Here is an 84,956-nt window from a genome sequence, read left to right as displayed (position 1 = left end):
TCAAGAATTTGGAAGAAGTGAAAGCTAACTCGAAGAATAGAACAGCAATAATCCAACATTTGTTGTGATTGGACAATAATGCAAAATATCAAATACAAAGTGAGAGGGAAGGAATTTCCATTGAGATTATAGCTACTTAAGAAGGATATTGATACCAGAAAGGTCAGGCAAAAATTCAATGACCTTTTTGTAGATATTAGTTGGTTTGAAGATGGAAATTTTGGATGACCTTGCGCAAATAAACATGGATTCAGTTAGTAATGGAAGAAATATTAACTTTCTAAAAAGGACTTAAAAAGATGTTTACATCGATGAAGCTATAAATGTCATCAAAGACCTTCCGGTCAATCGAGTTACTAAGTGACAGATAAGACTAGATATCACCAGGAGTAAAAGGACATTAAACCTTATTATATACAAAAGCTGCCACTGAAGGGCAGCTTTTATTTAAACCTCAATCGATGTTCATCCTTTAGATTTGTCCTATATTTGAACATTCACAACAGTAAAGCCCAGATCAAAAAAAGTCTTTTAGCCTCCGTTTCTCACTTTGATTGTGATTATGTCAGGCTGTTATTCATTCAAGGGAACTTCTATACCTGAGACTCCAATACTGCTTTATATAGCAAATTTTACAGTAGATAAGTTATGATGCACCCTTTCAGCTTGCGCAGGAGATAACAGAAAAACTCAAGGATAAGATCAGAAAAGAAACAAGACTCAAAATATGCAGAGGTAGATCCTGACATAGAGTTCGTAGGAAAAATAACGAATTTCATAGTTTCCCCTGTGGCGCCTCAGAACAATCAGGTCCCTTCAGCTAACAGGCTTGAGATCACTATCAATGTAAACTTCATTGACAATAAACATGAGAAGAGCAAGTGGAACTCCAACTTTACTTTCTTCAAAGATTTTAGCAAGGATGCTAACTTTATTGATGTGCGCGATAAATTGGCTAGTGAAATCTTTGATCAACTATCCGAAGATGTATTTAATAGGGCATTTACCAATTGGTAGATTAACTTTTTGTTTTTGGGTTAGCACATAATTACTATCTTGCAGCGTGTTTGCCTTATTATCTATGGATGAGATCAGTCGTTTGATTCAATTTCCTTCGATGTTCAAATCGATAGACAAAGGCATATTTCAAAAATTTTTAGATTTATTTCCATTTTTCAATCTATTTAGTATCCTACATTCTCTCAAATATCAGTCAGATCTAATTGACAACAATCAAGAATACAATCCACCGGTCTTGTGTAATGATGGGTTATATACCTGGTATAAAATGGGTCTGTTGTCCTTGGATCACCAAAAGTCAGAGATCGATGAACTTCAAACATCTACTGGAAAAGAAGTTAGTACTGCTGTCGAACGGCAGAGTAATGTAATAGATATTAATTCTAAAGAAAAAATAAGGGGCATTGGCAGAATAGAGGTTGTACCTGCAAAAGAGGAAGTTCATTCTTCTGAATCCGATGAAAATGCATGGGTTGAGAAGGTGCAGCAAGATAGGGTAGTTGTAAAATCAACATTTTATAAAAAAAGTAGTATCAACTTATCATTTGGCAGTGTGACATCTAAAGTTATAGAGGAAAAGGAGGATAGTATGGAACTTTCGGGATTTGCCAAATTTTTAAAGGGGACCGGTAGGCATGGAATTGTGGTTCCTGAAGATATGGACATCTCCAAAATACAGCTGGATCTTCCTGAAGATGCCGATTCTGCGCGAAATTTGGATGAGGCGAAAAAAGATATAAGTGTTGAAATAGGTGATACCAATGTGGCAGAAGTTGTCAAGAAAAAAAAGGTCAAAAAGCACAAAAAGAAAGAGTTCGTCAATCATCTAGTGCAGCAAAGTGTGTTGGATAATGATCTATTGATATCAGAGCCATTTGCTGAAATTCTCTATGCTCAGGGATATAAAGAGAAAGCAGTAAAAATTTATGAAAAATTAATGGAGAAATATCCAGAGAAAAAGATTAACTTTGCGGCTAAAATAGACAAAATAAATAAAGAAAATATTTAATATGATAGGTTTTATAACAGTTTTGATAGCGATCATTGGAGTTTTATTGATGGCAGTTGTATTGATACAGAACCCAAAAGGTGGGGAGTAGATGCGAATTTTGGTGGTCAGGCGGCGAATCAGCTTTTGGTGCATCCAACTCAATTGATTTTGTTGAAAACTAACATGGGTACTTGCAGCTTCTCTATTTGCACTTTGCATGGTAGCAGCTATAGTAGTGAATTCTTCCGGGCGCTGCCGCAGAACCTGCATTACTATCTCAATAGAATATCTTTTAAAGAATATAGAAAAGGCTTACTTTAGGGTAGGCCTTTTTTGATTAAATTAGATATATGCCATTAATTTCGAGTTATCCAAGCAAAAAGGATTTGAATTCATGTTATATGAAAATTTGTAATAAAATGTAGTAACTTCGATTTAGTCAAATTGAAAATTAAATATTTTTATATATTTTGAGACTGACGCTACTTTCAACAGATTTGCTTACCTTTTTTCACATTACAGTTCTACCTAAATGATGACAAGTACAGATCATCAATCTGATCGAATAGAATATTTGGATGCAGTGAGAGGCATAGCAGCGCTTTCGGTTGTCTTTTACCATATTCTAGGTTCACATTGGGACTGGATGAGGGAAACAAAGATTGCTATGTTTTTCTTAAATGGAAGTGATGCTGTAGCAATGTTTTTTGTATTGAGTGGCTTGGTCTTATCAATTAAGGCTATTAATAAAAGCACTGAAATAGATTCTTCTTATTATAAGAGGTATTCGATAGCAAGAATATTTAGGCTTTATCCTGCCTTTCTCTTTATGCTTATCATTTATTATTTGTATGCCCATAATAATGAAAATATTTTCACACTATTTAAGACGACAATTACTACGAATCCTCATTTTTTCTGGGAAGAGGCGTTATTAGTAAGAGATCACCATCATTTGTTTTTTCCTGATTGGACTTTGGGGGTTGAGGTTGCTTTGTCATTACTTGTACCATTTTTAGTGATAGTAGTACGTCAGAGTAATAAACTCTTAATCTTCATGATTATCGGATTGATGTTCGCAGGGAAGATATATTATTCGCAATTTTTATTACACTTTGCCCTGGGTGTTTTAATCGCTAACAATTTTAAAAGAATTGTTGAGTTTCGCGATACAAGCAAATGGTGGTATAAATATCGATGGTGGTTAATACCTATTGTTTTTTTCTTTTATTCCATGAGACATTTTCTTGCCCTGTGCCCTTTGCCTGGGAATATTCAATATTTTATGTCAAGTATATTATATATTGATGAATATGCTTTTTCCGGACTAGCATCCGCATGCTTATTGCTTTATATCATCAATACAAAACGAATCCAGGACATTCTTTCGCATAACGTATTTAGTTTTTGGGTAAAATATCATACGGTGTTTATCTTTCTCACTGGTTGTTTACGAATATTGTAATGCGTAATTTTGAATATTTACTCAATACATATTGTGGTGGAAATGAGGGAATATTTTTGTTTTATTATACTGTTTTTACATTGGTCTGTACCATATTGGCTGCTACATTTTTATACTATTTAATAGAATTGCCTGCTATTAGATTAGGTAAAAAATTTGTCAGAAGATTTGCAAGTACTTAGATATTTGTGGAATGAGTTCAATTATTATTTTTAATATCCCATTCATAATATATTATACCCTCTATACTTGTCAAAGAATCCATCTTGAACTGTTTGATGATCTTACTCCTTCGAAGGCAGCGGTTCTGGCAAGTGGTTGCACGGCAACATCATAATTACGCTCACCATCCGGCCAATAAATTACCAAGACTTTTTTATCATTCACTTTATTAAGAATGAGGTCAGACACTTTTGTTTTAGGAGAACGTCGATTTGCGCCTGTGCTTGATTTTCGGCGGTTCGGGACATCTTGCAGTTAAATAATGGCAATCCGGAGTAGATACTTAATCTCATCCAATATTCTGTCCAAGCTGGTTGATCATTTAAAGTTATGTCGTAATTTTCAGAACCTACGATGACAGCAGGTAAAGTATAAATAGCTTGATATTTTGAAAAATCTAAATTCTTCAAGTCCTTAAATTTTGTTTCAATTTCATTTTCTTGAAAAACATTGCTCAATCTAAAAGCATTTTGGTATTTGATAAAATCTGCAACATCTTTAATCATTATCATGCATAATATGACGGAAACTACATTTGCATAAGCAATATTTTTTGTTGAAATGATTTTGTAATATTTAAAATATAATAAAATACTCAAGTAGAATAAGATCCAAAATCCAGGCCATGAAAACGGGCAAGACATCGGAATTGAGTTATTATATCGATTTTTTTGTAGAAGAAATAAAACACCGAAAACCAATTGTCAAAAGACAATGGGATAAAACAAAATTTGACAAACGGGCCTGAAGCTGTTGCATACACTATAAGCATGGTAACTATCAATCCGATGATGAATTTTGAATTTCTAATTGCTCTTCCAAAAGACTTTAATCCATTTCTTTTGCCTAATATATAGCCTACTAAAATAGTTAAACCAATTAATAAATTATAGATCATAAAATTTCCAAGAAAACCTTGAGATTCTGACGAGACAATCGTAGTAATACAAGATTTTAATAATGGAACTATAGAATTGAAGACGTATGGTGTAATAATGGCTTCAGGAGCAAATTGCCACAAATCATATCCAAAACCCTGGGCTCCGGGACGACGCAAAGCCGCGTAACTATCGACAGAGTTTATCAAAACAAGTAGCAAAATTCCCGCTAAAGCAGTTGATAATCCTAAGGAAGCATATTTGGCTAATCCTGACCAGCTCTTTTGTGTCAAAGAAAGTATACTAAAATAAAGTAAAAATAAACCTATTGGTAAGGCAAGGATTGGTACATAATAAATGTGAAATAAACCGGAAAGGAAGATTAGTGCGAAAATCTTTAATGCAGTGGGCCAAATTATTTTTTCTCCCACGTGAAGCCGATAGATGTCCTTGAGTATGAAAAGTACAAAAACGCTAAACAATGAAATGGATAAGTTGAATACGCCATATATGAATTTTTGAACCTGCGGGTTGACCCAGGTAATCCCTATTGACATGATTATGATGAATAATATTTGTGATCTATAACTGGGTTTTATTAATTTATAGATAAAAACAGGTAAAATTAAGTGTAAGGCGAGAAAAAAGTAGTTGTGAATAGCAACCAAATGATGGCTGATATCAAATAAATGTTGATGAATAAATCGCATTAATAGTGCCAAAAAAGGTGTGTTGTCAGTAAAGAAGATGTATTCACCGAATGGGTAGTTCATTTGCGTATAATGCCAAAGTCCCATTGGACTCGCTTCTTGAATAACATATTGATAGAAAGTGAAATAGTTTTTCAGACCATCATAACTATTAGTAAACATAAATGCATCAGGATGAAAAACTACTTGGTTAAAAGCAATACAAATACATATTAATTGTAAAGTCCATATGGTAATTATGGGATTTGCAATAATTTTAATATAAATTTGCGAAAAAATAGCACTAAAAATTATTCCAAATCTAGCCATAATAACACCAAGTTTTAATCCGGAAGACGGATGGGTTGATAATTCTATCCATAGTTGCAAATCTATTGAAAAAATTCTGAATGTCGATTCAATATCTTGGATCTTGGTCAATGATGGTTCTACCAAATTGATTTCTTCGTTTGACATAGACAGGATTTCTTCTGAAGTTTATAATTTCCAATATTTCAACTTGGAAAAGAACAGAGGCAAAGGATTTGCTACTAGACATGGTGTTGATCATTCAAACGCTGATTATACAATTTATACGGATGTAGATTTTCCATACTTAGATGAGAACGTGCTTTCTGTTTATACAGCACTCCTGAGTGGCTCGGATCTTGTCCTTGCTACCAGGAATCAGAATTATTACAAACAGATCTCATCGAAGCGCGCATGGATCTCCAGGAATTTCCGATCTGCCGTTAAGATGTTATTCAATATTCCTACGACCGATACTCAAGCTGGATTGAAAGGACTTTCCTCAATGGGTAAAATGGCCTTATTGGATACAAAAATAGACCGCTATTTGTTTGACCTTGAACTTGTTAAGATTTGTGCGAAGCGTAAATTAAACATTACTGAGGTCGAAGCTACATTGAAACATGATATAGATTTGCCGGGCGTTTCGCTAAAGATATTGAGTAAAGAAGTGGTGAATTTGGTGAGGATATTTTTTGGTAGAGTAACTTTTAAAATTAGCATAGCCACATTGTTTCTTGATGAGTTTTTAATTTTTAGCCTATTATTATTTAAACACTTAATTGATTTGTATGACTCGAAGCTTTCTTTTGATACTAAATAATCAACTTTCCACAACAAAGCCATCAGCCATTCGCCAAAAGCCAATAGCTATTTCTGCTTAACCACTCCCTCTATCGGATTTCCAATATTCCCTGTAGGAGCCATAATATGAAGCAATGCAGCCACAGTAGGTGCAATGTCCGTGATCTCAACAGGAGCCACTATCTCTGCAGGTTTTAGACCCCAACCATAGAATATTAATGGAACATGAGTATCGTACTCATACAATGATCCGTGAGATGTTCCTGTGGTGTAAGAAGATATCCAACCCGGTTCTTGTATTACAAGGATATCTCCAGATCTTTTGGGATTTATTCCGTTTTTAATCTTATTGAGAAAGAAATTAGGGAACATAGCATCACTAATATTATGAAGGTCGATGATCTGAGCTATACCTTCATTAGACATCATGCCGGCTTTGAAGACTTCAAAGAATTCTTTGTACTCAATTTTCTTTTCTTTCAATAGATCAAAGTTGACAAAGTATTGATAATCTTCATATTCTATTAAGTATTTTCCTTCACCGAATTTTGAATTCAAGTGGTCAGTGATTTTTTTTAAAAAAATACTTTTGTCTAAAACGTTGCCTGGCAACTTATAATAGTGACTATGTCCCGGAATATCACATATACCATGATCTGCTGTCAGAAATAATAAATAGTTATCCTTGCCAACTTCAGCGTCTAATGTATTCAATAATTTTTCAAAATCCTTATCTAGTCTAAGATAAGCATCTTCTGATTCTATAGAGTTAGGACCGAATGAATGACCGATATAATCAGTAGAGCTAAAGCTCACTGCAAGGAAATCAGTCGCACTGTGCTTGCCCAATTGTTCACCTTTGATAGCTGCGACGGCGAAGTCTGCAGTCATTGTATTGCCAAATGGAGATGTGCGAATATTATCGTATTTGTATTTTTTCCCGGCAATGTATTTGTGTGGAAAAATTGGTTTGTCTTCTCCTTTAAGTGTATTTTCAAAAGGTTGGTTATCGATATCACTTTGAGTATAGGTATTGATAGGGTAGAGGGTCTCCCAGGTAGTATTTAAGTACTTTTCAGAGTAATTTAATTTATTGAAATCTTCTACCCATTGAGGTAATTTCTCCATATAATATGTTGAACTTGAAAAATTACCAGTACCATTATCATGCCAGTAGGCTGCATCAGCACTATGTCCGGCAGGCAGGATAGCTCCTCGATCTTTCAATGCAATACCTATGATCTTGCTTTTATTACCACTTGCTAATTTAACCTGATCTGCTATACTTGTGACCTTTAAGTTTCGCGGAGACATTTCTCCCGCTTCACCAGTACTTCCAACACCTGATACCGAAGAATCCTGAGTACAGTAGATGTTTTTTACCCAATGATCTTTCATACCAGTCATTTCCGGCTATTCCATTGATGGCAGGAGGGCTTCCTGCATATATCGTGGCATGTCCCGGCCCGGTGTTCGTTGGTGTATAGTTGTAATGATTATTGATACAATTCACGCCGCCGTTAATGAGCCTTTTAAAGCCATTTTCACTTAGTCTGTCATAATATCTGTAGAGAAAGTCATATCTCATTTGATCAACAACGATGCCCACAACTAATTTTGGTTGATCTAACTTTGTTGTATTAGCTTTTTTGCTTTGACTATATGCACCAAAATTGTACAAGATGCACATAAGAATAAGTCCTGTTCGAATCATATTATAAGATTTGTATTTGGCCAAATATAATAATATAAATATGATAATGAATTGAAATAAAAATAATAATGATTCAAAAATTTGAGTACTAATTATTTCCTTTTCAAATTATCAAGTTCTTTTGTTGTATTTATATTGATAAGGCTCTGCGCGCCAAGTTTTATATAGGAAATATTATCACAAGATTCAATAAACTTTTTAAGACTGTAATTGCCAGAATCATACCAAGCAAGCAGTTTTGAATAAATAGTGGGATTATATATTGCCAACATTGGCTCTAATTGATTATTGTCATCTTTCAAAAATACTCCGTCCAGCCTTTCCTTGTTTGTACTTATCATTTCATTAATAATACCCTCACTTAATTCTGGCATGTCACACGGCAATGTTATAATGCTACATCCACTGAGAGCGCGCATTGAAGAAAGTACTCCTGAAATTGGTCCGTAGGATCCATATTTATCTATGATGACAGGAAGGATATAATTATTTGATTGAGAAACATTACATGAAACATATATTTCACTGCAAAAAGGAGCAAGTATCTCAGCAGCATGTAGATAAAATGGTTTATTATTCCATAGCAAAAGGCTTTTATCAGTGCCCATCCTGCTACTTTTTCCTCCTGAGATGACTACGCCGACTAATTTATCTTTTGGAACCATGATTTGCCAAGTTGATTTAGCTTAAAATATTATGTCTAAATATCTAAGGTTTTACAATCGTATAGTTTCTATATTCAAAAAGCCTTATACCAGTAACATTCTCAAACCAGTATAGAAATTTATCTTTAATTCCGACACGCTGAGTAATCTTCGAGCCGTCAAAATCCCAATTCTTTTTTTCAATTCGCTGTTTCATCACTTCAGGATGACTTTCTTGAAATAAGGCAAGGGCGTCAATATCGCTGTAATTATAAATTTCTTTCGCGATGCTTGCCACATATGCATCATCATGCCATAATTTGTTGAAATCTTTGTGTTTTCTGGCTTGGATTAATGGATCCTTGACCCAACCATAATGATAAACGCAGGCTTCAACAGGGACCACATTTAACTTTCTGTCATTGATCCTGAAGCCTTGAGCATCCCTAAACGATCTGATTCGTTTATCATTTTTTATGATTCTAATTTCATTTCTATACCATTTTCGTGAAGTACCCACATAGTCATATGATCCATAAAAATGTAGGTATTTTAATAAAAGTCCGTTTACCTTATCGTTTGATTTATAGTTCAATAACGATTGTTTGATTGCCTCATGATATCGCTCATGTATTGCTTCATCACTTTGTATATAGATCGCCCAATCAAATGTTTGATCGATGAGATCGAAAGCTTTATTTGTTTCTACAGCCAGTACTTTACCACCTTCCCGCAGTGTATCGTCCCATACTGAATAATGGATTTCTATTTTGTCAGAGATAATACCTTTTATCAATGCTTCTGTCTCATCTTCACTATTCCCTATTAATACGATGAATTTATCACATAAAGGCAGCACACTTTGAATAGCTTCAACAACCGGGTAGTCGTATTTTATTGCATTTCTAATGATGGTAAAACCACAAACTTTCATGGTAGCATGTTAGCGCTTTGGCGCATTGGCGCTTTAGCTTGTTGCGAAAAAAAGATTATTCATTTGAAAAATAGGATTATATGATAGGTAGTTGTTAAAAAGCTGAACTATTAAGATAGTTTGTTTCATATCTTAATAGTTCAACTTTTTCATTAATCGCTTAAAAAACCTGAGAAATGTCGTTTCCACAGAAGAGCCAATAGCCAATAGCCAATAGCCAAAAGCCAATAGCCAAATACTATTTTATCTTCGAATACTGCAATTCATCAGCAAGTTTATCTGCTTTATAAACAGACCTAAGTGCCTCCAAGATACCACTTGAGTGCAATGAGACACATCTGTTATTGCTATCCACATCATAGATATATCTACTAGGTAAACTCTCGATATTACCATCGAAAATTAGTCCTACTACCTGACCTTTTTGATTGATCATAGCGCTGCCGCTATTTCCACCAATGATATCATGCGTCGTTACATAGTTCAGTTTCGTGCCTTTATTCATTGTGCTTTCAGCATCCAACCATTTTTTTGGAAGGTTCCATGGTTCTTTCTTTCCATAAGAATAATATTTGTCGAATAGGCCATAAAATGTAGTGAATTCAGGTGCAGTAGTGCCATTATAATCATATGCCTTCAATATGCCATCAGCAAATCTTAAAGTAAAGTTGGCATCAGGTGGAATACTAGTGCCATAGACACTGTAAAGAGCTTGACCCAGCAACTGAATGTTTTGAGTTTCAGCTGAAGCTATAGGATCGATGATTGTTTTGTAATATGCAAGACTGTCTTTAGCCATTTTAGCATATGCCAGTACAGGATCTTTAGAGTTGAGTACAGCATCAGGACCTTTTGCGAATAAATCCGCCAATTTGCCGGCATCTGCAACAATTGTACCAGCCACTAATGCTTTTGCCTGAGCCGGTATAAGAAGCGGGTTGTTATCGCCGTCAATAAGTCTGAGTTTATTCATTGACCATTTACTTACCTTACTTAATTGAAACTCAACGATTTTTTCTTCGATTTCTTTGTGATAAGATTGATCAAGTTTTAGTTTTGCGACCTTATTTTTCAATTGTTCATCTGAATTTCCCGGTGATCTTTTATCAGCAGGTTTCTTCATTTCTGTTGCGAGATCAATAGCTCTTGCCCCCAAAGCAAATAGTTCTGACCTGGAATTGGCTGGAGAGAATATTATTTGTTTACCATAGTATTTTCTCAATTCTTTGCGACTTTCAGCTATTTTACCCCAAAGGTCACCGTATTTTGCCTGTAATTCAGGTTTTGAAGCAATTGCAGCTTTAAAGGACTTTTCGAAATTTGCTCTCTTGCCCATCATATTAGGGTCTTTTAATCCTCCATAGATACCATTATATGCTTTTAAACTATTGGTATATCCAAAATAGGTATCAGTTAATTCTAGTTTGCTTTCAGGATGTGCATCCATATATGCTTCATAAGAGGAAGTAAGCGTTTTCATTAAATCAATCACGTGAGGTATGGTGAAATCTCTATCGTACTCCAACATAGCCACAGTGTTCAATCTCTTGGTAGTTCCGGGATTTCCAATGACGAAAAGAGGCTCGTTACCCTCAGCTCCATCTTTAGACCAAGTAAAGTGGTATTTAGTTTGGAGTGGTTTACCATCATCACCATAAACTCTGAAAAAAGTAAAGTCAAGAGTATATCTTGGGTAAGTAAAGTTATCTGGATCTCCACCAAAGAATCCAAGATCTGTTTCAGGTGCCATGACCAATCTTACATCAGTATATCGTTTGTAAGTGTACATTTGATAAATACTTCCATTGTAAAAAGTATGGATTTGAACTTTCATTCCTGTTTTAGTCTCATTTGCTTTGACCAATTCATCAATTTTATCATTTTTCAATTTGGTCTTATCTGCATCGGTTTTACCAAATGAAATTGCATCATTAATAGATTTTGTAACATCTTCCATAGCTACTAACTGATCGACGAATAGTCCTTTCACTTTTCTCTCTTCTTCCAATGTCGCGGCATAAAAACCGTTCTTAGGAAGATCTTCTTCTGGAGTTGTTACTTCAGTTACACTTTCTCTGCCACAATGATGATTGGTCATTACTAAGCCATCTTCAGATACAAACGAAGCAGTGCAGTAAGTAGAAAATCTTAAAGCCGACATTCTAACAGACTCAACCCATTCATCAGATGGTTCAAAACCATAAGTGTCTTTAAAATATTGATTTGGTGGATAACTAAATGTCCACATTTTACCATTATCATATTTGCCAGCTTCTACATTTGGATAATAACCTGAATAGTCATTAATATCCTGCATACTTTCAGTAGAAAGTTTAACTTTTTTAGGTGTTTTTTGCTCGGTGGTAACAGGTCGTCCTACTTGCGAAAAGGCATTATTCGCCATGAAACTTATTGCTGTAACAAGTAAAATTGTACTGATAATATTCAGTTTTATAATGTTTATTCTAATCATAATGAAGGTTTTATATTAAATATATATTATTTTAATTAGTATTGATCATAATCATTCTTAAGATGCGGAAACTTCGTTTCCTGAATATTTTTGACCATTGTGTAAATTTTTTCTTTCAGCTCATCAAAGTTTTCCTTTGTAATTGCTGATGTAAAAATCCAAGGTTGTGGGTAATTGCTTTGAAAATGTTCAAGATGTTCTTCAAGTATCTCTGCTTTTTCGTCATTTGTAAGCATTGCGTCAAATAAATTTTCTTTATAAGCATCTATTTTATTACCAACAATGAATGTGGGAATATTCTGTGCTCCTAGTTCTACAAGGGTCTGCTGCACTGTGATCAATTGATCTTCCATTCTTGGATTTGACATATCTACTACATGAACGAGAATGTCACTTTCTCTAACCTCATCCAAAGTACTCTTAAAACTTTCTACGAGATGATGAGGTAATTTGCGGATAAATCCCACTGTGTCAGACAAAAGAAACGGAACCTTATTAATTACTATTTTTCTTACAGTTGTGTCTAGAGTTGCAAATAATTTATTTTCTACAAACACATCGGCATCTGAAAGCACATTCATAATTGTACTTTTTCCTACATTTGTGTATCCAACCAATGCAACTCTAACTGTCGCTGAACGATTTTTCCGCTGTGTAACATTCTGGCGGTCGATCAATTCAAGTTTGTCTTTCAGAAGTTTGATCTTATCATTGACGATTCGACGATCTGTTTCGATTTCTTTTTCTCCGGGACCACGCATTCCAATACCTCCTTGTTGCCTTTCAAGGTGCGTCCAGAGACCTCTTAACCTCGGCAACATATATTGCATTTGAGCAAGTTCTACTTGTGTTCTGGCTTGGGCTGTCTGTGCTCTTTCTGCGAAAATATCAAGTATCAATGTACTTCTGTCCACGATCTTTCGTTTGAAAAGGGCCTCAAGTATATTTACTTGTTTTCCGGTGAGATCATCGTCGAATATAACGAGATCTACATCATTATTGAGGATGTATTCACGGATTTCTTCAGCTTTGCCCTTTCCAACAAAAGTACGATTGTCAGGATGCGGGAGTTTCTGCACGAATCGCTTTAGCGTCACAGCTCCTGCCGTTTCTGCAAGGAATGTGAGTTCATCCAGATAATCATTTAACTTCTCTTCTGTCTGAAATCCATGCACTACTCCAACGATTACAGCACGTTCAGTTTGCCTTAAAAGGCCACTGCTTTTCTGACCAACATTCCACTCTGCCAATGGCTTAATTTTTTATTAATTATTAATATAGCTTTCGAAATAGGTATGAGTAATGGGTAATCAGTAATCAGTAATCAGTAATCAGTAATCAGTAATCAGTAATCAGTAATCAGTAATGTTGTTTCCAGCGCACTCATTCTAATTTCTAATTTCTAACTTTCAAACCTTCTCACTTTCTCACCTCTTCACCTTTTCACCAATTTAATGATTAATCTGAGATATTCTTTCCAGCACGCTCATTCTAATTTCTAACTTCTAACCTTCTAACCTTCTCACTTCTTCACCTTCTCACCTATTTAATGATTAATCTGAGATATTCTTTCCAGCGCACTCATTCTAATTTCTAATTTCTAACTTTTAACTTCTCATTTTCTATCTTCCTCACCTCTTTAACTTTCCTCACTCATATCCATGTTATGGAATACATTGGTGATATCATCTTCTTCTTCCAATTTATCTATTAATTTGATAATGGCCTCCAAATGATCTTCTGCTACATTTTTTACGACTGTAGGAAGTCTTACCGCTTCAGCGGAAAGGATCTCGATATTTTGTTCTTCAAGTCCTTTCAGCATGGTGCCATAATCAGAGAATGGCACAGTGATCATAATATCATCGTCTTCTTTAAGGATTGATTCCAAACCGTAATCGATGAGAAGTAGTTCCAATTCTTCCAGATCCTGTCCTTCTGAGTTTATCTTGATAACTCCTTTTCTATCAAAAATAAAATTATGAGTACCACTTTCTACTATTTCACCACCATTTCTATTGAAGTGCATACGCACTGTGGCAATGGTTCTGGTAGGATTGTCAGTAGCAGTTTCAACTACAAAAGCCACTTTATTCGGGCCATAACCTTCATAAATAACCTCTTGAAAGTTCTCGGCATCCTTTGAAGTTGCTTTTTTAATGGCATTTTCAACATTCTGTTTTGGCATATTAGCCGTTTTTGCATTTTGTACAGCAAGTCTTAAGGATGGGTTATATGCAGGGTCTCCACCACCACTTTTAACAGCGATGGCGATCTCCCTACCTATTCTTGTAAAGGTCTTAGCCATCCCGGCCCATCTTTTCATTTTTCTTTCTTTCCTGAATTCGAAAGCACGTCCCATTGTAGTGTTATTTTTTGTTTGAAGGCGCAAAGATAAGAATCCTAACCGGGAATTGAGAATGAGAAATTTTGAATGTTGGATGTTAAATGATAAATTCCTGCAAAGAGCCATGATTATTGCATAATTTGGACCATTGCTTGGGTAAATTAATTTATTATTTGATGTACATAATTGTATGAAAGACCTATTAATGAAGCAATTGCGAAACTTAGTAATGTTCCTATAAGTATATATTCAGTTAATTTTCTGTCGTTTGCATTAGATAAATCACCGAATCTAAATACAGATTTTGCTGTTAAAAGAAAACCTATTCCATCCCAATGCCCTGAGATGATGAAGAGAAAAACAAATAAACGCTCCAAGATGCCTATATACTTACCTGCATCTGTCAGTGTTTGATCATTTCCTTTAATTGTATTTAAATCCCATTTCGAAGTTAGGATACCGATGACTATAGAAGCTACTGGACCAGTCAAGACTAACCCTAAGATTAGTAGCAAAACATTATTATCGTTTATTTCAAACAATTCAATTGGATGTCTAAAGTAATAATTTGCCACCAATAATAAAATAGCCAGATGCGCTGATTGATCGAGGAAAAACAATTTTCTTGTATTTACTGTCTTTGTTAGATATGATTTTGATAGATCAATCAGATAATGTGTTATAGCAATAAAGACGATTCCCGGAAAATAAGATTGGTTGAATTTCAAGACGATTAGCAACAAAACGGAATGAACCAAAATATGCAGATATAAATAACCTGACTTTATCTTTTTTATATTTCTGTCTTGTATCCACTTGGTTGGTTGTAATACAAAATCACCAATGAAATGGGCTATTAGTAATTGGATGATAAACGGGATCATAGGTTATTTATAGTTTTTTTATAATATGTATTTAGTTTTTGGATCTCATCATATCCTCCACGTTTAAGACCTCTGCTAATAGAACTTTGTAATAAATTCAATTTTTGCTCAAGTTCTTTTTGCCCAATATTGGGATTTAATAAAGATTGCTGGATGATATATGCAGTATTTTCTGTCCATTTGTTCATGGTGAGTGCGGCGAGTTCAAACATTAGGTTTAACGTAACATCTAATTCTGATTGCTCCGTTCTTATGCCCATTGTTTGCTTTTTTAGGTTATCGAAACAAAAACCGGCTCTGATAAATGCACTGCCATTTGACTCAGTTATCTTCGTTGTTTTAAAATCTTTCTCTCCTATGCCAATTGCAATCCTTACATCAATAAGTTTGATTTGCTTTATAGTGGATTTTAATAGTAGTAAAGATTCGAATGCTATTTCAGGACCTGTTTCTAACTGAAAGCTATCGCCTCTATATATTTCCCAGGATTTGTTTTTACTGCCTAGCCTGTTGAGTATTTTTTTAAAGGGCTCGATCCATTCTTTGGTTGTCACCTTTCTGGAGTCAATTATATCACCTGTAATTACGGCTGTTAATTTATTCATCATGCAAATTACATTATTCTTTATAAATTATGTTCTTATTGCTGCATAAATTGAAATATGTCGCTTTAAGGGCATAAATTCAATTATGTCGTTTTAAAAGCATATTAGAGGAACCCAGTTAACTCGCATTAGATTTAACTAGTATTAAAGTAAACCAGTAAAATAGTTGACCAGTATATTAGTAAGCAATATGATGATTTGAAAAGTACTATCATACTCTAATTACTATCCTACTCTAATACTATTTTACTATTATACTCGAATACTATCATACTCGAATACTATTATACTACATATTTATATATAAAAAAAACCAATTTAAATTCTTACATTTGCACTCATTTTTAAGGAAAAAAACAGCATATGCAAGAAGATCAGAGGATTGTACCAATCAATCTTGATGATGAGATGAAGACTGCTTACATTGACTATTCTATGTCAGTGATAGTGTCCAGAGCCTTACCCGATGTTAGAGATGGAATGAAACCGGTGCACCGCAGAGTGCTATTCGGAATGGATGGCTTAAGTCTTAATTTTAACAAAGCACACAAGAAGTCCGCTAGAATCGTTGGTGAAGTCTTAGGTAAGTACCACCCTCACGGTGATTCTTCTGTTTACATGGCCATGGTAAGAATGGCTCAGGATTGGAGTATGAGATACCCACTGGTCGATGGCCAGGGTAACTTTGGTTCTATGGATGGTGATAGTCCCGCAGCCATGCGTTATACAGAGGCGAGATTTTCAAAAATTGCAGAGGAACTGCTAAGAGATATAGAAAAAGAAACGGTTGATTTTTCACTCAACTTTGATGATACATTAGAAGAGCCAACAGTACTTCCATCCCGCATTCCTAACTTATTGATCAACGGCGCCAGCGGAATTGCCGTAGGTATGGCCACAAATATGTTGCCACACAACTTAACTGAAGTAATTGACGCTCTTGTGCAGCATATCGAAGAGGGTGAACTTACTGTTGATCAATTAATGCACCACATCAAAGGCCCTGATTTTCCAACAGGAGGCATCATATATGGTACTGCCGGTATTAAGGATTATTTTGAAACAGGTCGAGGTAAGGTAGTAGTCAGAGCTAAGGCCGAAATTGAAAATATTGGAAACAGGGAAGTGATCGTCATCACTGAAATTCCTTTCCAGGTCAATAAAGCAGACCTTGTTGCTAAAATTGCAGAATTAGTAAATGAAGGTAAAGTAGCCGGAGTATCAGATACCAGAGATGAGTCAGATAGAAAGGGGCTTAGAATAATAGTAGAAGTGAAGCGTGATGCAATGGCGAGCGTGGTGCTTTCTAAATTATTCAAATATACTTCTCTTCAGACATCTTATGGTGTTAATAATATCGCCCTTGTCAAAGGCCGTCCAATGGTATTGACCATTATGGACATGATGAGACATTTCATTGATTTTAGGATTGAAGTTATCGTCAGACGAGCTAGATACGATTTAAGAAAAGCTGAAGAACGAGCACATATTCTTGAAGGTTTGCTAATTGCACTAGATCATATTGATGAAGTGATCACATTGATCAGAGCCTCTAAGACGGTCGATATTGCACATGCAGGTTTAGTCAGTACTTTCAATTTATCCGATATTCAGGCGAAGGCAATCCTTGAAATGCGTCTACAAAGACTTACCGGTCTCGAAAGACAAAAAATTCAGGACGAATTCGACGAATTAATGCGCACCATAGCTTATCTCAACCAATTATTGGGAGATGAGCAAATGCAAAAAGACGTGGTAAAAAGTGAGTTGGTTGAAGTCAGAGAAAAGTTTGGTGACAAACGCCGAACTGAAATCACACATGCGGTAGGAGATATTACCATGGAAGATCTAATCGCTGATGATGCGGTTGCGATTACAATATCACACCTGGGTTATATCAAACGTACTAACCTTTCTGAATACAAATCTCAGAAAAGGGGCGGTCGTGGATCTCAAGGAAGCAAGACAAGAGATGCAGACTTTATTGAACATATGTTCGTAGCCTCAAACCACAACTATCTATTGTTATTTACAGAGCAGGGACGTTGTTTCTGGTTGAGAGTATACGAAATACCGGAAGCTTCTAAAGTTGCAGCAGGAAGGGTGATTCAAAACATCATCAACTTACCGCAGGATGACCGGGTAAAAGCTTATATTCCGATACAAGATCTTAATGATGAAGAATTTATCAAGAATAACTACATCATGTTCTGCACACGTCAGGGCACGATTAAGAAAACCTTGGTACAAGACTTCTCAAGACCTAGATCCAATGGTATCAATGCCATCACTATCCATGAAGGAGACATGTTGCTGGAAGCAAGACTTACAAATGGCAATAATGAGATCATCATTGCCAACAGAAAGGGTAGGGCGATCAGATTCAATGAAAGCAAGGTTAGGTCAATGGGTAGAAATGCTGCAGGAGTAAGAGGAATGACACTTGTCGGACCGAATGATGGAGTAGTCGGAATGGTATGTGTGGATCCTAACGATATGCTGGTAACTATTTTTGTAGTTTCTGAAGGTGGAAACGGTAAACGCACGGCCCTAGAGGATTACAGAGTAACGAATCGTGGTGGAAAGGGTGTTAAAACCATGAAAATCACTGAGAAAACAGGAGATTTGATAGCTATCAAGGATGTATTTGAAATGGACGAAATGATGATAACTACTAAACAAGGAGTTATCATTAGAATGCCTGTAGAGGCATTACGAGTGATGGGTAGAGCTACTCAAGGCGTAAGAGTTATCAAGTTGGATAAAAAGGACCAGATTGCTGATATTGCTGTAGTTAGAGAGGATTTTGTGACGGATAAATTTGAAGAGGAATAAATTTCCGCTTATATTTAAGAAAAAATTAATAGTTTTATCTTCTTATGAGCGAACCCTTATGAGCATTAGCTTGTTTGAGTATTCAAATATTTGAAATTAAATAAAATGGAGTCCACGTCTTGTTTAGATTATTAGTAAAAAAATGGCTCCGACTGAACTTTAAAATTTAAGAAATGAAAAACATTCTTTGGGTTATTTTACTTGTTGGATTTGTTAGTGTGAGTGCCTCGGCTCAAGATGATGGTGCGAAGCTTGCTAAAAAAGCAAAAAAGGCAATTACCAATTATTTTCTTGATCCAAGTACAAAGTCTAATCTTACTGAGGCAAAAGAACTTATAGATAAAGCTTTTGCTACAGGAGCTATTGATGGTGACGGAGTTGCATGGGCGACAAAAGGGGAGATATATACTCAAGTTGCTCAGAATGAAGCTGGGTTAAAGTCTATAAATCCACAAGCAGTGATTGAACATCCTGAGGCAGCATCAATAGCTTATGATGCTTATTCAAAAAGTATAGAAAAAGCGGCTAAAGAAAGTGCAAAAAAAGATGCATATGCTGGAATGAGCGAATTAATACCTTTGCTTAGTACAAGCGGACTTGAATATTTTTACGCCAAAGATTATGCAAAATCATATGAAGATTTCAATAAAATACTTCTGGCTCATGAATTAGTGAAAAATGCTAAAATGAAATCTCCTTTAGAAAAGCCTGAAGATTTAAATAATCAATATTATATTACTGCTTTGGCCGCTTTAAATAGTGGAAAAGAAGATATCGCAGGAGCATTATTCGAAAAGTCTCTGCAAGGTGGAAATAAGGCGGCTGAGATTTATGATGGTCTCTTTAGATCTTATTCTAAATCAAATCCTGCAATTGCGGAGAAATATTTGGCAGAAGGACGTGCAGCTTTTCCTGAAGATAATAACTTGTTATTTTCAGAAATCAATTTATACCTTTCACAAGGTAAGCTGGAAGCACTATTGAGTAAGTTGGATCAAGCTATTTCAAAAGAGCCGGACAACGTCTCTGTTATTAATACTCTGGGCAATGTTTATGATAAATTGTATCAAACAAGTGCGGAGGCAGGAGATACAACTAAGGCAAACGAATATTTTAAAAAGTCACTTGAAAATTACAATAAGGCACTTGCTAAAGATCCTAATAACAACTTTGCTAATTATAGTGTTGGAACGTTATATTATAATAAGGCTGCCAGTTATGTTAAATTGATGCAAAGTGTTGCAGATGACATGAGTAGTGCCGGTATGAAAAAGTATGAAGGATATGAAAAACAGATGTTTGCAATGTTCGACATTGCATTGCCCTACTTTTTAAAAGCAGAGGAAGTTGATCCTACTGACAAAAATACTATGATCGCTTTAAGAGAGATATATGCACGCAAAAACCAGCTGGATAAAGCCGGTGAATATGCTAAGAAGTTAGAAGCAAAAGATTAATACTTTTGTTTTCAAAATAACATAAAGCAGTCAGAGCTCTGGCTGCTTTTTTTTTGGTATGAGTTAAAACTCTAGGCTATCTAACGCATTGATTAATTACTCAAACAAAAAATAGGCTCTACGACGCTTAATAATTAGCCGTTGTCTTTGGATAACAAAAAAAAATATAGATGATATTGGACTTTATTCCGAATATTTAATTCGAATCTAGAAGGTACCGAATCCTCATTCCAATTATTAACAAATCATTCACATTATATTTTATACTTATTTTTTGTAAGTTTTATTTGAGTACAGAATATTATTTTGTAATAAATGTTAAGTTTGATATAACTAACCGAATTGAATAATTAAATGCTTATTTATAAATCGTTAGTTTTCAGTTTTTTAAAATAAATGAATTTCGTTAAGTTGTGATTATCAATGCTTTGTAGATTCAAAATATATATTATCTTTGCAGAATAATATTCTTAATCCAAAATAATTTCTAATGAAAAAGCAATTCGTAAAATCTAAACCAGTCGTTAAAGTAACTTTCAATCCTGCTGCTGATGTAATTAATGGTGGAAGTGAAGTGATCGTTCTAGGTGATTTCAATAACTGGAATCCTGAACTAGGTCTAAATCTTAAAAAACAAAAAGACGGTTCTTTCAAGGGTATTCTTGAACTTGAAACAGGTAACGAATTCCAATTTAAATACCTAGTTGATGGTACTAACTGGATCAATGATACAGAAGCTGATGCATTTGTCGCTAGCCCTTATGGTGAGGCAAATGGTGTGGTATCCACTATCGCATAATTAGCATGTGAATTTTAAATGACAATATTAAGCCGCTTTCATAGCGGCTTTTTTTATGCCCAGTATCAGCATATAGTATTATATTTATCATAATTATTCTCCTTTTTATAATTCGATACACTTTAAATTGATATTAATCTGTCAAGCCAACATGAATATATGTTTATTTAGCATCATTATATTTTTTATTTTATCTATTTTCGGACGTTATAGCTCATTCCCTTTACAAACTTTTCAATTTATTCGGCAGCCATCTGATCGAACTCGATGGTAAGAAAGGTTGCTATTTCGCTGTATGGGCTCCTAGTGCCACAAACGTGACAGTCATGGGCGACTTCAATCATTGGCGCTCGTCTCAGTTCAAACTTAATCCGCGTTGGGATAAAAGTGGTATTTGGGAAGGGTTTATTCCTGGTGTAAAGCATGGTGCAGTATATAAATATAATGTAACCGGGCCCAATGGTCAAGTCTTTGAAAAAGGGGATCCTTATGCTTTTATGTGGGAAGTACCGCCTCAGACAGGAAGTATCGTTTGGGATATACGCGAATTCAAATGGCGAGATGATAATTGGTTAAGCAAGAGAAAAAGTTTCAACAAACTAACATCTCCAATGTCTGTTTATGAAGTTCATTTAGGATCGTGGAAAAAACCTGAAAGAAAAGAAAGTAGTTTTCAGACTTATACTCAAATGAAAGAGGATTTGGTCCCATATGTTAAGGACATGGGATTTACGCATGTAGAACTTATGCCTGTGATGGAGCATCCTTACTATCCATCTTGGGGATATCAGATCATTGGTTATTTCGCTACATCCTCCAGATTTGGTACTCCTCAAGAGTTTATGGATCTTGTAGATGAATTCCACGAGCAAGGCATTGGAGTCATACTCGATTGGGTACCAAGTCATTTTCCGAGTGATGGCCATTCACTTAGTTATTATGATGGTACACATCTTTACGAGCACGGAGATCCACAACGAGGATATCATCCGGATTGGAAAAGTTTGATTTTCGACTATGGCAAAAAAGAAGTAAAATCATTTCTCATCAGTAATGCGCTCTTTTGGTGTGATTACTTTCACGCTGATGGACTTAGAGTGGATGCTGTAGCCTCCATGATCCATCTTGATTATTCTAGGAAAGAAGGAGAATGGACCCCCAATAAAGATGGAGGACGCGAAAATCTTGAGGCTGTTGAATTTGTTAAAGAGATGAACACAGCAGTCCATGCTTTCTATCCTGATGTATTGACCATCGCAGAAGAATCAACGTCATATCCATTGGTGACAGCCTCTGTACATGACGGTGGTCTTGGATTTGATCAGAAATGGATGATGGGATGGATGCATGATACTTTGAAATATTTCAGTCAGGATCCAATTCACAGGAAGTTTCATCATAATCAGATTACCTTCAGTATGGTGTACGCATTTTCTGAAAAATTCGTACTTCCCTTCTCTCATGATGAAGTAGTGCATGGCAAAGGAAGCTTGCTGACTCGAATGCCGGGTGATGAATGGCAAAAGTTTGCCAACCTCCGGTTGATGCTTGGTTACATGTTTACACACCCGGGAGCTAAGCTTTTGTTCATGGGATGTGAATTTGGCCAAAGTTGGGAATGGAGTCATATCAACGGTCTTGAATGGCATTTATTGAAATTTAATTACCATAAGAATATACAATCATTTGTCAGGAAATTAAATCAATTATTTACTGAATTAAAGGCATTACATTTTCATTCATTTCACCCGGCAGGATTTGAATGGTTAGCTGCAGATGACAGCGAAAATAGTGTTATTTCCTATATAAGAAGAGGAGAACATGAAAACGAATCGGTTATAGTAATTTTGAATATGACTCCGGTGAAAAGAGAGAATTATCGAATTGGGGTTCCGGCGAAAGGAAGTTGGAAAGAAATACTCAATAGCGACGATAAAAAATGGAGTGGTGGAGGAGTAGTAAATTCTAAAACCATTAAATCAGAGCGTGTATTTCAGCATAATAAGGCAGATTCAATATGTCTCACACTAGCTCCACTCTCAATCATTATCTTAGGTCCTACCATCAAAGCAAATAAACTTTGATATTTTGTACGATCTTTTCAATTTAATTTTTGATCCTATTTATGATCAATACACATACATTCTAAATGGAGCAAAATAAATATATCTGTATTCATGGACATTTCTACCAGCCTCCTAGAGAAAATGCATGGTTGGAGGAAATTCAAAATCAAGTTTCTGCAGCACCTTTTAATAACTGGAATGAACGCATTAACTATGAATGTTATGCTCCCAATAGAGCGGCGCGGATATTAAATAATTCAGGACAAATAAGAGAAATTGTCAATAATTACGAAAATATTAGCTTTAATATTGGTCCCACATTGATATCATGGATGGAGGAAAATGATATGCCATCTTATATGGAGATCATTGAAGCTGATAAGAGAAGTGTTAAATCAAATAATGGTCATGGTAATGCCATTGCACAGATCTATAACCATATAATCATGCCTTTGGCCAATGCGGAAGATAAATTAACTCAAGTAAAATGGGGAATATATGATTTTGAAAGCAGGTTTGGTCGCAAACCTGAAGGAATGTGGTTGTCTGAAACTGCTGTAGATACTGCCACGCTCGAAGTGCTCAGCAGCGAAGGCATATTATTTACAATTTTGGCACCAAGACAATTAGCTGCTATCCGCAAAATGGGGGAAAATGATTGGGTAGATATCAATGAATCAAATATTGATACGACACACCCCTATAAGGTTCTATTACCATCCGGAAATCAAATAAGTATATTCTTTTATGATGGAGTAATCTCTCAGAAAGTTGCATTTGACGGTATTTTGAATGATGGTGAAGTTTTTGCCAACGCCTTTATTCAAGCAGGAGAAAAAGCTCCAGATAATGCCTTGATTAATATAGCAACTGATGGGGAGTCATACGGGCATCATCATCATTATGGAGAAATGGCTTTGTCCAGTTGTATAGAGCATATAAACAAAAATCCAAATTTTATAATTACAAATTATGGTAATTACTTAGCATTATTTCCACCAACATTTGAAGCAAGAATTCATGAGAATAGCAGTTGGAGTTGTTACCATGGAGTAGAAAGATGGAGGTCTGATTGTGGATGTAATACTGGTGGTCATCCAGGTTGGAACCAGCAATATCGTAAACCATTGAGAGATGGGCTCAATTGGTTGAGGGACGAATTGACCAAGGTATTTCTAAGTAAAGGTACAGCCATATTCAAGGACCTAATGGCTGCTAAGCATGATTATATAAGCGTTGTCTTAAACAGAAATACAACTTTTGTAAAAAACTTTCTTCAAAAACATTTGAAAGAGGCTTTTGAAGAAGAATTGGGAATGAATGCACTGAAACTCCTTGAAATGGAAAGGCATGCAAATCTAATGTTCACCAGTTGTGGATGGTTTTTCGATGAGATTAGCGGTCTTGAAACGGTTCAAATACTGCAATATGCAAGGCGTGCTGTAACTCATGCAGAATATTTTGGAGCTACCATCGAGCATGATTTTAGAAAAAAATTAGAACTAATTCCAAGTAATCTTCCGGAATTCGAAAATGGAAGGCACGTCTATGAATCAATGGTGCTAACGTCTGAAATTAGATTAGAGCAAGTTGCAATGCACATTTCAGTCCTTTCAATTTTCGAAAGGGTGCCGTCTGAAATGAACTTATACAAATTTTTTGCGACTAATGAAGTTTTCAAACGCGAGTCTCATGAACCAAATCAACTAGTGATTGGCTCAGCAACTATGAAGTCAACACTTACATGGGCCACTTTGAATTACAGTTTTGGTGTTCTATATCTTGGGCAGACACATATAGTAGGCTATATTAAAAATGGTAAAAATCAACTTGACTTCAATGATTTCATGGATAAAGTCAGAAATTTGTTTAAAAATGACGATTTACCTGAACTGATTAATCAAATGCATAGCTATTTTGGGGCAGAACGATTTGGATTCAGTAATTTATTTCAGGATGAAAAGATTAATTTGCTAAAGATTATTTCAAAGAAAAATTTAAAAACAGCTGTTGAGAGTTTCCGCGAAATTTATAATTCGAATTTCAATATTTTGCATGAAATGTCCTTAACAGGATTTCCAATATCTTCAGGCTATGCGGCTATTGTAGCATTCGTACTGAATGCAGATCTCATGGATGAGTTGTCTTTAAAGAAAACTATTAATTTTGAAAAATTGATGAGTATCACTGTCATGATGCAAAAGTGGGAAGTCAAACCTGAAGATCCTGAAAGATTAGGTTTACTTGCCGAGAAACATATTTATCAGCAGTTAAGACTTTTTGAACAAAATAAAAACCCAACCCAGTTAGAAAATATTTCTAAAATTCTGGATTGGGTTAATATTTTATCTATTCCAATTAATCTATGGCAAAGTCAAAATGAGTTCTATGAAATCATTAAATCTTTAGAAATAGATTTAGGAGAAGTAGCATTGACTAGCGTTAAAAAGAAAATGAACTTTGCCTGAAAATTTAAACTTCGGGCTTTTCTTCAGTATCACTTATTCCGCCGGTTTCATCATCTTTGTCATTTTTTGAATCAATGTCATCAGATGCTGATACTAAAGGAACTTCTTCTATTTCAATTAAAGATTGCTCTTTACTTACAGGTTCGTCAGAAACTAGATGGTTAGGCTCTATATCAGATGATTCAGAATTATTGCTTAATACGATATCTTGCTCTTCTTCTGCATTTCCTACATGTGTTTCAGCAGACATTTCATCAGTTTCATGTGCATCTGCTTCTGCAGCCATCTCCTCAGCAGCTTGAGACATTTCGTTGAATTTCTCGCTTGCTTTGTCTTTAATGTCATCCATGACATCACCAAGTTTATCACCTACTACAGATGCTACAGCTTTGAAAGAATCAACTGCATCTTCAAGTGATTCGCCCAATACAGCACCTATAGCATCAAGGATTGACTCTTTCTGAGGAGTTGATTGTTTTGCTTTTTTTGCTTCAGCTATTAAATGAGCCGCTTTTTCTAGATCCTCGTTGCTTTCTGATCTAGATTCTGAAGCTGCTTTTATTTCAGCAGCGATTTTATCCTGTGCTGCTTTTCTTGCTCCATCTTTTTCTTCGCGGAGTGCTTCATTTTTTTCCATTCTTATCTTTCGTTGCTCCAGTTCTTCCTTTGTCTTAAGCATATCGTTTAGCTTAACTTGCTTTGATTGTACGCGATCTTCTACCATCCTTACTTTGGCTTGTCTGATCTGTACTTCAAGCTGTCCACCAGGGCCATCGATTTTTTTATTTTGGTAGTCAAGATCATTTTTGTCAAACTGGATGGATTTTTCCATTTTACCAATGGCCGACAATAAGCCGGACAATCTGCTATCCAACCTTTCTTTTGCTGAATTGGGGTTTTCATTGTTACCTTGAGACCCATACCTTTTTTCCTTGATAGCTTTGAAGGTGGCATCTAATTTATCCCAGACATTTTTCTTATCAGAGTTATTTAGCATTGCAGTTTTGAATTGAGACTGCAATTTCTTCAATTCTTCAAATAGTGGATGCAAGCTAAGTCCTTTGGATATTTTTTCTTCAATATCGTTCAGCGCATTCATAAAATCATCTTTGACTTTATGAGAACTTTCATTAAATGTTTTATCCATTTCTTTGCGCTTGTTTTTCAAGGCATCAAATGCTTCATTAGTAGATTTTTTAAGATCACTAATATGCTCGACAAAAATATTTTTATCGCGAATTTGTACTTGTACTTTATCCCAAAAGGATTTTAATTCATTCCAAATAGGTTGACTAAAAGCCGTAACCTGTTCGATTTTATCTTTAATAGCTTCTAGTTCAGAAGCATATGTGGCACTTAATTTCGCTGAGAGGACAGCAAAATGCCATTCAGTTTGGGCTCTATTGATCAAGTCAGCATTGTCAACAGTGACGCCTTCAGGTAGAATACTACCGGAAGCGCTTAGTTCGATCTCTTGCAAAACGAATCCCTCAGGAAAACTAACTTCACTTCCATTCCGCCAATCCTGAGTAAGATTTTTATACAATTCCTCTGTTGCAATATCTTCGCTGAAGGTATAAACATCAATTTTACTGTCTTTCGATCTGAGAGACATTGCAATAAGTACTTTCTGGTCACCTTTCTGACCCCAAACAACCAATTTAGACTTCATCTGTAATTTTTTTCTTCAATCTTTTTGTAAAGATTTGTATTAACTATGGTAAAAGGATAAATAAACCACTACATCATTTAAAATAGTTTATTTAAAAAATGTATTGATTTAGAAATTCATATATGTAAACACAAAGTAAGGTAAATATATTCCCTGATTTAAAAATAAATTAAAATATTTTATCATATTTTGATTAAATAGTCATTAGGCTTTCTTTATTCACAAGATTATGAGCTACTAAATATTCGGCTATCTGAACAGCATTTGTGGCAGCGCCTTTTCTCAAATTGTCTGAGACGACCCATAAATTTAAAGCATTTGGTTGTGATTCATCCCGGCGGATACGTCCTACAAATACTTCATCTTTCTCATGCGAATCTTTAGGCATTGGATAAGAAGATGTGGCTGGATCATCAATAACTACAACACCATCTGCATCATCAAGCAATCTTACTACGTCCTTTAATTCAAATTCTTTTTCAAATTCAATGTTTATTGATTCACTATGTCCACCGACTACTGGAATTCTCACAGCAGTAGCAGTCAATCTAATATTATCATCTGACATGATTTTTTTAGTCTCATTAACCATTTTCATTTCTTCTTTGGTGTAGAGATTATCAGTAAAAACATCGATTTGTGGAATGATGTTCATGTCTATCTGATGTGGATATGCCATAACCCCATCTATTCCTTCACGCTCATTCATCATCTGTTCTACTGCTTTTACTCCAGTTCCTGTGACTGATTGATAAGTCGAAACAATGACTCTTTTAATATTATATGCGTCATGAAGTGGCTTTAATACCACAACCATTTGTATAGTAGAACAATTGGGATTTGCGATGATCTTATCTTCATCAGTTAATTGGTCTGCATTGACTTCTGGAACGATTAATTTAACTTCTTCATGCATCCTCCATGCTGATGAATTATCAATAACAGTTGTTCCAATTGCAGCAAATTTAGGAGCCCATTCCAGTGAAGTAGAACCACCTGCCGAGAATAAGGCTATGTCTGGCTTAGCATTTATAGCATCTTCCATACTAACTACCTTGTATGTCTTTCCTTTAAAAATAATCTCTTTTCCGATAGATCTTTCCGAAGCAACAGGGATAAATTCGTCGATTGGAAAATTACGTTCTTCAAGAACCTTACACATAACTGTCCCAACTAAACCAGTCACTCCACAAACTGCAACTTTCATTTTATGTATTTTTTTAATTTATATTACTGAACAAAAAACGTCTAAATAATAAATATGCTTAATATAGAACCAAAATACTTACCCAATCCAAAACTAATTGATATTGAAAGAATTTTAGTTTTTTGGATTATAAAAAGTACTTTTACAACACGCAAAGATAGATAAAGATGCAAATCAAAATTTCAAATTTCTGCTTAATTATTTTATTAACTCTATTCAGTTTAGAGTTGAAGTCTCAGGTCAATGAAACCTTTTCAGGTATAAATTTTAATGAAACGGGGATTTGGGCAGGTGATATAAATAATTTTACTAAAAATAATTTAAGCCAAGGACAATTAAATGCTCCAGGTGCGGGAACTTCGTACTTTTCTACTCCTCTGAGCTGGGAGGATTCTTATGAATTTTCTTTTTGGGTTAAAATGAATTTTGCCCCTTCAAAATCTAACCGGCTAGGAATTTATCTTCAAAATGAAAATAGTGACCTGAATACAGGTAATGGGTTGTTTTTATCCATAGGTGAAGATGGAAGTAATGATGGAGTGAAACTTAATTATGGTTCACTGACTAGTTCAATTCCTATTGCCGAAGCCGGTAATGGACAATTTGCTGATATACTAGAAGGTTGGTTCAAAGGCAGTGTAACTCAAGGTCATCTCAAGATTGATTTCCAAAAAACAGACCTGTCTATAATTAATATTTATGATGGAGCTAGGCCCGATGAATTTATTCTAGGGCAACCAACTCATTTTGGATTTTGGATGACATATACAGTCACCCGAAAAGAAGAATTTTATTTTGATGATATCATAATTAAAAAAATTGAAGCTGACACTAAGGGTCCTGTGGTGGAGAACGTCCTAGCAACCTCATTAAATACTTTAGTGTTGAATTTTGATGAAGCTGTTGAGAATTCAGGTCTGATCAATAAAAGCAATTATGAAATTAGAAATGCGTCTAATGAGTTACTGACTATCCAGAGTATAAATGTCCAAGGGCAAAGTATTACTATAACTACGTCTGAAGCACTCAACGTTAATCCAAATACGATAAAAATTTCTAACCTTCAGGACCTTTTGGGTAATATTATGGTACCTCAAAGCATTGAATTTTCTTATACAATAGCAGAAACAGCAGGTCAATTTGATATACTCATCAATGAATTACTTCCTGACCCAAGCCCAGTCATCGGTCTGCCAAATAGTGAATTTATAGAATTATATAACTCTACAGCTAAGACTTTTAAACTGAGTGATTACAAGCTGCAAAAGTCCACCACACTTTACCCATTGCCTAATGTTAATTTTTTACCAGGTACCTATTTAATTATTGTACCTAATTCAGATCTGGCGCTATGGTCCGCATATTCAAATGTGTTTGGTCTGAGTTCATTTCCTTCTTTGAATAATGAAGGAACCACAATATCCCTTATTAATGGAGCTCAAAACCTAATTCATTCAGTTACATATGACTTGAATTCTTACAAGGATGCCTTAAAAAAGGATGGTGGATGGTCTCTTGAGCATACCTTAAAAGAAGGCGTTTGTGATGGACTCGATGTATTCAGGGCATCGACAGATGTGTCTGGTGGAACTCCGGGTAGAGCAAATACTAATGCTACAATAAGTGAAAATGCATTAAAGGTAATTAACGTGGTTTTGTCCAGCAATCAGTCTATAGAAGTCTGTCTGAGTAAAACTGTTGATTTTTCAGATCCTTCAAATGGGTTAGCTTTCCAGGGCGTTAATACTCCTGGGTTTACAATATTGTATAGTACTCCAATAACTGCTTGTTTTCAAATTCAATTTGATGAACCTCTAGTTGATGGTACGTGGTATAAAATCAATATTGGACCACAAATTACCAACTGTATAGGAAAAAAGATTGCAATTGATACTACCATAGGGTTTGGGCAGGGATTTGCAACACCTGAGGTCGGGGAAGTCATAGTGAACGAGATTTTATTTAATCCACCGACAGGAGGTTTTGATTTTGTGGAATTTTATAACAAATCTGATAAAATATTTGATTTGAATGGATTGATTATAGCAAATACACTTGGCAATAAAACATCACTTATAAATAAAACGACTTTTATTCAGCCAGGTGAATATCTGGTATTTTGTCAAGATCCAACGTGGCTAAAAAACAATTACAACGTTAAATTACCTAATTCGATACAACAAATGTTAATCCCTACTTTTAATGATGACGAAGGAAATGTAACATTATGGAATGGCGATATCATGATTGATAGCTTCAGATATAATGCAAAGATGCACAGCGTATTTTTAAAAGACGATGAAGGGATTTCTTTAGAAAGAATTTCTGAAGATGTACTTTCAACCTTGAATTCTAATTGGCAATCAGCTGCCACAGACATAGGAGGTGCGACACCCACTTATAAGAATAGTCAGTCAAGAACCATCAAAGTTTCTGATAAAATCCTGAGTAAAGAAGAGGATCATTTTTCACCCAATCAGGATGGTTATCTTGACCAGTTTATTGTCCAATATCATCTTGATAAACCCGGTTATGTTCTTAGATGGAGGGTGTTCGATGCTCAAGGGAGACCTATCAAAACTGATAATACAGGTGTTCTGACCGGAGCAGATGGTTTTGTGACGTGGGATGGAAGTACAGATGATAATAGTAGAGCTCTTCCCGGTATTTTCATCATTGAATTCCAGTTTTCTCATAGTGATGGAAGTAGCAAAAAGGAGAAGATCAGCTGTGTGTTGACGTATCCTAAGTAGCTGTCGGACATTTGCTTTTAGACTTGGTTTTTTTGTAAACAATTCATAGAAAGCTTATGGCTATTGGCTGTTAGCTGATGGCTCTGTTTCGCAAAAATTGATAAGCACGATTGCTTAACTTTACTTTATGATAAATTACAATAAGAAGACTTGGCAGATTATTTTCCACAGCAGAGCCATATGCCATTATCTAATAGCCATTAGCTTTTTAAAAGATATTCCATTTGATGGTGAAAAATAAAACCTGCTGGTTGTTAGCTAATGGACCTGTTTCGTAAATTATGATGAAGAAGATTAAATAACTTTACGTTATAATACGTTACAATAAGAAGAATCACTAAAGTATTTTCCAAAGCAGAGCCATAGGCCATTAGCTAATAGCCATTAGCTTTTCATAATCCTACAAATTCCTTTCTATGGTAATTCTTTTCCTGTCTAATTAAACACTGCTACTTCAATATATTTCTACCCATCCGCATACCTCATCTTTGCAAAACTGATCTTATGGAAGAACCACAAAACTCCGACTAATTGTGCGATCCAATATATTATTTCGGTGCTCCAGGCATAATTTAAGGTACTTTGCCAGATGTCTACTACAACATAAATTGCGATTAAGTAAGATATCGCACTCAATGTTTGTATTAAAAGACCTGTCAGCGTGGCTCCAACACCAGCAATACCATTGACATAAATAGATATTACTGAACTAAAAGCAACAATTATTAACAAAACGTAAAGAGTTGACTTAGAATCTGTAATCAAGGTCATATCACTTGAACCTAAAAGTGGATATAAGAATGTCTCCGGCCATATGATAATTGGCAAGGCTGCAGACATCGTCATAACAAAACAGGTAATAGCAGTCTTCCGCATACTTGGAAGGATGGAAGAATAATTAGCCTGACCCATCAGATTGCCAACAATGGTATTCGTGGCGGAACTAAAGCCCCATGTGGGAATAGATAGTATGAGATAAACTATCCTGACTAGATTTGAAATAGCCAATGCCCGCTCGCCCATGTCCTCTATAATCGCAAAAAATACAAACCAGCTTCCTAGTCCTACAAAATTTTGAGCAACTATTGGAGCAGCAAGTTTGAATTGATCTTTTATGAGTTTAAATTCTAATTTTGGTCTGGAAAAAATTCTCAATTCTTTGACATTTTTGTCAAAATATAAATAAAGCAAAAATATCACAGCACCAAAAGCTTCTGCAATAGTACTAGCTAACGCGCTTCCAGCAATACCCATAGATGGAAGTCCCCACTTACCAAATATCAAAGCATAATTTAAGATTCCGTTGACTATAAGTAAAAGCAAGGTTTCGACCAGAATGAACTTTGTCTTGGCGATTCCTGTATATAAAGCTATTAAGGTGACGCCAATGTATGAAAAGAATACTCCGAAAGATCTATATTCCATAAATTCTATACTGGCTTTCAAGACTTCCTTATTCTGAAGGAACAGCCCAAAAAACCATGGACTGCAGAAGTACATAAATAGGAACATTACGACAGCAAGACCAGCTTCAAATAGGCCTAGAGCCTGGAAATTTCTCCTGATGCCTTCTATGTCTTGTTGTCCGGCCTTATTGGCGATTATGATCTGCCCACCTTTGGAAAATCCATATCCAATAGCGTTAATCGTAAGATAGAAAACTCCTACGAAGCCGATAGCAGCAAAATCTGTTTCACTCAAGTGATATAGAAAGATGCTGTCACTTAGTTGCAATACATTTTGTGCGGCACTTCCTATCATAATGGGAAGTGCAATAGCAATAATCTGTCGAACAGAAGGTGTTAACTTCATTATCTTTTCACTTTGTCTGTCCAATTTTGAAAATTAATTTATGCTTTAAATCTTTATGATATAAAGGTTTGAATTTCAATTAATTTAATTAAAATTAAATTGGATACGCATGAAAATGCCTTTGGTTTAATAGCTTGTTATCGTGTTGAAGGTAAAGTATTTTTTTGGCTTTACCTTTTTAATTTGTCACCTTTCCACGTAAATTTTATACCTAAAATGGCATTTATCCCCACAATAATCACATAACTAACATGATACAATTCAGCAATAAAAAAATATTTAAAAAAGGACTTGTCGAAATAATTTGTGACAGTTCGTAAAAATATAAAATCAGCCATAAATTTTGTCATGATCATAAAACACAATAATTGTATCATGATATCACTTCCTGTCAATGCTCCAATAAGAACAAATGGAATCAAAATATTTGCTATCCATATTAACGCCCAGATAAACATCATTGTCTTTTCTTTATATTGAAAAGTTTTGCCGGCCCACCTGCTTCTCTGCTGAATAAATGAGTTCCAGTTGGGTTCTGTTCCTGTAAACGCTAATAAATCTTTTGACTTTGGGAATAATACACTTTTTGGATCCTCTTTAAATGCATGGTGAAGAAGAAAAACATCGTCACCAGAGGCGATTCCTTCATCGCTATTAGATTCTTTATATCTATAATAAACATCTTTAGTAAATGCCAGATTTCCACCACTTCCATTTCTAAACCAGTTTTTACGCATCGCTACAATTGATAAAGCAATAGATCCGCAATAATCCATTGTTTGGAAAAAATGAAAAGGTTTTGGTTTGATTGGTATCATTAATATTCCACCGGCAACTACTCGTATTCCCTTGTAATTGAACATGCTAGCCATAGCCACTAGCCAACTCTTATTTCTTAAAGTGTCTGCATCGACGGTAATAATGTGATTATGACTTGATATATCAATCCCTGCTTCTATGGCTTGTTTTTTACCCCAACCTATATTTTGAATTAATTTAATAAATTCATACTCCTTCTCATAAGTTTGTAGAAGAAACTCCCCTCCATCACTCGAATGATCATTAACACAAATGATCTCAAATCTATCTCTGTCATAATGTTGTTCCAGAATGCTTTCAATACATTTTGCAAGGTTATGAGCCTCGTTTCTAAATGGAATAATAATGGAGAATTTGACAGGATGGTATTTGGTCAATACAAATAATTCCCTCGTTTTAAGCCATTCAATTGTGGCATAAAAAAAGAAAAGCGCATATAAGCTGGCCACCAAAAATGCGAAGAGAATAAGCCAATATATCATTGGCTTATATTAAATATTTAATGGAGCTGTTTGCTTTGGGGCTTCGCAACCGTCAGCACAAAAACCATATAGGTTCAAAGAATGGTGTGTGATTCTAAAATTAAGCATTTCGCCGATCATGTTTTTTATGTTTTGAATTCTTGGATCACAGAATTCTACCACCTTGCCGCAATTTTCACAAATGATGTGGTCATGTTGTTTGTAGCCATATGATTTTTCATATTGTGCCAGGTTTTTACCGAATTGATGCTTCTTAACCAGATCACAATTAACCAAAAGCTCCAGCGTATTATAAACAGTAGCTCTTGAAACCCTGTAATTATTGTTTTTCATATGAAAATACAAAGTTTCAGCATCAAAATGATCTGCTCGTTTGTATATTTCTTCAAGTATTGCGTATCGTTCGGGAGTTTTACGACAAAGATTTTTTTCGAGATAATTGGAAAATATGATCTTAACCTCAGCAAATAATTTCTCATTTAGAGGTATCTCTACACTTCGGTCGATCATATCGTACTTATTCATAACATCGGATTTAGGCACATCAAATAAATTTATAAAGTAAAGTTATATAAAAAAGACGTAATATAAAATTTCAAATATATAAAGCCTTAATTACTTCTTCTAACACTTGATATGTAGGGAAGGTTTTTGATTGTCTTGACTACAACATTCATTTGATCAATGTTCGTGACTTCTAATTTGACCACACCTTCAAAAATTCCTTCATTACCATCGATCTTAAATGATTTGATATTCAGGCCAAATTTATTGATGGTTTCTGTGATAGACTGAATGATACCTGGGCCTCCATCAGTACCATTGATGGTAAGTTCTACGACAAAAGCGGTAGAGCTAGAAAGATTATTTGTCCAATCTGCCTTCAAAACTCTATAACCGTAACTCGCAAGTAAATGTTCACTGTTTGGACATGAAGTCCTGTGAATTTTAAGTGTATTCATTGTCGTTACGAAAGCGAAAATATCGTCTCCTGGCAATGGGTGGCAGCAAGAAGCAAATTGGAAACTAAACTTATCGGCGCTTTCACCATTGATTAAAAGGAGGGATTTATTTTTTGAATTGTCGACAATTGCGTCTTTTCCCTGATGCTCCTCTAATTCCTCAACTTTTGGCTTGGTGATCACTTCAGGTAGCAGTCCAAGTTTATTGTTCTCAATTTTAAACTTTTTAAAATCGATCTTAATTTGATTGGTTGTTATTCCCAGATACAATTCTAACCTACTTTTAAACCCAAAAAATTTGACAAGGAAGTCGACATTCTCTTCAAAGTCTAACTTTTGATTGCTGAGTTTTCGCTCTAATTCTTCTCGTCCATATTCTCCCTGTTGTTTGTCTTCTTCCTTCAGCGCTTGCTTGATCTTCGTTCTTGCTTTCCCGGTTATGACCATTTTAAGCCAACTTTCATTTGGCTTCTGATTTTTGTTAGTATTAACCTGGATCTGATCTCCATTTTCCAAAACATAGGACATGGGAACCAACTTATTATTGATCTTGATGCTGATAGCATGATAGCCAACATCAGAGTGAATGTTGAAAGCAAAGTCTAATGCAGTAGCACCTTTGGGCAAAGTCACCATATCTCCCTTTGGAGTATAACAATAAACTTCTTCACCATAAAGATTCGTTTTAAATTCAGAAATGAATTCCAATGCATCTTTATCCTTATCATCCAGAAGTGTTCTTACGCTATCGAGCCAGGTATCGAATACATTTTGAGAACTTGCTTTTACACCTTTATACTTCCAGTGTGCTGCGAAACCTTTCTCAGCTATATCGTCCATTCTTTCACTTCGGATCTGGACTTCGACATATCTTCCCCCTGGGCCTATTACTGTTGTGTGAAGGGATTCATACCCATTTGATTTTGGCATGGTCACCCAATCTTTTAATCTTTCTGTGACTGGGGTATAAACATCTGTTATGACAGAATATACTTGCCAGCAAATGCTCTTCTCTTTCTTAACTTCTACATCTACAATGATCCGTATTGCAAAGAGATCATAAATTTCCTCGAAAGGAACATTTTTGGTCTTTAACTTGTCAGCAATAGATGAAATAGATTTTGGTCGACCGATAATCCTGTATGGAATATTTAATTCTTCCAACTGATCGCTCATCCCTTTTATAAAATCATTGATGTAATGATTTCTACTTCTCTTTGTTTCCTGCAGTTTTCTTGCGATATCCTGATAAAGTGAGGGTTCAAGAATCTTAAGGCAAAGATCCATGAATTCTGTTTTAAGCTTGTAAAGTCCTAATCTGTGTGCTAAGGGAGCATAAATGTAGCTGGTTTCAGAAGCTATCTTGAGTTGCTTGTCCCGCTTCATAGAGCCAAGAGTCCGCATGTTGTGAAGGCGGTCAGCCATCTTTATCAATACCACACGTACATCAGAATTGAGGGTGCTAAGCACTTTTTTGAAGTTTTCAGCTTGAGGATTCTCCTGATTATAAGAACTATCTAACTTTGTCAGACCATCTACGATCCGGCTAATTTTTTCGCCAAATTGAATTTTAATATCATTCAGAGTGACGTCCGTATCTTCTACTACGTCGTGTAATAATGCGGCTACTATAGCAGTGGGCCCAAGACCTATTTCTTCTGCACATATTCTAGCTACTTCTATAGGATGAAGGATATAGGGTTCACCTGATTTCCGTCTTTGTTTGGCATGCGCTTGAACGGCTATTTCGTATGCCTGACGTATATTATCTCTATCTTCTTTGGATAAATCACTTTTGATACTTTTCAGCAAATTCCTATAAGAGCGCTGAATGATCAGTACTTCTTCCGGATCCATCTGAGGAGGCTGTGGTATCAATTGTTATTTATTAATTGTTAATTATTATTCCCAAAACGGTAACTTACTGATTGATGATTAGCCATTTTTAACACAAAGACAATTTCTTCAAAATAAGCAGCTTAAGGAAACGTTCTTTAATTAAAAGATTTTAGTCTTCAACTAAAATTTGGCACAGATGGAACTCTTTTTATTACAGCTGGCTTTTTGATTACTGATTACTGATTACTGATTACTGATTACTGATTACTGATTACTGATTACTGATTACTGATTTTAAAATTAGAAATTAGAAGGCTGAAATTAGAATTGCGCTTCGGATCGGAGTTATCAATTATCAATTGTCCATTTCTATCTTTGCCCAATCTTCAAATCTGCTACAATTTTCCATCTTCGCAATTATTACCAATTACCAATTACTCATTACCCATTTTCCTTCTCCGCCCAATCTCCAAATCTAATAAACCCTTCCATCTTTGCTATATTATTCATTGTTCATTATTCATTATTCTTTACCTAAGTCTGTCCATTGACTTGACCAACTTGTTATCCTTAATTATATATTTATTAGCGAAATAAAGCAGGGCCATACTGACGAAAGGAATGAAAAGTCCGAGACGAATATTGACATGTTCCATTTCACTTTGACGATTTTCAAAGTTAAGATAAAATAGAATTCCACCGACAACTATAATACTAAATATCACTACAATCGTAATTCTTGATAACAATAATTGGAGGTTTCTATTTTTATAGAGGAAAATATTTATAAAGGCAAGTGATATTGCTCCTGCTATAAGACTTACTAATATTGTATTATCATATGAATTAAAATAGCCGTCTGTAAATAATCCTGCTGACCTAACTTCAGGTGTTTCAGATCCTGCGAATTCGAAAGACGGCAAGTATAAGAAAGACATGCATGCTGCAGCTAAAAGCATAAATATGGATTGAATTCTTTGAATCATGGTAAAACTATGTTTCGTTTATTTTGAATTATAAATGTAAGGCATCCTTGCCCATCACTGTGGTGTATTTGAAAGAAAGTTTTTTGTCAGGGTAAATATATTGGAATGCGGATTGGCACATTAGTGTCGCTTCATGGAATCCACATAAGATCAATTTTAACTTGCCTGGATAAGTGTTGATGTCACCTACAGCGTAAATACCCGGTACATTAGTCTGGTAATCAAAGGTATTGACAATTATTTCGTTTTTATCAAGATTTAATCCCCACTCAGCAATTGGGCCTAATTTGGGTGATAGTCCAAATAATGGTATAAAATTATTGGCTTCTCTAATGATATTGCCATCTCTGTCATGAACAATAGTAACTTCTTTGAGTACACCATTGCCATTCAAAGCAGTGACCTCAGCTTCTGTAATCAATTCAACTCTTCCTTTTTCAACTAAATCCATGACTTTATCTACAGTATCAGGAGCTCCCCGAAACTCTTTTCTTCTGTGCACAAGTGTAATACTCTGAGCAAGTTCTGCAAGATAAACTGTCCAATCTAAGGCAGAATCTCCACCTCCGGAAATCACCAGTTTCTTATCTCTATAAACTTCAGGATCGCGAATGATGTAGTCAACACCTTTATTTTCGAAACTTAATAATTCAGGAATCGCAGGTTTTCTTGGTTCAAAAGATCCAAGACCGGCAGCAATAACGACTACAGGTGCTTTGATTTTACTACCGAGGGAAGTAGTAATTATCCATTTATTATCTTCTGTCTTTTCTAGTTGTTCTACACGTTCTCCTAAGGTAAATCCTGGTTCAAAAGGAGCGATCTGATCCATAAGATTTTGGACCAATTCTCCTGCTAAAACGCTTGGATATCCGGGAATATCGTAAATAGGCTTTTTTGGATAGATCTCTGTCAATTGACCTCCCGGCTGAGGCAGGGAATCAATGAGGTGACATCTGAGTTTTAAAAGTCCGGCCTCGAAAACTGCAAAAAGTCCTGTAGGTCCTGCGCCAATGATAGCTATATCTGTTTCGATCATTATTTATTTGTTCTTAAAATCAGCTTTTCTTTTTTCTATAAAAGCTGTAGTTCCTTCTTTAAAATCATCCGTTTCGGTACAAAGCCCGAATTGAACAGCCTCTTCATAGAAACCATCCTTTTCTTTATTATAAAATGTGTTAATACAATGAATAGTTTTAGCAATAGCAATTGGAGCTTTTTGAGCAATTACATTGAGAATTTCCATTGCTGTGGCTACTTCCTGACCTTGTTCCACAACTTTATTTACAAGTCCTATCCTGAATGCTTCTTCTGCATCAATTATTCTGGCAGTTAACAATAATTCTATTCCAAAAGTTTTGCCAACCAATTGAATAAGTCGTTGAGTTCCGGCATATCCCGGAGTTAATCCCAGATTGACTTCAGGTTGACCGAATTTTGCTTTTGCACCGGCGATTCTCATATGACACGCCATAGCAAGTTCGCAACCACCGCCAAGTGCAAAACCGTTCACTGCTGCTATAACTGGGACATGACAATTTTCTATCAAGAAAAGTACGCCTTGACCTCTCAGCGATAACGCTGTAGCTTGTTCTGCTCCAAAATTTGCAAATTCCTTGATGTCTGCTCCTGCAACGAAGGCTTTTTCTCCACTTCCAGTAATAATGACACCACGGATTTGTTGCATTTTAGGTAATTCGTCTCTGAAAACCATTTCTAATTCATCAAACACCATTTTATTCAAAGCATTCAGTGCTTCTGGCCGATTGATAGTTACAATAAGTATTGGTCCGTTTTCCTCTAATATCAAACTTTGAAAAGTCATTGATGATTAATTTAGTAATAAAAAAATTGCGCAAAATTAACCTTTAATTGCTGAAATATGTAGTACTTTTCACCATCAAATTAAAAATATATGATATTTATCCATGATACAGCTATTGTAGACGAAGGTGCTAAAATAGGGGAGGGGTCTAAGGTTTGGCACTTTAGCCACATTATGAAAGAAGCAATAATCGGTAAAAATTGTATTCTCGGCCAGAACGTCTTTGTTGCATCTGGCGTCTCACTTGGCAATAATGTGAAAGTTCAGAACAATGTTTCTATCTATGATGGTGTCGTCACTGAAGACGATGTTTTTTTAGGGCCAAGCATGGTATTCACAAATGTGATTAATCCTCGTAGCTTCATTGAACGCAAAGAAGAGTTCAAAACAACACTGGTCAAAAAAGGAGCAACTATTGGAGCAAATGCTACTATAGTTTGTGGAAATAATATTGGTAAATACGCGATGATAGGTGCGGGTTCCGTCGTGGTAAAAGATGTCTCAGATTATGCTTTGATCGTCGGTAATCCGGGTCATCAGATAGGTTGGGTAAGCAAATCAGGACTGCGTCTGGATTTTGATTATACCGGCAAAGCTGTCTGTCCACATAGCGGTGAGACATATCATTTGGATGGAAATAAGGTTTATGGGGAATGAGGATGCTATGAATAATGTATGGATGCTGCAGCTAGGCGATAGTCCAGCATCATGCGGGAAATAATGAGAGATGGCACTGTTCGAGATTAAAAAGGCAGGCGATCATTTAAGGGTCTGGAGAATCGTCTTTCATGGTTTTATTTGATAATTAGTAATCGGTTATATACTTTCGGTGCCTCATTCTGACTTCTGACTTCTGACTTCTGATTTTCTCACCTCCTCACTTTCTCACCTCCTCACTTTCTTACTTCCTTAAGGCATCTTTTTACGCAAATCTTTGTTTACATAGTGTATCAAAAACAATAACACAATGATCGCAAATATTCCAGAAACAGACCTCAAGAGAATTGTCATCATAGGCGCTGGCTTTGCAGGGTTGAAGCTTGCTCAGAAATTACTCAAATCTAAATATCAGGTAGTTTTGATCGATAAGGAAAACTATCATTCTTTTCAACCATTGATGTATCAGGTGGCTACTGCGGGGCTCGAACCCAGCAGCATAGCATTCCCGCTACGGAAGTTATTCCAACATGAGAAAAACTTTCACATCAGAAATGATGAAGTTATAAGTATTGATACTGAAAATAAAAATATCAGATTAAAAAATATTGGAAAGGTCAATTTCGATAAATTGGTGATTTCATTTGGAGCTGATACCAATTACTTTGGAAATGCAAGAATGCAGGAATTTGCCATGCCAATGAAATCAATTTCTGAAGCCTTGGCCCTGCGTAATAGGATATTGGAAGATTACGAAAAAGCAATATCCATCACTGATTATGATGCAAGACAGGAGCTGTTAGATATTGTAATCGTGGGTGGTGGAGCCACAGGTGTAGAAATTGCCGGCGCGCTTGCAGATATGAAGCAATACATTCTACCTAAGGATTATAATGAGATTGACAGAGATGAAGTTGATATTTATTTGGTAGATGCCGGTGACAAATTGCTTTCTACACTTTCAGAAAAATCGAGCATGTCAGCCGAAAAAAGTCTTTTAGAGATGGGTGTCAAAGTCATCAAAAATACTGTAGTTAAGGATTATGATGGAAATGTAGCCACCTTTTCTGATGGAACGACTATTCGAACTAAAATGGTAATTTGGGCAGCCGGAATTATAGCCAGAGCCCTTGAAGGAATGCCTGCCGACGCTTATGGTAGAGGGAGAAGATTATTAGTAAATGAATTTAACCAATTGACTAATTTTCCGGACATATATGCCATAGGTGATTGTGCTTTAATGATCACTGAAGCAAAGCCAAATGGAGATCCACAAGTTGCCCAAGTTGCTATCCAACAGGCAGTAAATCTTGCCAAAAACCTGAAAAACATTCAGGAAAACAAACCGTTAAAACCTTTTAAATATAAAGATCTTGGAAACATGGCGACGATCGGTCGTAAGAAGGCAGTTGCGGAACTTCCTGGATTCAAATTTAGTGGATTCTTTGCATGGTTGACTTGGTTATTTGTCCACCTGATGGCGATTTTAGGCACAAAAAACAAGATATTTATCTTTATCAACTGGGCATGGTCATATATCACCAGGGATCAGTCGTTGAGGTTGATCCTAAGAACAAAAGATAAAGGTTAACCCGATTAAAATATTTCTTTCAACTTATTGTAAATTAAGTTGAGGTTATCCAGACTAAATTCGTTGGATTCAGCATATTGCATCAACCATGCATCCTGCTTCCTTCCCCTCGTCATAGCTTCGTGATAACTCATGTCATCCCGAAATGTAACCATGGAATATTTGGAATAATAATCAGGGTAGGTTTTCTCAAGAGCAGTTTCTATCATCCGCTTTTTAAGAAATATAGGATTGGCAGTATGGTCCCGCATTTCATAGAAATTGTCGATAGCAAGATCAGCAATGGCATCAGTATCTTGCTTTCTATTTTGCTGGAATTCATGAAGCACTTCAGCACTTAACCCACCTCTTTGCTTCATTAACTCAGATAGAATAAGCATGTCTTCGAATGCACAATTCATTCCCTGGCCATAAAAAGGGGTTATAGCGTGAGCAGCATCGCCCATTATACATACATTGTTAAAGGACCATGGGCTGCATTTTATCGTACCAAGATGTCCGATCGGATTGGCTTGATATTGTTGCTCCAAGGTAGGCATCAAGTCTGTCGCATCATTAAAATGCTTTTCGAAATATGCCTTTATCCCCAAACCCGAATCTATCGTTTCAAAACTGTCTTCTCCTTTCATCGGTAAGAATAAAGTAAGCGTAAAACTCCCGTCAAGATTCGGCAAGGCAATCATCATCAGATGACCACGCGGCCATATGTGCAAAGCATTTTTCTCTATAGCAAAACCACCATCTTTCAACGGATCGATGTGCAATTCCTTATAGCCATAATCCAAAAATTCCTGTTGGAAAGTGTGCGAAAAGAAGGGTTGTTCATATAAATTTTTCCTGACGACACTTGCAGCTCCATCTGTACCCATTAGAAAATCGTAGGAAGTAGAGTGGTGGCCTCCATTACTTGAATAGCCAACAAATTTATTCTTGAAATCTACCTGAGTGCATGCAGCTTCGAAACTAATCTTTACATTTTTAAACTCTGACAATTTTTCAAGTAATAAGGCATTTAGGCCGGTACGAGAAATTGAATTGATGTATTCACCGGACCTACCTGAATAAGGTACATAATAAATTGTTCCATCTTTTTGGTGAAGTGCACGGACTGGCATCGGAATTGATATCTGTTTGAGCTCTTCATCTAGACCGATTAAACCTAGAGCTTTGATCCCTCTCGCGGATAATGCCAAATTGATTGATCTCCCGGTTTCTGCTGTGCCAAGTCTTAGGTCAGTTCTCCTTTCCAATACTTCTATCTCATAGCCATTACTTGCCAGATATGCACCAGCTAATGCACCGCACAATCCGCCTCCTGCAATCACAATTTTAGACATAATCTATATTTTTGAAAGTTCTTCTTTAATGATATTTGAAAATTCAAAGATATCCATGAAAGTATTATAGAGTGGCACCGGTGCAATCCTTATCACATCAGGTTCGCGCCAATCAGCTACAATATCTCTTGCTTCCAATTCATGAAAAAAGGATTTATCCGGATGTTGCATTTGAAGGGATAATTGACAACCGCGTGATTCCGGATCCTGAGGTATTAATATTTTTATTTGATCCTGAGGAAGATCTTCAAGACAATCCAGTGCAAACTCCACCATTAATTTAGATTTTTCCCTTAATCTGTGCATTCCGGCTTCTTCAAACACTGCCAAAGATGCCTTGATCGGCGCCATAGCCATGATGGGCGGATTACTTAATTGCCAAGCTTCAGCGCCTGACATAGACTCAAATTCATGTTTCATCTTAAAGCGATTGGTCTTTTTCGTTCCCCACCAACCTTCGAATCTTGGTCTTTCTCCCCAATCCTGATGCTTTTCATGAACAAAAGCACCTGATAATGCACCCGGACCGGAATTTAAATATTTATACGTACACCATACTGCAAAGTCGGCTCCGGTTTCATGAAGGTTTGGTTGAATATTCCCTGCTCCATGTGCCAGGTCGAAACCAACGACACAACCGTGTTTATGTCCGGCATTAGTGATATATTTCAAGTTAAAAAACTGACCTGTGTAGTAATTGACACCACCAATCATAATGAGTGCGATCTCATCACCATGTATGGCAAGCATTTCATCAATATCATCACGTGTGATTAGGGAAGAATTTCTTTTTGGTTTTAAGAATAATAGATCTGTTTCAGGATTAAAGCCATGAAAACGAATCTGTGATTTGACAGCATAAACATCTGATGGAAATGTAGAATATTCAATTAATATTTTGGACCGGCCTTTCACAGGATTGTAAAACGATACCATCATCAGATGAAGATTGACAGTAAGAGAGTTCATGATGACCACTTCGGATGCTTTCGCACCTACAATTTTTGCCATTGGTTCAGAAAGAGCTTCATGGTATGACAACCAGGGATTTTTAGCATTTACATGACCATCTACTCCCAGATCTGCCCAATCATCTAATTCTTGCTCAATGATGCGTTTTGTGGACTTAGGTTGAAGTCCCAGGCTATTTCCACATAAATAAATCTTGTCTTTTCCTTCCTTATTTTTAGGAATATGAAATTTATCCTTAAAATCTGATAACTCATCAGCTAGATCTAGTTTTCGGGCCCGATCAAATGTATTTTCCATCCAGTTTGTTTAGGTTTTTAATAATGACTTCCAGGTCTTTCCAAATAGTATAATGCTGTGCGTAATAAATGTTTTCATTCAAAACAGCCTCAGGTGTATGTGCCACTGAATTGTTAAAAGCACACTTCAAAACACCACTTTTAATGGCTGGTAATTGAGTGTCTTCTATTGGTTCGACATACCCTACCAATGACTTTTTTCCACTCATCACGGAAAATATATTTGAGAAATAATGGCTTTTATGCTTTTGAAAGAACACTAAAATAGGGCAAAGAAGTAATAAAACAATACTGAGTAAAAAATCCAAGGCTCTTTTGTTAGATTGTCCTTCCTTGGAACTTAATTGAAAAGAAAGTCCAACTGTGATCAATTCTCCCTGTTTGTCTTTAGATCTGCTACTTATGATAGTGAGTGCATCAGCAGGGGCCACTCTGAAATCAATCTCCTTATTCATCTTGGACATGGTTTCCATCATGATGCCGGCAGGAGTATCTTTCTGTGAAAAAATTACTTCATGTATATGATAAGCATCAGTGATATCGGTAAGGTGATCAATATTCCCAATATTTTCTTCACCATCATCTTCGAGAGCAATTCTTCCCTGAAAATTTATTTTTCCATTTTCAGAACTGATTAATCGTTCAATTCTGTCACTTTCAGACTTTGAACCAACTACAGCATAATTAATGTATTTTCTGGAAGTAAATCCAAAGGTATTGATGACGAAAAGGTTTTTCAAGAATTTTGTCAACACAAATATCATGGTTGTCGCAAAGCTTCCGAATAAGATGAGTAATCTTGAATTTCTAAATTGAACATCCAGTAAGCCATAAGTAATCAGTATAATTGCTGTTCCAAAAGCAACTGATTTGAATACTTTGTTCCAGGAAGAGATCTTTCTATAATGTCCCAAGGTCAATGCAGTCAAAACCCATACAATCGTATAAAATGGTGCATTGAACTTTTCAAATGAATTATTTATATGTTCAGGGTCATTAAAATAAAAATTAACCCACCAATCTTTGATAAGGATTAAAGAACTGTATATCAATGCCAAATCTATCAGGATAGGAAGCGCTTTTGAAAACCAAACCTGAAATATTGCTGTAATGGCTCGAAGTACCACAGCGAGTTGCAATGCAAGGATATATATTCTTCCTTTTCCTTTGTAATGCTTCTTGACAAATATGATCATGGCATTGTAGAAGATCCGGGTATAATTGATGCTTGACTTTTTGGTGCTCTCTCCTTTGAAATGTATGATCGTCGTCTTTGGCAAGTAATGATTTGTATATCCTGCTTCCAGTATCCTGTAAGAATAATCTATGTCTTCACCATACATGAAAAATGCATCATCCAATAGCCCAACTTTTTCCACAGCTGATTTTCTGAGAAACATGAAGGCTCCCGTCATCACTTCGATGTCTGCTTCCTGGTTTTCATCGATATCACCTGCATAATAGGCGTTGAAAAATGCGTTCTTAGGGAATAGTTTGTAGATCCCGGTCATTTTAAACATTGAGGCTGTTAGGGTAGGTTTGCCTCTTTTAGATTCAGGCAGGTATTGACCGGACCCATCGATCATTTTCACACAGACTGCACCTGCCTGCTCATGTGATTGCATATAATCGAAGCATTCTACGAGGGTATCTTCAGAGAGAATGGTGTCAGGATTGAGTAGCAGAATATATTTCCCGGAACTTTGGATGATGGCTTGATTATTGGCAGCAGAGAATCCTACATTCTTTTTATTCTCAATGAGTTTGACATCTGGAAATTTTTCCCTGACCATCTGCATTGAATCGTCGCTCGAATCATTGTCTACAACAAAAGTTTCAATATGAAGATGGTGGGTTGCCTTTGCCAGGGACAGCAAGCACTGTTCTAAAAAGTATCGAACATTATAATTTACGATTATTACCGAGAGATCCACCATTCAGGGGCCAAGTTAATGAATAATGAATAATGAAAAATGAAAAATGAGAGTTGACAGTGTTTTTTAAAATAAAATGAATATCGAAATTTAAAGAAACTCTACTAAATTAATCTAAGCACAAGTTTAATGTGATAGTCATCTAGAAGTTACAAACTAAATTAATCAAAGTAACAATTAATAACTAACAATTACCTCGCCGCTGCTACCTCATCATACTGAAAGTAGGGTACTCTTGAAATAATCGACCTGCCAAGAGTCACTTCATCCGCATATTCAAGCTCACCGCCGAAGGAAATACCTCTGGAAATGGTGGAAATCTTAACCGGAAGTTGTTTTAGTTTTTTGGAGATGTAGAACATGGTTGTTTCGCCTTCGATATTTGGGCTGATGGCAAGAACAATTTCCTTAATGCCATTTTTCTCAACGCGCATCACAATGTCTTCAATGTTGAGGTGATCAGGGCCGATACCATCGATAGGGGAGATCAAACCTCCCAGTACATGAAACAAACCATGGAAATGACCTGTTTCTTCGATCGCCATTAGGTCACGGATAGACTCTACGACACAAAGTACTTCAGAATTCCGTCTTTTATCTGAGCAGATTGAGCAAGTTGCCTCATCACCAAGATTGTGACATTCATTACATTCTTTGAGGTCGCGCTTAAGTTTGACAAATGAGTTAGAAAAACCTTCAACCCATTGTTCGTCTTTATTAAGTAAGTGGAGGGCAAGTCTTAAGGCAGTTTTACGGCCGATACCGGGCAATGAGCTAAAAGAATCAACAGCTTTTTCAATTAATTGAGAAGAGTACTTCATGTAATTTCCTGATTAAAAGGACTGATGTTGACGACGTTGACAATCATATGACCCTTGTGTGCTTTTGTAATAAGTAATAACTATACAAAGGTACAAAGACATCTTATAATTTTTACTATATGTAATAAAAATAAAAAGCTCATTACCAATTTAATGGAATGAGCCTTATTATTCTTTATATTCATTAAATACTAATTCAAAACTATTTTCCCAGTAAATTCTCCACCAGTGATTCTAATCCTATAAATATATGCACCCGGCATTAACTTTCGAGATTGCTGCTTAACAGGAATACTGTATGTACCAGCTTTTTTATTCATAGGTCTATCGAGCATAATTGATTGCCCTGACAGAGAAAGCAATTCCACCATAACCATTGTATCCTTTGGGATCGTGTAATTAATAAAGACATCTCCCATTCCATAACTTGCATTGTGCGCAAAACCTGATTTAGGTTTTTCATTCACTGCCGAAACTTCCTCACAATTGAAACCAAAAGGAAGTGGATCACCAAAATCTTTTAATAAAATCTTATCGGAAATAGGGTCATCAAGACATAACCATTCTGTAAACAATGATGCATAAACTTTTCTGAAATCAACATTAAACTGCATATTTCCATCATCGTCAACATCTGTCAAGCTTGGGTGCTCTCCGATTGTTCCATTTCCTTCGAGGCTCTTTCCAAAGGCCAACATGACACTTGCAGCTCCATGATCAGTGCCCGGACCTTCATTTTGTTCGACTCTTCTTCCAAATTCAGAAAATGTAATGGCAAGAATATTTTCTTCGTGCGCTGTACCTTCGAATTCCTTCATGAAATTAGCCATAGTATCCCCCAATATATTCATTAAGTATTCATGATCCTCAATTTGGGTAGAGTGTGTATCAAATCCATCAAGTTCAACTATATATATCTTTGTCTTTAAACCACCTTTTATAAGCTTAGAAATGATCTTCATCGATTGCGGAAAACTTCTGTCTGCATAATCCAGTGTCGAATCCGGGCCATTTTCATAAGCCGTTTTGATCGTATCAATAAATTTATAAGTGCTGTTTGTTAAGATTCTAACATATTTAAGTTGATCTCCATAAGAGCAATCCGGAATATCATCTAAAGAATGAACATTTCCACTTGCAGCAAATTCTTCTATCTGATCGGCGGAAAAAGTCTCGAAACCGACTTTATCAATGTTTTCTCCAGTAAGTAAGAGAGAACTGCCTCCACCTATCTGAATAGCTGGTGGATCTATTGGCGTATTTTCAACATAATCTGGATAGATTTCTTCAATATATCTTCCTACCCAACCTGACTTTACTAAAGTATCAGAATCTGAAGCACTTGACCAAATATCAGTCGACCTGAAATGAGACAAGTTTTGCTCTGGATATCCCGCACCCAGCACTACTTTCATCATTCCATTATCCCATAATGGTTTAAGTTTGCTCAAATGAGGACTCATCGCAATCTTATCATTGAGGTTGATCATCTGATTGTCCTGATAACCAAGGTCAGGTCTTGCATTATGATATGCTGATAGCTGATCTAATGGAATAATTGTATGCAATCCATCATTTCCTCCTTTTAATCTTATCATGATAAGGATTCTTTCAGATTTTTCCAGAATCGGAGGCATAGACCATCTAGTCAATGCGGATGCGCTGATAGGTAGACCTCCTATCACGAAGCCAAGTCCCCCTGCTAAGCCAAAAGATTTTATGAATCTCCTTCTAGAAAATTCTATATGGTCTGCTTCATGTAGTTTGCCATCCTGCAGTTTTGTACCTCTTTTTTTATTTATATCGCTCATGATTATAATAATATTAATAGTTGTATAAGAAAAAAAATTAATTGAGGAGATTAACCAAGTGTAATATCCGGCAATCTTTTAAAAGTCTCAAAAAAGCGTGACATTTGAACTGAAATAAAATTAGGATCCCAATCGAGATTCCATAGGCCCTCTGCATAATAATTATCCGGTAGGTCAGCCTTAAATGCAATCAATAAATTGTCATAATCACTTTGAGAAGCTAACCCTTGTACTAAATATTGATCCGCTAAGGTCCTTACTACATACTCAACATCATTACTATCATTTGTTAATTCTTTTAGATAAGCTATTGCTTGATCTTGCTGGTTCCAGATTATGTCTGACAAAAACCAACCTGTATAAAGCCATCTAACAAGCAAGCTGCCTGAATCTATCCAAGTTTTGTTTTCCTTCCAACCAGCCACATCTACAGGTTCAAAATATGTTTGGCCTAAAGATGAACAGAACCAAATGAATGAAGGACCACTATCGTAATCCAATTGTAAGCCGAATTGCTTAAGAAAGGCGCTGAAGTATTCTGTATGACTTTTTATATGGGTGTTAAATTCTTGGGCGTCAAAAAAATGTTCAGAGGCAAATAATTTCTTATAGACAGGCAACAACTCAAAATCATTGTCTACCAGAATCTGAGCAAGTTCATTGATTATATCATTATTCACTTCAGCATTTACAAAATGAGCATAAATCTTTTTGCATGTATGTTGAGCAATTAACATTCCTTTCTTTTCAAATAGCAAATCAATTACACCATTGTAGTCAAAATTCGCTGTTTCACCAAAGATCGTCTTCTCGTCATTATCGTGGGTTTCAGGATTGTATTGAATGGTCATATTATCATAATCAAAATCATTATAACCTGTAAATGCCCTGGCTGTTTCCCGGATATCCTGCTGAGTATAACCATTGTCAAGACCAAGCGTGAATAATTCGTATAGTTCACGGGCATAATTTTCATTTGGATCCCATTTATGATTGTAAACACCGCTCAAATAGATCAACATTCCTTTATCAAGACCGATTTCACGGATCATTGTCCTAAAATTTCCCATTGCATTTCTTTGCAAAAGGTTATGATATTGATATAAATATGGTGTATAGTAATGTTCGCCCCATTGAACTACGAGGACATTACTCCAAAAAAATAGTATTTTCTCTCTGATGGGATCTTGGATACTATAATTTATCCAATCTGTCGTAAACCTGTTATATATCTGGTAATGTTCAGTATCATCTTGTTCATTGAACTGATCAGGATTCCAGTCAGCCCAGATTGGCTTATTCTGAACAGGTTTATTATGAGCATTATCTAGCGCTGAATGGACTAATTCTAACGGGCTTTGATTTAGCGCACCAATTATATCTGCCTTATTAGCTCCATATCCTAATCTGCTATAAAAATGTTTCACTCTGGATTCATTCCATGGCATATCTGTACTTGGAACATATTCTTTAAGTGTGGAGGTATTACAATCTGCCATTATCAAATAATTTTAAATTAATTCATTGGGAAAATGAAAAATGAGGAATAATGCTTAATAACTGCTAAAATAATACATATATTATTACTAATTGTAAATTTTATTAAATTTAAAGTAGAAAGGTCAATAACTTTATTTAATTCTTTGGTTGTAATTTTTAATTATATATGATTAATTAAAATATTTTCAATCAATGCGAATCCCTTAACTTATTCATTTAAAAAGGTTTGAATTCAGCTGTAATATTTCGAATTAATTAATTTGTCAAATTTAATTATTCAGATATGTTTTATTTGTTACTTTTACTTTTTGGCACAACAGAAGTTTGAGTTTTCCAATTATACATAGTTTTAAATGATTGCCAAGGAAAAAAACTTCTGTATACTGCCTACTTATAGATTTAAAATTATTATGTTATATGGCATTTAAGTATCAATATTTAAAAAAATATTTGCAATGCAGCTTGTTTTGCTTGTTTGCATTCAATTTTCAGATAAGTCCTATACATGCAGAGACAAGAGTATTCAAAAATGCTTTCAAAGATATTGAGATTTCAGGAAGAGTAACAGATGAAGATGGCTTGACTTTGCCTGGTGTAAGTATTAAACCTGTTGGTCAGGCAGGTGGCTCAATAACGGATGTTAATGGTAATTATACCATTAGTGTACCTAATAGTACTACATTATTAGAGTTCACATATGTTGGATTTCTTGCTCAAAAGGTAGAAATAAATGGCAGAAAAACAATTGACGTAATTCTTAAAACAGACATTAAACTCTTGAATGAAGTTGTAGTTGTCGGATATGGAGTTGAACAGAAAAAAACTCTTACCGGCTCAGTGGGCATCATTAAAGGCGAGTCGTTGAAAGACCTTCCAGTACCAACCATAGATGGAATATTACAGGGACAAACTACCGGTGTGCAAGTGACGCAGAACTCCGGTACTCCGGGTGGTGGCATGTCTGTGAGAATCAGGGGTGTTAGTTCCATAGGTGGTTCCAGTCAGCCGCTTTATGTAATAGATGGTATCCCGGTCACTACCGGTGACTTCGCTCAGATAGGTTATGAAGGTCAAGGCGTAAATCAGCTATCTGACCTAAATCCAAATGATGTAGAATCAATAAGTATTCTTAAAGATGCTGCTGCTGCTTCTATATATGGGGCAAGAGCTTCAAATGGAGTAGTGCTCATTACGACCAAAAGAGGAAGTAATAAGAAATCATCTGTAAATTTCAGTGCAAGCTATGGTTGGCAACAAGCAGCTAATCAACTTGATATGTTGAATGCACGTGATTGGAAATTATATAGAAATGATCTGGCGAAAGCTGAAATATTTTCAGCTGAACAAATAGCTGATAATAAGGTCGATGTTAACTGGCAGGATGTAATATTTCGAACTGCGCCTATGGCTAACTATGAACTTTCTGCTTCCGGTGGTGACGAAAAAACTAAATTTTTTATAAGTGGTAATTTATTTGACCAGGAAGGTATTCTGATCGGCACGGATTACAGAAGAATAAATGGACGCGTTAACCTTGATCACAAAGTTAATGAGAGACTTAATATTGGTACCAGCATTGGACTAACTTATGCTAAAACGAATCGGGTAGAAGGCGATCAGACTTTACAAGGTCCTTTGCCAAATGGTATATCAACGCCGGCCATTTTTCCAGTTTTTAATGAAGATGGCTCTTACAATCAGGGAGGACCATACTCTAATGCCTTATCTATAGCCAATGAAGCAATAAACGAAAACTTTTCTTACAGAGGAATCGGGAACGTATACGCTGACTACAGGATATTAAAAGGATTAACCTTTTCAACTAAATGGGGTGTTGACTTTATAAACTTCAGGGAACATGCCTACGAATCAACTAAAACAGTTCAAGGAGCAAAATACAATGGTCTTGGTTTTGAGACTTTTACGAATGTTCTTAACATTGTCTCCAACAATACGCTGAAGTACCAGTTCGATATAGATAAAAGTAAGATCGAACTTTTAGGTGGTTATTCATTTGAAAAAAGAGAAGCAAGAAGTTCTTTTATTAGAGCTCAAGATTATGCAGATCCTAGTCTTCAATATATAAATTCTGCATCTACAATCGTTTCTGCTAGCTCTGGCGGCTCTGACAGTGGCATCCGATCATTCTTTGGTCGTGCGAATTATAATTTTGCTGACAAATATATTTTATCACTAACAGGAAGACTAGATGGATCATCAAGATTCAGTCAAAACAATCGGAATGGCTTTTTTCCGGCAGCCTCTGTGGGATGGAGAATATCTGAAGAAGAATTTTTCAAGGTCAATAATATTTCAGAGTTGAAAGTAAGAGCGAGTTATGGACTCACAGGAAATGACGATATCCCAGCCTTCCTTTATGCTGAATTATATGGAAATACTACATATGCTGGCCAACCAGCAGTATATCCAAGTAACATCCCTAATCCGGATTTGAAGTGGGAGACAACAATTCAAACAAACATTGGCCTAGATTTGGGATTATTTAAAGATAGAATTCAGGTCACACTAGATGTTTATAATAAAAAAACCAAAGATTTATTACTAAGCAGGCCATTACCTCCATCTTCTGGTTTTTCTTCCATTACAGAAAATATAGGTGAAGTAGAAAATAAAGGGTTCGAATTTTCTTTAACTACGGATAATTTAAAGGAAAGTAAACTTCAATGGTCAACGAGACTTAATTTTTCTATGAATAGAAACAAAGTCTTGAAACTATACAATGGCCAAGCTATTGATGATCTAGGTCGAGGTAGCAATAGAATAGAAGAAGGTCAACCTATTGGTATATTTTATAGCTATGAATGGCTTGGTGTTGATCCTTCTACCGGAGATGTAGTATATGCTGATAAAAACTTCGATGGGGTCATTACTTCTGCTGATCGCACTCGAATAGGTAATCCTCATCCTGATTTTATATATGGTATCACTAATAATTTAAGATACGGCAATATTGATATGTCTTTCTTCTTTCAAGGTTCACAGGGTAATGACGTATTCAACGGCTCAAGGTTATATCTTGAATCACTGCAAGGAGGTGATAATCAATTGGAAGCTATCAATAGAAGGTGGCAACAAGTTGGAGACATTACAGATATCCCTAGAGCTACAAATGATCCTACAGCTGCTTCGCAAAATAAAAGAGTTTCATCACGATTCCTTGAAGATGGTTCATACTTAAGATTGAAAAACCTGACATTGGGATATAATTTCAATAGAGAAAAATTATTTAATGGTAAAATAAATGCATTGCGGATCTATTTCACTGGTCAAAACTTATTGACATTTACCAATTATAGCGGACTAGATCCAGAAGTAAACTATAGAGGAAATGATAATGCGGTGATCGGAACAGACTTTTTTACATATCCTCAAGCCAGAAGCTTTACTTTTGGTATAAATGCTACATTCTAAATCATGAAAAAAATATTCATATACATTTTATTGGCTATCAGCATCGCATCTTGCGATGTACTTGATGTAGACCCTACAAATTCTATACCGGCATCAGAAGCATTCAAAACAAAATCGGATGCTGAAAGAGGTGTACTCGGTGCATATAATAGTTTACAGAGTTTAAGTTACTATGGCAGAGCCTATGGCATTTTTTCAGATCTAGCTTCTGACAATCTTGTCCATCCACCAAATGCAACTGCAATAGAATATACTGAAGTTGATAACAACGCAATTCTTCCTGAAAATGCTTCTGTTGATGGTATATGGTCAGCGCTTTATGATGGATTAAACGTGGCAAATAATGTCATTGCTAAAATCCCTGGAATGAGCGCACTTAATGAAGATGATAAGAATAAAGCACTTGGCGAACTTTACTTTCTTAGGGCATTGACACATTTTAATTTAATGAATTATTTTGGAGGTATTCCTTTGAAGACGACACCAACCATAGGTCTTTCTCAGATAAATGCAGGTAGGGATTCACCGGATGTAGTTTTTGATCAAATAATAAAAGACTTGATATTTGCATCTGAAAATTTGCAATCTTCAAGTCAGAAAATAAGGGCATCTAAAGATGCTGCAAATGCACTTTTAGCTAGAGTATATTTATATAAAAAAGATTACAACAATGCCATCATTTATGCTACGAAAGTAATAGATGGCAAAAGTTCCACGCTGTTACCTAATTACATTGATATTTTTGCAACAGATGGGTCAGCAGAAACGATCTTTGAAGTAGATTTTACTCCCTTAGATAGAAATAGAATAGCAGAGTATAATTTCCCTTTGACCAAAAATGGTAGAGGAGAAGTAGCGCCTTCTGCTGCTTTTATTTCTACTTATGATGCAAATGACAAAAGATTGAATGCAACTATCGCATATTCAGGTACTACTCCATATGTGATCAAATACGACGATTTGTCAACAGGCGGCGATAATGTCATTGTATTAAGATTGGCCGAGATGTATCTGATAAGAGCAGAGAGTAATGCCAGATTAAGTACAAATGTTAATCAGATCCAAAGTGATATAAATATCATTAGAAATAGAGCCGGCTTGAATGCAATATCGATCTCTGACTATCCTCAGTTGATCACAGCGATAGAGCAGGAACGGAGATGGGAACTCGCATTCGAAGGACATCGGTGGTTCGATCTGGTAAGAACCGGCAGAGCATTGGACCTGTTGCCAACAGTGAAAAATATTAATCAAACTTTATTTCCTATACCACAAAGTGAATTAATTACTAACAACAACCCGGGCATGACGCAAAATCCGGGATATTAATCAAACATATAAAAAATTCAAAATGAAACAAATACGTATTTTTTTACCAGTTTTATTGTTTTGCCTGGCACTATTTATAGGCTGCAAAAAAGATGAAGATATTCCTAAGACCAATGGCGCCTTTACGACAAGTAAAACAACTGTAACTGTAGATGAGGAGATTACTTTTACCAATACTTCCGTAAATGCCACTTCTTATACTTGGAGCTTCGGAGATGGAACTACTTCTGTGGAAGCTTCACCAAAAAAATCTTGGGCAGTATCAGGAGTTTATAATGTTACTCTATCGGCTACAGGAGCAGGTGGAAATACTATATCAAACGCTACGATAACAGTTACACCATTGACTGCTTTTACAGTTGAGAATGAAAGTGGGCTCTCAAGTGGCAGTCCTGTTCAGTTCACTAACAACTCAAAGGGAGCTGCATCGTATGAATGGAGTTTTGGTGATGTTGCTAATAGCAAATCTACCGATGCAAATCCTACATTCACTTATGCTGCAGGAGGAACTTATACTGTTACTCTGAAATCTACTGGAGCTGGTGGATCGACAATGGCTACAAAAGATATTACAGTGACCACTATTGCTTCAAATAAAGAATTATATTTCATTGAATTGTCAGCAGCAACTATTAATAAAGTGTTATTGAAAAGTGGAGAAACTCCTTCCGTTGTGGCCGATATTACTGCCAAAGGTGGCGTAGGTATTGCATATGATGCTGTTAATAGCAAAATATATTTTAGTGATTTTGAAGTGACTGGAGAAGGGAAAATTTGGAGGATGAACTTAGATGGAAGCGGAATGGAAGCAATCGTAACAGGTTTAACTGATCCTTACAGCATCGCATTGAATGTAGCAGGTGGTAAAATATACTGGGCAGATGATCTGGGTAACATATCAAGTGCAAATTTGGACGGTACAGGTGTTGTCACGAGTTTAATTAACATCCCTGATGGTCAGATGAGAGGTCTAGATTTTGATAACAAAAACAATAAACTTTATTTCTATGAAGTAAATGGTGAAAACTTATACGTTGCAAACGCCGATGGAACTAATGTTTCAGTTTTAATAGCAGGCATATACGGGTATTCAATTTTCGTAGATGAAGTCAATGATAAATTATATTATGATGATCGCACAAATGCTGCTTTGCAGAGATCAAATTTGGATGGAACAGGCAGTACTGTAATAGTTGCAGCACCTTCTACAAGGATTTTTGGTATTGCAATAGATGACTCTACCAACAAACTTTATTGGGCTGATAGAGACGCTGGTGAAATGAAAAGAGCCAATTTGGATGGAACATCTCCGGAAACAATTTTAAGCAGCTTACAAAGCCCTAGAGGAATTTTTATTAAATAACAAACTGACATAGACCGGGATATTCGTTCGAAATCCTGGTCTATGTCTATTTTATTTTTAAACAAAATCGAATGAATTTATTTCGAAATATACTAATGCTGTTTATAGCAGTTATCTTTTTAGATGGATGTAAGGATGATGATTTTCCTGTTCCCCCAGCCAGCACTGTGCCACAATTTACTTTTATTATTGATAATGAATCGACTGCACCGGCCAATGTGGTTTTTACCAATACATCAATAGTGCCTGTGAATGCGGGAATTCCTGATTATACTTGGAGTTTTGGAGATAATTCCTTCTCAAAAGACGTAAACCCTTCTCATATTTTTGAAAAGGCTGGTGTATACAATGTAAAACTTGTTGTTATTACCTCAGTTTCTAATGAGATCAAAGAAGTAACTAAGACGATCCTTGTTAAGGATCCAAATGCTTCTGGTGTGCCCGTTTATTTTACCAATGGGACAAAGATATTTCGCGGCTTAGTTAATTCCCAAAGTCCGGTGATGGAGCAACTTCCTGTTAGTTCGATCCAGGGTACTTATGGAATGGTTATAGACACGATAAATTCAAAATTATATATCTCAGATGTCGATGCCGGTACAATTGTGCAATCAGATCTGGATGGTAAAAATGAAAAGGTATTCAGAAGTGGTATCGATACACCAAATGGCCTTGTAATCGACTATCTTAACCAGCAACTTTATTGGGATACTTCGACGGGTGTTCAGAGAGCTGATCTCACAAATTCTGATGAGCATCAGATAGAAGATTTCGTGACAGGCCAGGCAAATGATCCTGAAGATGTAGCCATTGATGCGCTCAACAGGACATTGTATTGGATCAATTATAATGGCGGTATCTGGATGAAAAACTTAGATGGAAGTGGCGAGAAAGAGATTATACCATTAGTAGAAGGTGGAAGTATTCTTGTAGTTGGAAATAGAATCTATTTTGACTTTTATAATGGCAGCGGTGATATTCAAATAAAATCCGCAGATCTGGATGGAGGAAATATCGCAGTCTTGGCTACAGGTATCACCAGAATTGTTTATGGATTAGATTACGAACCATCCGGTAAAAAAATATATTGGGGTGACAGAAATGCAGGTACAATCAGAAGAGCAAATCTTGATGGAAGCAATGCTGAAGCCTGGTATGTAGCTGCCGGAAGTAGTCCCAGAGGAATAGTATTTGGCAAACAACCTTAAGAAAATGCTTAAAAAAAATTCATTTTTATTTTCTATAGTTCTCATTATTTTATGCATTGCATTTAATACTACAGTGGGACAAAATAAAGGCAAACAAGGAAAATTATTCATTATAGGCGGAGGTCATAAGCCTGCATCAATGATCAACAAAATGATAGATGCTTCAGGGTTGCATTCAGGAGGTTATGCTGTCGTGCTGCCTATGTCAAGCGAAGAACCATGGCCTTCCACTATAGATATTCAAGAACAATTTGCTGAGGCTGGTTTTAAGAGAATTTATGGTGTGATGTTCAAAAAATCTGATTTAAGCGACAAAACTAAACTTGATTCAGTGGCCAATGCAAAATTCATTTTCATTAGTGGAGGAGATCAATCCAGGTTTATGGACCTGGTGGCTGGAAGTAAACTTGAAACGGCTATTCATACAGCCTTTGAAAATGGAACTACAATAGCCGGAACAAGTGCAGGTGCTGCTATGATGTCAGAAATCATGATCACTGGTAATCAATTGAAAGATACAGCCTACAATGCGACCTTTAAAACGATTGTCCCTGATAATATTGAAACAAGAAAAGGACTTGGTTTAATAAAAAATGCCATCATCGATCAGCATTTTGTGATCAGAAGCAGGCACAATAGACTCTTAAGCGCAATATTGCAATATCCTGACATGCAAGGAATTGGCATAGATGAATCTACAGCAATTTTGGTAGATGGAGGTAACGTTGAGGTGGTAGGTTTGTCTCAGGTGCTTGTATTTTCAAATCCCGGTAATACTCAAAAGGTAGTTAACGGAAAGTATGGAGCTAGAGGACTTACTCTAGACATCTATCTTCCCGGTGAAAAATTTAAGTTGGGGAAGTAACCTGAATATTTAACAAATACATTAAAAGATGAAATGTTCTCTGACTAAACCGCCTGGGTTTTTATTAATATTATTAGGACTATTCATTGCTATGAATGCATACAGTCAAGTATCTAAGATTGAGAAAAAGATAGTAAAATCAATCGATAATAATTCGAATACTGCACTTGAATTTTTAAAAGAAGTGGTAAACATCAACAGCGGCACGCTCAACTTGAAGGGTGTAAAGCAAGTTGGAGATAAGTTTTCTGAAGAATATCAAAAGTTAGGTTTTGAGGTAAAATGGGTTCCCGGAGAATCATTTGGTAGGGCAGGACATCTTGTTGCTACAAAGTTAAGTCCCAAAGGCCCGAAGATATTGATGATTGGCCATCTGGACACTGTCTTTGAGTTAGACAGCCCCTTTCAGAAATACACTATGGCTAATGACAGCATGATGCATGGTCCTGGTGCCTTAGATATGAAAGGAGGAAACGTCATCATGTTACTCGCATTGCAGGCACTTTCAGAAAATAAATTGTTGGATGATTTGTCGATTATGGTATTTTTAGTGGGCGATGAAGAATTGAGCGGAGAACCATTAGCCCTATCAAAGAAGGAATTAATAGAAGCTGGTAAGTGGGCAGATATTGCTATTGGGTATGAAGATGGTGATGGAACTTCTGAAAATGCAAATATCTCAAGAAGAGGATCGGCAGATTGGACATTAACAGTAAAAGGGGTAGCAGCACATTCATCCCAAATATTTCAGAAAGATATTGGCGCAGGAGCAATATTTGAAACATCTAGAATTCTAAATGAATTTTATTTAGAATTAAGTAAAGAAGAGAACCTCACTTTTAACCCTGGTATAATCATTGGTGGAAACCAGGCTGAATTTGACCCTAAATCAAATACAGGTAAGGCATTTGGAAAAAATAATATAGTTTCACAGGATGTAATCGTCAGAGGAGATATGCGTGCAGTTTCGAGAGAACAGCTTTTGCGAGCTCGAAATATAATGCAAAACATTCTAAAAAATAATTATCCAAATACCTCCGCTAATATTGATTTTGGAGACGATGGTTATCCACCTATGACAATGAATCAAGGAAATAAACATTTGTTGGAGATATTTAGCAAAGCAAGCCAGGATCTCGGTTTTGGGCAAGTCTTCCCTGTAAATCCTCGAAATTCCGGTGCTGCAGATATTTCATTTGTTGCAGATGATGTAGAAATGGCTATTGATGGAATGGGTCTTTCAGGTACTGGAGGTCACACGATCGAGGAAACTGCCAACATAAAATTTCTACCAATAGAGGCAAAAAGAAGTGCAGTATTGTTGTATCGTTTGTCTAAATTAAATTTATAATTTTATATTACTGGTTATTACTCATCTTCTTATTACTAAATTCCTTAGTTTTATATTATAAATGCATGGGATATGAAAGAAGTAGATGAAGTAGAAAAATTAATGCCAGAGGAGATGCTCGAGATTAAACTCAGTAATCCAATTGAAAAAGCTGTGGGAATGCCGGCTGTTATCAGTTCAATAAAGCATGTTCTCGCTGAAATGCCTGCTAGTCGTGGTTTTAAAGCATTAAATTACCTTAATCAGTTTGATGGTGTTGACTGCCCGGGTTGTGCATGGCCTGATCCTGATGACGAACGATCAGCTCTTGGCGAATATTGCGAAAATGGTGCTAAAGCAATTGCTGAAGAAGCAACAACCAAATTAGTGACGCCAGATTTTTTTGCTCAACATTCCATCGAAGAAATGTTGAATTGGACTGATTACGAACTCGGAAAATCCGGTCGTATTACCCATCCGATGTATTTGCCACAAGGTGGCACACATTATCAGCCGATCGAATGGGATGAAGCCTTCAATCTTATAGCTCGAAATCTAAATCAACTCAATTCACCCCATGAAGCAATATTTTATACTTCTGGAAGAACAAGCAACGAAGCTGCATTTCTTTATCAATTATTTGTAAGATCTTTTGGTACTAACAATCTACCTGACTGCAGTAATATGTGCCACGAATCGAGTGGGGTAGCGCTTGGAGAGACTATTGGTATCGGCAAGGGCACAGTTAAACTCGAAGACTTTTACCATACAGATCTCATTATCATAGCAGGACAAAATCCGGGCACAAATCATCCTCGAATGCTTTCAGCCTTGAAAAAAGCAAAAAGAAATGGTGCCAAAATTATAGCTATTAATCCTATGCGCGAAGCTGGATTGATATCTTATGCTGATCCACAGACGGCTTCAGGACTTCTGGGACAATATGCACCCCTTGCAGACCTTTATCTTCAGGTTAAGATCAACGCTGATCTCTCTTTATTTAAAGCTATTGCAAAGATCATTCAAAAAAGACAAAAGACAGACGGCAATATTTTTGATCTTTCCTTCATCAAGGATCACACCCATGGATATGATGAATATATTAAATGTTTAGATGAGTATTCCATTGAGGAGCTGATCAGTCACACAGGTCTAGATAGTAAAGATGTATATGAAGCTGCAGACCTTATTGCCTTGAAACCAAATATCATCCTATGCTGGGCAATGGGTTGGACTCAACACAAAAATGCAGTTGAAACGATTCAGGAAGGAGTTAATTTATTGCTTTTAAAAGGCAGTATAGGGAAACCTTTTGCTGGAGCCTGCCCTGTGCGAGGTCATTCAAATGTGCAGGGCGATCGAACTATGGGTATATATGAAAAGCCCCCCAAGGCTTTTTTGGATCGATTAGATGAAGTTTATGATACAAAGTTTCCAAGAGAAAATGGATTTGATACTGTTGAAGCAATTCTGGCAATGAAAGAAGGCAAAGGAAAAGTATTCATCGCAATGGGTGGAAACTATCTTTCAGCAACACCGGATACGGTATTGACAGCCAATGCATTAAGAAATACAAACCTGACCGTTCAAATTTCTACAAAACTTAATCGGAGCCATGTGGTCCATGGGTCAGAAGCATTGATCCTACCTTGTTTTGGCAGGACAGATCTTGATATTAAAAATGAAGTGAAGCAATTCGTGACGGTGGAAGATTCAATGGGAGTTGTTCATCAAAGCAATGGCAATCTGAATCCAACGAGCGACCAGATGTTGTCTGAAGTTGAGATCGTTGTTCGAATTGCAAAAGCTACATTAAAGAAGAATGTTAAAATAAATTGGGATGATTACCTAAATCATTACGACCATATCCGCAATGATATTGAAAAATCAATCCCTGGATTTAATGATTATAATAAAAGGGTCCGTCAAAAAGGAGGTTTCTACCTGCCAAATGCTGCCAGATACAATGAATATAATACAGGAACAGGTAAAGCAAATTTTACGGTAACTACCCCAGAACCATTCAACTTAAATAAAGGGGAAATGATCATGATGACCGTAAGGAGCCACGATCAGTTCAATACAACTATTTATGGTCTTAATGATAGATATCGTGGCATTACAAATGAACGTAGAGTCATTTTTGTCAATGAAATGGAAATGAAAAAACGTGGTTTAGGCAAACTTGAAAAAGTAAATCTGGTATCAACTTATGGTGGAATAAGGCGAATCGTTCATAACTTTCTTGTGATTCCTTATAACCTGCCAAATGAATGTTGCGCTTCTTACTTCCCTGAGACTAATCCATTAGTGCCTATCACTGAAACAGCGAAAAAGAGCAATACCCCGATATCCAAATCTGTCATAATCACTATTGAAAAACAAAGCTGATATTGGAAAGAAGTACTTGGAATCAAGATAAGGCAGAACACATCATTCAGAAACTTATGTTGAGCAATGACGCATTTAGCCAATGGATGGGCATAGAAGTTGTTGAGATTTCACCGATATCGGTAATATTATCAATGGTAATTACAGAAGAGATGACGAATGGATTTGGTATAGCCCATGGTGGCATAATTTATAGTGTTTGTGACAGCGCTTTGGCCTTTGCATCCAATGCATATGGAAGACAAGCCGTATCAATCGAAACATCTATATCTCATCTCAAACCTTTGAAAATAGGCAATAGAGTGACAGTTACTTCTTACACCAAAAGAATATCAGGAACACTTGGACATTTTGAGGTGCTTGCTCATGATCAAACTAATGCGCTTGTTGGGATTTTTAAAGGAACTGTATTTTACAATGGAAAAGAATGGAATTCTTACGTAAAAAATGATAGTCAGTATAATAGTTAACCAGTTGACTAGTATTATAGTTAACCAGTTCGTTAGTATAACTTAAACTCTAATACTCTAATACTATTATACTTTTAAACATGTAATTTTTCCTTTCGTCCGAGAAGAATCTCATTGCTTTCTCTACGATCAGGATCAGGGACGCAGCAATCCACAGGGCAAACTGCAGCGCATTGAGGTTCTTCGTGAAAACCAACACATTCAGTGCATTTATCCGGTACGATAAAATAGTAGTCATCAGATACCGGGGTTTGTAATGCATCATATTTTACAATAGTGCCATCCTCAAGTTGATATTCACCAACTACTCCGGTACCGTCCTTAATGGCCCATTCTATGCCACCTTCATAGATCGCATTATTGGGACACTCCGGCTCGCAGGCACCACAATTAATACATTCATCGGTGATAATAATAGCCATGACTTATAATTTTTTGCAAATATAGGAAACATCAATGAATCCCAAAATGTTCATTTGTCGTTCTTTAAAGTAAAGTAAACGGCCGTTGTATAAAAATTTCTAAAAAAAGGAAGATCTTTCAATCCAGCAATTACCTTTTTTACTTTAAGTTTAAATTTATATTGATATATTGGATTTATAAAAAACATGGTCATATCCTCAATTGAGAAGTATTTACTAGCTATTTTGTCAAACCTTTCTATGCTAATGCCAGTATCATCCAATTCCATCAATTCTTTTACGGTGGATTCTGGTTCACCAAAAGATTTCAAAATGCTTTTGTATAAAAATCTTGGTAATAAATGAATCCAGGGCAACTTGGACAATACTTTACTTTTAACGATCTGTTGATGACCACCAAAAGGCATATACCAGGGAGGAAAGGCAAAAAATAATATTCCTCCGGGTTTAGATAGCTTCTTTAACTCTGGAATAATCTTTTCCTGGTCTGGGATGTGTTCTATGACATCCTTTAGTATAATGAGGTCAAATGACTTTAATTTATCTTTCATTGGATCAATGTCATAAATATTCCTGACAATGAATTCAATCTGGCCCGCTTCTACTTCTTTTTCAAAAAAACTAAGTGCAGTATCAACTCTTTTTTGTTCCAACTCGATCCCTGTGCAATGATGTCCTAATTCCAAAAAAGCTTTCAATACTCCTGCTTCACCACATCCTACTTCTAAAACTCTAAGTGGCGGTGTCATATCCATCTTCCCTTTAAGATATGGAATAATATGATCCTTTGAAGTTAGGTATTGAATTTTAAAATAAGTCTCTATATCAGAATGAAATTCAAGCATTTAACGTAGTTTAAGTAAAGGAAACTCTAGTACCTCAGTACTTGTTTTTGTCTCAAAATCTATATGGTATATCATTGCCATTATACCATTGGATATGAGCAACCAAGGCGCAAAAATAACATTATTATAGAAAGCGACCTGATCCATTGTTTTCTGAGTAAGTTTGACTGAAGGAGCCTTCGTTTCTATGATCATCTGTGGCTCACCATTGTTATTGAAAATTATAAGATCAGTCCGTTTTTTCAATCCGTTCTTTTTAATTTCAAATTCTGTTCTCATGAGTCCAATAGGGATATTATAATCTCTAATGAGTTTAGCTATAAGACTCTGTCTAACACTTTCTTCAGGGGTTACTGACAGATAAACTTTACGCGTCAAATCAAGATAGCAAGGACCTTTTTCTCGATTTGTAATGGTAAGCTCTTGTGCAAATGGCAAGAGGTCGAAATGTATTGGCATTTATTCATTTGGTCCTGAAAGAAATTCAGGATTTTGAAGAAGCTTTCGCCGGAGCGCTAGCATGGTACTTGTTTTTTATTAAGTCAGCATATTTATCCAGAAGTTCTAAAACCTTTTTTTCACTCTTTGATTTCACTATGACTCCAATATGATTATCTAGATGAAGTTTCCAAACAACTTCAGGATCATCAAATTCCTCATATCCGGCTCTAAGATTCTTGCATAAAGAGATTATGATTCCGGAATAGTTTTTCATTTTTTTTGGTGTCACATAACTAGAACCATTAGCTGCATGATCTTCAACCTTGGCCCATTCCTTCCATAGCTGGACTCCGCTGGCAAAGTAAACCATTTCAGCGAGATTAGCTCCTCCAACTCGACTGGCTGTTTCCAAAAAGTAAAACTGACCATCCTCATGGCATTTGATAAATTCTGTATGAGATGCGCTGTAGTTCATACCAAAAGCTTTCATTACGTCTTCATTCATTTTTTGAAGAGCCTTATCATCTTCACTGCCATGTGCTACTGTAGCTGATCGAAAAATTCCCCCACCATGAGCTACTTCAAACGGAGTGCTCAAATATTTGCTTACCTGGCAAAAAACCACTTTTCTATTATCATTTATTGCGTCAACATGATAAACGTCTCCCGGCCGAAATTGCTCGATGAGATAATTATGTCTTTTTTGACCTAGAGCATCTATGATATTCCAAACTTGCTCTGATGTATGACATTTCTCTATTCCTGTAGCAGATGCTTCTGATCGGGGTTTAATTAACCAAGGTGCCTTAACTGTTTTGAGATAATTGTCTACTTCCGCATCATTAAATAGTCCTATAAAGGCTGGCACATTTATCCCAGCTTCAGCAGCCTTAACCCGCATAGCAAGTTTATCTCTGAAATGACGTCCCGTCGTCTGTCCCATACCTGGTAATCTGAAGGTTTCTCTCACTAATGCCGCCTTTTCTACATCAAAGTCATCTAAAGCTACAACGCGATCGATCTTTCTGGAACGCATGAGATATGCAGTACCTCCTATCAGATCGTCCAAATTCCAATCATCATTTGGTTTTTCCTGGATGTAAAATATTTCATCGATATGTGAAGTAGGCCAAGGTTTTCCTTCAAGACCTCTTGAGGTCACAAGAAACACCGTATTACCAGCTTCCTTGCAAGCAATTAGGAAGTCTGCACCTTTGAAAAAACTTGAAATACATAAAAAAGTAGCCATATACTTAATTTATCTAAATTTTAATTTAATGATGCCAAGGCCTAAACCCCGATTGTTGTTCCATTTTCAATAACTGCATTTTTCTTCACAACTACAATTCCATCCACAATGCAATAACTTTCTGCCTCCATATTCTCAAGTGCCACACTTCCCACTATGCGAACGTTGGAACCTATGCGCGCGTTTTTGTCTACAATAGCGTTTTCAATATAACTATCATTTCCTATGCCCATTGCGATGCCCCCTTTATTATCAACTATATCTTCTATAGATTCAAAATAGTCGTTACCCATCAATATTGCACTCTTGATTACAGTATTATTACCGATTCTTGACCGAATTCCAATCACTGCCCTTTCAATACTTTTAGCATGTATTATCGCTCCTTCAGAAATGATCGAATAATTGATGATTGAACCAAATACCTTAGATGGAGGCAACATTCTACCTCGGGTATATACTACTTTCTGGTTATCAAATAAATTGAATTGTGGTACATTATCTGTCAATTCAAGATTTGCATCAAAAAATGACCTGATATTCCCTATATCTGTCCAATATCCTTCATATTGGTAACTAACTACCTTTCTGTTATCTTGGATTGCCACCGGTATGATTTCTTTACCAAAATCATCTGCATCAGGATTTTGCTCAAATAACTCCTCTAATGCCTTTCTATTGAAAATATAAATTCCCATAGAAGCAAGATAGTTTTTTCCTGAATTCATGTTTTTATCAGAAACAACTGAAGTCCAATCATCTAAAATATCAGCATTAGGCTTTTCTATGAATCTTGGGATACAGCTATTTTCATCGACTTTCATTATCCCAAAACTTGTTGCATCAAATGCATTCACAGGAATAGTGGCGATCGTCAATTCAGCTTCTGAATCAATATGAAATTGAGCCATAGCCTCGAAATCCATTTGATAAAGTTGGTCTCCGGAAAGGATAAGGATGTAATCATGATCATGATTCTTCAAGTGATGCATTGATTGCCTTACAGCGTCCGCTGTGCCTTGAAACCACCTGTCATTGCCGGCTGTCTGCTCTGCAGCAAGGATATCTACAAATCCATGTGAGAAAATATCAAAATGGAAAGTGTTTTTAATGTGCTTATTTAAAGAAGCCGAGTTGTACTGGGTTAAAACGAACATCCGTTTGACACCTGAGTTCAAACAGTTGGATATCGGGATGTCAATCAATCTATACTTACCACCAATGGATACTGCAGGCTTTGATCTACTTTTTGTTAAGGGATATAATCTGCTTCCGGCTCCTCCGCCAAGAATGAGGCTTATCATTTTTATCATTTCAATATAAATTTCTGGTTATCTAAATATTTGGATAAATAGGAATAGTTTAAATTCTAGACTCAAACTAATTCTTCATATAAGTTTTTATAGTTCACAGCTGAGCTGTCCCATGAAAAATCTAATTTCATATCGTGAGACTGTAGTCTAGTAAATTCTTTTTGATCATGAAAAACGGCTATTGCCCTGTCTATAGCGACTAAGGCATCATCCACTGAGAACTGTTGAAACCGGAAGCCACGACCTTCCCAATCTCCATGATCCCAAACGGTATCTCTTAATCCCCCAATGGATCTTACAATTGGCACAGTGCCATATCTCATTGCATACATCTGGTTCAATCCGCATGGTTCCACCCGTGATGGCATGAGAATGAAATCTGCACCTGCATATAATTGATGTGCCAAGGTCTCATTATATTCAAGGGAGCAATCGAAGATGCCGCTCAAATGCCATTGTAAATGCAAAAAGCTTTGATGAAGATTTCTTTCACCTGTACCTAAAACAACAAAAGATACACGTCTGCCACTTTGTGCACATTTCAAGATCAAATCAGGCAACAAGTCTGCCCCCTTTTCTCCTACTAAACGTCCTATAAAAGTAATCATTGGCAATCTCGGATCTACTCTGAACCTTTCACAAACTGCCATTTTATTATTTAACTTAAACTTTTTCACATCTTTAGCCAGATGGTATTGTATCCTTGGGTCATTTGTCGGGTCCCACGTCTCAGTGTCGATCCCATTGAGTATGCCTTTACATTTATGCCATTCTGATTGAATAAGTGGTTCTAAGCCATTACTACTGACTGACAACTCTTCCATATATGAATAAGAAACTGTTGTTACCCTCCACGCACATTTAATTCCTGTGGCAAGACTATTGATCATACCGTTCCAATCAAGCACCGGCGCAGCGTAAGTCCTGAAGTATGGTAGTAAATCTTTGTTATTCCAAGAAAAAATTCCCTGATAGACACCATTGTGAATGGTCAGAACTGTCGGTATATAAGAAAGAGATTCATACTCGGGACAATAATTCATCATGAAAGGAATTAACGCCGTATGGTGATCATGGCAATGAATCACATGAGGTTTTTCGCTAGAAGCTATTATCCACTGAAGCACGGCTTGTTGAAAAACCATATACCTTTCTAATTCATCACTATAGCCATAACCAGTATTTGGATCAGCATAGACACCCGGTCTGTCAAACATACCGGGAATGTGCACAGCAAATAGCGTAAATCCTAATGTATCATTGACTTCCTGCTCAATAACATATGGAATATATGATTGATTGAGCCTTACTGTTCCTCTATGTACTGCCTTAAATGGATGCTCCCAAAGCCACTTTGTGCCATATTTAGGTATAATAACCCCAGCCTGAACCCCAATTCTGTTCAAATATTTTGGCAGTGCCCCAACCACATCACCAAGACCTCCTGCCTTCGCAGCTGGGTAACATTCGGCGGCAACATGTAATACTCTCATCTTATGATCTTTTATTCTGAATTCTTTAGTTCTAAAAGTATATATATTTATTGAATTCCAAAAAATAAAAATTAAATAAATGCTTATGTATTAAATACACAAACAAAAACAATATTAGGCAATTTAATTAACTCATTATTAATCAAGTTATTTTAAATAAATAATACTTACAATTTCTAATGATATTTAAAAATAAAAATGTGAGGCAGCCTCAAATATTATATCTTTGTTTTTAATAATACGTTCACATCTTGAAAAATAACTTGTTGGATTCTGAATCAGAAAACCTGAATACTGATGATAAGATCATAGAAAAAACCCTTCGACCCGGTTATTTGGATGATTTCAAAGGCCAACGAAAAATAGTCGACAACCTGGAAGTTTTCATAAAAGCGGCCAAGCAAAGAGGTGAAGCGCTTGATCATGTGCTACTTCATGGGCCTCCAGGCCTTGGAAAGACTACATTAAGCAATATTATTGCAAACGAATTGGGTTCAAACCTTAAAGTTACCTCCGGTCCGGTTCTTGACAAACCCGGTGACTTAGCTGGACTGCTTACTAATCTTGAACCAAATGATGTCCTTTTTATTGACGAGATCCACAGACTTAACACTGTCGTAGAAGAGTATCTTTATTCAGCAATGGAAGATTATAAGATAGACATCATGATTGATTCAGGACCGAATGCGAGAAGTGTTCAATTGGCACTGAATCCTTTCACACTTATAGGAGCTACTACAAGACAAGGATTGCTTACAGCACCTATGCGGGCCAGATTTGGTATATCATTTCTACTTGACTATTATGATATTCCTACCCTTGAAGGCATTATCAAAAGGGCTGCCGGAATTTTATATGTTAAAACAGAAGATCAGGGAGTTCATGAAATAGCCAGAAGAAGTCGAGGCACACCACGTATTGCTTATGCTCTATTGAGGAGAATGAGGGATTTTGCACAAATAAAGGGTAAAGGCATCATAACTTTGGAAATAGCCAGAATGGGGTTAAATGCGCTTAACGTAGATGAAAGCGGTCTAGATGAAATGGATAATAAAATACTCAGAAATATTATTGAGAAGTTTAATGGTGGTCCAGTTGGAATCAGCACCATAAGCACTGCAGTGGGAGAGGAGAGCGGAACATTGGAAGAAGTCTATGAACCATTCCTTATCATGTCCGGATTTATCCAACGAACACCAAGAGGTAGAATTGTAACACCTAAGGCTTATAAGCATTTAGGATTTACACCACCAAGCTTGCAGGATTCTTTATTTGATTTAAGTTAGCAGGTGAGAAGGTGAGAAGGTGAGCAGGTGGTTCAAACAATCAGTGAAAATAAGCAATATCGCATTACTTTAACTTGCATTGTTCTATAAAATGATCTGGATAATTTCGTAACCACTCATTGATTTAACCATTATTACTGACCAGTGATTCACTGTACTACTATCATACTCTAATACTATCATACTGGTTAACTCTAATACTCTATACTCGCATAATCTCCTACGCTTGCGCCTTCGGAGTGCTGAAATTCATCGGAGGTATTGGTGGCATTTCCAGATCCTGAATATTACCATATGCTTGTTCAAATTTACCAATGTTTTCTCTGAGAGCATTCATCAGCCTTTTAGCATGTTGTGGTGTCATAATAATACGTGATTGAACCTTAGCTTTAGGCACATTAGGCATTACTCTTATAAAGTCAACAACAAATTCACTGTGGGAGTGGGTTATAATAGCAAGGTTAGCGTATATGCCTTCAGCAACTTCCTCGTTCAGCTCTATATTTAGTTGGTTTTGATTCTCATTAACTTCAGCCATCTTCCTGTGTATTTTGTTGATTATTGAAAGGTAAAGGTAGTAAAAATCAGTCTTACCCAAAAATATTCTTGTATTTGAAATTTTAAGGACTTTAAAAGAATATAAAGTCTAATTTTGATTACTAATCTATTAATTAATATGAAAAAAGGTTTCCTGCTGGCATTTATTATTTCAGTTCTCATAAGCAATGCTAATGGGCAAATGTACTTAAAAGTAAAAGTTGCCCCCCAATTCTACACAGCCTTCTTTGACACGCTGCATGTTCCTTCGGCTTTAAATAATTGGGACCCAAGTTTTAATTACGAAATGATCTCTGAAAATTTATTCAAAATACCTGCTTTTCAAGGAAATACTGAATATAAGATCACAAGAGGTAACTGGAATACAGTAGAGGCAGCTTTGAATGGGAATGACATAGCTAATAGAACGCTAACATATCAAAAAGGAGATACTATTGAAATCGAAGTAAACCAATGGAAAGATCTATACACTTCATCAGCCCATACTGCCAGTGCGCAAATACATCTGCTGAAGTCAGACTTTAATATGCCTCAATATTCCAGAACAAGGAGGGTTTGGATATACTTACCTGCTGATTATTACACAAGTGGGGATGATTATCCGGTGCTTTACATGCATGATGGTCAGAACTTATTCGACAAGCCATATTCCTTTGTTGGAGAATGGAAAGTTGATGAAGCTCTTGACCAGTTTGAAAGTTCTGGAGAAAGATCCTGCATCGTCATAGGTATTGATAATGGGGGAGGAGAACGGATCAATGAATATACTCCCTACAAACATCCAACTTATGGAGGAGGGCAAGGTGAAACCTACACGACATTTTTAGTTCAAACACTTAAGCCATTTATAGATAGTCATTTCAGGACACTTCCCGGACCTAAAAATACAGGAATCGCAGGAAGTTCATTAGGTGGTCTCATCAGTTATTATGCTGCAATCAAGCATCCTGAAATCTTTGGTAAAGTAGGGGTCTTTTCACCAAGTTTCTGGTACTCAGATAGTTTGTTTGCTGATGTAACAACATACGAACCATTTGATAATCAAAAATTTTATATCGTGGCAGGTCAAAATGAAGATGAAGACATGGTTCCAGACATTGATAATTATATCGATAAAATGAAGATCAGAGGTATCAATGATGAACAATTATTGAGACTTATTCAACCTGATGGACAGCATAGCGAATGGTTCTGGGCAAGAGAATTTCCGGCAGCTTATAAGTGGCTGGATCTTTGGGATAAAGGATTGGTAAAGACAGAGGAATCAATTGACAGTCAAATATTTATGAGCATCAACGAAAGCCCTTCTTTAAATCCAAGATTTATAATATCCTCTGAACTTACCACTCCAGCCAAAGTAGTTATTATTGATGAAAAAGGAAATCAATTCCAAACTTTTCTTCCAACGAATCATGCGACGATATCAATGGATTCTACAGCAAAAGCAGGAGTTTATTTCGCACACTTCTCCTCAGGAAAACATAATCAGACAATTAAATTCATCAAAATGTAGTTATTTCTTGGGCTATAATAAAACAATAACTCCCAGAAAAATTTGAACGGTATAAAATATAATTATGTATAATCTTTTGGTATTTATATTATTACTGACTTTTCCAGTTACAAATAGCTCATCAATTAGTACTGTGGATCATAAAGCTCCAATAGAAGAATTATCAGCATATCTTTTTCTATCAGAAACATGCCCCATTTGTATTAGTCTGACACCAGAGATTAAAAAAATTGAAGCAGAATTCTTAAACAAAGGTTTAGTCTTGCACCTCGTCTTCCCTAATGTCAAAGATTCTAATCCAGAAAAAATAGGCAAGTTTGTCAGAAAATATCACCTAAAATCTCAAGCATTTATTGATAATGAACAATCATTGACCAATAAATATGGAGCTTCCACCACACCTGAAGTTTTTCTAGTGGAAAAAAAGACGGATAGAATCATTTACAGTGGTAAAGTTAATGATGAATTTATCGCCCTGGGTAAAAGAAAACGCACTAACATCAATCATTTTCTATATGATGCTATTCGGAAATACCTTGAAGGAGATAAATCTACCGTTATTTCTACTAAGGCTGTTGGATGTTTCATAATCAAGGAAATAGACTGATAAACATCTTTGATAATGTCATTGCTGTTTAAAAAAAATTATATTTGTAACTCATAAGAGGTCATATTGACTTATTAGCATAATCTTGAATAGAGTATTATTAAATTTTTTCTCAAATGAAGTATTTACTAGCCTTCCTATTTGCCGCTCTTTTAAACGTTACATTTACAACTGCCCAAGATGTAACATTCTCCAAAGACATCGCTCCAATCGTTTTCAAGCATTGTACTTCTTGTCACAGGGAAGGAGAGATCGCACCCTTTCCTCTTACTTCATATGATGAGATTAAGTCCAGAGGACCATTCATCCAGTATGTCACCACCAGTAAATATATGCCACCCTGGAAACCACAACAGGGAATTCAGCATTATCAAAAAGAAAATTACCTTTCAGATGATGAGATTGGTCTTATCACGCAATGGGTAGATGCAGGTATGCCAAGAGGCAATGCAGCTGAAGAACCAGAACTTCCAGTGTTTCCGGAAGGTTCGCAAGTTGGAACTCCAGACCTTGTTGTATCTTTCTCTCAATCATATTTGCACAAAGGCACTGGGATCGATGAATACAGATATTTTGTAATTCCAACTAATCTTACAGAAGCCAAATACCTTACAGCACTTGAAGTGCGACCCGGAAATAAAAAAGTAGTACACCATACATTAGTTTGGGCAGACTCAACGGATGCATCAAAACAAGCAGACGCGGCGACTCCTGAATACGGCTATGAAGGAAGTGGAGGAAGTGCAGCAGGCAGCCTAGACAATCAATTGCCCGGTTATGTACCCGGTCAAAAACCGATAGTGTATAAGGATGGCCTTGCTATTAGGATCCCTAAACAATCTGATCTTTTACTTCAGATGCATTATGCCCCGTCTTTCACAGATGAATTGGACAGCACCACGATCAACCTATTTTTTTCAAAAGAACCGCCAAAAAGAATTGTGAAAACATACGTGGTTCTGCCTCTGCCACAGATTATAAGTGAAGCTTTTATAATTCAGGCTAACAAAGTCAAAGAGTTTCATGGAAAAATTCCGATTTCGACAAAAACTACATTATTGGGTCTTGGACCACACTGCCATCTTTTAGGTCAAAATTGGCACGTCTTTGCAGTAAGGCCTGGTAAAGATACTGTTGAACTTATCAAGATCAATGAATGGGATTTCAATTGGCAAGGATCATATAACTTCGTAAAACCAATTATTCTGCCGGCTGGTTCAGTGATTCATGCTCTAGCAACGTATGACAACACCGCTGACAATATTAATAATCCGAATAACCCTCCAAAATTAATTTCTTGGGGTGAAAAAACCTCAGATGAAATGTATTATTTGCCTTTGATCTTCATGGACTATAAAGCAGGAGATGAAGATTTAAACTTTCTTGATGAAACATTAGCTGTTGATTATCAAAAAGATGACAACTCTGGTACAGTTTTATATCCAGTTTATCCAAATCCGGCTGGAAATGAAACTAACATTTATTTTACTTTGGATAACATTGAAAAAATGACACTAACTATCATGAATGAGCAAGGAGTTATCATGGATAGCCCATTCAAATCGAAGCTTTATGCATCAGGTCAACATATAACGAAATTAAATACCCAGGACTACAAAAGCGGATTTTATTTCGTTATTCTAGATAACGGAATCAAAAAAATGACTCAGAAATTTGTAATCACACGATAATTTTCAAAATAAAAAGCATTAAATGAAATTTTTCTATACTCTATTATCTATTGTTTTTGCTGGCAATATCTTCGGCCAAACAATTAATTCAACATCTCTTCCTAAAGTCAATTCTGAGAATAGTTACTATTCATCTTTAAACACAGACTTGAATGAGATATCTAAAGTTGGAAATGGCCAAACGTGGGATATATCTGGCGTATCAGGTGGAATAACTACTCAAACTAAATATGAATTACCTGTCAAAGGAAATTACGGTTATTTGTATCCGCAAGCTACTTATTTTATTAATGAGGGTGGAGATGGCGAAGTTTATTATAAATCCGACGATACTGGTTTAAAATTATTAGGTGCACCTAGTCCATCATTTATTAATCCTGGCATAATTGAAAAGGGAGAAATCAGACCACCAATTTTTGAGATCAAAACACCTATGAATGTAGGAGATCAATTAAATCAAACAGCTTATTTGGTCATCGATATACCTGTGTCGATTATTCCAGACAGTTTATTAAATACACTACCAATAAAGCCGGATTCCCTTAGGTTGAAAATAACAACTAAGTATAATTACGAATGCACCGGTAGTGGTATTCTAAAATGTCCAGGAAAAGATTTTAGTGTATTACAGCAAATAGCAAATATCACCACAATAAGTAATGCAGAGGCAAAGGTTCCTTTTTTGGGTTGGATTGATGTATCTAATTTTGTAGATTTTGGTCTGGGAGAGGAAGATTTAATTACGAATATTACTTTCTGGTCTCCGGATCATGTAGGATATGTAGCTCAATTCCAGGTAAGACCTGATATCAAGGATATAGTTGTCGCTAAATATACTACTGAAGGAACATTGTTGAAATCAAATGATGATCAATATACGAGTTCAACAATTGAAATTTTTCCAAATCCTATTTCAACAGAACTTAGAATAAAAAATGTTGAGGGACATGTTGCTGATTTTGTAAAAATAAATTCCATCGATGGAACTTCGTTGATTGAAAAGCAGATCAATAATAATGAAGTTATAAATGTATCGCGGCTCAATCCGGGGCTCTACATTGTTAATTTATACCAAAATGGCCAGGTCATAGCTATTAAAAAAGTTATCAAGCTTTAGTTTGCCTTTAGAATATAAACTATAAAAATAAGAAGATCTTATGATCTTAGACTTGGCATATTTTGATTGGGACTGGAAAGAATTTTTTGCAGTTTTTGTTACACTGTTTGCAGTAATCGACATTTTGGGATCAATACCCATCTTAATTTCGCTTAAGGAAAAAATGGGTCACATACGATCTTTCTATGTGGTGGTATTATCAGGAATATTAATGATAATGTTCTTCTTTCTTGGAAGGCCATTTTTGGACCTTTTCGGATTGAGTGAAAATTCATTTGCAGTAGGTGGCAGCATCGTTATTTTTTTATTAGCGCTGGAGATGGTACTTGGAAAAGAAATATTCCACAATGATGGTAATCCAAAAGCCGGAACACTTGTGCCGATTGCCTTTCCTCTGATAGCGGGGGCAGGCACACTAACTACGATCATGTCCTTAAAAGCCACTTATGAAAATAGTGGTAAAAACGAGATAGTTATCCTTGTTGCTATTATTGTCAATCTCATCGTTGTATATGCGGTTCTTAAATCACTTAAATGGATTCAAAAGGTAATTGGAGTGTCAGGACTGATTGCAGTTCGAAAATTTTTTGGCGTAATTCTGCTTGCGATTTCTATTCAGATTTTTGTCAAAAATATTGGTAAAATCGGTTTTTAAAAATTGATCTTTGAAAATCGTTTGCAGTTAAAAGAATTTGCAAATGATTTTTAATGTTTAGTTTTGCGCGCTTAAGTATTGCTTTATGTCTATAGAAGTATCAGGATTAACGAAAATATATGGATCTCAGAAGGCTCTGGATGATATTTCCTTTTCTGTCAAAAAAGGAGATATTTTAGGATTCCTGGGCCCTAATGGTGCCGGGAAATCCACTACCATGAAAATCCTTTCCTGCTTTATACCACAATCATCCGGTGAAGCAAAAGTATGTGGCATGGATGTTAGAACAGATTCATTAAAGATCAGAAATGAAGTAGGATATTTGCCTGAGAACAATCCACTTTATAAGGATATGTATATCAAAGAATATTTGGCTTATATAGCTCGTCTGTACAATATCAGTAAACCTATGAAAAGGGTAGGAGAAATGATAGAACTTACAGGTCTAGGACAGGAACAAAGAAAGCTAATCTCACAATTGTCCAAAGGATACAAACAAAGAGTAGGTCTTGCTCAAGCAATGATTCACAACCCTCAGGTGCTAATCATGGACGAACCAACTTCAGGATTGGATCCAAATCAATTAGCTGAAATCCGTAACCTCATCCGCGAAATAGGTAAAGAGAAAGTTGTTGTCTTTTCCACACACATAATGCAGGAAGTTGAAGCCTTGTGCAATAGGGTTGTGATCATTAATAAAGGTAAGATTGTTATTGATGATGAAATTTCAAAATTAAATACTATTTCTCAGGGCAGCAATTCCGTTACTATTCAATTTTCAAAAGATTCCAAGGCTAATCTAAACCACTTCAAAGAAATTGCCGGTTTGAAAAACATAGAAAGTTTGGAGCAAAATTCTTATATGTTTACAAGCAATGATTCAGTAGACATCCGGGAAGCATTGTTTGATATCTCAGTGGCATCCGGGCTGAAAATCATTCGTATGGAACAAAAAACATTCAGCATGGAAAATGTCTTCCAACAACTGACAGCAAGTAAATAAAAGTAGTATGTGGACTATTGCATTCAAAGAAACATCAACGTTTTTTAGTTCGTTGGCAGGATTTATCATAAGTGGCGTATTTCTGCTTTTAATGGGGTTAATGTTATTCTTTTTCCCGGATACCAGCATTTTATCTTCAAATTATGCGACGATGGACGGTTTGTTCTATTTGGCACCAACGATTTTCACTTTTGTAATACCAGCTATCACCATGAGATTCTTTGCTGAAGAAATACAGTCCGGAACAATAGAATTATTAGCAACCAAACCAATATCAGATCTTAAAATCATCCTTGGAAAATTTCTGGCCGGTTTGTTTCTGATAGGCTTATGTCTTTTGCCTACGCTCATATATTATTATACAGTGTATCAACTTGGTTCACCTAAGGGCAATCTGGATAGCGGCGGAATTATGGGTTCATATGTAGGACTTGTTTTTCTATCTGCTTGTTTTTTGGCAATAGGTATTTTTTCAAGCGCATTGTCAAGTAATCAGGTAGTAGCTTTCATCATTGGAGCATTTCTGTGCTTCTTGTGTCAATGGTTCTTTTTATATGTGAGTAAATTACCTGTATTCGTTGGATCGTTGGATTATTTTATACAAAAGATAGGCATGGATTATCACTACGGAAGGATGAGTAAAGGAGTGATTGACTTAAAAGATGTTATTTATTTCTTATCAGTCATCACCTTATTTATCGGTTTTACTCACTTCGTATTGCAGAAAAGAAAATGGTAGAAAAATCGAAAGAATTGAAAGAAAAGGAACAAAAAATATTAAGTAACAAAACGCAAAGTATATATGCTTTAGCGCTGTTAATAGGGTTCTGTATAGTAATTAATATAATTTTCTCTTTTGTAAATTTCAAGATAGATCTTACGGAAGAGAAAAGATTTACCTTAACACCATCTACTGTCCAAATGCTCAATGGATTGAAAGATAATATTTATGTTGAGGTTTTACTGGAAGGCCAATTTCCTGCCGGATTTAAAAGGCTTCAAGAGTCTACTAAGGACCTTTTAGATCAATTCAGAAGTGAGTCACCTTATGTTCAATACAGATTTTTTGATCCGTTGGCCTTAGTTACTGTGGCAGAAAAAAATAATAGGATCAAGGATCTGGCTGAAGATGGAATAAAACCAACCAACCTAAGGGTAATGGAGGAAAATGAATCTACAGAAAAGATTATTTATCCTGTTGCAGTAGTAAAATTTGGATCTAAATCTATTCCTGTTAACTTATTGGAAAATAGTATTGCAGGTTTTAGTGATGAGGAAGTTCTTAACCAATCGATCAATCTTTTAGAATATAAAATAGCTGATGCAATAAATAAAATATTGAGGGTTCAAAAACCTACTATTGCTATTACTAAAGGACATGGGGAGTCGAAACCAATAGAAACTCAGGATCTTATAAATACATTATCTCCATTTTATAACTTGAAATGGATAAGCCTGGATAGCATGTATACCGTGCCTGACGATATCAAGTTGATCATTATGCCCAATCCATCAGTAAAATTCGATGAAAAGGCTAAATTCGTACTTGACCAGTTTGTAATGAAAGGGGGAGATGTCATGTTTCTGATCAATAGGTTGAAAATTGATATGGATAGTCTTCGGAATGTGAGAGCAGAGTATGTACCAATTGAAAATGATGTCAACCTGGAAGATATGTTTTTCAAGTATGGAGTGCGGATCCAGCCCAATTTAATTTTGGACCTGGAATGTTCTAAAATACCTTTAGTTGTAGGAAAACTTGGCACAGGTGCTCAGACTGAATTGTTTAAATGGTATTATGCTCCATTACTGTCAAGTAATTCGATCAATCCTATCGTCAAAAATATAGATAGAGTCAATGCTTATTGGACCTCAACTGTGGATACAATCAAGACAAAAACTGATATCAAAAAAACTGTTTTACTTTCATCCAGTCAATATTCCAGAGTTCAGTTTGCACCAGTCCGTATTAATTTTGAAATTTTAAGATATGATCCGGATCCCTCGAAATTTAATAAACCTAACCAACCTGTCGCAGTTTTGCTGGAAGGCAAATTTCCATCCTTGTATGAGAATAGAGTAAGTCCGGATATGCTAAAGACTCTAACTGATATTAAGGCAGAATATAAAAGTTCCGGTGATGAAGCTAAAATCCTCGTAGTTTCCTATGGTAAGTTGATTAATAATTTGTACAACCCGACACAAAGTGATTATATGCCTATGGGGTACAATACCTTTGAAAAGCAATTGTACGGCAATAAGGATTTCGTAATTAACGCGATTGAATACATGTTTGATGAAAAAGGCATATTGGCAGCACGCGCTAAAGAAGTAAAATTAAGGCTACTGGACACTGTAAAAATCAAAAACGAAAGATCTTTCTGGCAATTTATCAACGTTTTATTGCCAATATCGTTATTAGGGCTTGGAGCACTCTTTTTTAATATTTTACGCAAAAGAAAGTTTGCTTCTTAATTTTTAACTTTATTATTCTAAGCTCAATAACAGATACTCTATGTCTAAAAACTATAAATATTTATTTTTATTTTTATTATTACTAACTGGACTCGCTTTTTTTATTTATAAAAAGAATAATGTCAAAAGTTCTATGACTGATAGCAGCAGGGACTTTGGAATTGAAAATACAGACAAAATCGGTAAGATATTTGTGACTGACCGTTCTCATCTTGGATATACTTTGGAAAAAAGAAATGGTGTGTGGTTTGCTGACAGCATTCATCCTGCTGATATAGAATTCGTCAACATATTACTCACCACTATTCGGAAGATGTCTGTGACAAACCTTGTCCCTAAGACTGCTATCCCAAATATTATGAAGGATGTGGCTACGATAGGCAAGAAAGTAGAAATATATGACCTGGATGGAAAAAAACTTAAATCATTTTATATTGGTGCGACGAATCAACGGGTAAACGGTGTATTCATGGTTTTGGAAGGTTATAATATCCCTTATGAGATGGGCATCACTGGGTTCAATGGAAATATTGGTGGCCGATTCTGGCCATTAAACCTTATCGATGTTCGAAGTAAACAACTCTTTAAATATCAGGTAGGACAAATCAAATCTATAGAAATAACTTACCCACGTGACAAAGATGAGTCGTTTACATTGAACATTGAAGGCAATAGCAAATACAAAGTATTCCCGATTAGCACAACTAGGAAAGTAATAAATAGAGAAGTAAGCAAGGGTCTTACCGAAAGGTTCTTGTCCAATTTTGAAGATATACGTGCAGCTTATGTAATTAGAGATAATATGCTGGGAGCTGATACGCTTGTGTCCACAGTACCATTTGCATCTTATAAAATATTGGATAAGGATAATATAACAAAGACCGTAGATTTTTACCCGGTATTGAATGGTGAAAATAGGATTGGCTTAGGCTATGAGCCTGAGACATTTTATGCTGTAGTAAACAATAAGAATTATTATACAGCACAAAACTCCGTATTGAAGAAAATATTCTGGGGATATTCGTACTTTTACGAGAAGTGAAATACAATATCAAATATCTAATATTATTCCTGATAATACTTTCTTTTGCCGGATTCAAAGTTTCTGGTGAAGATGATTGGGGTTTCTTTGGGCATAGAAGAATAAACAGACTTGCTGTTTTTACTTTACCTGAAGAGATGATGCCGCTCTTTAAAAGTAGCCTGGATTTTCTAACTGAACATGCTGTTGATCCGGATAAGCGCAGGTATGCTTTCCGGCTGGAAGCTCCGCGTCATTACCTTGACATGGATGCATACAAAGACAAATGTCTTCCGCACAACTTCGCTGAAGCGTTTAGCGCATATTCACATTTGGAATTTATCAACAACAAGAATGATACCATTAGGATCAACGTCACTGATACCTCTTGGTGCAATGTTAGTAAATCGGCTGTGATGACAGATGGGAGATCCAGTTGGGAAGTAAGCAAAAGAGATGTAAGATATATCTATAATTTCTTTGTCTTACCCTCCTACTATGATGACAATTATAATATACCTATCGATTCTTTATCAAGACTTTATACGCAACTAAAGGGTAAAATGCGCTCTGTAAGGTTAGTAGATCATTTTACAGAACATGGTATAGTGCCCTATGTGATCGAGCAACAATATAACAAGCTTGTGAAAGCTTTCATTGCCAAAGATAAAGACAGAATCATCAATATATCAGCGGATTTGGGTCATTATGTTGCTGATGCTAATGTTCCACTTCATGCGTGTAGTAACTACAATGGCCAAAAGTCAGACCAATATGGTATCCACGCATTTTGGGAAAGTAGAATACCTGAATTATTTGCTGATGAACAATATGATTACTTTGTCGGGAAAGCAAAATATATAAAAAATATCAATGAATTTGCCTGGCAGACGATTCGTGAAAGTGGAAGACTGGCAGATACTGTGCTTTTGATTGAGGCTGAACTAAGAAAAATATATCCGAAGGATCAACAGATGTGTTTTGATCAAAGGTCAGGACAAGCGGTATGGTTGCAATGTAGAGATTTTGCTGCTGCCTATTCGGATAAAATGCAGGGAATGGTAGAAAATCGTATGCGCAATGCAATACTAGGTGTAGGTTCTATCTGGTATACAGCATGGGTTGAATCCGGAAAACCCGATTTGAATTTCCTTAAAGACCAACCTGTTTTTTGGATACAGGATTCAAGCGTTTTAAAATATGATGAATATATTAAATCAGGTAAGAAAGGGCAGGGCAGGGATCATGAATGAATAAATTATATTATTTAATTTTATCATATTCAACCATCTGAAATTCGATTTTATATGATATTTAATTGTAAAAATATATATTATAATAATATTTCATATTTTTGTACAAAATCTTGCAAGTATTACTAGATAAGGTTCATTTTAACTCATAACTTTGCAAGTATTACAGACTTTGAAAATAAACGAAACAATGAATAATAAGATCATTTTATTTTTCTGCATATTCAGCATATCTTTTAATGTATACGGGCAAAACCCAACTGATAAAAACGCATTGACATTCAGGGCATTATGGGCTGATTACTATAATCCAAATGGAGGTGACTTGTCTGATTATAAGAGTTACAGATATGGATTGAGTGCTGCCTATACTAGAAATATAAATAAATTTCTAAACATATCTATTCCAGTCAGATTCCTAAACGCAAAACTGATCGATCAATCTCAAAATACATTAGTTGCAGGAGGTGATATACAGTTACAGGGACAATTAATTAGTGGGAAAGGACAGATTATACCCTATGTTCTAGCCGGAGTAGGTACACATTATATCAAGAAAGACGGAGCTGATGTTCAAATTCCAGTTGGACTTGGGTTCGATATTAGGATATTTGAAAGAGGGTACTTAAACATTGCAACTGAATACCGTTTCAGTCTGACAGAAGATAGAAATAATTTTATTCATGGTTTAGGATTTAAATACCATATGGGTAAAGGCTCTACTATGGCAGATATGGATGGAGATGGCATTACTGATTCACTCGACCTTTGCCCAACTATCAAAGGGTTAAAATCTTTTAATGGCTGTCCCGATACTGATGGAGATGGTGTACCGGATAACTTGGATGAATGTCCAACTGTTGCAGGTCTTGCCTTGAGTAATGGATGCCCTGATACTGATAATGATGGCGTGGCTGATCAAGTCGATAAATGCCCGAATGAACCTGGATTAAAGGAAAATAATGGGTGTCCTAGCCTGGATCGTGACAGTGATGGAGTTCCGGACGCTACAGATTTATGTCCGGATGTACCTGGTAATAAGTCTGCAAAAGGTTGTCCGGATGGAGATGAGGATGGAGTAGCAGATGATAAAGATGAATGCCCGGACGTGGTAGGACTTATTCAATTCAACGGTTGTCCTGATACTGACGGTGATGGTGTTGAAGACAGGTACGACAAATGTCCAACAGTGAAAGGTAGTAAGTCAAATAAAGGTTGTCCTGAAATAGCAAAAAAAGATAGAGAAAAACTTGAATTTGCAATGAAAGCGGTTCAATTTGAACTTGGTAAAACAATTTTGTTAGCTTCTAGTTCTCCCATATTAAATGATATAGCAGATATCATGAAAAGATATCCAGATTATGTACTTACGATTAGTGGTCACACTGATCCTACCGGAAAGGCAGAAACAAATCGTAAACTAAGTACTAATAGAGCCAGAGCTTGTTATAACTATTTAGTTTCCAAGGGAATAAGCACTGGAAGGATGGAGTATATAGGTTATGGTCCTGACAAGCCAAGGTATGATAATGCTACTGAAAATGGACGACAATTAAATAGAAGAGTTGAGTTTAGTCTTGACTTGAAGTAACAAATTTAAATTTAAGAATTATAAGCCGGAGCATACTTTTGCTTCGGCTTTTTTTATATTCATTACTGTAGAAAAAATATATTCATTATAATTTTTCAAATATTTTAAATATTAGGCAATTTTTGATATTTTCAAAACAATATATCAAAATACTTAAAAATTTAAATAGACCTTCTGTTTATTCAAATTATACCGCAATTTTTCTTTAAAATAAATCTATTAATCTAGAATATATTCTTACCTTGTTGAACCAAGTACACTTATTAAAGTGGATTTTGGTCTAAAGCACATTTAAGATTAATTAACCCTTTTCGTATCATTTATGGGTAAAGACATACAAAACATTCAATTGAATAAGTTTTTCTTATTGACCTTATTTTTGATCACATTCATGTGCGCAAATGGCCAATCAAGATTCGCAGGACGATTGGTTGACAAAGCTTCTAAACAAGCCCTCATAGGTGCAACTATCATTGATATAAGTGATCCATTGAACAATACGATCAGTGATGAAAGCGGAATCTTTTACATCAATAATGCTAAATTCCCTTTGCAATTAAGAATTAGCTACATTGGATATGCTGAATTAGTGTACGATATAGCAGCTAATCCTGGTATTCCACAAGTAATCAACCTCGAAGAATCCGGACAATTGTTAGAAGGTATTGTAATCAAAGGCCAACGTGTATCAGATAAGCAAAAAGCTGATCCTAGATCAGTTGAATCTATGGATTTGGCAGCAATAAAAGAAACTCCTTCGATTAGCTTTTACAGCGGATTAGGGAATTTGAAAGGTGTAGATCTTACTACTGCTAGTTTAGGTTTTACTATTATAAATACCCGGGGCTTTAATAGTACTAGCCCAGTCCGATCTCTTCAACTAATTGATGGAGTGGACAATCAGGCTCCCGGGCTGAATTTTTCATTGGGTAATTTCTTAGGAGTATCTGAACTGGATATTCTCAAGGTAGATCTAATAGCCGGTGCAAACTCTACACTCTATGGTCCAAATGCATTTAATGGTGTGATCAATATGGAGACAAAAAGTCCTTTTTATCATAAAGGGCTATCTGCTTCAATCAAAGTTGGAGAACGCAATCTTGGGGAATTTGCATTTCGTTATGCCGATGTCATCAAAAATAAATCAGGGAAAGA

At 35.9% G+C, this 84,956-nt stretch carries 67 protein-coding genes (1 of these 67 only partly in view); 34 read left to right on the top strand and 33 right to left on the bottom strand.

Annotated elements, in window-relative coordinates; genetic code table 11:
* Nucleotides 1-696: 696 nt before the first annotated feature.
* From lptE to IPI15_RS19185, 4 genes are all read left to right on the top strand, one after another.
* Nucleotides 697-1,017, top strand: coding sequence for an LPS assembly lipoprotein LptE (gene lptE, locus IPI15_RS19200; protein WP_353845338.1), 321 nt, complete (start codon nucleotides 697-699; stop codon nucleotides 1,015-1,017).
* A 46-nt stretch (nucleotides 1,018-1,063) separates the two neighbouring features.
* Nucleotides 1,064-2,029 carry a hypothetical protein gene (locus IPI15_RS19195; RefSeq protein WP_287421794.1) on the top strand — a complete coding sequence of 322 codons (966 nt, stop codon included), beginning with the start codon at nucleotides 1,064-1,066 and terminating at the stop codon, nucleotides 2,027-2,029.
* Nucleotides 2,030-2,543: 514 nt separating this feature from the next.
* Complete coding sequence (locus IPI15_RS19190) at nucleotides 2,544-3,476, top strand: acyltransferase family protein (protein WP_287421793.1); 933 nt, start codon at nucleotides 2,544-2,546, stop codon at nucleotides 3,474-3,476.
* The gene (locus tag IPI15_RS19185; RefSeq protein WP_287421792.1) at nucleotides 3,476-3,658 is read left to right on the top strand and encodes a hypothetical protein; all 183 of its coding nucleotides are present in this window, start codon (nucleotides 3,476-3,478) and stop codon (nucleotides 3,656-3,658) included. Before IPI15_RS19190 ends, IPI15_RS19185 begins: the two co-directional genes overlap by 1 nt.
* A gap of 201 nt (nucleotides 3,659-3,859) precedes the next feature.
* Here IPI15_RS19185 and IPI15_RS19180 read toward each other — a convergent pair whose 3' ends face one another.
* Nucleotides 3,860-4,204, bottom strand: coding sequence for a hypothetical protein (locus IPI15_RS19180; RefSeq protein WP_287421791.1), 345 nt, complete (start codon nucleotides 4,202-4,204; stop codon nucleotides 3,860-3,862).
* Between the two features lie 89 nt (nucleotides 4,205-4,293).
* Nucleotides 4,294-5,742, bottom strand: coding sequence for a hypothetical protein (locus tag IPI15_RS19175; RefSeq protein WP_287421790.1), 1,449 nt, complete (start codon nucleotides 5,740-5,742; stop codon nucleotides 4,294-4,296).
* On the opposite strand from IPI15_RS19175, the gene IPI15_RS19170 reads away from it, so the two are divergent.
* The gene (locus IPI15_RS19170; RefSeq protein ID WP_287421799.1) at nucleotides 5,642-6,397 is read left to right on the top strand and encodes a glycosyltransferase; all 756 of its coding nucleotides are present in this window, start codon (nucleotides 5,642-5,644) and stop codon (nucleotides 6,395-6,397) included. The two genes, IPI15_RS19175 and IPI15_RS19170, sit on opposite strands and share 101 nt — an antisense overlap.
* 47 nt (nucleotides 6,398-6,444) lie before the next feature.
* On the opposite strand, the gene IPI15_RS19165 is transcribed toward IPI15_RS19170, so the two are convergent.
* The 9 genes from IPI15_RS19165 to IPI15_RS19125 form a co-directional block, all read right to left on the bottom strand.
* Nucleotides 6,445-7,776: an alkaline phosphatase family protein gene (locus tag IPI15_RS19165; RefSeq protein ID WP_287421789.1), complete on the bottom strand. Its 1,332-nt coding sequence runs from the start codon at nucleotides 7,774-7,776 to the stop codon at nucleotides 6,445-6,447.
* The gene (locus IPI15_RS19160) at nucleotides 7,703-8,092 is read right to left on the bottom strand and encodes an alkaline phosphatase family protein (RefSeq protein ID WP_287421788.1); all 390 of its coding nucleotides are present in this window, start codon (nucleotides 8,090-8,092) and stop codon (nucleotides 7,703-7,705) included. Before IPI15_RS19160 ends, IPI15_RS19165 begins: the two co-directional genes overlap by 74 nt.
* Before the next feature lie 92 nt (nucleotides 8,093-8,184).
* Nucleotides 8,185-8,757 carry a molybdenum cofactor guanylyltransferase gene (gene mobA / locus IPI15_RS19155; protein ID WP_287421787.1) on the bottom strand — a complete coding sequence of 191 codons (573 nt, stop codon included), beginning with the start codon at nucleotides 8,755-8,757 and terminating at the stop codon, nucleotides 8,185-8,187.
* A 43-nt stretch (nucleotides 8,758-8,800) separates the two neighbouring features.
* A complete protein-coding gene (locus IPI15_RS19150; RefSeq protein ID WP_287421786.1) occupies nucleotides 8,801-9,670 on the bottom strand; it encodes a glycosyltransferase family protein in 870 nt (289 codons plus the stop codon).
* 238 nt (nucleotides 9,671-9,908) lie between these two features.
* Nucleotides 9,909-12,143 carry a S46 family peptidase gene (locus IPI15_RS19145; protein WP_287421785.1) on the bottom strand — a complete coding sequence of 745 codons (2,235 nt, stop codon included), beginning with the start codon at nucleotides 12,141-12,143 and terminating at the stop codon, nucleotides 9,909-9,911.
* A 35-nt stretch (nucleotides 12,144-12,178) separates the two neighbouring features.
* Nucleotides 12,179-13,393, bottom strand: coding sequence for a GTPase HflX (hflX, locus tag IPI15_RS19140; RefSeq protein ID WP_287421784.1), 1,215 nt, complete (start codon nucleotides 13,391-13,393; stop codon nucleotides 12,179-12,181).
* A gap of 389 nt (nucleotides 13,394-13,782) precedes the next feature.
* Complete coding sequence (locus IPI15_RS19135) at nucleotides 13,783-14,505, bottom strand: YebC/PmpR family DNA-binding transcriptional regulator (protein ID WP_287421783.1); 723 nt, start codon at nucleotides 14,503-14,505, stop codon at nucleotides 13,783-13,785.
* Between the two features lie 146 nt (nucleotides 14,506-14,651).
* Complete coding sequence (locus IPI15_RS19130) at nucleotides 14,652-15,374, bottom strand: DUF3307 domain-containing protein (protein WP_287421782.1); 723 nt, start codon at nucleotides 15,372-15,374, stop codon at nucleotides 14,652-14,654.
* Nucleotides 15,371-15,982 carry a SatD family protein gene (locus tag IPI15_RS19125; RefSeq protein ID WP_287421781.1) on the bottom strand — a complete coding sequence of 204 codons (612 nt, stop codon included), beginning with the start codon at nucleotides 15,980-15,982 and terminating at the stop codon, nucleotides 15,371-15,373. Before IPI15_RS19125 ends, IPI15_RS19130 begins: the two co-directional genes overlap by 4 nt.
* Before the next feature lie 360 nt (nucleotides 15,983-16,342).
* On the opposite strand from IPI15_RS19125, the gene gyrA reads away from it, so the two are divergent.
* The 5 genes from gyrA to IPI15_RS19100 all read left to right on the top strand — a co-directional run bounded on the left by gyrA (nucleotide 16,343) and on the right by IPI15_RS19100 (nucleotide 25,604).
* Complete coding sequence (gene gyrA, locus IPI15_RS19120) at nucleotides 16,343-18,814, top strand: DNA gyrase subunit A (protein ID WP_287401426.1); 2,472 nt, start codon at nucleotides 16,343-16,345, stop codon at nucleotides 18,812-18,814.
* Between the two features lie 173 nt (nucleotides 18,815-18,987).
* Nucleotides 18,988-20,271, top strand: coding sequence for a tetratricopeptide repeat protein (locus tag IPI15_RS19115; protein ID WP_287401425.1), 1,284 nt, complete (start codon nucleotides 18,988-18,990; stop codon nucleotides 20,269-20,271).
* A gap of 490 nt (nucleotides 20,272-20,761) precedes the next feature.
* Complete coding sequence (locus tag IPI15_RS19110; protein ID WP_287421780.1) at nucleotides 20,762-21,070, top strand: isoamylase early set domain-containing protein; 309 nt, start codon at nucleotides 20,762-20,764, stop codon at nucleotides 21,068-21,070.
* A 155-nt stretch (nucleotides 21,071-21,225) separates the two neighbouring features.
* A complete protein-coding gene (glgB, locus tag IPI15_RS19105) occupies nucleotides 21,226-23,154 on the top strand; it encodes a 1,4-alpha-glucan branching protein GlgB (RefSeq protein WP_353845337.1) in 1,929 nt (642 codons plus the stop codon).
* A 65-nt stretch (nucleotides 23,155-23,219) separates the two neighbouring features.
* Nucleotides 23,220-25,604, top strand: coding sequence for a DUF3536 domain-containing protein (locus IPI15_RS19100; RefSeq protein WP_287421779.1), 2,385 nt, complete (start codon nucleotides 23,220-23,222; stop codon nucleotides 25,602-25,604).
* Between the two features lie 4 nt (nucleotides 25,605-25,608).
* Here the strand turns inward: IPI15_RS19100 and IPI15_RS19095 are convergent, their stop codons facing one another.
* Entirely contained in the window at nucleotides 25,609-27,276 is a 1,668-nt protein-coding gene (locus tag IPI15_RS19095; RefSeq protein ID WP_287401420.1) for a hypothetical protein, read from the bottom strand.
* A 193-nt stretch (nucleotides 27,277-27,469) separates the two neighbouring features.
* Nucleotides 27,470-28,483 carry an aspartate-semialdehyde dehydrogenase gene (locus IPI15_RS19090; RefSeq protein WP_287401419.1) on the bottom strand — a complete coding sequence of 338 codons (1,014 nt, stop codon included), beginning with the start codon at nucleotides 28,481-28,483 and terminating at the stop codon, nucleotides 27,470-27,472.
* A gap of 167 nt (nucleotides 28,484-28,650) precedes the next feature.
* On the opposite strand from IPI15_RS19090, the gene IPI15_RS19085 reads away from it, so the two are divergent.
* The gene (locus IPI15_RS19085) at nucleotides 28,651-31,236 is read left to right on the top strand and encodes a lamin tail domain-containing protein (RefSeq protein ID WP_287421778.1); all 2,586 of its coding nucleotides are present in this window, start codon (nucleotides 28,651-28,653) and stop codon (nucleotides 31,234-31,236) included.
* Nucleotides 31,237-31,701: 465 nt separating this feature from the next.
* On the opposite strand, the gene IPI15_RS19080 is transcribed toward IPI15_RS19085, so the two are convergent.
* The 7 genes from IPI15_RS19080 to IPI15_RS19050 all read right to left on the bottom strand — a co-directional run bounded on the left by IPI15_RS19080 (nucleotide 31,702) and on the right by IPI15_RS19050 (nucleotide 39,961).
* Nucleotides 31,702-33,048 carry an MATE family efflux transporter gene (locus IPI15_RS19080; RefSeq protein WP_287421777.1) on the bottom strand — a complete coding sequence of 449 codons (1,347 nt, stop codon included), beginning with the start codon at nucleotides 33,046-33,048 and terminating at the stop codon, nucleotides 31,702-31,704.
* 170 nt (nucleotides 33,049-33,218) lie between these two features.
* Complete coding sequence (locus IPI15_RS19075) at nucleotides 33,219-34,349, bottom strand: glycosyltransferase (protein WP_287401416.1); 1,131 nt, start codon at nucleotides 34,347-34,349, stop codon at nucleotides 33,219-33,221.
* A 9-nt stretch (nucleotides 34,350-34,358) separates the two neighbouring features.
* Nucleotides 34,359-34,838, bottom strand: a complete 480-nt coding sequence (locus IPI15_RS19070; RefSeq protein ID WP_353738737.1) for a Fur family transcriptional regulator — start codon at nucleotides 34,836-34,838, stop codon at nucleotides 34,359-34,361.
* Between the two features lie 122 nt (nucleotides 34,839-34,960).
* Nucleotides 34,961-37,189, bottom strand: a complete 2,229-nt coding sequence (locus IPI15_RS19065; protein ID WP_287401414.1) for a RelA/SpoT family protein — start codon at nucleotides 37,187-37,189, stop codon at nucleotides 34,961-34,963.
* 491 nt (nucleotides 37,190-37,680) lie between these two features.
* Entirely contained in the window at nucleotides 37,681-38,136 is a 456-nt protein-coding gene (locus IPI15_RS19060) for a DUF4293 domain-containing protein (protein ID WP_287421776.1), read from the bottom strand.
* A gap of 28 nt (nucleotides 38,137-38,164) precedes the next feature.
* A complete protein-coding gene (locus tag IPI15_RS19055) occupies nucleotides 38,165-39,175 on the bottom strand; it encodes an NAD(P)/FAD-dependent oxidoreductase (RefSeq protein ID WP_287401412.1) in 1,011 nt (336 codons plus the stop codon).
* Nucleotides 39,176-39,178: 3 nt separating this feature from the next.
* A complete protein-coding gene (locus IPI15_RS19050; RefSeq protein ID WP_287421775.1) occupies nucleotides 39,179-39,961 on the bottom strand; it encodes an enoyl-CoA hydratase-related protein in 783 nt (260 codons plus the stop codon).
* A 90-nt stretch (nucleotides 39,962-40,051) separates the two neighbouring features.
* On the opposite strand from IPI15_RS19050, the gene IPI15_RS19045 reads away from it, so the two are divergent.
* Entirely contained in the window at nucleotides 40,052-40,618 is a 567-nt protein-coding gene (locus tag IPI15_RS19045; protein ID WP_287401410.1) for an acyltransferase, read from the top strand.
* Between the two features lie 310 nt (nucleotides 40,619-40,928).
* Nucleotides 40,929-42,209, top strand: a complete 1,281-nt coding sequence (locus tag IPI15_RS19040) for an NAD(P)/FAD-dependent oxidoreductase (protein WP_287401409.1) — start codon at nucleotides 40,929-40,931, stop codon at nucleotides 42,207-42,209.
* Nucleotides 42,210-42,214: 5 nt separating this feature from the next.
* On the opposite strand, the gene IPI15_RS19035 is transcribed toward IPI15_RS19040, so the two are convergent.
* From IPI15_RS19035 to IPI15_RS19010, 6 genes are all read right to left on the bottom strand, one after another.
* Nucleotides 42,215-43,546: an FAD-dependent oxidoreductase gene (locus IPI15_RS19035; protein WP_287421774.1), complete on the bottom strand. Its 1,332-nt coding sequence runs from the start codon at nucleotides 43,544-43,546 to the stop codon at nucleotides 42,215-42,217.
* 3 nt (nucleotides 43,547-43,549) lie between these two features.
* A complete protein-coding gene (kynU, locus tag IPI15_RS19030) occupies nucleotides 43,550-44,815 on the bottom strand; it encodes a kynureninase (protein WP_287401407.1) in 1,266 nt (421 codons plus the stop codon).
* Nucleotides 44,799-46,751 (bottom strand): glycosyltransferase family 2 protein, encoded by a 1,953-nt coding sequence (locus IPI15_RS19025; RefSeq protein ID WP_287421773.1) that lies wholly within the window; start codon nucleotides 46,749-46,751, stop codon nucleotides 44,799-44,801. Before IPI15_RS19025 ends, kynU begins: the two co-directional genes overlap by 17 nt.
* Nucleotides 46,752-46,939: 188 nt before the next feature.
* Nucleotides 46,940-47,569 carry a recombination mediator RecR gene (recR, locus tag IPI15_RS19020; protein WP_287401405.1) on the bottom strand — a complete coding sequence of 210 codons (630 nt, stop codon included), beginning with the start codon at nucleotides 47,567-47,569 and terminating at the stop codon, nucleotides 46,940-46,942.
* A gap of 191 nt (nucleotides 47,570-47,760) precedes the next feature.
* Nucleotides 47,761-49,380, bottom strand: coding sequence for a DUF1501 domain-containing protein (locus IPI15_RS19015; protein ID WP_287421772.1), 1,620 nt, complete (start codon nucleotides 49,378-49,380; stop codon nucleotides 47,761-47,763).
* A gap of 50 nt (nucleotides 49,381-49,430) precedes the next feature.
* Entirely contained in the window at nucleotides 49,431-50,879 is a 1,449-nt protein-coding gene (locus tag IPI15_RS19010) for a DUF1800 domain-containing protein (protein WP_287401403.1), read from the bottom strand.
* A 418-nt stretch (nucleotides 50,880-51,297) separates the two neighbouring features.
* Here IPI15_RS19010 and IPI15_RS19005 point away from each other — a divergent pair, with 418 nt between their 5' ends.
* From IPI15_RS19005 to IPI15_RS18970, 8 genes are all read left to right on the top strand, one after another.
* Complete coding sequence (locus IPI15_RS19005) at nucleotides 51,298-54,312, top strand: SusC/RagA family TonB-linked outer membrane protein (protein WP_287421771.1); 3,015 nt, start codon at nucleotides 51,298-51,300, stop codon at nucleotides 54,310-54,312.
* Nucleotides 54,313-54,315: 3 nt separating this feature from the next.
* On the top strand, nucleotides 54,316-55,641 hold the full coding sequence (locus tag IPI15_RS19000; protein WP_287421770.1) for a RagB/SusD family nutrient uptake outer membrane protein: 1,326 nt from the start codon (nucleotides 54,316-54,318) through the stop codon (nucleotides 55,639-55,641).
* Nucleotides 55,642-55,663: 22 nt separating this feature from the next.
* Nucleotides 55,664-57,004, top strand: a complete 1,341-nt coding sequence (locus tag IPI15_RS18995; RefSeq protein ID WP_287401400.1) for a PKD domain-containing protein — start codon at nucleotides 55,664-55,666, stop codon at nucleotides 57,002-57,004.
* Between the two features lie 71 nt (nucleotides 57,005-57,075).
* Complete coding sequence (locus IPI15_RS18990) at nucleotides 57,076-58,212, top strand: PKD domain-containing protein (RefSeq protein ID WP_287401399.1); 1,137 nt, start codon at nucleotides 57,076-57,078, stop codon at nucleotides 58,210-58,212.
* Between the two features lie 4 nt (nucleotides 58,213-58,216).
* Complete coding sequence (locus IPI15_RS18985; RefSeq protein WP_287421769.1) at nucleotides 58,217-59,077, top strand: cyanophycinase; 861 nt, start codon at nucleotides 58,217-58,219, stop codon at nucleotides 59,075-59,077.
* A 28-nt stretch (nucleotides 59,078-59,105) separates the two neighbouring features.
* On the top strand, nucleotides 59,106-60,428 hold the full coding sequence (locus tag IPI15_RS18980; protein ID WP_287401397.1) for a M20/M25/M40 family metallo-hydrolase: 1,323 nt from the start codon (nucleotides 59,106-59,108) through the stop codon (nucleotides 60,426-60,428).
* 72 nt (nucleotides 60,429-60,500) lie between these two features.
* The gene (locus IPI15_RS18975; RefSeq protein WP_287421768.1) at nucleotides 60,501-62,798 is read left to right on the top strand and encodes an FdhF/YdeP family oxidoreductase; all 2,298 of its coding nucleotides are present in this window, start codon (nucleotides 60,501-60,503) and stop codon (nucleotides 62,796-62,798) included.
* Between the two features lie 2 nt (nucleotides 62,799-62,800).
* Nucleotides 62,801-63,268, top strand: coding sequence for a PaaI family thioesterase (locus IPI15_RS18970; RefSeq protein ID WP_287421767.1), 468 nt, complete (start codon nucleotides 62,801-62,803; stop codon nucleotides 63,266-63,268).
* Between the two features lie 74 nt (nucleotides 63,269-63,342).
* Here the strand turns inward: IPI15_RS18970 and IPI15_RS18965 are convergent, their stop codons facing one another.
* The 6 genes from IPI15_RS18965 to IPI15_RS18940 all read right to left on the bottom strand — a co-directional run bounded on the left by IPI15_RS18965 (nucleotide 63,343) and on the right by IPI15_RS18940 (nucleotide 69,031).
* The gene (locus tag IPI15_RS18965) at nucleotides 63,343-63,690 is read right to left on the bottom strand and encodes a 4Fe-4S binding protein (RefSeq protein WP_287421766.1); all 348 of its coding nucleotides are present in this window, start codon (nucleotides 63,688-63,690) and stop codon (nucleotides 63,343-63,345) included.
* A gap of 50 nt (nucleotides 63,691-63,740) precedes the next feature.
* A complete protein-coding gene (locus IPI15_RS18960; protein WP_287421765.1) occupies nucleotides 63,741-64,535 on the bottom strand; it encodes a class I SAM-dependent methyltransferase in 795 nt (264 codons plus the stop codon).
* Nucleotides 64,536-64,994 (bottom strand): type I restriction enzyme HsdR N-terminal domain-containing protein, encoded by a 459-nt coding sequence (locus IPI15_RS18955; protein ID WP_287421764.1) that lies wholly within the window; start codon nucleotides 64,992-64,994, stop codon nucleotides 64,536-64,538. It abuts the gene before it with no gap.
* Nucleotides 64,995-65,019: 25 nt separating this feature from the next.
* Nucleotides 65,020-66,225: an ATP-grasp domain-containing protein gene (locus IPI15_RS18950; protein WP_287401391.1), complete on the bottom strand. Its 1,206-nt coding sequence runs from the start codon at nucleotides 66,223-66,225 to the stop codon at nucleotides 65,020-65,022.
* Between the two features lie 41 nt (nucleotides 66,226-66,266).
* Nucleotides 66,267-67,538, bottom strand: a complete 1,272-nt coding sequence (locus IPI15_RS18945; RefSeq protein WP_287401390.1) for a glucose-1-phosphate adenylyltransferase — start codon at nucleotides 67,536-67,538, stop codon at nucleotides 66,267-66,269.
* A gap of 62 nt (nucleotides 67,539-67,600) precedes the next feature.
* On the bottom strand, nucleotides 67,601-69,031 hold the full coding sequence (locus tag IPI15_RS18940; RefSeq protein ID WP_287421762.1) for a glycogen synthase: 1,431 nt from the start codon (nucleotides 69,029-69,031) through the stop codon (nucleotides 67,601-67,603).
* 251 nt (nucleotides 69,032-69,282) lie between these two features.
* On the opposite strand from IPI15_RS18940, the gene ruvB reads away from it, so the two are divergent.
* Nucleotides 69,283-70,317, top strand: coding sequence for a Holliday junction branch migration DNA helicase RuvB (gene ruvB, locus IPI15_RS18935; protein ID WP_287401388.1), 1,035 nt, complete (start codon nucleotides 69,283-69,285; stop codon nucleotides 70,315-70,317).
* 220 nt (nucleotides 70,318-70,537) lie between these two features.
* Here the strand turns inward: ruvB and IPI15_RS18930 are convergent, their stop codons facing one another.
* The gene (locus tag IPI15_RS18930) at nucleotides 70,538-70,855 is read right to left on the bottom strand and encodes a DUF3467 domain-containing protein (protein WP_287401387.1); all 318 of its coding nucleotides are present in this window, start codon (nucleotides 70,853-70,855) and stop codon (nucleotides 70,538-70,540) included.
* A 138-nt stretch (nucleotides 70,856-70,993) separates the two neighbouring features.
* On the opposite strand from IPI15_RS18930, the gene IPI15_RS18925 reads away from it, so the two are divergent.
* From IPI15_RS18925 to IPI15_RS18870, 12 genes are all read left to right on the top strand, one after another.
* Nucleotides 70,994-72,388, top strand: coding sequence for an alpha/beta hydrolase-fold protein (locus IPI15_RS18925; RefSeq protein WP_287421761.1), 1,395 nt, complete (start codon nucleotides 70,994-70,996; stop codon nucleotides 72,386-72,388).
* Nucleotides 72,389-72,452: 64 nt separating this feature from the next.
* Nucleotides 72,453-72,995 (top strand): redoxin family protein, encoded by a 543-nt coding sequence (locus IPI15_RS18920; protein ID WP_287401385.1) that lies wholly within the window; start codon nucleotides 72,453-72,455, stop codon nucleotides 72,993-72,995.
* 116 nt (nucleotides 72,996-73,111) lie between these two features.
* Nucleotides 73,112-74,686: a T9SS type A sorting domain-containing protein gene (locus tag IPI15_RS18915; RefSeq protein ID WP_287421760.1), complete on the top strand. Its 1,575-nt coding sequence runs from the start codon at nucleotides 73,112-73,114 to the stop codon at nucleotides 74,684-74,686.
* A 22-nt stretch (nucleotides 74,687-74,708) separates the two neighbouring features.
* A complete protein-coding gene (locus IPI15_RS18910; protein ID WP_287421759.1) occupies nucleotides 74,709-75,803 on the top strand; it encodes a T9SS type A sorting domain-containing protein in 1,095 nt (364 codons plus the stop codon).
* A 40-nt stretch (nucleotides 75,804-75,843) separates the two neighbouring features.
* Nucleotides 75,844-76,458, top strand: coding sequence for a MarC family protein (locus tag IPI15_RS18905; protein ID WP_287401382.1), 615 nt, complete (start codon nucleotides 75,844-75,846; stop codon nucleotides 76,456-76,458).
* 85 nt (nucleotides 76,459-76,543) lie between these two features.
* Nucleotides 76,544-77,461, top strand: coding sequence for a gliding motility-associated ABC transporter ATP-binding subunit GldA (gldA, locus tag IPI15_RS18900; RefSeq protein ID WP_287401381.1), 918 nt, complete (start codon nucleotides 76,544-76,546; stop codon nucleotides 77,459-77,461).
* Nucleotides 77,462-77,468: 7 nt separating this feature from the next.
* The gene (locus tag IPI15_RS18895) at nucleotides 77,469-78,200 is read left to right on the top strand and encodes an ABC transporter permease subunit (RefSeq protein WP_287401380.1); all 732 of its coding nucleotides are present in this window, start codon (nucleotides 77,469-77,471) and stop codon (nucleotides 78,198-78,200) included.
* Entirely contained in the window at nucleotides 78,194-79,936 is a 1,743-nt protein-coding gene (gene gldG / locus IPI15_RS18890; RefSeq protein ID WP_287421758.1) for a gliding motility-associated ABC transporter substrate-binding protein GldG, read from the top strand. The genes IPI15_RS18895 and gldG overlap by 7 nt, the downstream gene beginning before the upstream one ends.
* Before the next feature lie 40 nt (nucleotides 79,937-79,976).
* On the top strand, nucleotides 79,977-80,978 hold the full coding sequence (locus IPI15_RS18885) for a hypothetical protein (RefSeq protein ID WP_287421757.1): 1,002 nt from the start codon (nucleotides 79,977-79,979) through the stop codon (nucleotides 80,976-80,978).
* Nucleotides 80,979-80,998: 20 nt separating this feature from the next.
* Complete coding sequence (locus tag IPI15_RS18880) at nucleotides 80,999-82,210, top strand: zinc dependent phospholipase C family protein (protein WP_353845336.1); 1,212 nt, start codon at nucleotides 80,999-81,001, stop codon at nucleotides 82,208-82,210.
* A gap of 190 nt (nucleotides 82,211-82,400) precedes the next feature.
* Nucleotides 82,401-83,801 (top strand): OmpA family protein, encoded by a 1,401-nt coding sequence (locus IPI15_RS18875; protein WP_287401376.1) that lies wholly within the window; start codon nucleotides 82,401-82,403, stop codon nucleotides 83,799-83,801.
* 349 nt (nucleotides 83,802-84,150) lie between these two features.
* Nucleotides 84,151-84,956, top strand: partial view of a TonB-dependent receptor gene (locus IPI15_RS18870; protein WP_287421755.1) — the 5' end (the start) only. 1,993 nt of this gene lie beyond the right edge of the window; only the first 806 of its 2,799 coding nucleotides appear in the window; the start codon lies at nucleotides 84,151-84,153; its stop codon lies off the right edge, out of view.

This window comes from Candidatus Brachybacter algidus (assembly GCF_016707225.1).
GTDB classification, from domain to species: domain Bacteria; phylum Bacteroidota; class Bacteroidia; order Chitinophagales; family Saprospiraceae; genus Parvibacillus; species Parvibacillus algidus.
This window is presented reverse-complemented; position numbering and strand designations above follow the sequence as displayed.

Excerpts from the sequence above, each read along its gene's own strand:
- IPI15_RS18920 (WP_287401385.1), top strand. The coding sequence starts at position 72,453 with ATGTATAATCTTTTGGTATTTATATTATTACTGACTTTTCCAGTTACA.
- IPI15_RS18960 (WP_287421765.1), bottom strand. The coding sequence starts at position 64,535 with ATGCTTGAATTTCATTCTGATATAGAGACTTATTTTAAAATTCAATAC.
- gyrA (WP_287401426.1), top strand. The coding sequence starts at position 16,343 with ATGCAAGAAGATCAGAGGATTGTACCAATCAATCTTGATGATGAGATG.
- IPI15_RS19045 (WP_287401410.1), top strand. The coding sequence starts at position 40,052 with ATGATATTTATCCATGATACAGCTATTGTAGACGAAGGTGCTAAAATA.
- IPI15_RS19135 (WP_287421783.1), bottom strand. The coding sequence starts at position 14,505 with ATGGGACGTGCTTTCGAATTCAGGAAAGAAAGAAAAATGAAAAGATGG.
- mobA (WP_287421787.1), bottom strand. The coding sequence starts at position 8,757 with ATGGTTCCAAAAGATAAATTAGTCGGCGTAGTCATCTCAGGAGGAAAA.
- IPI15_RS18990 (WP_287401399.1), top strand. The coding sequence starts at position 57,076 with ATGAATTTATTTCGAAATATACTAATGCTGTTTATAGCAGTTATCTTT.
- IPI15_RS19190 (WP_287421793.1), top strand. The coding sequence starts at position 2,544 with ATGATGACAAGTACAGATCATCAATCTGATCGAATAGAATATTTGGAT.
- IPI15_RS18905 (WP_287401382.1), top strand. The coding sequence starts at position 75,844 with ATGATCTTAGACTTGGCATATTTTGATTGGGACTGGAAAGAATTTTTT.
- IPI15_RS19150 (WP_287421786.1), bottom strand. The coding sequence starts at position 9,670 with ATGAAAGTTTGTGGTTTTACCATCATTAGAAATGCAATAAAATACGAC.
- IPI15_RS19160 (WP_287421788.1), bottom strand. The coding sequence starts at position 8,092 with ATGATTCGAACAGGACTTATTCTTATGTGCATCTTGTACAATTTTGGT.
- IPI15_RS18950 (WP_287401391.1), bottom strand. The coding sequence starts at position 66,225 with ATGGCTACTTTTTTATGTATTTCAAGTTTTTTCAAAGGTGCAGACTTC.
- IPI15_RS19035 (WP_287421774.1), bottom strand. The coding sequence starts at position 43,546 with ATGTCTAAAATTGTGATTGCAGGAGGCGGATTGTGCGGTGCATTAGCT.
- IPI15_RS18910 (WP_287421759.1), top strand. The coding sequence starts at position 74,709 with ATGAAATTTTTCTATACTCTATTATCTATTGTTTTTGCTGGCAATATC.
- kynU (WP_287401407.1), bottom strand. The coding sequence starts at position 44,815 with ATGGAAAATACATTTGATCGGGCCCGAAAACTAGATCTAGCTGATGAG.
- IPI15_RS19125 (WP_287421781.1), bottom strand. The coding sequence starts at position 15,982 with ATGATGAATAAATTAACAGCCGTAATTACAGGTGATATAATTGACTCC.
- IPI15_RS18885 (WP_287421757.1), top strand. The coding sequence starts at position 79,977 with ATGTCTAAAAACTATAAATATTTATTTTTATTTTTATTATTACTAACT.
- IPI15_RS19090 (WP_287401419.1), bottom strand. The coding sequence starts at position 28,483 with ATGAAAGTTGCAGTTTGTGGAGTGACTGGTTTAGTTGGGACAGTTATG.
- IPI15_RS18945 (WP_287401390.1), bottom strand. The coding sequence starts at position 67,538 with ATGATAAAAATGATAAGCCTCATTCTTGGCGGAGGAGCCGGAAGCAGA.
- IPI15_RS19110 (WP_287421780.1), top strand. The coding sequence starts at position 20,762 with ATGAAAAAGCAATTCGTAAAATCTAAACCAGTCGTTAAAGTAACTTTC.
- IPI15_RS19060 (WP_287421776.1), bottom strand. The coding sequence starts at position 38,136 with ATGATTCAAAGAATTCAATCCATATTTATGCTTTTAGCTGCAGCATGC.
- IPI15_RS18985 (WP_287421769.1), top strand. The coding sequence starts at position 58,217 with ATGCTTAAAAAAAATTCATTTTTATTTTCTATAGTTCTCATTATTTTA.
- IPI15_RS18915 (WP_287421760.1), top strand. The coding sequence starts at position 73,112 with ATGAAGTATTTACTAGCCTTCCTATTTGCCGCTCTTTTAAACGTTACA.
- IPI15_RS19115 (WP_287401425.1), top strand. The coding sequence starts at position 18,988 with ATGAAAAACATTCTTTGGGTTATTTTACTTGTTGGATTTGTTAGTGTG.
- IPI15_RS18980 (WP_287401397.1), top strand. The coding sequence starts at position 59,106 with ATGAAATGTTCTCTGACTAAACCGCCTGGGTTTTTATTAATATTATTA.
- IPI15_RS18955 (WP_287421764.1), bottom strand. The coding sequence starts at position 64,994 with ATGCCAATACATTTCGACCTCTTGCCATTTGCACAAGAGCTTACCATT.
- IPI15_RS19055 (WP_287401412.1), bottom strand. The coding sequence starts at position 39,175 with ATGATCGAAACAGATATAGCTATCATTGGCGCAGGACCTACAGGACTT.
- IPI15_RS19085 (WP_287421778.1), top strand. The coding sequence starts at position 28,651 with ATGCAAATCAAAATTTCAAATTTCTGCTTAATTATTTTATTAACTCTA.
- IPI15_RS19100 (WP_287421779.1), top strand. The coding sequence starts at position 23,220 with ATGGAGCAAAATAAATATATCTGTATTCATGGACATTTCTACCAGCCT.
- IPI15_RS19050 (WP_287421775.1), bottom strand. The coding sequence starts at position 39,961 with ATGACTTTTCAAAGTTTGATATTAGAGGAAAACGGACCAATACTTATT.
- IPI15_RS18965 (WP_287421766.1), bottom strand. The coding sequence starts at position 63,690 with ATGGCTATTATTATCACCGATGAATGTATTAATTGTGGTGCCTGCGAG.
- gldA (WP_287401381.1), top strand. The coding sequence starts at position 76,544 with ATGTCTATAGAAGTATCAGGATTAACGAAAATATATGGATCTCAGAAG.
- IPI15_RS19025 (WP_287421773.1), bottom strand. The coding sequence starts at position 46,751 with ATGGTGGATCTCTCGGTAATAATCGTAAATTATAATGTTCGATACTTT.
- IPI15_RS18995 (WP_287401400.1), top strand. The coding sequence starts at position 55,664 with ATGAAACAAATACGTATTTTTTTACCAGTTTTATTGTTTTGCCTGGCA.
- IPI15_RS19180 (WP_287421791.1), bottom strand. The coding sequence starts at position 4,204 with ATGATTAAAGATGTTGCAGATTTTATCAAATACCAAAATGCTTTTAGA.
- IPI15_RS19080 (WP_287421777.1), bottom strand. The coding sequence starts at position 33,048 with ATGAAGTTAACACCTTCTGTTCGACAGATTATTGCTATTGCACTTCCC.
- IPI15_RS19040 (WP_287401409.1), top strand. The coding sequence starts at position 40,929 with ATGATCGCAAATATTCCAGAAACAGACCTCAAGAGAATTGTCATCATA.
- IPI15_RS18940 (WP_287421762.1), bottom strand. The coding sequence starts at position 69,031 with ATGAGAGTATTACATGTTGCCGCCGAATGTTACCCAGCTGCGAAGGCA.
- IPI15_RS19000 (WP_287421770.1), top strand. The coding sequence starts at position 54,316 with ATGAAAAAAATATTCATATACATTTTATTGGCTATCAGCATCGCATCT.
- IPI15_RS18875 (WP_287401376.1), top strand. The coding sequence starts at position 82,401 with ATGAATAATAAGATCATTTTATTTTTCTGCATATTCAGCATATCTTTT.
- IPI15_RS19145 (WP_287421785.1), bottom strand. The coding sequence starts at position 12,143 with ATGATTAGAATAAACATTATAAAACTGAATATTATCAGTACAATTTTA.
- gldG (WP_287421758.1), top strand. The coding sequence starts at position 78,194 with ATGGTAGAAAAATCGAAAGAATTGAAAGAAAAGGAACAAAAAATATTA.
- IPI15_RS18975 (WP_287421768.1), top strand. The coding sequence starts at position 60,501 with ATGAAAGAAGTAGATGAAGTAGAAAAATTAATGCCAGAGGAGATGCTC.
- IPI15_RS19005 (WP_287421771.1), top strand. The coding sequence starts at position 51,298 with ATGGCATTTAAGTATCAATATTTAAAAAAATATTTGCAATGCAGCTTG.
- IPI15_RS19175 (WP_287421790.1), bottom strand. The coding sequence starts at position 5,742 with ATGTCAAACGAAGAAATCAATTTGGTAGAACCATCATTGACCAAGATC.
- IPI15_RS19185 (WP_287421792.1), top strand. The coding sequence starts at position 3,476 with ATGCGTAATTTTGAATATTTACTCAATACATATTGTGGTGGAAATGAG.
- IPI15_RS19095 (WP_287401420.1), bottom strand. The coding sequence starts at position 27,276 with ATGAAGTCTAAATTGGTTGTTTGGGGTCAGAAAGGTGACCAGAAAGTA.
- IPI15_RS18930 (WP_287401387.1), bottom strand. The coding sequence starts at position 70,855 with ATGGCTGAAGTTAATGAGAATCAAAACCAACTAAATATAGAGCTGAAC.
- IPI15_RS19075 (WP_287401416.1), bottom strand. The coding sequence starts at position 34,349 with ATGATATATTGGCTTATTCTCTTCGCATTTTTGGTGGCCAGCTTATAT.
- IPI15_RS19130 (WP_287421782.1), bottom strand. The coding sequence starts at position 15,374 with ATGATCCCGTTTATCATCCAATTACTAATAGCCCATTTCATTGGTGAT.
- recR (WP_287401405.1), bottom strand. The coding sequence starts at position 47,569 with ATGAAGTACTCTTCTCAATTAATTGAAAAAGCTGTTGATTCTTTTAGC.
- IPI15_RS18925 (WP_287421761.1), top strand. The coding sequence starts at position 70,994 with ATGAAAAAAGGTTTCCTGCTGGCATTTATTATTTCAGTTCTCATAAGC.
- IPI15_RS19165 (WP_287421789.1), bottom strand. The coding sequence starts at position 7,776 with ATGAAAGATCATTGGGTAAAAAACATCTACTGTACTCAGGATTCTTCG.
- IPI15_RS19015 (WP_287421772.1), bottom strand. The coding sequence starts at position 49,380 with ATGAGCGATATAAATAAAAAAAGAGGTACAAAACTGCAGGATGGCAAA.
- IPI15_RS19010 (WP_287401403.1), bottom strand. The coding sequence starts at position 50,879 with ATGGCAGATTGTAATACCTCCACACTTAAAGAATATGTTCCAAGTACA.
- IPI15_RS18895 (WP_287401380.1), top strand. The coding sequence starts at position 77,469 with ATGTGGACTATTGCATTCAAAGAAACATCAACGTTTTTTAGTTCGTTG.